At 59.9% G+C, this 111499-nt stretch carries 121 protein-coding genes, 3 tRNA genes and 1 pseudogene (2 of these 125 only partly in view); 88 read left to right on the top strand and 37 right to left on the bottom strand.

All coding sequences use genetic code 11. The annotated features are described in order from the left end of the window. Nucleotides 1-834, bottom strand: partial view of a ferrochelatase gene (gene hemH, locus HS968_RS06390; protein WP_182370626.1) — the 5' portion only. It extends 189 nt beyond the left edge of the window; only the first 834 of its 1023 coding nucleotides appear in the window; the start codon lies at nt 832-834; its stop codon lies beyond the left edge, outside the window. Between the two features lie 12 nt (nt 835-846). Next, on the bottom strand, nt 847-1749 hold the full coding sequence (locus HS968_RS06385) for a TIGR01777 family oxidoreductase (protein ID WP_182370625.1): 903 nt from the start codon (nt 1747-1749) through the stop codon (nt 847-849). 191 nt (nt 1750-1940) lie between these two features. Between HS968_RS06385 and HS968_RS06380 the strand changes: the two genes are divergently transcribed. The 14 genes from HS968_RS06380 to HS968_RS06315 all read left to right on the top strand — a co-directional run bounded on the left by HS968_RS06380 (nt 1941) and on the right by HS968_RS06315 (nt 14990). Beyond that, nucleotides 1941-2927 carry an NAD(P)/FAD-dependent oxidoreductase gene (locus tag HS968_RS06380; RefSeq protein WP_182370624.1) on the top strand — a complete coding sequence of 329 codons (987 nt, stop codon included), beginning with the start codon at nt 1941-1943 and terminating at the stop codon, nt 2925-2927. After that, nucleotides 2924-3148 carry a TIGR02450 family Trp-rich protein gene (locus HS968_RS06375; protein WP_119695207.1) on the top strand — a complete coding sequence of 75 codons (225 nt, stop codon included), beginning with the start codon at nt 2924-2926 and terminating at the stop codon, nt 3146-3148. Before HS968_RS06380 ends, HS968_RS06375 begins: the two co-directional genes overlap by 4 nt. Before the next feature lie 188 nt (nt 3149-3336). Continuing rightward, nucleotides 3337-4287 (top strand): YbgA family protein, encoded by a 951-nt coding sequence (locus HS968_RS06370; RefSeq protein ID WP_182370623.1) that lies wholly within the window; start codon nt 3337-3339, stop codon nt 4285-4287. Nucleotides 4288-4291: 4 nt separating this feature from the next. Beyond that, entirely contained in the window at nt 4292-5248 is a 957-nt protein-coding gene (locus tag HS968_RS06365; protein WP_182370622.1) for a MerR family transcriptional regulator, read from the top strand. Continuing rightward, the gene (gene phrB / locus HS968_RS06360) at nt 5236-6672 is read left to right on the top strand and encodes a deoxyribodipyrimidine photo-lyase (RefSeq protein WP_182370621.1); all 1437 of its coding nucleotides are present in this window, start codon (nt 5236-5238) and stop codon (nt 6670-6672) included. The genes HS968_RS06365 and phrB overlap by 13 nt, the downstream gene beginning before the upstream one ends. After that, complete coding sequence (locus HS968_RS06355) at nt 6669-7091, top strand: nuclear transport factor 2 family protein (protein ID WP_119695211.1); 423 nt, start codon at nt 6669-6671, stop codon at nt 7089-7091. The genes phrB and HS968_RS06355 overlap by 4 nt, the downstream gene beginning before the upstream one ends. Next, nucleotides 7088-7843, top strand: coding sequence for an SDR family NAD(P)-dependent oxidoreductase (locus HS968_RS06350; protein WP_119695212.1), 756 nt, complete (start codon nt 7088-7090; stop codon nt 7841-7843). The genes HS968_RS06355 and HS968_RS06350 overlap by 4 nt, the downstream gene beginning before the upstream one ends. Next, nucleotides 7840-9087, top strand: a complete 1248-nt coding sequence (locus HS968_RS06345) for an NAD(P)/FAD-dependent oxidoreductase (RefSeq protein WP_119695213.1) — start codon at nt 7840-7842, stop codon at nt 9085-9087. Before HS968_RS06350 ends, HS968_RS06345 begins: the two co-directional genes overlap by 4 nt. Next, on the top strand, nt 9087-9887 hold the full coding sequence (locus HS968_RS06340; RefSeq protein WP_119695214.1) for a DUF1365 domain-containing protein: 801 nt from the start codon (nt 9087-9089) through the stop codon (nt 9885-9887). The genes HS968_RS06345 and HS968_RS06340 overlap by 1 nt, the downstream gene beginning before the upstream one ends. After that, the gene (locus HS968_RS06335) at nt 9874-11154 is read left to right on the top strand and encodes an SAM-dependent methyltransferase (RefSeq protein ID WP_119695215.1); all 1281 of its coding nucleotides are present in this window, start codon (nt 9874-9876) and stop codon (nt 11152-11154) included. Before HS968_RS06340 ends, HS968_RS06335 begins: the two co-directional genes overlap by 14 nt. A 52-nt stretch (nt 11155-11206) precedes the next feature. After that, complete coding sequence (locus HS968_RS06330; RefSeq protein WP_119695216.1) at nt 11207-11734, top strand: DUF2878 domain-containing protein; 528 nt, start codon at nt 11207-11209, stop codon at nt 11732-11734. Between the two features lie 193 nt (nt 11735-11927). Next, nucleotides 11928-12242: a YkgJ family cysteine cluster protein gene (locus HS968_RS06325; protein ID WP_119695217.1), complete on the top strand. Its 315-nt coding sequence runs from the start codon at nt 11928-11930 to the stop codon at nt 12240-12242. Nucleotides 12243-12784: 542 nt separating this feature from the next. After that, nucleotides 12785-13918: an HPP family protein gene (locus HS968_RS06320; protein ID WP_182370620.1), complete on the top strand. Its 1134-nt coding sequence runs from the start codon at nt 12785-12787 to the stop codon at nt 13916-13918. Nucleotides 13919-14129: 211 nt separating this feature from the next. Further along, the gene (locus tag HS968_RS06315) at nt 14130-14990 is read left to right on the top strand and encodes a LysR family transcriptional regulator (protein ID WP_119695219.1); all 861 of its coding nucleotides are present in this window, start codon (nt 14130-14132) and stop codon (nt 14988-14990) included. A gap of 141 nt (nt 14991-15131) precedes the next feature. On the opposite strand, the gene HS968_RS06310 is transcribed toward HS968_RS06315, so the two are convergent. The 6 genes from HS968_RS06310 to hemA form a co-directional block, all read right to left on the bottom strand. After that, entirely contained in the window at nt 15132-15647 is a 516-nt protein-coding gene (locus HS968_RS06310; RefSeq protein WP_182370619.1) for an acyloxyacyl hydrolase, read from the bottom strand. 96 nt (nt 15648-15743) lie between these two features. Next, on the bottom strand, nt 15744-16532 hold the full coding sequence (gene murI / locus HS968_RS06305; protein ID WP_182370617.1) for a glutamate racemase: 789 nt from the start codon (nt 16530-16532) through the stop codon (nt 15744-15746). Beyond that, complete coding sequence (locus tag HS968_RS06300; protein ID WP_119695221.1) at nt 16522-17274, bottom strand: molybdopterin-synthase adenylyltransferase MoeB; 753 nt, start codon at nt 17272-17274, stop codon at nt 16522-16524. Before HS968_RS06300 ends, murI begins: the two co-directional genes overlap by 11 nt. A 4-nt stretch (nt 17275-17278) precedes the next feature. Beyond that, nucleotides 17279-18112, bottom strand: a complete 834-nt coding sequence (gene prmC, locus HS968_RS06295) for a peptide chain release factor N(5)-glutamine methyltransferase (RefSeq protein ID WP_182370615.1) — start codon at nt 18110-18112, stop codon at nt 17279-17281. A gap of 140 nt (nt 18113-18252) precedes the next feature. After that, nucleotides 18253-19335 carry a peptide chain release factor 1 gene (prfA, locus tag HS968_RS06290; RefSeq protein WP_182370613.1) on the bottom strand — a complete coding sequence of 361 codons (1083 nt, stop codon included), beginning with the start codon at nt 19333-19335 and terminating at the stop codon, nt 18253-18255. Then, a complete protein-coding gene (gene hemA / locus HS968_RS06285; RefSeq protein WP_182370612.1) occupies nt 19332-20612 on the bottom strand; it encodes a glutamyl-tRNA reductase in 1281 nt (426 codons plus the stop codon). The genes prfA and hemA overlap by 4 nt, the downstream gene beginning before the upstream one ends. Before the next feature lie 209 nt (nt 20613-20821). Here hemA and HS968_RS06280 point away from each other — a divergent pair, with 209 nt between their 5' ends. From HS968_RS06280 to HS968_RS06235, 10 genes are all read left to right on the top strand, one after another. Beyond that, the gene (locus HS968_RS06280; protein WP_182370611.1) at nt 20822-22549 is read left to right on the top strand and encodes a tetratricopeptide repeat protein; all 1728 of its coding nucleotides are present in this window, start codon (nt 20822-20824) and stop codon (nt 22547-22549) included. Further along, the gene (gene lolB, locus HS968_RS06275; RefSeq protein WP_407681644.1) at nt 22546-23163 is read left to right on the top strand and encodes a lipoprotein insertase outer membrane protein LolB; all 618 of its coding nucleotides are present in this window, start codon (nt 22546-22548) and stop codon (nt 23161-23163) included. The genes HS968_RS06280 and lolB overlap by 4 nt, the downstream gene beginning before the upstream one ends. A 356-nt stretch (nt 23164-23519) precedes the next feature. Continuing rightward, nucleotides 23520-24389, top strand: a complete 870-nt coding sequence (ispE, locus tag HS968_RS06270; RefSeq protein WP_182370608.1) for a 4-(cytidine 5'-diphospho)-2-C-methyl-D-erythritol kinase — start codon at nt 23520-23522, stop codon at nt 24387-24389. Nucleotides 24390-24415: 26 nt separating this feature from the next. Beyond that, nucleotides 24416-24490 (top strand) — tRNA-Gln (locus HS968_RS06265). A gap of 56 nt (nt 24491-24546) precedes the next feature. After that, a tRNA-Gln gene (locus tag HS968_RS06260) sits at nt 24547-24621 on the top strand. A 46-nt stretch (nt 24622-24667) separates the two neighbouring features. Further along, nucleotides 24668-25609, top strand: coding sequence for a ribose-phosphate pyrophosphokinase (locus tag HS968_RS06255; protein ID WP_106739119.1), 942 nt, complete (start codon nt 24668-24670; stop codon nt 25607-25609). Between the two features lie 108 nt (nt 25610-25717). Beyond that, a complete protein-coding gene (locus HS968_RS06250; RefSeq protein WP_119695228.1) occupies nt 25718-26323 on the top strand; it encodes a 50S ribosomal protein L25/general stress protein Ctc in 606 nt (201 codons plus the stop codon). A gap of 69 nt (nt 26324-26392) precedes the next feature. After that, the gene (gene pth, locus HS968_RS06245; protein ID WP_119695229.1) at nt 26393-26983 is read left to right on the top strand and encodes an aminoacyl-tRNA hydrolase; all 591 of its coding nucleotides are present in this window, start codon (nt 26393-26395) and stop codon (nt 26981-26983) included. A gap of 35 nt (nt 26984-27018) precedes the next feature. Continuing rightward, nucleotides 27019-28119, top strand: a complete 1101-nt coding sequence (gene ychF, locus HS968_RS06240) for a redox-regulated ATPase YchF (protein WP_182370607.1) — start codon at nt 27019-27021, stop codon at nt 28117-28119. A gap of 398 nt (nt 28120-28517) precedes the next feature. Further along, nucleotides 28518-30143, top strand: coding sequence for a TIGR04141 family sporadically distributed protein (locus HS968_RS06235; protein ID WP_182370606.1), 1626 nt, complete (start codon nt 28518-28520; stop codon nt 30141-30143). 161 nt (nt 30144-30304) lie between these two features. Here the strand turns inward: HS968_RS06235 and HS968_RS06230 are convergent, their stop codons facing one another. Then, complete coding sequence (locus tag HS968_RS06230) at nt 30305-30577, bottom strand: DNA-binding protein (protein WP_182370605.1); 273 nt, start codon at nt 30575-30577, stop codon at nt 30305-30307. A gap of 259 nt (nt 30578-30836) precedes the next feature. On the opposite strand from HS968_RS06230, the gene HS968_RS06225 reads away from it, so the two are divergent. The 4 genes from HS968_RS06225 (at nt 30837) to HS968_RS06210 (ending at nt 33438) form a co-directional block, all read left to right on the top strand. Then, complete coding sequence (locus HS968_RS06225) at nt 30837-31337, top strand: BRO-N domain-containing protein (RefSeq protein ID WP_182370604.1); 501 nt, start codon at nt 30837-30839, stop codon at nt 31335-31337. Next, complete coding sequence (locus HS968_RS26630) at nt 31337-31750, top strand: FitA-like ribbon-helix-helix domain-containing protein (protein WP_182370603.1); 414 nt, start codon at nt 31337-31339, stop codon at nt 31748-31750. Before HS968_RS06225 ends, HS968_RS26630 begins: the two co-directional genes overlap by 1 nt. Nucleotides 31751-31903: 153 nt before the next feature. Then, on the top strand, nt 31904-33175 hold the full coding sequence (locus HS968_RS06215; protein WP_182370602.1) for an S-type pyocin domain-containing protein: 1272 nt from the start codon (nt 31904-31906) through the stop codon (nt 33173-33175). Nucleotides 33176-33180: 5 nt separating this feature from the next. Then, nucleotides 33181-33438: a bacteriocin immunity protein gene (locus tag HS968_RS06210; RefSeq protein ID WP_182370601.1), complete on the top strand. Its 258-nt coding sequence runs from the start codon at nt 33181-33183 to the stop codon at nt 33436-33438. Between the two features lie 335 nt (nt 33439-33773). Here HS968_RS06210 and HS968_RS06205 read toward each other — a convergent pair whose 3' ends face one another. The 4 genes from HS968_RS06205 to HS968_RS06190 all read right to left on the bottom strand — a co-directional run bounded on the left by HS968_RS06205 (nt 33774) and on the right by HS968_RS06190 (nt 37019). Then, a complete protein-coding gene (locus HS968_RS06205) occupies nt 33774-34730 on the bottom strand; it encodes a DUF4435 domain-containing protein (RefSeq protein WP_182370600.1) in 957 nt (318 codons plus the stop codon). Beyond that, the gene (locus tag HS968_RS06200) at nt 34723-36078 is read right to left on the bottom strand and encodes an AAA family ATPase (RefSeq protein WP_182370599.1); all 1356 of its coding nucleotides are present in this window, start codon (nt 36076-36078) and stop codon (nt 34723-34725) included. The genes HS968_RS06205 and HS968_RS06200 overlap by 8 nt, the downstream gene beginning before the upstream one ends. Before the next feature lie 85 nt (nt 36079-36163). Next, nucleotides 36164-36493 (bottom strand): hypothetical protein, encoded by a 330-nt coding sequence (locus HS968_RS06195; RefSeq protein ID WP_182370598.1) that lies wholly within the window; start codon nt 36491-36493, stop codon nt 36164-36166. Between the two features lie 157 nt (nt 36494-36650). Next, the gene (locus tag HS968_RS06190; RefSeq protein ID WP_182370597.1) at nt 36651-37019 is read right to left on the bottom strand and encodes a hypothetical protein; all 369 of its coding nucleotides are present in this window, start codon (nt 37017-37019) and stop codon (nt 36651-36653) included. A 472-nt stretch (nt 37020-37491) separates the two neighbouring features. Between HS968_RS06190 and HS968_RS06185 the strand changes: the two genes are divergently transcribed. The 18 genes and pseudogenes from HS968_RS06185 (at nt 37492) to HS968_RS06110 (ending at nt 48050) form a co-directional block, all read left to right on the top strand. Next, nucleotides 37492-37764 (top strand): MerR family transcriptional regulator, encoded by a 273-nt coding sequence (locus HS968_RS06185; protein WP_170965270.1) that lies wholly within the window; start codon nt 37492-37494, stop codon nt 37762-37764. After that, entirely contained in the window at nt 37757-37993 is a 237-nt protein-coding gene (locus HS968_RS06180) for a hypothetical protein (protein ID WP_182370596.1), read from the top strand. The genes HS968_RS06185 and HS968_RS06180 overlap by 8 nt, the downstream gene beginning before the upstream one ends. Then, nucleotides 37990-38067 (top strand): annotated as a pseudogene (locus HS968_RS26625) (Arc family DNA-binding protein); the annotation flags it as partial. The gene HS968_RS06180 and the pseudogene HS968_RS26625, both read left to right, overlap by 4 nt. Before the next feature lie 79 nt (nt 38068-38146). Then, nucleotides 38147-38521, top strand: coding sequence for a lysogeny maintenance protein PflM (gene pflM, locus HS968_RS06175; protein WP_238338958.1), 375 nt, complete (start codon nt 38147-38149; stop codon nt 38519-38521). A gap of 4 nt (nt 38522-38525) precedes the next feature. Continuing rightward, nucleotides 38526-38837 carry a hypothetical protein gene (locus HS968_RS06170; RefSeq protein WP_182370594.1) on the top strand — a complete coding sequence of 104 codons (312 nt, stop codon included), beginning with the start codon at nt 38526-38528 and terminating at the stop codon, nt 38835-38837. Nucleotides 38838-39090: 253 nt separating this feature from the next. Then, entirely contained in the window at nt 39091-39459 is a 369-nt protein-coding gene (locus HS968_RS06165; protein WP_182366603.1) for a hypothetical protein, read from the top strand. A 15-nt stretch (nt 39460-39474) separates the two neighbouring features. Then, nucleotides 39475-39654, top strand: a complete 180-nt coding sequence (locus tag HS968_RS06160; protein WP_106739102.1) for a hypothetical protein — start codon at nt 39475-39477, stop codon at nt 39652-39654. Between the two features lie 26 nt (nt 39655-39680). Beyond that, entirely contained in the window at nt 39681-39803 is a 123-nt protein-coding gene (locus HS968_RS26495; protein WP_272970784.1) for a hypothetical protein, read from the top strand. Between the two features lie 2 nt (nt 39804-39805). Then, nucleotides 39806-40054: a hypothetical protein gene (locus HS968_RS06155; RefSeq protein WP_182366605.1), complete on the top strand. Its 249-nt coding sequence runs from the start codon at nt 39806-39808 to the stop codon at nt 40052-40054. Nucleotides 40055-40059: 5 nt separating this feature from the next. After that, nucleotides 40060-40329 carry a major capsid protein gene (locus HS968_RS06150; protein ID WP_182366607.1) on the top strand — a complete coding sequence of 90 codons (270 nt, stop codon included), beginning with the start codon at nt 40060-40062 and terminating at the stop codon, nt 40327-40329. 542 nt (nt 40330-40871) lie between these two features. Further along, nucleotides 40872-41837 carry a hypothetical protein gene (locus HS968_RS06145; protein ID WP_182366609.1) on the top strand — a complete coding sequence of 322 codons (966 nt, stop codon included), beginning with the start codon at nt 40872-40874 and terminating at the stop codon, nt 41835-41837. Between the two features lie 3 nt (nt 41838-41840). Next, nucleotides 41841-42197 (top strand): DUF2523 family protein, encoded by a 357-nt coding sequence (locus HS968_RS06140; protein ID WP_182366611.1) that lies wholly within the window; start codon nt 41841-41843, stop codon nt 42195-42197. Nucleotides 42198-42199: 2 nt separating this feature from the next. Next, nucleotides 42200-43480 (top strand): zonular occludens toxin domain-containing protein, encoded by a 1281-nt coding sequence (locus tag HS968_RS06135; protein WP_182370593.1) that lies wholly within the window; start codon nt 42200-42202, stop codon nt 43478-43480. A gap of 122 nt (nt 43481-43602) precedes the next feature. Beyond that, entirely contained in the window at nt 43603-44886 is a 1284-nt protein-coding gene (locus HS968_RS06130; protein WP_182370592.1) for a hypothetical protein, read from the top strand. Further along, nucleotides 44883-45881 (top strand): phage integrase, encoded by a 999-nt coding sequence (locus tag HS968_RS06125; protein ID WP_182370591.1) that lies wholly within the window; start codon nt 44883-44885, stop codon nt 45879-45881. Before HS968_RS06130 ends, HS968_RS06125 begins: the two co-directional genes overlap by 4 nt. Nucleotides 45882-45931: 50 nt before the next feature. Next, complete coding sequence (locus tag HS968_RS06120; protein WP_182370590.1) at nt 45932-46261, top strand: excalibur calcium-binding domain-containing protein; 330 nt, start codon at nt 45932-45934, stop codon at nt 46259-46261. A 297-nt stretch (nt 46262-46558) separates the two neighbouring features. After that, nucleotides 46559-46774 carry a hypothetical protein gene (locus tag HS968_RS06115; protein WP_182370589.1) on the top strand — a complete coding sequence of 72 codons (216 nt, stop codon included), beginning with the start codon at nt 46559-46561 and terminating at the stop codon, nt 46772-46774. After that, the gene (locus HS968_RS06110; RefSeq protein ID WP_182370588.1) at nt 46758-48050 is read left to right on the top strand and encodes a hypothetical protein; all 1293 of its coding nucleotides are present in this window, start codon (nt 46758-46760) and stop codon (nt 48048-48050) included. Before HS968_RS06115 ends, HS968_RS06110 begins: the two co-directional genes overlap by 17 nt. A 6-nt stretch (nt 48051-48056) precedes the next feature. Here the strand turns inward: HS968_RS06110 and HS968_RS06105 are convergent, their stop codons facing one another. Both HS968_RS06105 and HS968_RS06100 read right to left on the bottom strand, forming a co-directional pair. Beyond that, nucleotides 48057-48623, bottom strand: coding sequence for a hypothetical protein (locus HS968_RS06105; protein WP_182370587.1), 567 nt, complete (start codon nt 48621-48623; stop codon nt 48057-48059). Nucleotides 48624-48680: 57 nt separating this feature from the next. Further along, complete coding sequence (locus tag HS968_RS06100; RefSeq protein WP_182370586.1) at nt 48681-48959, bottom strand: DNA-binding protein; 279 nt, start codon at nt 48957-48959, stop codon at nt 48681-48683. Nucleotides 48960-49098: 139 nt separating this feature from the next. Between HS968_RS06100 and HS968_RS06095 the strand changes: the two genes are divergently transcribed. From HS968_RS06095 to HS968_RS06070, 6 genes are all read left to right on the top strand, one after another. Then, on the top strand, nt 49099-49380 hold the full coding sequence (locus HS968_RS06095; RefSeq protein WP_182371698.1) for a helix-turn-helix domain-containing protein: 282 nt from the start codon (nt 49099-49101) through the stop codon (nt 49378-49380). After that, a complete protein-coding gene (locus tag HS968_RS06090) occupies nt 49373-49621 on the top strand; it encodes a hypothetical protein (RefSeq protein ID WP_182370585.1) in 249 nt (82 codons plus the stop codon). Before HS968_RS06095 ends, HS968_RS06090 begins: the two co-directional genes overlap by 8 nt. Further along, the gene (locus HS968_RS06085) at nt 49614-50003 is read left to right on the top strand and encodes a hypothetical protein (RefSeq protein ID WP_182370584.1); all 390 of its coding nucleotides are present in this window, start codon (nt 49614-49616) and stop codon (nt 50001-50003) included. The genes HS968_RS06090 and HS968_RS06085 overlap by 8 nt, the downstream gene beginning before the upstream one ends. A 515-nt stretch (nt 50004-50518) precedes the next feature. Continuing rightward, a complete protein-coding gene (locus tag HS968_RS06080; RefSeq protein ID WP_182370583.1) occupies nt 50519-51802 on the top strand; it encodes a hypothetical protein in 1284 nt (427 codons plus the stop codon). Beyond that, nucleotides 51799-52788: a phage integrase gene (locus HS968_RS06075; RefSeq protein WP_182370582.1), complete on the top strand. Its 990-nt coding sequence runs from the start codon at nt 51799-51801 to the stop codon at nt 52786-52788. Before HS968_RS06080 ends, HS968_RS06075 begins: the two co-directional genes overlap by 4 nt. A 46-nt stretch (nt 52789-52834) precedes the next feature. After that, nucleotides 52835-53122 (top strand): hypothetical protein, encoded by a 288-nt coding sequence (locus tag HS968_RS06070; RefSeq protein ID WP_182370581.1) that lies wholly within the window; start codon nt 52835-52837, stop codon nt 53120-53122. 75 nt (nt 53123-53197) lie between these two features. On the opposite strand, the gene HS968_RS06065 is transcribed toward HS968_RS06070, so the two are convergent. After that, nucleotides 53198-53274 (bottom strand) — tRNA-Met (locus HS968_RS06065). Nucleotides 53275-53527: 253 nt separating this feature from the next. Here HS968_RS06065 and HS968_RS06060 point away from each other — a divergent pair. Further along, nucleotides 53528-53737 carry a hypothetical protein gene (locus tag HS968_RS06060; RefSeq protein WP_182371697.1) on the top strand — a complete coding sequence of 70 codons (210 nt, stop codon included), beginning with the start codon at nt 53528-53530 and terminating at the stop codon, nt 53735-53737. Here HS968_RS06060 and HS968_RS06055 read toward each other — a convergent pair. Beyond that, nucleotides 53734-54090, bottom strand: a complete 357-nt coding sequence (locus HS968_RS06055) for an excalibur calcium-binding domain-containing protein (protein ID WP_182370580.1) — start codon at nt 54088-54090, stop codon at nt 53734-53736. The two genes, HS968_RS06060 and HS968_RS06055, sit on opposite strands and share 4 nt — an antisense overlap. Nucleotides 54091-54233: 143 nt before the next feature. Between HS968_RS06055 and HS968_RS06050 the strand changes: the two genes are divergently transcribed. Both HS968_RS06050 and HS968_RS06045 read left to right on the top strand, forming a co-directional pair. Further along, nucleotides 54234-54407 carry a hypothetical protein gene (locus tag HS968_RS06050; protein WP_182370579.1) on the top strand — a complete coding sequence of 58 codons (174 nt, stop codon included), beginning with the start codon at nt 54234-54236 and terminating at the stop codon, nt 54405-54407. 26 nt (nt 54408-54433) lie between these two features. Beyond that, complete coding sequence (locus HS968_RS06045) at nt 54434-54880, top strand: hypothetical protein (RefSeq protein WP_182370578.1); 447 nt, start codon at nt 54434-54436, stop codon at nt 54878-54880. A 47-nt stretch (nt 54881-54927) separates the two neighbouring features. Here HS968_RS06045 and HS968_RS06040 read toward each other — a convergent pair whose 3' ends face one another. Together HS968_RS06040 and HS968_RS06035 are read right to left on the bottom strand one after the other, a co-directional pair. After that, nucleotides 54928-55842 (bottom strand): DMT family transporter, encoded by a 915-nt coding sequence (locus HS968_RS06040; protein ID WP_106739090.1) that lies wholly within the window; start codon nt 55840-55842, stop codon nt 54928-54930. Between the two features lie 229 nt (nt 55843-56071). After that, nucleotides 56072-57988 (bottom strand): bifunctional metallophosphatase/5'-nucleotidase, encoded by a 1917-nt coding sequence (locus HS968_RS06035; RefSeq protein WP_182370577.1) that lies wholly within the window; start codon nt 57986-57988, stop codon nt 56072-56074. 173 nt (nt 57989-58161) lie between these two features. Between HS968_RS06035 and HS968_RS06030 the strand changes: the two genes are divergently transcribed. Next, a complete protein-coding gene (locus HS968_RS06030; protein ID WP_170965248.1) occupies nt 58162-58326 on the top strand; it encodes a hypothetical protein in 165 nt (54 codons plus the stop codon). Nucleotides 58327-58631: 305 nt separating this feature from the next. Here the strand turns inward: HS968_RS06030 and moaE are convergent, their stop codons facing one another. From moaE to HS968_RS06010, 4 genes are all read right to left on the bottom strand, one after another. Further along, nucleotides 58632-59087: a molybdopterin synthase catalytic subunit MoaE gene (gene moaE / locus HS968_RS06025; RefSeq protein ID WP_182370576.1), complete on the bottom strand. Its 456-nt coding sequence runs from the start codon at nt 59085-59087 to the stop codon at nt 58632-58634. Between the two features lie 135 nt (nt 59088-59222). After that, nucleotides 59223-59465, bottom strand: a complete 243-nt coding sequence (locus HS968_RS06020; protein WP_003459467.1) for a MoaD/ThiS family protein — start codon at nt 59463-59465, stop codon at nt 59223-59225. Next, on the bottom strand, nt 59462-59938 hold the full coding sequence (moaC, locus tag HS968_RS06015; protein WP_003459465.1) for a cyclic pyranopterin monophosphate synthase MoaC: 477 nt from the start codon (nt 59936-59938) through the stop codon (nt 59462-59464). The genes HS968_RS06020 and moaC overlap by 4 nt, the downstream gene beginning before the upstream one ends. A 265-nt stretch (nt 59939-60203) precedes the next feature. Further along, nucleotides 60204-61595 carry a PhoH family protein gene (locus HS968_RS06010; protein ID WP_182370575.1) on the bottom strand — a complete coding sequence of 464 codons (1392 nt, stop codon included), beginning with the start codon at nt 61593-61595 and terminating at the stop codon, nt 60204-60206. Between the two features lie 423 nt (nt 61596-62018). On the opposite strand from HS968_RS06010, the gene yaaA reads away from it, so the two are divergent. The 17 genes from yaaA (at nt 62019) to HS968_RS05925 (ending at nt 82726) form a co-directional block, all read left to right on the top strand. Then, nucleotides 62019-62798 (top strand): peroxide stress protein YaaA, encoded by a 780-nt coding sequence (gene yaaA, locus HS968_RS06005; RefSeq protein WP_182370574.1) that lies wholly within the window; start codon nt 62019-62021, stop codon nt 62796-62798. 707 nt (nt 62799-63505) lie between these two features. Continuing rightward, a complete protein-coding gene (gene algD, locus HS968_RS06000) occupies nt 63506-64816 on the top strand; it encodes a GDP-mannose 6-dehydrogenase (RefSeq protein WP_182370573.1) in 1311 nt (436 codons plus the stop codon). Between the two features lie 51 nt (nt 64817-64867). Then, nucleotides 64868-66349, top strand: a complete 1482-nt coding sequence (locus tag HS968_RS05995; protein WP_182370572.1) for a glycosyltransferase family 2 protein — start codon at nt 64868-64870, stop codon at nt 66347-66349. A 26-nt stretch (nt 66350-66375) separates the two neighbouring features. After that, nucleotides 66376-67539: an alginate biosynthesis protein Alg44 gene (locus HS968_RS05990; protein WP_182370571.1), complete on the top strand. Its 1164-nt coding sequence runs from the start codon at nt 66376-66378 to the stop codon at nt 67537-67539. A gap of 13 nt (nt 67540-67552) precedes the next feature. Continuing rightward, nucleotides 67553-68929, top strand: coding sequence for an alginate biosynthesis TPR repeat lipoprotein AlgK (gene algK, locus HS968_RS05985; protein WP_179624060.1), 1377 nt, complete (start codon nt 67553-67555; stop codon nt 68927-68929). 14 nt (nt 68930-68943) lie between these two features. Beyond that, nucleotides 68944-70527, top strand: a complete 1584-nt coding sequence (locus HS968_RS05980; RefSeq protein ID WP_407681643.1) for an alginate export family protein — start codon at nt 68944-68946, stop codon at nt 70525-70527. Nucleotides 70528-70538: 11 nt separating this feature from the next. Beyond that, on the top strand, nt 70539-72074 hold the full coding sequence (gene algG, locus HS968_RS05975; protein WP_182370569.1) for a mannuronan 5-epimerase AlgG: 1536 nt from the start codon (nt 70539-70541) through the stop codon (nt 72072-72074). 12 nt (nt 72075-72086) lie between these two features. Beyond that, on the top strand, nt 72087-73517 hold the full coding sequence (locus HS968_RS05970) for an alginate O-acetyltransferase (protein WP_182370568.1): 1431 nt from the start codon (nt 72087-72089) through the stop codon (nt 73515-73517). 10 nt (nt 73518-73527) lie between these two features. Further along, nucleotides 73528-74619 carry a mannuronate-specific alginate lyase gene (locus tag HS968_RS05965; RefSeq protein ID WP_182370567.1) on the top strand — a complete coding sequence of 364 codons (1092 nt, stop codon included), beginning with the start codon at nt 73528-73530 and terminating at the stop codon, nt 74617-74619. A 196-nt stretch (nt 74620-74815) separates the two neighbouring features. After that, complete coding sequence (locus HS968_RS05960; protein ID WP_182370566.1) at nt 74816-76282, top strand: MBOAT family O-acyltransferase; 1467 nt, start codon at nt 74816-74818, stop codon at nt 76280-76282. Nucleotides 76283-76295: 13 nt separating this feature from the next. After that, nucleotides 76296-77435, top strand: a complete 1140-nt coding sequence (locus tag HS968_RS05955) for an alginate O-acetyltransferase (protein ID WP_119694664.1) — start codon at nt 76296-76298, stop codon at nt 77433-77435. A 30-nt stretch (nt 77436-77465) separates the two neighbouring features. Beyond that, nucleotides 77466-78113: an alginate O-acetyltransferase AlgF gene (locus HS968_RS05950; protein WP_182370565.1), complete on the top strand. Its 648-nt coding sequence runs from the start codon at nt 77466-77468 to the stop codon at nt 78111-78113. A 96-nt stretch (nt 78114-78209) separates the two neighbouring features. After that, nucleotides 78210-79646 (top strand): mannose-1-phosphate guanylyltransferase/mannose-6-phosphate isomerase, encoded by a 1437-nt coding sequence (locus tag HS968_RS05945; RefSeq protein ID WP_182370564.1) that lies wholly within the window; start codon nt 78210-78212, stop codon nt 79644-79646. 160 nt (nt 79647-79806) lie between these two features. Beyond that, complete coding sequence (locus HS968_RS05940; RefSeq protein WP_182370563.1) at nt 79807-80271, top strand: multidrug transporter; 465 nt, start codon at nt 79807-79809, stop codon at nt 80269-80271. A gap of 77 nt (nt 80272-80348) precedes the next feature. Next, nucleotides 80349-81179 (top strand): SDR family oxidoreductase, encoded by an 831-nt coding sequence (locus HS968_RS05935; RefSeq protein ID WP_182370562.1) that lies wholly within the window; start codon nt 80349-80351, stop codon nt 81177-81179. Beyond that, the gene (locus tag HS968_RS05930; RefSeq protein ID WP_182370561.1) at nt 81176-81544 is read left to right on the top strand and encodes a hypothetical protein; all 369 of its coding nucleotides are present in this window, start codon (nt 81176-81178) and stop codon (nt 81542-81544) included. The genes HS968_RS05935 and HS968_RS05930 overlap by 4 nt, the downstream gene beginning before the upstream one ends. A gap of 21 nt (nt 81545-81565) precedes the next feature. Beyond that, nucleotides 81566-82726, top strand: a complete 1161-nt coding sequence (locus tag HS968_RS05925; RefSeq protein WP_182370559.1) for an AAA family ATPase — start codon at nt 81566-81568, stop codon at nt 82724-82726. 37 nt (nt 82727-82763) lie between these two features. Here the strand turns inward: HS968_RS05925 and thiO are convergent, their stop codons facing one another. Beyond that, nucleotides 82764-83867, bottom strand: a complete 1104-nt coding sequence (gene thiO / locus HS968_RS05920) for a glycine oxidase ThiO (protein WP_182370558.1) — start codon at nt 83865-83867, stop codon at nt 82764-82766. Nucleotides 83868-83922: 55 nt separating this feature from the next. Here thiO and HS968_RS05915 point away from each other — a divergent pair, with 55 nt between their 5' ends. From HS968_RS05915 to HS968_RS26490, 7 genes are all read left to right on the top strand, one after another. Beyond that, a complete protein-coding gene (locus tag HS968_RS05915) occupies nt 83923-84432 on the top strand; it encodes a GspH/FimT family pseudopilin (protein WP_182370556.1) in 510 nt (169 codons plus the stop codon). Between the two features lie 145 nt (nt 84433-84577). Beyond that, a complete protein-coding gene (locus HS968_RS26330; RefSeq protein WP_106739067.1) occupies nt 84578-84997 on the top strand; it encodes a GspH/FimT family pseudopilin in 420 nt (139 codons plus the stop codon). A gap of 14 nt (nt 84998-85011) precedes the next feature. Beyond that, the gene (gene pilV, locus HS968_RS05905) at nt 85012-85530 is read left to right on the top strand and encodes a type IV pilus modification protein PilV (RefSeq protein WP_182370554.1); all 519 of its coding nucleotides are present in this window, start codon (nt 85012-85014) and stop codon (nt 85528-85530) included. Next, nucleotides 85527-86099, top strand: coding sequence for a PilW family protein (locus HS968_RS05900; protein ID WP_182370552.1), 573 nt, complete (start codon nt 85527-85529; stop codon nt 86097-86099). Before pilV ends, HS968_RS05900 begins: the two co-directional genes overlap by 4 nt. Next, nucleotides 86096-86542 (top strand): pilus assembly PilX family protein, encoded by a 447-nt coding sequence (locus HS968_RS05895; RefSeq protein WP_182370550.1) that lies wholly within the window; start codon nt 86096-86098, stop codon nt 86540-86542. Before HS968_RS05900 ends, HS968_RS05895 begins: the two co-directional genes overlap by 4 nt. A gap of 50 nt (nt 86543-86592) precedes the next feature. Beyond that, complete coding sequence (locus tag HS968_RS05890) at nt 86593-91293, top strand: pilus assembly protein PilY (RefSeq protein ID WP_182370548.1); 4701 nt, start codon at nt 86593-86595, stop codon at nt 91291-91293. 6 nt (nt 91294-91299) lie between these two features. Further along, complete coding sequence (locus tag HS968_RS26490) at nt 91300-91671, top strand: prepilin-type N-terminal cleavage/methylation domain-containing protein (RefSeq protein ID WP_322790701.1); 372 nt, start codon at nt 91300-91302, stop codon at nt 91669-91671. Nucleotides 91672-91736: 65 nt separating this feature from the next. Here the strand turns inward: HS968_RS26490 and ispH are convergent, their stop codons facing one another. From ispH to murJ, 6 genes are all read right to left on the bottom strand, one after another. Continuing rightward, entirely contained in the window at nt 91737-92681 is a 945-nt protein-coding gene (ispH, locus tag HS968_RS05880; protein ID WP_182370545.1) for a 4-hydroxy-3-methylbut-2-enyl diphosphate reductase, read from the bottom strand. Between the two features lie 138 nt (nt 92682-92819). Next, nucleotides 92820-93257 carry an FKBP-type peptidyl-prolyl cis-trans isomerase gene (locus HS968_RS05875; RefSeq protein WP_182370543.1) on the bottom strand — a complete coding sequence of 146 codons (438 nt, stop codon included), beginning with the start codon at nt 93255-93257 and terminating at the stop codon, nt 92820-92822. Continuing rightward, nucleotides 93254-93763, bottom strand: coding sequence for a signal peptidase II (gene lspA / locus HS968_RS05870; protein WP_182370541.1), 510 nt, complete (start codon nt 93761-93763; stop codon nt 93254-93256). The genes HS968_RS05875 and lspA overlap by 4 nt, the downstream gene beginning before the upstream one ends. Next, nucleotides 93756-96590, bottom strand: coding sequence for an isoleucine--tRNA ligase (gene ileS, locus HS968_RS05865; protein ID WP_182370539.1), 2835 nt, complete (start codon nt 96588-96590; stop codon nt 93756-93758). The genes lspA and ileS overlap by 8 nt, the downstream gene beginning before the upstream one ends. Then, on the bottom strand, nt 96587-97537 hold the full coding sequence (gene ribF / locus HS968_RS05860; protein ID WP_119694681.1) for a bifunctional riboflavin kinase/FAD synthetase: 951 nt from the start codon (nt 97535-97537) through the stop codon (nt 96587-96589). Before ribF ends, ileS begins: the two co-directional genes overlap by 4 nt. 143 nt (nt 97538-97680) lie before the next feature. Then, on the bottom strand, nt 97681-99216 hold the full coding sequence (murJ, locus tag HS968_RS05855) for a murein biosynthesis integral membrane protein MurJ (RefSeq protein WP_182370538.1): 1536 nt from the start codon (nt 99214-99216) through the stop codon (nt 97681-97683). A 191-nt stretch (nt 99217-99407) separates the two neighbouring features. Between murJ and rpsT the strand changes: the two genes are divergently transcribed. Then, nucleotides 99408-99686: a 30S ribosomal protein S20 gene (rpsT, locus tag HS968_RS05850; RefSeq protein WP_003243036.1), complete on the top strand. Its 279-nt coding sequence runs from the start codon at nt 99408-99410 to the stop codon at nt 99684-99686. Between the two features lie 429 nt (nt 99687-100115). Here the strand turns inward: rpsT and HS968_RS05845 are convergent, their stop codons facing one another. Further along, entirely contained in the window at nt 100116-100700 is a 585-nt protein-coding gene (locus tag HS968_RS05845) for a YajG family lipoprotein (protein WP_106739056.1), read from the bottom strand. Between the two features lie 171 nt (nt 100701-100871). Between HS968_RS05845 and HS968_RS05840 the strand changes: the two genes are divergently transcribed. Both HS968_RS05840 and mqo read left to right on the top strand, forming a co-directional pair. Further along, on the top strand, nt 100872-101105 hold the full coding sequence (locus tag HS968_RS05840; protein ID WP_182370536.1) for a hypothetical protein: 234 nt from the start codon (nt 100872-100874) through the stop codon (nt 101103-101105). 459 nt (nt 101106-101564) lie between these two features. Further along, the gene (gene mqo, locus HS968_RS05835) at nt 101565-103064 is read left to right on the top strand and encodes a malate dehydrogenase (quinone) (protein ID WP_182370534.1); all 1500 of its coding nucleotides are present in this window, start codon (nt 101565-101567) and stop codon (nt 103062-103064) included. Nucleotides 103065-103160: 96 nt separating this feature from the next. Here the strand turns inward: mqo and HS968_RS05830 are convergent, their stop codons facing one another. The 5 genes from HS968_RS05830 to rplU all read right to left on the bottom strand — a co-directional run bounded on the left by HS968_RS05830 (nt 103161) and on the right by rplU (nt 106812). Further along, a complete protein-coding gene (locus tag HS968_RS05830; protein WP_182370532.1) occupies nt 103161-103619 on the bottom strand; it encodes a CreA family protein in 459 nt (152 codons plus the stop codon). A 25-nt stretch (nt 103620-103644) separates the two neighbouring features. Beyond that, a complete protein-coding gene (gene proB / locus HS968_RS05825; RefSeq protein WP_182370530.1) occupies nt 103645-104763 on the bottom strand; it encodes a glutamate 5-kinase in 1119 nt (372 codons plus the stop codon). 81 nt (nt 104764-104844) lie between these two features. Then, entirely contained in the window at nt 104845-106065 is a 1221-nt protein-coding gene (cgtA, locus tag HS968_RS05820) for an Obg family GTPase CgtA (protein WP_106739051.1), read from the bottom strand. Between the two features lie 141 nt (nt 106066-106206). Then, on the bottom strand, nt 106207-106464 hold the full coding sequence (gene rpmA / locus HS968_RS05815) for a 50S ribosomal protein L27 (RefSeq protein WP_031303584.1): 258 nt from the start codon (nt 106462-106464) through the stop codon (nt 106207-106209). A 36-nt stretch (nt 106465-106500) separates the two neighbouring features. After that, nucleotides 106501-106812, bottom strand: a complete 312-nt coding sequence (gene rplU / locus HS968_RS05810) for a 50S ribosomal protein L21 (RefSeq protein WP_119694687.1) — start codon at nt 106810-106812, stop codon at nt 106501-106503. A 247-nt stretch (nt 106813-107059) separates the two neighbouring features. Between rplU and HS968_RS05805 the strand changes: the two genes are divergently transcribed. Then, complete coding sequence (locus tag HS968_RS05805; protein ID WP_182371579.1) at nt 107060-108028, top strand: polyprenyl synthetase family protein; 969 nt, start codon at nt 107060-107062, stop codon at nt 108026-108028. Nucleotides 108029-108172: 144 nt separating this feature from the next. On the opposite strand, the gene HS968_RS05800 is transcribed toward HS968_RS05805, so the two are convergent. Continuing rightward, on the bottom strand, nt 108173-108931 hold the full coding sequence (locus HS968_RS05800) for an SDR family oxidoreductase (RefSeq protein WP_106739048.1): 759 nt from the start codon (nt 108929-108931) through the stop codon (nt 108173-108175). Between the two features lie 108 nt (nt 108932-109039). Between HS968_RS05800 and HS968_RS05795 the strand changes: the two genes are divergently transcribed. The 4 genes from HS968_RS05795 to groL all read left to right on the top strand — a co-directional run. Next, the gene (locus tag HS968_RS05795) at nt 109040-109774 is read left to right on the top strand and encodes a HugZ family pyridoxamine 5'-phosphate oxidase (protein WP_182370529.1); all 735 of its coding nucleotides are present in this window, start codon (nt 109040-109042) and stop codon (nt 109772-109774) included. Between the two features lie 65 nt (nt 109775-109839). Next, nucleotides 109840-110289 carry an FxsA family protein gene (locus HS968_RS05790; protein WP_106739046.1) on the top strand — a complete coding sequence of 150 codons (450 nt, stop codon included), beginning with the start codon at nt 109840-109842 and terminating at the stop codon, nt 110287-110289. A 255-nt stretch (nt 110290-110544) separates the two neighbouring features. After that, nucleotides 110545-110838: a co-chaperone GroES gene (locus HS968_RS05785; protein ID WP_017675400.1), complete on the top strand. Its 294-nt coding sequence runs from the start codon at nt 110545-110547 to the stop codon at nt 110836-110838. A 48-nt stretch (nt 110839-110886) separates the two neighbouring features. Next, a protein-coding gene (gene groL / locus HS968_RS05780) for a chaperonin GroEL (protein ID WP_119694691.1) crosses the window boundary here: on the top strand, nt 110887-111499 show its 5' end (the start). The gene runs 1034 nt beyond the window's last position; 613 of the gene's 1647 nt are visible here — the first part of the coding sequence; its start codon is at nt 110887-110889; its stop codon lies beyond the right edge, outside the window.

Genomic DNA, 111499 nt, shown 5'->3' with positions numbered 1-111499 from the left:
CTTCTTCACACCCTGCGCAGCCAACTCATCCAGGCGGGCCTCGGTATAGGGCTCGATCCATTTGGCACGCCCCAGGCGCGACTGGAAGCTCACCGACCACTGCTCCGGGCGCAGTCCCATGCGATGGGCGAACAGCTCCGCGCTACGCAGGCATTGCGCGCGGTAACAGTTGGCGAGTACCTGCGGCGAAGCCGTGCGGCAGCAGTCCTCCCCCTTGAGGCAATGGCCGCTGGGATCGAGCTTGTGCAGATGCCGCTCCGGCAGGCCGTGGAAGCTCAGCAACAGGTGGTCGAAATCCTGCTCCAGATAAGGTTTGGCACTGGCGACCAGCGCATCGAGGTACTCGGGTTGGTCATAGAACGGCGGCAAGGTGGACAGTCGCAGCGACAGGCCATGCTCGCGAACCACCCGCTTCACCTCCTCGATCACCGTGGTGGTGGTGCTGTCAGCAAACTGCGGATACAGCGGTGCCAGGGTGACTTCGCGGATGCCCTGCCTGGCCAGACGCAGCAGGGTCGACTCGATGGACGGTTCGCCATAGCGCATGGCCAACTCTACCGGACCGTGGCTCCACTGCGCCTTCATCGCCTCCTGCAGGCGGCGGCTGAGCACGACCAGCGGCGAGCCTTCGTCCCACCAGATAGAGGAATAGGCATGCGCCGACGCGGCAGGACGCTTGATCAGGATCAGCGACACCAGCAGTCGACGCAGCGGCCAGGGCAGATCGATCACGTAAGGATCCATCAGGAACTGATTGAGGTAACGGCGGACATCAGCTACTTCGGTAGACGCGGGCGAACCCAGGTTAACCAGCAACAATGCGTGATCGGTCATGCGAAATCCTAGTCAGTGATGGCCCAGCAAATCCACCAGGGCCACATCCAGATGGGTAAAACGGAAACTGAAGCCGGCCTCGAGCAAACGCATCGGTACGGCACGCTGGCCACCGAGCAACAAACCGGACATCTCACCCAGGCCAGCCCGCAAGGCGAAAGCCGGCACCGGGAGCAAGGTCGGACGGCTCAGCGCCTGCCCCATGGCCTTGGTGAACTCGGCGTTACGCGCCGGTAATGGCGCGCAGGCATTATAAGGACCGCGGGCCTCGCTGTGCTGCAAGAGAAAATCCATCAGGGCGATTTGATCGGCGAAATGAATCCATGGCATCCACTGCCGCCCATCACCCAGACGACCACCGAGGCCCAGCTTGAAGGGCAATAGCAGGCGCTTGAGCATGCCGCCGTCGGGGTTCAGCACCAGGCCAGTGCGCACCAGCACCACACGAATGCCTAGCGCCTCGGCACGTAACGCGGTTTCCTCCCAGGCGCCGCATAACTGCGCGGCGAAATCATCGGTGACCCGCGGGGTATTTTCGTTCAGTTCCTGTTCGCCGCCGTCGCCGTACCAGCCCACCGCCGAACCGGACAATAGTACCGCCGGCTGCTGCTCGCGGCTGTGCAGCCAGGCCAGCAGTTGCTCGGTCAGCCCGATGCGACTGGCCCACAGCAGGGCCTTGCGCTTCTTGCTCCAGGGTCGATCGGCAATCGGCGCACCAGCCAGGTTGACCACGGCATCCAGCGGTTCATCGGTCAGTTCCTCGAGCCGGGCAATCCCTCGAACGCTCGGCCCGCACAACTCGGCTACCTTGGCCGGCTGGCGACTCCAGACAGTCAGGCGGTGGCCCTGTTCGGCCCAGTACGCGCACAGCGCACGGCCGATCATGCCGGTACCGCCGGTCAGCAGGATATGCATGGCATCCTCCTCGCATGGCAATGGATGAGAGTCTTTTTTCAGACACACACGTGCCTTTATCGATTGCCGCGTTTGTCCTAAACCTAAAGACAGGGAGTGCCACTCACGGCATCAGCTATACATGAAAACATTCTTGTATAGCTTTTGTCCAAAACGTAGCCTGTAATGCATTCAGCGCTAACGAGGTCACCATGAACGCACCCATCGCCATCATCGGTACCGGCCTGGCGGGACTCTCCGCCGCGCAGGCTCTGCACGCCGCAGGCCTGGAGATCGAGCTGTTCGACAAGAGCCGTGGCAGTGGCGGGCGTATGGCCAGCAAACGCAGCGACGCCGGCAGCCTGGATCTGGGTGCCCAATACTTCACCGCCCGTGATCGCCGCTTCGTCGAAGTGGTGCAGCAGTGGCAGGCACGCGGCTGGGTCGCACAGTGGGCACCGAATCTGTACAACGCCCAGGACGGCCAGCTCAGCGCCTCGCCGGATGAACAACTGCGCTGGGTCGGTGCACCACGCATGAGCGCCATCACCCGCGCTCTGCTCGGCGCCCTGCCAGTGCACTTCAGTTGCCGCATCGCCGAGGTGTTTCGCGGTGACCGCCACTGGAACCTACTGGACACGGAAGGCAACAGCCACGGCCCCTTCAGCCACGTGATCATCGCCACCCCCGCCCCTCAGGCCAGCGCCCTGCTGGCAGCCGCCCCCAAACTGGCAGGCGCTGCCGCCAGCGTGGTCATGGAACCGACCTGGGCCGTCGCCCTGGGCTTCGACACGGCGCTGGAAACCCGCGTGGAAGGCTGCTTCGTGCAGGACAGCTCACTCGACTGGATCGCCCGTAACCGCAGCAAACCCGGCCGTGACAATCACCTCGACACCTGGGTGCTGCACGCCACCAGCGCCTGGAGCCGGCAGCACCTGGATCTGCCCAAGGAAGCGGTGATCGAACAACTGCACGGCGCCTTCGCCGAGCTGATCGGCTGCGCGGTGCCGTCCCCCAGCTTCACCCTTGCCCACCGCTGGCTCTATGCCCGTCCGGCACAGGCACACCAATGGGGCGCATTGGCCGATGCCGACCTGGGGCTGTACGCCTGTGGCGACTGGTGCCTGTCCGGGCGCGTCGAAGGGGCCTGGCTCAGTGGCCAGGACGCAGCCCGCCGCCTGCTCGAACACCTGACATGAACACGCCGCGTCGCCTCAACCCGCGCAAGCTGCTGCTGTCGAAATGGACGGCGACACAACCGCAGAACCGTGAGCGCCACTTCCTGGTTACCGAACTGATTCGCGACGAGGACGACAACATCCTCGCCGTCGAGCTTCAGGCAGTGCTGACCAGGCGCAGCCAGACACTCGACTGGCATCAGTTACTCGATACCCAGCGCTGGCTGCAAGGCTGGCGCTAACCCCCCTCTTCCTCCACTACGCTCTTGTGGACGCCGATCGCTGTTACGGCGTCAGGGTGTTTGCATACTCGCGCAACAAATTCGATACCAAAGCTGTACAAATCATTTGACTTGTACAACAGCAAACCTATGATGAACACAAGTTGTACATATGCAACTCGATGTACAAGACCATCAGAGGTCATGCCATGCAGTCGAACAAAGCCAAACTCGGGATCAGCGCCTGCCTGATGGGCGCGGAAGTACGCTACAACGGTGGCCATAAGCTGTCGCGCCTGTGCAGCCGCAGTCTCAGCGAGCACTTCGATTTCATCCCGGTGTGCCCAGAGGTGGGCATTGGCATGCCGGTCCCGCGCGAACCCATCCGCCTGGTGGGCGACCCGCAGTCGCCACGAGCTGTCGGAACGGTCGACCGCTCGCGTGACGTGACCGATGCGCTGGCAGCCTACGCGCAGCGCATGGCCGATGACCTGCAAGGCATCAGTGGCTTCATCTTCATGCAACAGTCGCCGTCCTGCGGCCTGGAACGAGTCAAGGTCTATCAGGAAGGGGGGCGCCCCAGCGAGCCGGGGCGCGGCATCTTCGCTGCAGCGTTCTGCGCCCTGCACCCGGATCTGCCGGTGGAGGAAGACGGCCGCCTCAACGACCCGGTGCTACGCGAGAACTTCATCACCCGCGTCTATGCCCATGCCGAGTGGCAACACCTGTTACAGCAAGGCCTCAGCCGCCGCGCACTGATCGCCTACCACTCGCGCTACAAATACCTGCTGATGGCTACCGATCCGGCACGCTACAAATCGCTCGGACAATTGCTCGGCAACCTCGCTCGCCATGACCTGGCCGACCTGGCGCCGCACTACTTCAGTGAACTCATGGCAGCCCTGAAGAAGTGCGCCACCCGCGGTACCCACAGCAATGTGCTGCAGCACCTGAGCGGCTACCTCAAGCGCACCTTGAGTAGCGATGAAAAACAGGAAATGCAGCAGCTGATCGGTCAGTACCGCGCCGGCATCGTGCCGCTGGTGGTTCCACTGACGCTGCTCAAGCATCACTTCCGCCGACATCCGGATCGCTACATCGCCAGCCAGGCGTACCTGCAGCCGCACCCGGAACCCCTCAGCCTGCGCAACGCACTCTAAGCCGATGACAAACGCACAACTCGCCGACGAAGAGATCGGGTACGACTACCGCCAAGCCCTGGACGAAGGCTTCCTGCCCATTCGCGAAGTGGCGCGCAGCACCGGCATCAACGCCGTGACCCTGCGAGCCTGGGAGCGCCGTTACGGCCTGATCGTGCCGTACCGCACGCCCAAGGGACATCGTCTGTACTCGCCAGCCAACCTCGAACGCATCAGCGCCATCCTCGCCTGGTTGTCCCGTGGCGTCGCCGTCGGCCAGGTCAAGGCGCTGCTCGACCATAACCAGGCGCCGCAACCTGCGAGCAGCGACAACTGGTCGTGCCTGCGCGGCGAGCTGCTCGACTGCATCAGCGCACTCAACGAGCGGCGCCTGGATGATCGCTTCAATGCCAGCCTGACGCTGTATCCCGCCAGCACCCTGGTCGAGCAACTGCTCTGGCCCCTGCTCGGCGAACTCGATCAGCGCTGGCAAGGACAGTTCGGCGCCCGCCTGGAGCAGGTGTTCTTCTTCTCCTGGCTGCGCAGCAAGCTGGCCACCCGCGTCTACCACAGCAACCGCCAGGTCGGGGGCGCGCCACTGCTGCTGATCAACCTCGGCGAAGCGCCCATGGAACCCGGCTTGTGGCTGAGCGCCTGGCTGGCCAGCACCAGCGACTGCCCGGTGGAAGTGTTCGACTGGCCGCTACCGCCCCATGAGTTGCTCACCGCCCTGGAGCATATAGCGCCCCGTGCCCTGCTGCTGTACGCCGATCAGGCCCTGGACAACACCCTGCTGCGTCGGCATCTGCCGCGCCTGGCCGAGCAATCTCCGGTGCCGCTGCTGATCGCCGGCCCGGCTGCCCACATTCACCGCGACGCGTTGGCCGGCCTGCATTCGGCGACCGATCCGCTCGCCGCGTATGCCTGGCTGCTCAGTCACGGCCTGCTCGGCGCCCAAGAGGTAACCCCATGCAGCAACTGATGTGGTTCCGCAGCGACCTGCGAATTCAGGACAACACCGCCCTGAGTCGCGCCATGAGCAGCGGTGCGACCATCGCCCTGTACCTGGTCACCCCTGGCCAATGGCAGCGCCACGACGATGCCGCGTGCAAGGTGGACTTCTGGTTGCGCAACCTGGCGCAGCTCAGCCAGACCCTGGCCGAACTCAACGTCCCCTTGCTGGTACGGCACTGCGATACCTGGGAACAGGCACCTGGCGTGATCGCCGAGGTTTGCCACCAACACAACATCAGCGCCGTGCACGTCAACGACGAGTACGGCATCAACGAGAGCCAGCGCGATCATCACGTGGCGGCTTACCTCGGCCAGCAGACGATTGCCTGGCACAACTACCTCGACCAGCTGTTCTTCCAGCCCGGCAGCGTGCTGACTCGCTCCGGCACTTATTTCCAGGTCTACAGTCAGTTTCGCAAGGTCTGCTACGAGCGCTTGCACAGCGCCCTGCCCAGCCCAGTCGGCACCCCGCGGGCACAAACGCCACAGGCGCTGACCGCCGATCCTGTGCCGCAGGCGGTGGACGGTTTCGAAACGCCCAGCAGCGAGCTACAGGCACTCTGGCCGGCCGGCGAGCAAGCCGCTCAACAACGCCTGGCGCGTTTCGCCGATGAGCAGATTACCTTCTACCAGAACGAGCGCGACTTCCCTGCCCTGCCTGGCACCAGCCAACTGTCGGCCTACCTGGCCGCAGGTGTACTGTCGCCACGCCAGTGCCTGCATGCGGCGCTGGCAGCCAACCAGGGCGAGTTCGACAGCGGCAACCCCGGTGTCATCACCTGGATCAACGAACTGCTCTGGCGCGAGTTCTACAAGCACATCCTGGTCGGTTACCCGCGCGTCTCCCGGCATCGCGCCTTTCGTCTGGAGACCGAAGCCGTGCCATGGCGCCATGCGCCACAGGAGCTGGCCGCCTGGCAGGAGGGTCGCACCGGCCTGCCGATCATCGATGCCGCCATGCGCCAGTTGCGTGAAACCGGCTGGATGCACAACCGGCTGCGCATGGTCGTCGCCATGTTCCTGACCAAGAACCTGCTGATCGACTGGCGTGAAGGCGAGCGCTTCTTCATGCGCCATCTGATCGACGGTGACCTGGCGGCGAACAACGGCGGCTGGCAATGGAGCTCGTCGACCGGCACCGACGCGGCGCCCTACTTTCGCATCTTCAACCCCATCAGCCAGTCGCAGAAATTCGACCCCGAAGGACGCTTCATCCGTCACTGGGTGCCGGAGCTGGCTGGCCTGAACAAACGCGATATCCATGATCCGTCCGCGCTCGGCGGGCTGTTCGCGCCAGCCAATTATCCGCGTCCGATCGTCGATCTGGCACGTTCGCGCGAGCGCGCCCTGGCTGCCTTCAAGAACCTCGACAACTCGGAGGTTCCGGCATGAACGATTTCCTGTGCCGCTTCGCCGAACGCTTCGCTACGCTGAACAAGGACAACCTGTATCTGCTCGGCGAGCTGTACAGCGACGACGTGATCTTTCGCGACCCTCTGCATGAAGTGCACGGGCTGACGGCCGTGCAGGCTTACTTCGCCGAGTTGTACGCCAACGTCGAAGCGCTGCATTTCGAATTCCACGGTTTCGACCGGGTCGATGCCGGCGAAGGCTACCTGCGCTGGACCATGCGCTATCGCCACCCGCGCCTGCGCGGCGGCGCCGAGATTGCCGTCGAGGGCTGCTCGCACCTGCTCTGGCGCGACAAGGTCTACCAGCACCGTGACTACTTCGATGCCGGCGCCCTGCTGTATGAACACCTGCCCGTGCTCGGCAGCGTCATCGCCTGGCTGAAACGGAGGCTGGCATGAAACGTATCTGGCTTACCGGCGCCAGCAGCGGCATTGGTGCGGCCCTGGCGGAACAACTGCTGCGTGCCGGCCATCGACTGGCCCTAAGCGCGCGCAGCAGCGGCCCGCTGCAGGATTTCGCCAGCCGCTACGGCGATCAGGTGCTGGTCGTGCCAGGCGATCTGACCGACCCCGCCCAGGTACGCGCCATCGGTGAACGTATCGCCCTGCAGTGGGGGGCACTGGATTGCGCGATTCTCAATGCCGGCACCTGCGAGTACGTCGATGTGCGGCAGTTCGAGGCGGCCATGATCGAGCGCGTGGTCAGCGCCAATCTGTTTTCCGCCAGCCATTGCATCGAGGCGGCGCTGCCGTTGCTGCGTCGTGGCAATCGCCCGCATCTGGTCGGTGTCGGCAGCTCGGTGACCTTTCTGCCGCTACCACGCGCCGAGGCCTACGGCGCCTCCAAGGCCGCCATGCGCTACCTGATGCAGACATTGCGCATCGACCTGGCCAGCGAAGGCATCGACGTCACCCTGGTCAGCCCCGGCTTCGTCGACACGCCGCTGACGCAGAAAAACGACTTCCCGATGCCCATGCGCTGGCCGGTCGAACGCGCCGCGAGGCATATCGCCGAGCGCCTGGATAAGCGTCCGCACGAGATCGCTTTCCCCACCCCTTTCATCGCCGTACTGAAGCTGCTCGGCAGCCTGCCCAGCCGCCTGCAACTGGCCATTGGTCGCCGCCTGGCGCGTAACGAGGAACACGCATGAAAATCGCCATCATCGGCAGCGGTATCGCCGGTCTGACCTGCGCCTATTTGCTCAATCGCCAGCACGAGATCCAGGTGTTCGAGGCCAGCGACTGGGTCGGCGGTCACACCCACACCGTCGATGTCACGGTCAACGGGCGCGAATACGCTGTCGACACCGGTTTCATCGTGTTCAACGACTGGACCTACCCCAACTTCATCCGCCTGCTGGAACAGATCGGCGTCGGCTTCAAACCTGCCGAGATGAGCTTCTCGGTCAGCGACCCGGTCACCGGCGTTGAGTACAACGGCCACGACCTCAACACCCTGTTCGCCCAACGCCGCAACCTGCTCTCGCCGGCCTTCTGGGGCATGCTACGCGACATCCTGCGCTTCAATCGCCAATCCCAGGAAGACCTGGCCAACGGTCACATCGACAGCGAGACGACCCTCGGCGAATACCTCGAAAGCAATGGCTATGGCCGGCGCTTCATCGAGCACTACATCGTGCCCATGGGCTCGGCCATCTGGTCGATGTCGCTGGCCGACATGCTCGCCTTCCCGCTGCAATTCTTCGTGCGTTTCTGCAAGAACCACGGCCTGCTGTCGGTCAGCGACCGCCCGCAATGGCAAGTGATCGAAGGTGGCTCGCGCAGCTACGTGGCACCGTTGACCGCCAGCTTCGCCGAGCACATTCGCCTCAACTGTCCGGTCAGCCGCGTCGTACGCGACCAGGACGGCGTCACCCTGCACAGTGCCGCTGGCCAGGAGCGCTTCGACAAGGTGGTATTCGCCTGCCATAGCGACCAGGCTCTGGCCCTGCTGGATCAGGCCAGCCAGCAGGAACGGGAAATCCTTGGCGCCCTGCCCTACGCCAACAACGATGTGGTGCTGCACACCGACACCCGTCTGCTGCCCAAGCGCAAGCTGGCCTGGGCCAGTTGGAACTATCGCCTGGGTGGGCCAAGCGACCAGCTCGCTGCCGTCACCTATGACATGAACATCCTGCAGGGCATCGAAAGCGACACCACTTTCTGCGTCAGCCTCAACCAAACTGCCGCCATCGACCCGACAAAAATCCTCGCGCGCTTCCAATACGCCCACCCGCAGTACAGCCTGGCAGGCACCGCAGCGCAGGCACGCTGGGAGGAATTGCTCGGCGCCCAGCACAGCTATTTCTGCGGTGCCTACTGGGCCAACGGCTTCCACGAGGACGGCGTGGTCAGCGCGCTGCGCGTGGCCCGTGCCTTCGGGGAAGCGCTGTAATGCACAGCGCCCTGTACAGCGGCTGGGTGCAGCATCGTCGCTTCGCCCCGCGCGCGCATGCCTTTCGCTACCGCATGGGCCTGCTGTACCTCGATCTGAGCGAGCAGGCGCAGCTGTTTGCCCTCTCGCCATTGGCCGGCAGCGGCCGCTGGGCGCCATTCGCCTTCCGCGAAACCGATTACCTGCCCGAGCACACCCGCCAGGGCATGCCACTGCACGAGGCCGTACGCAATCGCGTGGAAGCGGCGCTGGGCTCGCGACCAATGGGTCGCATCTGCCTGCTGACGCAGCCACGCAGTTGGGGCCTGGCGTTCAATCCGGCGAGTTTCTTCTACTGCTTCGATGAAGACGAGGCGCTCATGGCGATTCTCTGCGAAGTCAGCAATACGCCCTGGCGCCAGCGCTACCACTACGTGCTGCCTGCCAGCGGCGAAGGCCGTCATCAGGTTCGTGTCGACAAGGCCTTCCATGTTTCGCCTTTCCTGCCGCGCGAGCTGGAGTACCGCATGAGCTTGAGCCCGGTAGGCGAACGCCTGGGCATCCACATGGCCGACTGGCAGGGCGAGACCAAGGTGTTCGACGCCAGCCTCAGCCTGCACCGCAGGCCGCTGACCCGCACCAACCTGCACCGCTACCTGCTGACCTTCCCCTGGATGACCGGCAAGACCCTTGCCGCCATCTATTGGCAGGCGCTGCGCCTGCTGCTCAAACGCATCCCGATTTTCGACCACAGCCCCGCGCAAGGCAGCTTCAGTGTTGCCCGCCCGCACGTGAAGGACATGCCCCATGAAAAGCTCTAGCCTGACCTCCACCAGAAGCCTGGTACGCAGCGGCAACGGCATTGGTGCCGGCCTGCTGCGGCGCGCCGTGCTGCGCCAACTGGAAAACCTGCAGCATGGCCTGCTGCTGATCCAGGAAGGCAACGACACCCTGCATTTCGGCAAGCCACAGAGCGATCTGCGCGCCGAAATCCGGGTCAGCGATCCGGCCGTCTGGGGACTGGTTGCCGGTAACGGCTCGATCGGTGCAGGCGAAGCCTATATCCATGGCTACTGGAGCACGCCGGATCTCACCGCGGTAATCCGTATCTTCGTCGCCAACCTCGACGTACTCGACGCCATGGAGGGCGGTCTGGCACGCCTGGGCCGCCCCTTGATCCAGGGGCTGCACTGGCTCAACCGCAATACTCGCCAGGGTTCACGGCGCAATATCGCGGCGCACTACGACCTGGGCAATGACCTGTTCGAACAGTTTCTCGACCCGACCATGATGTACTCCGCCGCAATGTTCCTGCGTGAGGACGACAGCCTGGAACAGGCGCAGCTCAACAAGCTCGAACGCATCTGCGAGAAGCTCGCGCTACAGCCATCCGATCACCTGCTGGAAATCGGTACCGGCTGGGGCAGCATGGCCATCTATGCCGCGACCCATTACGGCTGCCGGGTGACCACCACTACCTTGTCGCGCGAGCAATACGCCTACACCGAACGGCGCGTCCGCGAACTTGGCCTGGAAGGTCGCATCACCCTGCTTCTAGAGGACTATCGCGACCTCGACGGCCAGTACGACAAGCTGGTCTCCATCGAGATGATCGAAGCCGTCGGCCATCGTTTTCTGCCCACCTACTTCGAGCAGTGCGCACGTCTGCTCAAGCCCGACGGACTGATGCTGCTGCAGGCCATCACCATTCGTGACCAGCGTTACGAGCAGGCTTGCCAGTCGGTCGATTTCATCCAGCGCTACATCTTCCCCGGCGGCGCCCTGCCCTCGGTACACAAGATGCTGGAAGTGGTGAGCCGCCACACCGATCTCAACCTGCACCACATGGAAGATTTCGGCCTGCACTACGCGCGTACCCTGCGCCTGTGGCACGACAACCTGCGCCAGGCCCGCCAGCGTCTGGAGCAACTGGGCTACGACGACTACTTCTACCGGCTGTGGGAGTTCTACCTGTGCTACTGCGAGGGCGGTTTCCTCGAGCGCACCATCGGCACCGCGCAACTGCTGCTGGCCAAGGCCGGCGCCAGGCCGCTGCCACATTATGTACAGCCTTCGACGTTGGCCTGAGGGATTCAGTGACCTAGACTGCGCCGCCTGGATCATCCACAGGGAAGCCGCAATGCCCAGACTGCTAGCCAATGCCATCCTCTTCCAGCTCAGCTGGTTCGCCTGCGTGCTCGGCGGCGACGGGCCCTGGTTGCTGGTCGTGGTAGTCGCATTGGCCGTGCACCTGTTCTGGGTGAGCAGTTGGCCAGCAGAGGGCAAGTTGCTGCTCAGCGTTTTCCTGTTCGGCAGTGCAGTGGACAGCTTCTTGCTGCACCTGGGCGTCTTCGATTTCGGCGAGCCACGCACGCTGATTCCCCTGTGGCTGGCGTCGTTGTGGCTGCTCCTGGGCACGACCCTCAATCACTGCCTGGCCTGGAGCGCGCAGCCCTGGTGGCGCGCCAGCCTGCTCGGCGCCGTCGGCGGGCCGATGGCCTATTACGCGGGCGCGCAACTGGGCGGTGTACAACTGCCACTGGGCAACGTCACGACATTGGGGCTGCTGGCAGTCATCTGGGCCATCGTGCTGCCGGTTCTGCATGGCTTCGCCAGGCTCTATCGCCTCCAATACCAGCAGAGACAACGCCTGCTGCAACGGCCATAACCGGCGAAGTCGCCCCAGCAAGACGCGCGTCTCAGCGCTTGTTTACGATCTTGTGAGCTAGAGCCTGGCTAGGCATAAACGCTTGAGAAAGCGCAGTTTACAAGCGGTAAATGAGCATTTCGGAAGCGTTTTTAGCGACGCCAGACCGACGCGCAGCAGATCGTGGACAGGTTCTCACGTACACTGCGCGCCCATGAGCACTACCATCCCCCTCCACCAATTGCCGAGCGAGCCCAGCGTCAGCTGCAGCACCTGCGCGGCCTGCTGCTGCCAGCTGGAAGTCATGCTGATCGGTGATACCGGCGTGCCGCAACGCTACATCGAGACCGACGAGTGGGGTGGCGAAGTCATGCGCCGTCTGGACGACGGCTGGTGCATAGCACTGGATCGCGACAGCATGCGCTGCACCATCTACGCCCAGCGCCCGCTGATCTGCCGCGAGTTCGAACTGGGCGCCGCGGAATGCCTGGAAGAACGCCGCGGCATCGCCACCGCCTATACGCAGTGACATTGCATATATGAATCTTAATGATCAGATAGTGCAATTTAACGAATATCAACGAGCGACTCTGCGTTAGTTCACCGCTCTCCAAGGCTCACCGCCACTCGAGCGAAGCCCCAGAACAGTGCATCCCAGCACGCCAGGCGGTATTTGATATCAAAAAAACAGAATATAAACGTCTTTATTATTAATTAGTCGCCCCCCATCGTCATCACGCACAATTTCGGTGCTTCCTTCAGCGAATCGATCCGCACGCTCACAGCCAGCGCCGAGCGCTAGAAGGATATGCCTGAAATTCTCAGCAAGACGGAATCACGATGGCTCACCTTGCGACTGCCCCCGACGATGACAATGATCAGCTCGTCCGCCGCCTCACCCTCGCCGCCCTGTTCGCTTGCCTGATCAGACAGCCACTCGAGGAACCCCCGGCCAAAGATCACCTGCTCACCTGACTTTCCTTCGCCCAGGGACGGGCGTCCCGATGTGCCGCCTGCGGCACTTTGTCGGCTCTTCAGCAGTGAGGAGCCTTCTTTTTTCTGCCGGACACCATGAACACACCATCACGACTGCACCAATGGTGCATCGCTTTTCTTCCTAATGCCCCGCACACGCGCCCGCGGGAATGGCTGCGTGCAGCGCTCGGCGCCAGCCTGGGGTTTACCTTTGCCACCTGGCTGTGCAGCCAATTCTTCGGCCTGCAGTTGGCCGTGCATTTTTCCGGGCCACTGGCCGCTTCGGCAGTGTTGCTGTTCGCCGTATCGTCCGGCGCACTGGCACAGCCCTGGTCGATTCTCGGCAGTTACCTGTGCGCCACGCTGGTCGGCGTAGTGGTCGGTCACCTGCTCGATCACAGCCTGCTCGGCGCCGCCCTGGCGATAGGCCTGAGCCTGCTGCTGATGTGCCCGCTACGCTGCCTGCATCCTCCGGGCGGGGCCATCGCCTTCTGCGTGGTGTTCGCACCGATGATCCCCGGTGTGCCCAACTGGTACCCAGCCCTGACGGTGCTGAGCGCCGCGCTGGCCCTGCTCGGTTGCGCGCTGATCTACAACAACCTCACCGGCATGCGCTACCCACGCCAGCGCACATCAGTGACCGATGCCCATCACACTGACGATCCGTCACCAGGCGAACGCGTGGGCATTCGCGGCACCGACCTCGACCAGGCCCTCGACGAACTCGGCGCCTTCGTCGACGTGACCCGCGAGGATCTGGAGCTGATCGTGAAAAGTACCGAACGCTACGCGCTGCGCCGCAGCATGGGTGACATCCGCGCCGGCCAGGTGATGTCACGCGACCTGGTCTGCGCCGCGCCGAGTACCAGCATCAAACAGGGACTGCACCTGCTGCGCCACCATCACCTCAAGGCACTGCCGATTCTCGACCGTAATCAGCAACTGGTCGGCATCGTCAGCCTGAGCGATCTGGTCGCGCCCCTGCATAGCCGCCCGGCCAGGCGCTTCGGCCTGTTCGAGCGCAAGCCGCGGCCGCGCCTGGGCGACCTGATGAGCAGCCCGGTGCGCTGCACCACTGTCGATACGCACGTCGCCGATCTGATCGGCGTACTGTCCGACCGCGGCCTGCATTGCTTGCCGGTGCTGGAGAACGACAAACTGGTGGGGATGATCACCCAGACGGATCTGATCGCCGCCCTGCAGCGAGACCTCCTGGCCCATTTCGACTAAGAGCGTGCTCAAAGTCTGCTGCGCGTCGGCCATGCAGCGTTGAAATCAAGCTCAGAATGCTCATTTACAGCTCGTAAAGTCGAACGCGACTCCGAGCGTTCTTCGCTCGATTTCGCCTTGCCTGGCTCTAGCTCGCGAGATCGTGAACAGGTTCTAATCGCCACAGCCCGTAAACTGCAGCCTCTGCCCGCTCCCGGAGCATCAACGCGACATGGACATCGATCTCACCCGCACCTTTCTGGAAATCGTTCGCAGCGGCAGTTTCATCGCCGCCGCCGAACGCCTGCATGTCACCCAGACGGCCATCACCGCGCGCGTCCAGAAACTCGAAGGTCACCTCAACTGCACGCTGTTCGTGCGTAACCGCGCCGGTGCCAAGCTGACCGCGGACGGCGAGGCTTTCGTCTCCTACGCCAACCAGATCCTGCAGACCTGGGAAGCGGCGCAGCGCGAGCTGCCGCTGCCGGACGGCTACCACAACGTGCTACGTATCGGCGGCGAAATCAGCCTGTGCAACCCGCTGATGCTGCACTGGGTCAGCCGTATCCGCGCCAATATCGACCAGTACGCCGTGCACACCCATATCGGCGACGGCCAGGAGCTGCTACGCCAACTGGAGCTGGGCGTGCTGGATGCCGCCCTAGTCTATCAGCCGACCTACTGGCCAGGCATGCAGGTAGAGCAGTTGCTGGAGGAAAAGCTGATTCTGGTGCGCGCGAAAAAAGCCGAGCCCTACGTGTACGTCGACTGGGGCGAGGCCTTCCGCCTGCAACACGACAGAGCCCTACCGGATCAGGCCAAGGCGCCGGTGTCCTTCAACCTCGGCCCGCTGGCCTTGCAGTACATCCTCGAACACGGCGGCTCGGGCTACTTCCGCACGCGGGTGGTGCAGAGCTATCTGGACAAGAAGGTGCTAAAGCGCGTGCCACGGGCGCCGGAATTCAACTACCCGACCTACCTGGTGTATTCCCGCGAGCGCGACTCTGCGGTGCTGCAACAGGCCTTCGAGCTGCTGCGCGAAACCATCGCCGAAGATACCGATTGGTCGCAGCGCTGGGATCCGATGATCTGAGCCACACCTGAAACGAAATCGCCCCTCATCTAGAGGGGCGATTTCGTTGTAGCGCTGCCGAAACAACCTTTCGATTCGGTGGGCTGAAGCGGAGCGACGCCCCATAACGAATGTCGTTCGCTGTCAGATCGTGAACAGGTATCAGAAGCTCAGACGGTAATGCAGCGTATAGGCCTCGACGCCATCGTTGGGCTGCTTGATACCGGCGTTGGAGTAGTGGAGCGCACGCAGACCGATTTCCTGGCCGGAAAAACGCAGGCCAACGCCAATGCGGTCTTCGAACTGGAAGGACGAACCCAGGCGGTTGTCTTCCAGCTCGGTGCTGGCGAACGCCGCAACGCCGATACCGGCTTCGATGTAGGGGCGCACGGTCTCACCGGCAAACTCATAGACGAACACCGGAGCGAACGACAGGCTGTGGTTGCTCGCGGTCTTGTCTCCATCCCAATAGGTGTAACCCAGATCCCAATAGCCGGTCAGGCGGCCAACGCTGCTCTGCAGCCAGCTGGTATTCCAGTCCCACTGCGCGCCCAGACGGTAAACCATGGTGGAGTCGCCACTCTGACCAATGGCCGCGGTCACGTCCGCAGCCTGCACAGATCCAATCACTGCGAATGACAACGTCGCAGCTGCAGCTAAGGCACACAACTTCTTCATGAGTTCTTCCTTAATTGGCGGGAGATTTTTATCAGGCTCGCTACAAAAATATAGAAGTATTCGGTATCAGGGAAAGCTTAATACGAAAAAAACTCACTATAGCGAAAGAACTTCGGCCTTTTCACCCAGCAAAATCGGCAATACTCGGCAAAGTTGTGCGGTGTCGCCACTGCTCCAGTAACGGGTCGGCTGCACCGGTGCGGTCGCCAGCAGATCGTCCTGGATCAGTAACCGCTGCAGCTGTCGTGCGACCGCAGCGCCGGTATCGATCAGGGTGATCGACTCAGGCACCAGTTCGTGCAGCAAGGGGCGCAGGAAGGGATAGTGCGTGCAGCCGAGGATCAACGTGTCGCAGCCCTCGGCCAGCAACGGCGCGACATAGCCTTGCAGCAATTGCCGCGTAGCTGGCGCCTGCAACTCACCTGCCTCGATGCACTCCACCAACCCTGGGCAGGGCTGCGTGATCACCCGCACGTCACTGGCGAAACGGTCGAGCAGTGCGGCGAACTTGGCGCTCTTGAGCGTGCCAGTGGTCGCCAGCACGCCGACCACGCCACTACGCGTCGCAGCCGCGGCGGGCTTCACGGCTGGCTCCATACCGACGATGGGCAATTGCGGATAACGCTCACGCAGCTCAGCGCCGGCTGCCGCCGTGGCGGTATTGCAGGCCAGCACCAGCGCCTTGGCGCCCTGTGCCAGCAGGTGCTCGATGATCACCATGCAGCGTTCGCGAATGTACTCGGGGCTCTTCTCGCCATAGGGCACGTGGCCGCTGTCGGCAACGTAAAGCAGTGACTCGTGCGGCAACAGCTGGCGAATCTCGCGCAGTACCGACAGGCCACCGACGCCGGAGTCGAAAACGCCAATCGGCGCGTTACTGGGCATTGCCGCAGACACCACAGGCCGGGTCGCGCTTGACCCGCAGCTCGCGAAAACGCGTGCCCAGCGCATCGATCAGCAGCAGACGGCCCACCAGCGGTTCGCCGAAGCCGGCCAGCAACTTGAGTGCCTCCAGCGCCTGCAGGCTGCCGACCAGCCCCACCAGCGGACCAACCACGCCGGCTTCGCTGCAGGTCAGCTCGGCTTCGCTGCCGTGACCGTACAGGCAGTGATAACAGGGGCTGGCAGCGTTGCGCGGGTCGAATACCGACAGCTGGCCTTCCAGGCGGATCGCCGCGCCAGAAACCAGCGGCTTGCCGGCTGCGACGCAAGCCGCGTTGACGGCCTCACGCGTGGTGAAATTGTCCGAGCAATCCAGCACCAGGTCGACGCCGCTTACGGCAGCGGCCAGCGAATCGGCGTCCAGCGCCTGGCGATGCGGCACCAGGCTGATCTGCGGATTGATCGCTGCCAGACGGGCCATGGCCGAATCCACCTTGGCCTGGCCGATGCTGGCGGTGTCGTGGGCGATCTGCCGCTGCAGGTTGGTCAGATCCACCGTATCGAAGTCGGCCAGGTGCAACTCGCCAACCCCGGCAGCGGCCAGGTACAGCGCCACCGGCGAGCCCAGCCCGCCCATGCCGACGATCAGCACGCGCGCCTGTTTCAGGCGCAACTGCCCTTCCACATCGATCTGTTTCAGCAGAATCTGCCGGCTATAGCGCAGCAGTTCATCATCGCTCAGCATCTGATCACTCACGGTCGAAACGTCCCAAACTGATGCGCTCGTGCCCGCCCAGGTCACGCCGGCTGTGCACCTCGGCGAAACCGCCGGCAACGAGCAGTGCACGCACGGCCTCGGCCTGATCGAAACCATGCTCGAGCAGCAGCCAGCCGCCCGTCAGCAGGTGGCTCGGTGCACAGCGGATGATCGCACGAATGTCGTCCAGCCCGTCGCTGCCGGCTACCAGCGCGCTGCTTGGCTCGAAGCGTACATCGCCCTGGTCGAGGTGATGATCATCGGCACGAATATAAGGTGGGTTGCTCAGGGTCAGGCCGTAACGCTGCCCCGCCAATGCAGAGAACCAGTGGCTCTGCACGAAGCTGGCGTTGTCCAGCTTTAGGCGTTGGCGGTTGCGCTCGGCCAGGGCCACGGCATCTTCGACACGATCCACACCCGTCACCTGCCAGGCTGGGCGCTCGCTGGCCAGGGCCAAGGCGATGGCGCCGGTACCGGTGCCCAGGTCGAGCACGGCCAGCGGTGTGGCGGGTAGCAGTTCGAGCGCGGTTTCCACCAGCAGCTCGGTGTCCGGACGTGGGATCAGGGTATGCGGCGCCACTTCCAAATCGAGACTCCAGAAGCCCTGGCGCCCAAGAATGTAGGCAACCGGCTCGCCATTCCGGCGGCGCAACATGAACCCGTCGAACTGCGCCTGTTGGGCCGCGTTCAGCTCACGCTCCGGCCAGGTACGTAAATAGCTGCGTGGTTTGCCCAGAGCGGCCGCCAACAACAACTCGGCGTCCAACCGCGGCGTCGGCGAGTCGGGCAGATCAGCGGTGTTGAGCAGGGATTCGATGCTGGCCATATTTCTCTCGTAGCCCGGATGCAATCCGGGAAGTATGTCCCCGGATTGCATCCGGGCTACGGTTGTGGTGCGCACGGCGCACCCTAGGGTATACGCGGCGCAGGGTGCACCATGCGCACCGCAATGACCTCAAGCGAAACTCAGTCGCCCAGCGCCGCCAACTGATCGGCCTGGTATTCGGCCAGCAGCGGTTCGATCACCGCCTCCACGCCACCCGCCATCACTTCGTTCAGCGAATAGAGGGTCAGGTTGATGCGGTGGTCGGTCACCCGGCCCTGCGGAAAATTGTAGGTACGGATACGCTCGGAGCGGTCTCCGGAGCCCACCAGCAGCTTGCGCGTTTCGGAGATTTCCTTGTGCGCCGCCGCTTCTTGTTGATCCTGCAGCTTGGCCGCCAGCCAGGCCATGGCCTTGGCGCGGTTCTTGTGCTGCGAGCGTTCTTCCTGGCATTCCACCACCGTGCCGGTGGGGATGTGGGTAATGCGGATCGCCGAGTCCGTGGTGTTGACGTGCTGACCACCGGCGCCGGAGCTGCGGTAGGTATCCACACGCAGATCTGCCGGGTTGATCTCGATGGCCGCCTGCTCGTCCGGCTCCGGCAACACCGCCACGGTGCAGGCGGAGGTGTGGATGCGGCCCTGGGACTCGGTTTCCGGCACGCGCTGTACACGGTGCGCGCCAGACTCGAACTTGAGCTTGGCGTAGACGTTGTCGCCTTCGACGCGGGCGATCACTTCCTTGAAGCCTCCGTGCTCACCTTCGTTGGCCGACAGCACCTCGACCCGCCAGCCCTGCTTCTCGGCGTAGCGCGAATACATGCGGAACAGGTCGCCAGAGAAAATCGCCGCCTCGTCGCCGCCAGTGCCGGCACGGATTTCCAGGTAGACGTTGCGCCCGTCATTGGGGTCTTTCGGCAGCAACATGCGCTGCAGACGGTCTTCCAGCTCGACCAGCGCTTCCTTGGCCTGGGCTACTTCCTCCTCGGCCATCTCACGCAGATCCGGATCGCTGTCCTTGAGCAGCGCCTGGGCGCCTTCAAGGTCGCTCTGCACCTTGCGCAGCTCACGGAAGGTGGCGATCACCGGCTCGATCTCGGCGTATTCCTTGGAGTAGGCACGGAACTGGGTCTGCTTGGAAATCACCTCGGCGTCGCCGAGCAGCGCCGTCAACTCCTCGAAGCGGTCGCTGAGGTTGTCGAGCTTGTTCAACAGTGAAGCTTTCATTGCAGACCTTTGTCCTGCGGCGCGCTCTCGTCGAGGGCGAATAATTCCTGGGCCAGGCTGAGCGCATCGATGCGCCCCTCGGCGGTAAGTTTCTTCATGCGCACGCTGGGGGCATGCAACAGCTTGTTGGTCAGGCCGCGCGCCAGTTGCGCCAGCACGTCCTCGGGGTTGCCACCGTTGGCCAGCATGCGCTGGGCCTTGGCCAGTTCCTCGTCACGCAGACGCTCGGCCTGCTGGCGGTAGGCCCTGAGCACATCCACCGCGGCCAGCTCACGCAGGCGCTGCATGAAATCATCGGTACCGGTGGCCACCAGTTCCTCGGCGGCCTGCGCCGCGCCCTGGCGGCTCTTGAGGTTTTCCTCGATGACTTCGTGCAGGTCATCGACGGTATAGAGGTAGACGTCATCCAGCTCGCCGACCTGCGACTCGATATCGCGCGGCACGGCGATATCGACCATGAAGATCGGCTTGTGCTTGCGCTTTTTCAGCGCACTTTCCACCGCGCCCTTGCCGAGAATCGGCAGTTGGCTGGCCGTGGAGCTGATGACGATATCGCTGTGTGCCAGCTCTTCGGGAATGTCCGACAGCAGCACCGCGTGTGCGCCGAACTGCTCGGCCAGTTGGCTGGCACGCTCCAGGGTACGGTTGGCGACGACGATACGCTTGATGCCCTGATCGTGCAGATGGCGCGCCACCAGGCTGATGGTCTCGCCGGCACCGATCAGCAGCGCCTGGCTGCGGTGCAGGTCGGCGAAGATCTGCTTGGCCAGGCTGACGGCGGCGAAGGCCACGGACACCGGGTTCTCGCCGATGGCGGTATCGGTGCGCACGGTCTTGGCGGTGCTGAAGGTGGCCTGGAACAGCCGGCCGAGCAGCGGCCCGACGGTGCCGGCCTCACGCGCCACGGCATAGGCGGACTTGAGCTGGCCGAGAATCTGCGGCTCGCCCAACACCATCGAATCCAGCCCGCAGGCCACGCGCATCATGTGGCGTACCGCCTCGTCCTCGCTGTGTACGTAGGCACAGGCACGCAGCTCGTCGACGCTCAGGCGGTGATAATCGGCCAGCCACTGCAGCACTTCGTCGCTGCTCAGCTGATCCTGCTCCAGGTACAACTCGCTGCGGTTGCAGGTGGAAAGGATCGCCGCCTCACGACTGGGCGTCAGCCGACACAGCTGCTGCAGTGCCTCGACCAGTTGCTCCGGGGTGAAGGCAACGCGCTCGCGCACCTCTACCGAGGCGGTCTTGTGGTTGATACCGAGGGCGATAAAGGCCATGCAGGGTCGCTGAGGGGCAATACGGAAGCCGGCAATTGTCCTACTTCGCTCCCGAGAGAACAACTCCCGCGACCGATTGTCCCAATAGACAGTTCGCCGCATCGTCCAGGCCAGTGGGCTTGCCCCGAGGCTTGTGTCATGATGCCGCGAACGTCGCAGGGCACGAGCCAGCATGGCCGTCGCCCCGGAATAACGCACGACAAGGCACTATGAACAGACCCCTCGCGTTAGTCACTGCAATTGCCCTTCTCAGCGGCTGCCAAACCTTCGCACCCAGCGAGCCAGACGGCACGCCACCGGTACAGGAAGCCGACCAGACCACCCAGCTGGAGCCGAGCGAATACGGCTCGTTCAGCCAGGAAACCCTGTTCGCCCTGCTCACCGCCGAGCTGGCCGGCCAGCGCAACCGCTTCGACATTGCCCTCGGCAACTACGTGCAACAGGCGCAGGCCACGGGCGACGCCGGCGTTGCCGAGCGTGCCTTCCGCATCGCCGAATACCTCGGCGCCGAACAGCCAGCGCTGGACAGCGCGCTGATCTGGGCCAAGAACGCGCCGAACAACATCGACGCGCAGCGCGCCGCCGCCGTGCAACTGGCCCGCGCCGGCCGCTATGACGAATCCATGACCTACATGGAGCAGGTGCTGCAACGTCAGGGCGACACCCATTTCGACTTCCTCGCCCTGTCCGCCGCAGAAACCGACCCGGATACCCGTGCCGGCCTGCTGCAAGGCTTCGACCGCCTGCTGAGCAAGAACCCGGACAACAGCCAGCTGCTGTTCGGCAAGGCCATCCTCCTGCAACAGGACAGTCGCGCCGAGGAAGCCTTGAAATTGCTGGAGGATCAACCGGCCAGCCAGACCGAGGTTTCGCCGATCCTGCTGCGCGCTCGCCTGCTGCAAAGCCTCGGCCGCAGTAACGAGGCGTTGCCACTGCTGCAAAAAGGCATTCGCAAGAATCCTGACGACAAACGCCTGCGCCTGACCTATGCCCGCCTGCTGGTCGAGCAGGATCGCCTGGACGACGCCAAGGGCGAGTTCTCCAAGCTGGTACAGGAAAACCCCAACGATGATGACCTGCGCTTCTCCCTGGCACTGGTGTGCCTGGAGGCCGAGGCCTGGGAAGAGGCCATCGTCTACCTGCAAGAGCTGGTCGAGCGACGCAGCCATGTCGACGCCGCCCACTACAACCTGGGCCGCGCCTACGAGGCGCTGAACGATATCGACAGCGCACTGCAGGAATACAACCTGGTCGGCCCGAGCAACGACTACCTGCCGGCTCAGCAACGCCAGGCCGCGCTACTGTTCGACCAGCAACGCGACGAGGAAGCCAGCGCACGCCTGGCCCAGGCACGCGACGCCCAACCCGACTACGCCATCCAGCTGTACCTGATCGAAGCCGAAGGGCTGAGCAACCGCCGCCAGGTCGAAGCCGCCTGGAACACGATCAACCAGGGCCTGGAACAGTTCCCCAACGACCTGAACCTGCTCTATACCCGCGCCATGCTGGCGGAAAAGCGCGGTGACCTGGCCCAGCTGGAAGCCGACCTGCGCTACATCATCAAGCGCGAGCCGGAACACGCCATGGCCCTCAACGCCCTCGGCTACACCCTGGCCGATCGCACCACACGCTATGAAGAAGCCCGCGAGCTGATCGAGAAAGCGCACCAGCTCAACCCGGAAGACCCGGCCATTCTCGACAGCCTCGGCTGGGTCAACTACCGCCTGGGCAACCTCGACGAGGCCGAACGTCTTCTGCGCCTGGCTCTTGAGCGATTCCCCGATCACGAAGTCGCCGCGCACCTGGGCGAAGTGCTCTGGGCCCAGGGCAAACAGCGTGAAGCCAGACGCGTCTGGCGCGACGCCTTCGCCGATGCGCCCGACAGCCCAATCCTGCGTGACACCCTGTTGCGCCTGACCGGTTCCGAGACTCTGTGATGCTTCGTCACCTGCTCGTATTCAGCCTTATCGCCCTGCTCGCTGGCTGCTCAGGCCTCACCTCGCGTGAAGCGGTGGAAGGCCAGGGCAACCCTGCCGACTGGCAGGCCCACAAGAAACAGATCGCCCAGCTCGACGGCTGGCAGATCAACGGCAAGATCGGCATTCGCGCCCCGCGCGACTCCGGCAGCGCGACGCTGTTCTGGCTACAGCGCCAGGACTACTACGACATCCGCCTTTCCGGCCCGCTCGGTGGCGGCGCCGCACGCCTGACCGGCCGCCCCGGCGACATCCTGCTGGAAGTCTCCAACCGCGGCCGCTACCAGGCCGAGTCCCCGGAAGCACTGCTGCGTGAACAACTGCGCCTGGATCTGCCGGTCTCCAACCTGCTCTGGTGGATTCGCGGCCTGCCCGCGCCGGACAGCCGCAGCCGCATCACCCTCGACAGCGACAGCCACCTGGCACGCCTGGAACAGGACGGCTGGCAGGTCGAGTACCAGCGCTACGCCGAGCAGAACGGCTACGCCCTGCCTGAACGCCTGAAGCTCTATGGCCAGGATCTGGAAATCACCCTGGTGATCAAGGATTGGCAGCCACGCCAACTCGGCCAGTAACGCCCCATCGCCCTCTCCCCCGGCCCCTCTCCCATAAATGGGAGAGGGGGGCTCAACGCATCACGCTAGCTCTCTTGCAGCACCGTAGCCCGGATGAAATCCGGGGCAATCCCCATCCCCCCGGATTGCATCCGGGCTGCGCGCTAGAGTCGGTATCAGCCGCGAAGGCGTCGGCGATGGTTCAGCGTTTCAGCTAAGCACTTCGCGGCTAAAAGCCGCTCCTACAGGGGAGGCTGCGCTTTTGTAGGAGCGGCTGGGCGGCATTCCGTTTCAGCCGCGATGCTCCTCTGACGCACCTGCCGATGCATTTCCCGAATACAATCGACCCCATCTCGCGACGACGCCCAGCCCTGACCATGACCGCCATCCCCACCCAAGCCGAACTGATCCTGCCTGCACCGGCCAAGCTCAACCTGATGCTGCATATCCTCGGCCGCCGCGCCGACGGCTATCACGAGCTGCAGACCCTGTTCCAGTTTCTCGACCATGGCGACGAACTCGGCTTCGCCCTGCGCCAGGACGGCGAGATTCGCCTGCACACCCCCATCGAAGGCGTAGCGCACGACAGCAACCTGATCGTGCGCGCCGCGCGTCGCTTGCAGGAAGCCAGCGGCACCCCGCTGGGCGCGGACATCTGGCTGGACAAGCGCCTGCCCATGGGCGGCGGTATTGGCGGCGGCAGCTCGGACGCCGCCACCACCCTGCTCGGTCTCGACCACCTGTGGAGCACGCAGCTCGGCGAAGATCGCCTGGCCGAGCTGGGCCTGGCGCTGGGCGCCGACGTACCGGTTTTCGTGCGTGGCCGTGCAGCCTTCGCCGAAGGTGTTGGCGAACGCCTCACTGCGGTCGAACTGGAGGAACCCTGGTTCCTCGTCGCAGTACCGCAAGTCTTTGTCAGCACAGCAGAAGTTTTCACCGACCCTGAGTTGACACGCGATACGCCGCCCATTAAAGTTCGCAGCCTTCTTGCGGGGGGTGGTCGAAACGACTGCCAGCCGGTGGTTGAGAGGCGTTACCCAGAGGTTCGTAACGCCTTGATCTTGCTGAACAAATTTGTTCCGACAAGATTAACCGGCACTGGAGCTTGCGTATTTGGGAGCTTCCCAAATCGGGACGATGCTGATAAAGTCGCCCGCCAACTTCCAGGCACTCTGCCGAGCTTTGTCGCTCAAGGTCGCAACATCTCGATGCTGCACCGAAAGCTCCAAGCACTGGCCAAGAAGTGAATGCCAAGCATTCGGTTATACGATACAGGGGCGTCGCCAAGCGGTAAGGCACCAGGTTTTGATCCTGGCATGCGTTGGTTCGAATCCAGCCGCCCCTGCCATAACCTTCCACGGAAGGCATCGTCAACCGAGTCAAACAGCATTCGATACTGAATATAGGGGCGTCGCCAAGCGGTAAGGCACCAGGTTTTGATCCTGGCATGCGTTGGTTCGAATCCAGCCGCCCCTGCCATTTTTCATACCCATCCAGGTATACCCCCAGCCGGCAGGTACTGCGCGTGTCCAAGATGATGGTCTTCACGGGGAACGCAAACCCCGATCTGGCGCGACGGATCGTTCGTCAGCTGCACATTCCCCTCGGCGATGCTTCGGTCGGTAAATTCTCCGACGGCGAAATCATGATCGAAATCAACGAGAACGTCCGTGGTAAGGACGTCTTCCTGATTCAGCCGACCTGTGCACCCACCAACGATAACCTGATGGAACTGGTCGTGATGGCTGACGCCTTCCGTCGTTCCTCGGCTACCCGCATCACCGCGGTCATCCCCTACTTCGGCTACGCCCGTCAGGATCGCCGTCCGCGTTCTGCACGTGTGGCGATCAGCGCCAAGGTAGTGGCCGACATGCTCACCGTGGTCGGTATCGACCGCGTGCTGACCGTCGACCTGCACGCCGACCAGATCCAGGGCTTCTTCGACATCCCGGTGGACAACATCTACGGCTCCCCGGTACTGGTCGATGACATCGAAGACCAGCGCTTCGAAAACCTCATGATCGTTTCCCCGGACATCGGCGGCGTCGTTCGCGCTCGCGCCGTGGCCAAGAGCCTGGGCGTCGACCTGGCCATCATCGACAAGCGTCGTGAGAAGGCCAACCAGTCCGAAGTGATGCACATCATCGGTGACGTCGAAGGCCGTACCTGCATCCTCGTCGACGACATGGTCGACACCGCCGGCACCCTGTGCCACGCGGCCAAGGCCCTGAAAGATCGCGGCGCAGCCAAGGTTTACGCCTACTGCACCCACCCGGTACTGTCCGGCCGCGCGATCGAGAACATCGAAAATTCCTCGCTGGACGAGCTGGTGGTCACCAACACCATCCCGCTGTCCGCGGCAGCGCAGTCCTGCTCGCGTATTCGCCAGCTCGACATCGCCCCGGTTGTCGCTGAAGCGGTTCGCCGCATCAGCAATGAAGAATCGATCAGCGCCATGTTCCGCTAAGGAACATCCGCTGACGTAAAGCGCCCCGCCACGTGCGGGGCTTTTTGCCCTACCGCCCCAACGCTGGTCGCAAGCGTAAAGGCGGTTTGGTTATTTTGGAGAAGTGAAATGACTGTTGAATTTGCCCTGAATGCCGAAGTGCGTTCCGACCTGGGGAAAGGTGCGAGCCGCCGCCTGCGTCGTAACGCCAGCCTGGTTCCTGCCGTAATCTACGGCGGCGAAAAAGCCCCGCAATCCATCAGCCTGCTGGCCAAAGACCTGGCCAAGCTGCTGGAAAACGAAGCTGCCTTCAGCCACGTCCTGAGCCTGAACGTTGCCGGCGCCAAAGAAAGCGTCGTCATCAAGGCCCTGCAGCGTCACCCGGCCAAGGGTTTCGTTCTGCACGCTGACTTCCAGCGCGTCGTTGCCGGTCAGAAACTGAGCGCCCACGTCCCCCTGCACTTCATCAACGAAGCAACCTCCGTTGGCGTGAAGCAGCAAGGTGGCGAAGTTTCCCACACCCTCAACGAAGTCGAAGTTTCCTGCCTGCCGAAAGACCTGCCGGAATTCATCGAAGTCGACCTGGCTGCCGTAGAAGTCGGTCAGAACCTGCACCTGTCCGACCTGAAACTGCCGAAAGGCGTTGAGCTGGTCGCACTGGCTCACGGTAACGACCTGGCAGTGGCCAACATCCACGCCAGCCGCGTTAAAGACGAAGAAGGCACTGCCGAGTAATCCACTCGCAGCGTCGGAAACCGATCCGGTAGGCGACACGCCGGATCATTTCCTAGAAAGGGCTCCTGTATGACTGCCGTACAACTGATCGTTGGCCTGGGTAACCCGGGCCCCGAATACGACCAGACCCGGCACAATGCAGGGGCCCTTTTCGTTGAGCGCCTGGCCGAAAGCCAGCGCGTCAACCTAAGCGTAGATCGCAAGTATTTCGGCCTGGTGGGCAAGTTCGTTCACCAGGGTCGCGAAGTTCGTCTGCTCATCCCCACCACCTTCATGAACCGCAGCGGCCAGGCCGTGGCGGCGTTGGCGAATTTCTTCAAGATCAAGCCTGAAGAAATCCTGGTGGCCCACGACGAACTCGACATGCCCCCCGGCGTCGCCAAACTCAAACAGGGTGGCGGGCACGGCGGGCATAACGGGCTGCGCGACATCATCGCCCAGCTCGGCAACCAGAATAACTTCCACCGCCTGCGGCTCGGCATCGGCCACCCCGGGCACGCCAGCCTGGTTTCCGGTTTCGTCCTCGGCCGCGCCCCGCGCAGCGAGCAGGAACTGCTGGACAAGAGCATCGGCTTCGCCCTCGACGTCCTGCCGGAAATACTCGCTGGCGACTGGGCCGTCGCCATGCGCAAGCTGCACAGCCAGAAAGCCACTTCTTAACCTTATTCACCGCCTTTGGCGCGAGGGACAACACCATGGGATTCAATTGCGGCATCGTCGGCCTGCCCAACGTCGGCAAGTCCACCCTGTTCAATGCCCTCACCAAGTCCGGCATCGCCGCTGAGAACTTCCCGTTCTGCACCATCGAGCCGAACAGCGGCATCGTGCCGATGCCCGACCCGCGCCTCGATGCCCTGGCCGAGATCGTCAAACCCGAGCGCGTGATCCCCACTACCATGGAATTCGTCGACATCGCCGGCCTGGTGGCGGGCGCCTCGAAAGGAGAAGGCCTGGGCAACAAGTTCCTCGCCAACATCCGCGAGACCGATGCCATCGCCCACGTGGTGCGCTGCTTCGAAGACGACAACGTCATCCACGTCGCCAACAGCGTCGACCCCAAGCGTGATATCGAGATCATCGACCTCGAACTGATCATGGCCGACCTCGACAGCTGCGAGAAGCAACTGCAACGCGTAGCCCGCACCGCCAAAGGTGGTGACAAGGAATCCGTGGCGCAGAAAGCGCTGCTGGAAAAACTCATCCCACACCTCACCGAAGGCAAGCCGGCGCGCAGCCTGCTCAAGGACCTGGGTGACGACGAGAAGCGCCTGGCCAAGACCTTCCACCTGCTCACCACCAAGCCGGTGATGTACATCGCCAACGTCGCCGAAGACGGCTTCGAGAACAACCCGCTGCTCGACGTGGTGCAAGCCATCGCCGACGCAGAAGGCGCCATCGTCGTACCGGTGTGCAACAAGATCGAGGCCGAGATCGCCGAACTGGACGATCTGGAAGAAATGCAGATGTTCCTCGAAACCATGGGCATGGAAGAGCCGGGCCTGAACCGCGTCATCCGCGCTGGTTACTCGCTGCTCAACCTGCAGACCTACTTCACCGCCGGCGTGAAGGAAGTGCGTGCCTGGACCGTCAAGGTCGGCGCCACCGCTCCGCAATCGGCCGCAGCCATCCACACCGACTTCGAGAAAGGCTTTATCCGCGCTGAAGTCATCGCCTACGACGACTTCATCCAGTACAAGGGCGAAGCCGGCGCCAAGGAAGCCGGCAAATGGCGCCTGGAAGGCAAGGACTATATCGTCAAAGACGGCGACGTGATGCACTTCCGCTTTAACGTTTGATCGTTGTAGGTAGTGCATAAACAGAACCCCGCAAAAGCGGGGTTTTGTTGTTTTTGGGGTGGGGAATTGTTGGGTTGGGGGTGGGACGAACCGCCCCGCTGAGCCAGAAAAACCCATAGAACGGGGCTTCCAGCCCTCCTCTACGCTGGCTAGGCCAGTCCGTTCCAAAACATTCGACCAATGTAGTCACCCCTCCCTCTTTACCTTCCTCCCCTCACGCGATAGCTTTCCCCTACTGGCAATGTGCCAATTCAAGGGATCTTTTAGAGGTAAGGATGGCCCGTCGCAGTGCTCCCCCTTTCGAAGATTCCTTTTCTATCGCTAGTCGCCTTCCATGGTGGCTGAGCCTGATGGCTTCCTTTTTCTAAAATTTCTACTCAGATAGTCATGGAGGACGAATGATCGATAAGGACAAAGAAACAAAGCAACATCTGTCCATATATCTGGCTAAAGATCCTTCAAGCCTAGACTCCACAACGTTAAAAATAGAGTCAGCCAAACCCCCAATAGAATTCAAACTTGAGAACATTGAATCAGCAGTACTTTACATTAAAAAAGACCCACCCAAGCACTCCCCATCCTGGACAAAATTATTTACTTCAAGACCTGAGCTTCCTGAAGGTGCGTTTGGTGAATCCAGCACTGTTGGGGCGGTTTTAGCAATACGTCATTGCGGCGAAAAATTTATATTAACTTTTGGATCTGGCTTTCACCTACTCCAGGGAGAGCACATTGAACGGGACTTTGGCCTACGGGTAACTTTAAACTCAGTAGACCCAGACAAATTGAGAAGCCTAGATAAAGCCAGCTACGACCATAACCCTCTAAACTCACGAACACAAAGCACAAGAGAAGTAGATATATTCGACTTGCATATCGATTCAGAAACAGAAATGCTTTATGCAGTAACAGGCACTTCAACTGTGAAATGCTTTGGCTCCCAAGTAACAGGCCGAGACGCTCTAACACTGACTGTATCAACGAATCTGGATGGACTTGCAGAAATACTTCGAGAAGCCTTATTCAGGTACAGACAGAAACTACCCGAAAACTTTGAGTGGGTCGATAACGTTTCTCGAGTCAGAGATAGCGCCACATGCCAAATCCTTGACTTAGAGTTAGATGACGTTTTAGACAAACAGGATTTCTCCCGCTTATGGTTAGGGGAGCCAGAAGTTGTAGACTGGGAAAACCAAGTCGGTTACTCGTTCGACATGTGGCCGAGAACGCCAAGGCATGTCGTACTAGAGATTAGTGACCTTCAAGATTACTTGACCACTAAAGCTCTACCTTTCACGGTTAACTCTTTACACACTGTAGGGGTACACATAAACAATAGCGACTACAAAGAAATAAAAAGCTGGAGCGCTTACAGGTGTCTCTATGCAGAAGTGTCTGTAGGCGGCGAAGAGTACATTTTAAGGAATGGGCTCTGGTATAAAATTGATAAAAACTTCGCAAGCAAGATCGACCAATCTTTGTCTGATTTAAAAAGCTATGAACACCCGCTACCGATATACAGCTTTGACACAGAAGGCGAATACAATGAAAACGCGAGCAAACTTGACACCAGCTATCACCTAATGGACAAAAAGAACATCCACATCGGGGGGATCTATGACAAAATCGAGTTCTGTGACTTAGTCAAAGACTGGAAAGATTTCATTCATGTCAAATATTATAGAAGCTCAAGCACCCTCAGCCACTTATTTGCTCAAGGATGCGTATCAGCAGAAATTTTTATTCGGGATCAGGAATTTCGCGAAAAGGTTAACAACAAATTACCTGCGGGATTAAAGCTAGCTGACGCCCAAAAAATGCCTGACGCAAGACTCTATCAAGTCATTTATGCAATCGCGACAGACAAGCAGATCCCCCAAGACCTTCCTTTCTTTGCAAAAGTCACTTTAAAAAACTCAATCAAAAGCCTTCGCGCACTTGGATACTCAGTAAAAATATCCAAGATAGACGTTGACCCTGCGGTTCGACTAAAAAAGAAAATTAAGCCCAAAAACAAACCATGAAAGCGCCATTAAGCGCTTAGATAAAGTTGGGACAGCAGAGTTTTCAATTTCTCTTGGTCTTCAGAATTATTCACTACGTGCATCTTCCGATGGCAATTCGGACAAAGTGCAACGGTGTTCTCCACCGTGTCAGGGAAAAGGGGACAGATTTATTTTCTGCCCTACCCTGCGTTTGAGCCGTTCTGGTTTCGGTTGGCCTCGTCGTAATCAGGGCTCGTCTGACCATGTTCCGGCATCGCTTCGCCAGTCAACAACCACCACCTATAGCTTGGAAATACTCGACCGAGAATCTCGATCTCGTTCGCCCCGATGCGGGCCTTGCCTCTCTTTATGTTCTGCCAGCGCACATAGGCAGTGCTTCCCGCTTCAGCCAAGGCCTTGATGCTGGCAATTTCCAGCAATCTAAGACCTCTATCGGTAATCCCTTCGCTCATTAGAAAAAACCATAAGTGTTCTATGTACATTTATCGAGCGGCATGTATTATTCGAATATGTACCTAGTACATTTAAACCGCGTCGCTGTTGGTGGCCCGATTATAGGAGTAATCGCATGGAACATACCTGTTCTGATGCGCACCCTGCCTGTAGCGGGTTTCCGCAAGGCGAGACGCGGTAAAAATGCATGCTGGATTAGCACTTGGCATATCTCCAACCAGCGAAGACGCACGCCTACCTGAACCCACGGAGGCCTTTATGGAAGAAAGCTATGTCCCCTTGCTGCTGATGCGGCATAACCGCCCGCTGCGCGGCGTGATGATCGACCGCCAGCCCTGGGTCTGCGCCAAGGAGTTCGGCCTGTTGATGGGGCACCGCCACCCGGAACGAATCTGCCGGCTGATGGATGACGACCAGGTGCGCACGGTGATCTTCCGTACCCACCAGGGCGATGCAGAGCCAGTGCAGATGCTCAGCGAATCCGCGCTTTACCGCGCCCTGTGCCGTTTCAGCCATCCCGAGAACCGCAGCCTGCGCCGTTGGCTCACCCACGAAGCGCTGCCCGCCCTGCGCGACGCCTGGGAACATCGCACGCAGGAACCAAAACGCACGCTGATGGCCTGGGATCGCCAACGCATCAGCCTGCTGGAATGGCAAGGCGACCTGTGGATAGCCCTGCGCGATATGCCGCGCTTCGCTCCACCGTCAGCACCCGGTGAGAGCTCGTTGCGTGCCCTGCTCAATCGCTGGTGGCACTGATGGCCAGCCTGACCATTCGCAACCTGGATGCCGACCTCAAGGAACATTTACGCGCCCAGGCAGCTCGCAATGGACGCTCGATGGCAGAGGAAGTGCGGCAGATACTGCGTGAAGCGCTCTTCAATGAACGGCCCAAAGCCACGACCTGCAGAATACTGGCCCCTACAGCCACATCGCTGGCTGACTTCAAGAAAGACCCTATGGGCATCATCCGCGAAGGCGGTAGTGAGACGGTGGTGATCCTCGATCGTAACGTGCCTGTTTTCTATGCAGTCCCTCCTTCGCGGTACGAAGCCATGCAGGAGATACTCGACGACAGCTGCCTGGCTGAAACCGTACGTACGCGGCGCGGCGGGCCAACTATTCGGGCCGATATCGATGACCTCCTCGCACAGGCTGGCGAAACCGACTGATTGGCGCAGCAGTTCGACACTCCGACTCAGCAACTCCCCATAAATGCTCACTTGGTCAAGTTTCAGGGCATTGAACACAGATGCACGGGGCATCGCATACGCGCGCGAAGGTACGATTACCCGATTAAGTCCTATTCATTCGACGGATCGAAAATGAGCGGCTATGTACCCAACAACAGGCATGAACGACCGGCTCCAAAACCTGAACCTTATAACGGCAATTTCGACAGCCAACCATCACACCCCCTTGTCGTGGAACAACCGCCTGAACCTCGTCACACGGAGCCAATGTTAGCGGGCTGTGTATTTGCCAAATCCTGCAACCTGCCCGATGGCGTAATCGACTATCAGCAACCCGGTAACTTCATCCCCCTGGAATCATTGAAGACCTACGGGGAATGGGCAGTGCTCGCCACCGGGAGCGCTATCTCTGCAACGGGTACGCCGTTGCAACTGGTCGGCGGCTCCACATCAGGAACAGCACTGGCCACACGCTTGGGTGGAAGTATTTCGCTAGCACTGACGGAAGGCGTAGCCACAGCCGGCGTGATGGCGAGTACAGCGCTAGGCAGCATTGCCATGCTGCTACCCAATAACAGCCTTGCCCCAGACAGCGCCTTTTACACTCGTGAGCAGTACGCCTTGCTAAATATGGGGCGAACCCGTGCACGACTGCATATAAAGCATCTGCCCGAGGGCGCTATCGATCTCTACGGTTTTTACACAGGGGGAAAACCTAGCTGGGAGAACGTGCCAGTTATCGCAGCCGTTCCACGGGGCGACCAGTTCGTCGCCGATATAGGCCAGGGCATCGAGCTTATCTGGACACCGGCTACGAATCCGAATGACGTGCTGGGTATTCCAGCGTTGGAAGGAGCACCCGCACTGCCGAGCGTGTGGGTTTACCCACCGACGGAGAAATCCGATCAGATCCTGGTTACGCCTGTGCATCCGCCCGAGTACCAGGATGCGATCATCTGGTTCCCCAGCACCGATATCCAGCCGATCTACATCACGCTGAGCCTGCGTCACGAGCCGGGTGTCGTGACCGGACAAGGGCAGGATGTAACTGGCATCTGGCTGGAGAATGCAGGCCGGGAACTCGGGGCGCCAGTTCCCTCACAGATTGCCGATCAGTTGCGGGGGGAGCAGTTCAGCAGCTTCGATGCCTTCCGTAAGAAATTCTGGAAAACCGTCGGTACGGACACGACCCTCTCGAACCAGTTCATATCCGCTAATCGCAAACGTATGCTTGCGGGGAAAGCTGCCAAATTACGAGAGAAGGATCGGGTTGGAGGAAGATCCACCTACGAACTACATCATGTCGAGAAAATCTCTGAAGGCGGAGAAGTCTATGATGTCGACAACCTTAGAGTTGTCACCGCTAAAAGGCACATAGAGATACATAAGACAGAAGGGAAGTAACGACGATGAAACGTCAATTCGAAGACTACACAGAGGCCGAGTTCATCGCATTCATGGAAGATATTTTCCGGGAGAATGAAGCGGAAACAGATGACCGACTAGATATCCTACTGGATCAATTCCGAGAGCTTACGGGGCATCCAGACGGAACGGATTTGATCTACTATTGCGAGTCTGACGCCGAATGTACCCCAGCGCGTATCACACAAAAGATAAAGTCTTGGCGCACCGCTAACGGACTGCCAGGCTTCAGAGCTGACTAGCCGCCATACTCGGGTGAGCGCAATGATGATCAGGTTCTGATATCCGCTCCTTCATGCCGCCGACTATCAGCGGCATGAACCCACATGACGTGCCCCATACAGCAGGGGCAAGAAAGGGACAGTTCGGGGACACTGCCCAAATAAAAAGGGGCTAGCTTGCGCTAACCCCTTGAAATTTATGGTGGCTACACCGGGACTTGAACCTGGGACATCAGCATTATGAATCCGTTACGAACCGCCCGACTGAGCCAGAAAGCCCCATAAACCGAGCATTTCAGCCCATCCCCAAGCTGGTTAAACCAGTCCTTTTCAGAAAATATTCCCTATGTAGTCACCTATGCCATTTGCACCGAACAGACCTTCTCATTTACTCCGTTCAAGAATTCATGCAAACATTCTGGTGTTTCGGCGTACTGCGATGCAGCTGACAGCACGTGATTAGACATTGCAGAGTTATCGATCTTTATTCTTCTACCAAAATTATTTTGAGTAAAATTTGCAAGATATCCATCATGCTTTAATAAATCAAGGTACGCTCGCAAGACTAAAATCTCTTGCTTCCCCCTGAAGCGCAATGCCGGCTGCCTAGAGACCTCATCCCAACACTGGCTTGTTTTGACAAAGTCTTTAAATTCTTGCCTTTCAGACTCTCTCCCCTCGATAAAATAGCGTCCTTTTACCAAGGAAACTCTAAGACTCTCTTCAACTGAAACACTCAACTTAACAAGCTTATCAAGGCTTATTCTCTTATTATTCTTGACCTTCCTCACATAAAGAAATACCGAATTAGCTAACCTAGTCCTCCTATTTGAATGGAACGAGCGCTGGATCGACTCATACTTATCAACAAGGAATCTAAGTATTTGCTCTCTATTCTCTATTTCATAATCGGTCAACCCGCACTCCGCCTCTAAAAGCCTCTCTACTGCTCTCGGAGTACAATATAAATTCTCTACAGAGTAGCACGGCGTCACATACACATCATCGCTCGACACTAGATCATCAAAGTCGCGATCAATAAAAAAATATACGAAATCATCTTTTAGCCTCGGATGCTTTCGTATCGATTCTCTTAGTTCAATAACTTTCTGCTTTCCACCCACCGACATTGCCTTCCATGCATGCTTTATAATTGCTCCGAACTTTGCCGTGTAAAATTTTGGGTCATCCTTTCCCTCCAGAACAAAGACCACTTTACCTTTCCCATCTCCAGCCCTAACCTTCAGGTACTCAACAAAATAGACTTCTGGCTCAGTAGCAAACTCTAACAACCGCACCAATCTATCAGTCATTATCTGCCACCGGCTCAATAAAATAAGACTTAAGATCACTTGCATAGTCAATTGTATTAGAGATAATAAATGGACTATGAGTCATCGCCAGCAGCATCTCACAACTGCCACTATTTATTACATCCGGCAACAACTGCCTTTGCCATTCCACAGACAAGGAGAGCTCAGGCTCATCAAACAGAACAAACAACCCTTGCCCTTTTTCGAGCATCAGTTTAGAGAAAAGGGATACTATTTGCTTCTCGCCTGAAGACAACTGCTCAAACTCAATACCATTACCGGTATCAAGGCAAGTTATAAAGACCTCCAAGGTTGTCTCGTCATAAGTCATTTTCTTATTGACAAAATAGCTCGAACAAATCTCAGCAAATCTTCCTAACGCATTGTCTTTCTCTCTTTGCTCCAAAAAAGCGCTGTACATCTTAGAGAGAAAGTATACAAGCGCCTCGTTTCGCTCATCATTAAAATCGGTGGGGGATTTTACTTTTGCAGCGATCAGCTCTTTATCCTCTTGGGACAATGATTTCCCGAAGCGATTCAGAACCAAACCAAGTGAATCAATATTGTTCTGAATCAGCATTCTATCTTCCTCAGTTAGAGAAAGCCCTTTAACTAGCCGATTCAATATCTCCCCATTAATGCGAGACATAGAGTCATTACAAGAAGTTAAAATTTCCTTCTTTATCGACTCAAGGGTAGCCTGCACATCCGACAGACCAAAACGAATATACTCATTCCCCTGTATGCCATCATCAGATTTTAAAGAAGATATCAAATCTTCGACCCGGCGATATGTCGGCAAGTACAACGTCTTTAGAGGAAAATTATCTTTTATCGCCTTAAAAAATCCAAGATTCTGCTTCTTCAGGGCGACCGATTCTTTTTCCTCTATAAGATCCCGCAATGCAATTGAACTAAATGGAAAGCTGCGGCTAACTCCAGACACCTCAATGGGTTTATCTTTAAACAAACGCCTCATTTCAGCGTGTATTGCTTTACTTGAGTTATTAGCCGTCACTATCTCCAGTATCGCCGCAAATGTTTCCTCATCAACTTTTGATCTTATATGCTCGTATGCCCTCGACTCCCACTCATACTCAAGGTCGCTCTTTGAGATACTTATCGACTCTTTCGCATTTGAAAATTTTATCTCTAGCGAATTAAAACTAGCATCCCTTAACTTCTTTATATTCCCATTTAAAGTAGCATCGATTATTTTTAATATAGTTGTCTTACCCTGCCCATTCTCAGAAAGCAAAATACTATAGGGGGTTGCAAAATCAATTTGGATATTCTTATGCCCATGCATTCCATATATAGTAAAATGCTCAATAATTGGTTTTTTCATTTCACCCCTCTGAATCCATATAAACTTATATTTAGCCAACTCTGAAAATCATATTTCAAAGCTCAAGAACCCCAATCCCTTACGGTCACCATTCTTTAGTTCTTAGCCCTTCTATACACTCTTTCACGTCATCATCAATTACGTTCCCTGGTTTGATGCATTCCTTCATGGTGCGACGAACCCCGCGATTGGCTTCGCGTTCTCGCTTGTCTTGGGCTTTTAGATTAGATCGGGCGGCTTCGCCCATGGGGCCTTTGGATCCGGCGAACAGTTCGTTCACCAGCTTCTGCATGCCTTTGCCGTAGGCTTCGGCAGCAGGTCTGAGAGCATCACCCACTTGGGTGGCAACGGGCTTGGATTCTTCTGCGAAAGCGGGGCTTGCGGCTAGGGCCAGTGCCAACAGCATCCTTTTCATTGGTATTCTCCATTCCTTCGGGCGTACCAGCGTCTAGCTACTTTCTGGGTGGTCGCTATCCCGCGTGTGGATTGGCCTCGCTATAGCCAGGCCCCTTCTGGCCATTCTCTGGCATCAAATCGCCAGCAAGCAAGCACCACTTATGTCTACCCCTGCCCTACTCCCTTGCCCGTTTTCTACGGGCCGACACTGCTCCGGCGGTCGCAAAGACCACCATGACCATGCCAATCAGTAGCTTGTGGCCCAGCTGAGGCACGTTGATTGTCATGAACCAAGCGAGCGCAGCCACGATAGGCCAATCGAACAGATAGAGCTGCTTCACACCTAGCAGCGGATTCCAGTGCTTCGATACAAGGCTTAACCAGATAGCTGAGACAACACACACGATGGAGAGAAAGCCAGCGTCGTTGTTCTCGTAGAACCTCAGCCCTATATAAGCCAATACGCCTAGAGCCCCGCCAGCCCCTATTGAACAGGCCAGGGCTTTGCTGCGAGGGAATTTTTCGAGGGCTTCGAGCGTGATCATTGCTTGCCGTCCTTGACCTGCTTACGGGCGTACCAGCGCCTAGCTACTTCCTGGGTGATCGCTATCCCGCGTTTGGATTGGCCAAGTTTCGATTGGCTTCGTCGTAGTCAGGACTTATATGGCCATTCTCAGGCTCGATCCGGCCGGATATCAGCCATAACGCGTATTCAGGGTACGCGTCTGCAAGCACACCCACCTCTACCGTGCTGATTCGGATAGCTCCCCGACTGATGTTCTTCCATCTGTCGTGATTCTTCCCGCCCAGCTCGCTCAGCTGCTTCGGGCCTATCCGCTTGATCAATTGAAGCGCTCTATCTCTAACCGCGTCCATTTATAAAAAATCAATAGGCGTAAATTTTACTCCAGCAAAATCTTGGCGTAATATTCACTCCGAGAGTAAAAGTTACGCTTTAGGAGCGCCGCATTAGGTTCCCAAAAGTGGAACGTTGGGTCGGATTATAGGGGTAATTACATGGAACAGTCTGGTGTAGTGGGGCTTTCGATTTCGGGAGACGCCCAACGCGTAACGGATTTCCGCGACGCACCGTTCTGCACGAAATACGTGCTGGCTCAGCTCCTGGGCACTGAGCAAATCAGCGAAGACGTGGTGCGCGGCTGGATCGAAAGCCACACCGTCCCGACCGTGAAAATCGGCCGTCACCGCGTCATCAACCTGCACCGCATCCGCCGCGACCTCGACCGAGGCAAAACCATCTTCTGCGCGGGGGATTACAGCGATGACTAATCCCTCTCACCAACAGTTCTATGAACGCGTAGAACGCGACCTTGCTCGTCTAGCTGCTGGCGGCAAGGACTCTCGCGAATCCTTCCTGTTCTACCTGCTCGGCTACATCGAAGGCTTCTATGAAGCAGGCGCTATCTCGGGCAATGAATCCGGCCGCCTCGTCCAGCAGGCCCACGCTGCCGGTGTCACTGGAAAACTGAAAATCGATGGCAAGGGGTGGTCTGCATGAGCCGCACCTACCCGCAATTCAAGCTGCGCATGCCGCCAGCCCTCCGCGCCCAAGTGGAGCTAGCCGCATGGAAGGCCAAGCGTTCCCTGAACGCCGAAATCGTCACCCGCCTGCAAGCCAGCTTCACCCAAGCAACGCCCGAGGTGTCGGCCAATGACCAACACGAGCCAGTACCTGCTATCGCACCACAAGGATTGCGGCTGCCAGAGCTGCTTCGCCCGCAATCCACGGGGCAAGACGTTCGCCTTTCACCGACACCCGCACGCCGACAACTGCGATTGCTCTGTGTGCTGGTTGAACCGCAACTGGGTGCCGGTGCGCCGCGTTACCTCCCCTTCCACACCATGCACCGAGTGCCGCCCCGCGCAATGGTCAAAGGTAAATGGTCGCAACCACGTTACGCCGGCCTATACCTGCGAGAAACACACGCCACCGTCCCGACCGGAGAAGTATTGGAGCGTTGTGAGCGACACCGGCAAGCCAACGCCTTTCGTGCCGTTACGGGAACCGTTCGAACTGGTGGGGTGATCGCATGACCGTTTCCTTCCGCACTGGCCGCTATCTGGTCGCCCTGCTCTGGCATTCGGCGCCTTGGGGCTTTATCGGTTTTGCCGTGGGCTGCGTGTTCGGCACCTGGCAAGCCGTCGAGCTGCTGGAGTCGGTGGATGACTACTTCTATCAGGCAATGGCAAAGGTCGTTCACCAGTGCACCCCCGACGAACTCACCGCCATCGCCGAAGCTGATCCGGTCAAGGGCCGCGCCCCCGGCTTGTCCGAACACGCTCCACCGTTCGGTCAAACGGAGGCACGGGCGGAGCGCACCCTTGAACACCCACCACCTTAAATAGCCTCCGCTCGTGAGTGTGGGGCAGCTCCACCGCCCCGCGCTCCCGAGCCCTCGGCGGCAAGAGTGGGATTACAAGGGCAAAGCCCTTGGTGTTGAACAACTAACCCGCTGCACCAGCGGCGCTAACTGAAAACCTCGGCAAGTCGAGAAAACCACCTGGGCAAAAACGCGAAGTTTGCCCGTGTGGACTCGCTCGGCCTGCTGAAAGGCAAACCCGCGCACTAACGCGCAACTAAGCGAGGAAACACACATGGCACGCACCACTATGGAACTGGCATTCATCAGCGCTGAGCGCGTGAAGTTCGACAACGTGGATCTGGTGAAGCTGTACCTGGGCGACGAACCGGACGGCGAAAAGGATCTGGGCGTCTCCCTGCTCTCGATGCAGGTAGCAGAAGGCTCCCTGGACGAAGTCTGGGCGTCCTGCAAAGGCCTCGATGTGCTGGAGACCGTCCGCGTCACCGTGGAAATCGACCGGGGCTCCAAGAACGCGGGCAAGTTCATCGTCCTGCACGTCGAGTCGGCCAAGCCTGCTCAGGCCGGCAAGCCTGCCGCCCCGCAAGGCACCCAACAACAAGCCAAGCCGACCGGCACCCAGCCGGACGCGGCCAAGGCCTAACCGGAGGGCGCCGCCGTGCTGATCGTTGATCGCGTGCTGTGCGACTGCTGCGGGCAGCCCATGGGCCAGCTCTATAGCCAGCCTGCCCCACAGCCCGACCTGCTGCCCGATCTGAACCAGGCGCCCCACCAAACCCTGTGCCCCGACTGCCTGGACATGGCTGAGGTCATCCGCGACCCCAGCCTGGCTGAGTAGTCGGGCAACTGCTGGAGCGCTGTTCCATGAATCGCCTGTTCTTCCTCGCCGCACTCGCCTTTGCGAGTGGCTACGTCCTCGGCTCTGCCGATGGCTTCGCTGAGGGCGTGAACTGGGCGCCCATCGATAGCGTTCTGCCGAGGTACTGAATATGGCTCTGGTGTGGGTTCAAGGCTGCTCGGCATGGACGACGGATCCCGATTCGTCCGTTCGCTGCACAGCCCTTGAATGGCATCAGGCCTACCTGATCCCTCCCGAGGCCGCTGGCTATGTGGACATTCTGGTCTCAGGGGGATTTTCGCCAGAGGCGTTCGCCGTCGGTTTCGGCGGCACGCTGCTGGTTTTCGCAATCGGCCTTTCCGGTGGAATGGTCGCATCCATCCTTCGACGTATGAGGTAACACCCATGCAACAACTGAAAACCCAACTGCAAAACGGCGCTTCGTCCTTCGGTCGCGCCCGTCGCTATGCCCGCAACGCCGCTATCGGTGCTGGTGTCGCCATGGCTTCCGCTGGCCAGGCCATGGCCGCTGCCATCCCCATCGACATCAGTGGCATCGAAGCGCAGATCACTGCTGGCGGTACCAGCGCGGGTCAGGTCGCGGGCTACGTCGCCCTGGCTCTGGCTGTGCTGGCCTGCGCCGGTGTCGTGTTCGGCATGCTGCGCAAGGCCTAACCCGTGCTCTGGTCAGTGATGCTCGGCGCGTTCGTAGCCGGGGCGTTCATAACCGGCTTCCGAACTGGCGAGTTTTTCTGACTGAGGTGAGGGGCCGAAAGGCCCCTTATTTGTTTATGCGCTGCTTATTTTTAATTTTGTCACTTATATCTTCCTCTTTAAGTGCTGAGAGTTATTATTGGAAATATCACTCTGGCACTAATAGTGGTTCTGTTTCAATCGATATAGACAAGAGATACGACTCTCCGCAATCTGCGTGTTCTGACTATTGGTCTTCTGCGAATGATGGCAAGGCCTACGTATTAACTATTCAGGGTTCCGATTCTTTAGGTAGGCCTCTTTATCGTTGCTCATGGAATCCCGATAGATTCACAACTGCAGCTACCTTTATAGGTCTTTTTGGTGACTCGTGCCCCCCGGGTACGTTTTTTGATGCATCAGTTACTGATGGTTCTAGTCAGTGCCGATCACTAGATCCCTGTGGTGAGTTAGAGGGCCAAGAAGTCGAGTGGGACTCTTCTGAGGTTGTCTTTTCTGCTTGCATGACCAACAAATGCGAAGCGGTCATGACAAACTCTATTTACGCCAGTAGTAACAAACGCCAAGCCTATAAGACCGATGTGAACGAGGATGTTCTGTTCAGGAACTACGGCGTCTACTCCGGCCAATCCTGTTTTGATCCCAGCGGTTCCCCCTCCGACACCCCCGCGCCTCAACCGACCGAATCCAGCTCAAGCAACAGCTGCACGGCAACCGTTACGGACGCCGAAGGTCGCCAGGTCAGCTCTTGTGAAGACACCGACATTTTCAAGGATCAACGCGCTTGCCTCCAGGCTGGTGGTGCTCTTGGCTCCACGGATTTTGGTACCGGCGCCATGCTCACCTGTGTTCAGAGCAAAGGCCCTAAAGCCACTCAAACCCACACCCAGACACAAAAGACCGTCGAGCCCACGGCCAACGGCGGTACCAAGACCACTACCACCGCGACCACTACGATCAAGAACTGCGTCGGCACCAACGCCTGTACCACCAAAACCACCACCACTACCCACACCAGCGTCACCAACGGTGATGGAACGCCAGGAGGTGAAACGAACAACTGCAAGGGGGACGACTGCAAGGGGTCTGGCGACAAGTCTGGTGAAGGTGAAGACAAGGGCGATGATGAAGAGGATGACGGCATTCCCGGCCCTTCAACAGCGCTTGCCAAAGGCGAACAATCTTCCTTGCAAGATGCCTTCTCTGAGTGGGACGAAAAGATTGAAACGGCTCGCGGCGAACTGGATGAAAAGATTGCTCAGTACAGCGATCTGTTCTCCGGCGTCTTCGACCTTAACTTAGGTTCGTCCTCGGGCTCGTTGCCTTGCAAACAAGTTCCGATTTCGTTTGGCGCAACTAAAACCACCCTCGATATGTGCCTGGACAACTTCAGCGAACCGCTGGGTTACATACGTTACGCCCTTCTTTTGGCTGCCGCCGCGCTGGCTGCATTAATTATTCTGAGGTGAATGATGGAATGGATTGCGGGTGTTATTGATAACTTCTTTACCTTCATACAGTGGGTGTGGGATTTTTTAACCACAGGCATCTATGAGCTGATTAAAGACTTCCTCGTCCTGCTGACCAAGGCGGCTATTTATTCCTGGGTCTCGCTACAGGTCATGGCGCTGGAAGTCGCTTATGAGGCCGCGCAAGGCATCATGTCGGATATCGGTGTGGCGGAGGCTGTTCGTCAGCGCTGGGCTGGTCTGCCTGCCGAAGTGGCGTCTGCACTCTCCTTCTTCGGTATCCCCCAGGCGCTGAACATCATCTTTTCCGCGCTCTCGACCCGCTTCGTCCTCAAGTTCGTACCGTTCCTGGGGCGCTAAGCATGTCGATCAAGATTCACCACGGCCCCAACGGCTCCTATAAAACATCCGGCGCGATACAGGACGACGCGGTGCCGGCTCTCAAGGAAGGCCGGCTGATCATCACCAACGTCCGCGGCTTCACCCTGGAACGCGTGCTGCAGGTCATGCCGGATATTCCGGAAACGGTCGACATCATCAACCTCGACCTTGAATCGCTCGATGATATGGAGCGCATGCGCACCTGGTTCCAGTGGGCGCCGCGCGGCGCGTTCATCATCTTTGATGAAACCCAACTGGTCTTCCCCAAGGCCTGGCGCGAACGCGATCTGGAACGCTTCGATTTTCCGGGCGGCCCCGAGGCGGCGGCGAAAGCTGACCGCCCGATGAGCTGGCTCGACGGCTGGACACGCCACCGGCATTGGAACTGGGACATCGTCCTCACCACTCCGAATATCGCCTACATACGCGACGACATCCGCATGACCTGTGAGATGGCTTACAGGCATTCCAACCTTGCCGTGATCGGCATTAGTGGCCGTTACAAGGAGGCCCAGCATGACGCTCAAGTCAACCGTCCCCCCATGGAAGGAACGGTCATCGAATACAAGCGTATCAAGCCCGATACCTTCCGCCTCTACCAGTCCACCGCCACCGGAAAAACCCAGGACACCAAGGCCGGCAAAAGTCTTCTCAAGTCGCCTAAGCTACTTGCTCTACTGGTATTTATGGCCATTCTTGTTGTCGCTCTACTATCTCTCGGCGGCATCGATTTCGGCCCTGCTACAGCTGACAAAGCCAATCCTGGCCCGCCTGCGGACACCCCTCCGTCTAGCGCTACGCCTGCTGCGGTTTCTGACTCTCCGCTTGCTGCTCTTCGTATTCCTAATGTGGCTGACCAGCAAAGTGCTGTTCCTGCTCCTGACCTGAATCACCCGCTCGCGGGGCGAACATTCGTCCTGCGCGGTGTGCTCTTCGCCGAACGCAACGGCAAGCCCGTGCAGGTTGGCCAACTGGAGGTCGTCGACGCAAACGGCTCCGTTCTGAGGCAAAGCTTTGCTGACCTCCACAAGCTCGGCTACTTGATCCACGTGCGCAGTGAATGCTTCGTGGATATCCAGCACCCGATGGGATTCAAAGGAACGGCCATCTGTCCGGGCGTGAGACCAAGAGAAGTCGCGTCATCCGCTCAAACACCCGGAACCAGTAGCGTTTCCGTGCCTTCCCAGCCCACCCAAGCTGCATCCCCAGTCCGCGTCACGGTGGTTCCGGATAACGAATATGCCAGCAGGCCGTGGCGCTGATGCGCGAGCGCCGAAGTGGTTCAGTTCAGAACGCAGGCGCGAGCGCGCACGCCGCTGACGTCCCTGTAGCACGTCAGATAAACAGACTTAAGCGTCCACATTGCACCAGAGAGATACAGAGAATGAGCGCACCAAAGGACTACTACCGCATTGATATTGAGACCGGGAAAGAAGACCCGAAAAGTCGTCTCTTCTGTGATCCTCGAGCGGGTGGTTTCGTGGATCTGTCCAACGTCCGAATCCTGGCCTGTAGCGTCGATACCGTCCGCCAGTTGTACCGTGGCCTGATCCGCCCTGAAATCATGTGCCTGTTCGAGAAGCCCGGCACCATCGTCGATTTCGCTGGCCAGCGTTGGCACTCGGGGCGTGTCAGCAAGGATTCCGGCTACCAGTACAAGCTGCAAAACGCTGACCTTGGCATCATCCTGCTGGTGAAGAATTTCAACGCCAAGCTTGAGAACATCGGCCCCCACCTGAAAATCGAAGTCTCGCCCCACGCTATCGACACCTTCTCACCTGAGCGCCTGCAAGAACGCCTGGACTACTACGCCAGCCACGTCCTGACCAACGTCGAACGCAACCAATGCGCCGTTCACCTCGCGCTTGACCTCCAAGGCTGGCAACCGCCTGCCGATCTGGTAGCCCGTATGCACTGCCGCGCACGTGCAGCCCGTGATATCTCCGGCATCAAGGAAATCCAGTGGACGCTGGAGTCTGCCACCTACGGCAAAGGCCAGTCGTATCTGTTCGGCTCCGCTGGAGGCGTCCAGCTCGGTATCTACAACAAGACCGAACAGGCCCGCGCCATCGATAAACTCGACTATTGGGAAGGCGTCTGGAGGCGTCGCGATAGCTTCGACGAAACCGACCCGGACAACTACAACCCCGAGCAAGACGTGTGGCGTGTCGAGCTGCGTTATCACCACTCTGTCATCCAGCAATTCGCTTCGGGCTCTGTTGATCTACACACAAACCAGGCCATCGAAACCAACAGCTACGCCGCCTTTGCTCCGCACCTCGACGGCCTGTGGCGCTATGGCCTACGCCAATTCAAGTTGCTGGCTCGCCCTGGTTACTTCGAACCCATCTGGACGCTGATCCGTGACGACGTGCGCGTCGATCTGCCGGTCGATTCCCTGGTGGACGAAACCGAGTACAAGCGCCAATACAAGACCTCACGGGGCTTCTCCGGCAAGAACGTGGAACTGTTCCTGGGAAACTTCGTCAGCCTGCTGGCACGGGAGCGAGTGGGCGCTAGAAAGGCTTTCTATCGGCTCAAGGATTGGGAGTGCTGGCCGGTGATCCGCGACCACTATGCCGCCAAGGGCATGGATGAAGACGGGCTGTACAAGCACATCAAAGGCATTCTTGAGGAACGTCATATCCGCTGGGGGCGTGCTGTATGACGGCTAGAAAAGACGGCAACACCTGGACAGCTGACTTCTACGAAAACGGCCGCTCGGGTCGTCGTATTCGCAAGAAGGGCTTCAAAACCAAGGCTGCAGCCCAGCGCTATGAATCCGAGTTCTTCGCCAGCCTGAACACTACCGGCCGACCGCTCGATGATCGCCTGTCGGATCTGGTGACGCTCTGGCATGAATTGCACGGCTGCTCACTCAAGGATGCCAAGCATCGGCTTGCCCGCACCCTGGCCACTGTCGAACGTCTCGGCAATCCGATGGCCTCCAACTTCGATGCCCTCGCCTGGGCACGCTATCGTCAGACTCGCCTAAAGGACGTCAGCCCGCACACCGTCAACCACGAACAGCGCTACCTGTCGGCAGTGTTCTCCGAACTGATCCGCCTGGGTGCCTGGGTCGGCAACAATCCGTTGGCCAAGGTTCGCCAGATTAAGACCGACCAGACCGAGCTGACGTTTCTGACCTTGCAGCAGGTCGAACAACTGCTTGAAGAGTGCAAACGCTCGACCAACAACCATACCTATCCGGTTGCGCTGATCTGCTTAGCCACTGGCGCCCGATGGGACGAAGCGGAATCACTGCAACGCGGTGCTCTGTTCGGCGGTAAGGCCCATTTTCACCGAACGAAAAACCGTCAGTCCCGGTCGGTGCCGATCCCGAAAGAGGTCGAAGAGATAGCCTTAAAGGTAGGAATGCCGGGAAATGGCCGATTGTTCATGCCCTGCCGGTCGGCATTCCGGTCTGCTTACCAGCGTTGCGGCTTCCACACACCTGGCCAGATGACCCACATCCTCCGGCACACCTTCGCGAGCCATTACATGATGGGCGGTGGTGACATCCTGGGCCTGCAACGCATCCTCGGGCACTCAACTATCACCATGACCATGCGCTATGCGCACCTGTCGCCTGATCATCTGGAGTCTGCGCTTCGTCTATCTCCACTCAATCAAAGCGGTCATACTGTGATAACAGGGAGGTGAGACGGTTCGTCATATATCGCCCTTATGCTACTTAGCTTACGGGGTCAAAATTGAAGAATCTGATCATTGCTCTACTGATCGGCGCTGCTGTCTGGCAATTTTATCTGAAACCTAATTCAGAGCGCTCTGATAGCTCGACCTCATACCCTGCTAGTCAACCGACAACTAGCGTCTCCAGTGGTATACCAACTAGCTTAACTCAGCCATCTATCAGCCCTGCAAGGCCTGCTACTCCGTCTTACTCTTGTGACGGTCGAACCCATTGTTCTCAAATGACTTCGTGCGCTGAGGCCACTTTTTTCCTTCGTAATTGCCCTGGCACGAAGATGGACGGCGACAACGATGGCGTGCCATGTGAACAGCAATGGTGCCGCTGGTAGTCAGGGTGTAGTCACTTCGTAGTCACTGCCCCAGAAACGACAAAGGGCTAGCCGAAGCTAACCCTTTGATAAATATGGTGGCTACACCGGGACTTGAACCTGGGACATCAGCATTATGAAAAAGCGCCACCTCCCTCGGTAGAAGCTGGAAGCCTGTAAAAACAGGGCTTCCGCCCGTGCCGGCTATTGGCTAGTATCCATTGCATGGTGTTTTGAGGCCGTAAGGGGACACCCCTTCCGCCTGAACAGTGGCGCTTCTGGGACAGCCAGCACGCCATTCTGCATGGAAGCTTCCTTATGACCCGATTCCTCCCCGCCCTGATCCCCCCCCTGCCGCTGATCTACTCATCAGAAATCTGTAAATGGACGGATGAGATCAGCTGCGTCCACTTTTGTGGCAAGCCAAAGGACAAGGATCAAGCAGAACAGCTCTCGCTCAACATCAACCTTCAAATTTATAAAAACGAGCCTTTTACACACAAAGGAGCAAGCACCCTTGAGCCAAATAATTAAAATACCAAGACTAAAAGATAAAGCAATAATTGATTGCTTTAAAGAGATTGCAGAAAACCTAAGCGCACACAGCCCAAGCGCTAATCTATCGCTACTAGGCTCAGCAAGCATCAATTTCGACCCTCAACAACCAGAACAAAATCAAGATATAGCAGACTTAATAAAGAAAAACTCTGAACTTATTTTTTCTTTATCCTTTAGCGCTGGAGGGTTTAGCGCAAGACTGTATCGCGGAGGTGCCGCAGAAACAAAATCCCCTTACACCGACGATATAAACTTAGCCCCAGGAAACAACTGCAAATTAACCGAATCTGAAAAAATAGAACTTGGCTATACAATAATAAAAAAGCTTAAAGCTATTGAGCCAGGCAGAACTGTTGGCAGCAAAGGCTCTAAAGAGCAAGAGGAATTAGCTTCAATTCACGAAGCAACACTAAAGCGGCTTGAGGAATTAAGCGAAAAACTAATATCCGACAACCACGAATATAGAGAAAAGCTAGACCTACTACACGAACACAAACAGAACTCCTTAGAAGAAGAATTTAAGGAAAAGGATCAAACACTTAAAAAAGAATATCAAGAACTAAAAGATTTGCTTCAAGAAAAGGAACAGGAATTCGAAAATAGAAAGCAAGAGCTGGACAGTAAAAGTAATACCCACGCAAGAAGGCAAATACGTAAAGACATCATTGGCGAAATAAAGAAGCGTCAAACCGAATTTAAACTAACCAGCGGAACCAACAAGCTTAGAACACCTATTGCATTAGCAATGCTAGGCCTTATCGCTGTTTTCGTCGTGCTCTCTGGATTTTCCATACGTGACTTCTACCACGCCCTTACTCTCAACAACACGAGTGCGTTGTGGATACCGGGAATAAAACAGATTGTTTATTCATTTGGTGCTGTCGGCTCTATTCTTTTTTATATCCGCTGGCAAAATCGCTGGTTTGAACAGCACTCACTTGCCGAGTTCCACCTAAAGCAGCTCGAACTTGATATGGAAAGAGCAAGCTGGATTGTAGAAACAAGCCTAGAATGGAACGATGCAAAAGGAAACTCAATACCGCCAGAGCTATTGGACAGCTTGAGTAGAAACCTATTTACACCTCAGGGTGAAAAAGTGGAAAACTTAGTCCACCCAGCCGACCAACTTGCATCTGCAATTATGGGAACAGCATCTATGGTTAAATTAAAAACAGGCAACACGGAAGTTGAAATTGATCCACGCAAGTTGAGAAAAGTCAAAACAGAGATAGACACAAACAACCAGCCATAGCCCTACTTATTCCTCTTCGCCAACCTCGATTGATTGAAGAGGAATAATGTTACCCTCTATGTTAAATGCCGCCACATACTCACACTCCATCTCAGCACCAAGCCCATGGATAAACTGAACGTCACTGCTTCGATAGATGATATGCCCTACCTTCTTGGGAGCATCATTCCTGCGCAACAATAGGAATAGCCCTCGTTCATTTTTGAACGAGCGGACGTGCTCAGGCTCTATGCCTAGATGCCCGCAGGCCTGCCTGAAGCCAAGCGCTCTGTCTTTGTTGGTGAAGTGGATTACGTCGAGATAGATTTCATCAGTAGCATCGAGCGTGCTTATCTTTGTCGCCGTCAAAGGCGGGAAGCCTGGAAGTTGCTCAAGGCTCGATGGCTCTTTGAGCCGGTATTCTGTGCTGTAGGTGCCGATGAAGACCGGCACGTCGTCCACCAGATCGCCGTCCGGTACTAGCACTTTGTAGATGTGAGGGAACGTTATGTTGGTCTTCGGGCACGTGTAGCGGTCATCAGCGTTTGACCTGCGCAGGTGCTCAAAGCTCGCCATGTCGATGATGTTTCCCATGCCCTTCTCCCTGGAGTCACGTTGTTCGGCTGAACCATCGCCGGGCCACTTCCGCTGTTACCTGCTGCCCGCTTCTTGTCCTTCCAATTTTAGGTCTGCTTCGGCGTAGGCCGGGCTGATCTGTCCACGGCTCAGGTCGATTTCGCCTGTCCGCAGCCAAAGGCTGTACTGCTGGTATGCGCCTGCAATGGCATCCAGCTCGTTTGTTCTCACCTGAGCATCTTTGTTGTAACGGATTGTCTTGAGCCTTTCAGGCTTGAGACCCGTTGCATCGGCGACCGCTCGATGACCCAGCATATGCACTAAGGCTCTAACGCGGTCTTGAGTTAATTCCATTCGTTCTTACCACTGCCAGGTAAAATATTTACCGGCGCCCATCATAGGTATATATTTTATCCAGGCGGTAAATATTTTACCGCCACCCCAAACACCCCTTAATGACAGTTTATGAGCATTTCATAGGCAGGGATAGGCAATGACTACTCAGCACCTGAACGAACCACCTTTCGATGTCAGCTTCGACGTAGACGGCAAACGCGTCATCTACCTCGACTGCCGTAACGCCCTCACCTGCAGCAAGGAAACCTTCGCTGCCATGAACGGTGTTTCCACCGACACCGTAATCGCCTGGATGCAGAGCGGCACCATCCCCAGCGTGAAGATGGGCCGCCCTCGCCTCGTCCACCTCGCCCAAATCCGCACCGATCTGGCCAAGGGCAAGACCGTCTTCGTACCGGGGGATTACAAAGATGAATAAGGCCAACCCGAACCACGGCAACGTCGTCCCACTGGGTGCAGCCATCAGCGATCTGTGCAGCATCGTCACCTTTGCATCTGCCAGCGGCATTCCGGTCGATGAAGTGACCGAGTGGGTAGAAGACGGCACCCTGCCCAGCGTGACCTTTGCCGACTTCCGCATGGTCAACGTCGGCAAGCTCCGCGCCGATCTGCTGAGCGGTAAGGAGTCCTTCAAGGCGGGGGGCTACAGCCATGAATAGCTACGGCCTCACCCTGGATGCCTCCAATGCCTTTGGCTATATCGGCCAGACCGTGCTTGTAGAGCTGGCCTGGGATGGTGAGCCGCATTCCTTCTGGTACTGCCTGCATATCGTTGGCGTAGTTCTCCCCATCCCAGGGCTGTATGAACAAGGCTACTTCCTGACCCTGAAAATGGACGGCGAGGATCAATTTCCCAACGAGGTGTTCTTCACGAACATCCGCACTATCAGGGCGATGCGGTACCGCGACCGGCATGGTTCCGGCAACGTACTGGGCCGCATGACCCTGACCCATTCGGCCGGGTCAGGGGCCGCGCTCCCGGCTCGTCGGAACAGCTTCACCGTTCCGGCGAACGGAAGCACGGGCGCAGCGCACCCTTGACCCCGCACCATGAATATCAGCCTGACAACGGGAGTGTGGGGTAGCTTCACCACCCCGCGCTCCCGAGCCCTCGGCGGCAAGAGTGGGATGACAAGGGCAAAGCCCTTGGTGTTGATCCAACCGCGCCCGCAGCACTTCGCTGACTGCCTCCACCTCGTGTTCCTGGCGCTTCTGAGCGCTTTCCTCTGGTACGCCAGCCTCCCGCCCTTTGAACGTCCCCAGGTGCCTTCCTACATCCAGGAACAAGCGTGCCTGATCGACCGGCAAGACCGAGTTGAATACCCCGAGCACTGGATGGAAAGAGATACGTGCGCAGCTGCTGGCTCACGTGCGCACGCCGAGGTACGAGGCGCGCGACGCGTGCCAGCGGCGGTGGCGCGTACGAGCGAGCGCCGGAGTGGCTCCGTACAGAGCGAAGGCGCGAGCGAGGCACGCGCCTTCGCGCTGACGTCCCTGTAACACGTCAGATAACAAGCCGTTGAACGAGTGACAAACCTTCAATAACAGGAAATCAGATGGACGCCGTTAAAGACTTCTTCCGCGTTGATAACCAAACCGGCCTTGAGTCCCCTCATGGTCGGCTGTTCCTGGACATCGGTAAGACCGGCTTTGTCGACTTGTCCGGCGTGCGCCTGCTTCGCTGTGGCGTCGATACTGTCAGGCAGCTCTACAAGGGCCTGCTCCGCCCTGAAATCCTGGGTTTGTTCGACAAGCCAGGCGCCATTGTCGACTTCGCTGGCGATCGCTGGCATTCCGGCCGGGTAAGCCGTGACTCGGGCTACCAGTACAAGCTGCAGAATGCCGACCTGGGCTTTGTGCTGCTGGTGAAGAACTTCAACGCCAAGGCCGAGAACATCGGCCCACACCTGAAAATCGAGGTGTCCCCCCATGCCATCGACAACCTGTCTCCCGAGCGCCTGCAGGCCCGCCTCGACCACTACGCCTCCCAGGTGCTGACCAACATCGAGGTCAACCAATGCGCGGTGCACCTGGCTCTCGATCTGCAGGGCTGGACGCCTCCCGCCGATCTGGTCAGCAACATGCATTGCCGTGCCCGCTCGCACCGTGATGTATCCGGCATCAACGAACTGCACTGGGCCACGAAATCCAGTGTGTATGGCCGCGGTGAAACCTCGATGTTCGGCTCGGCCAACGGTCTGCAGCTGTGCATCTACAACAAGACCGAACAGGCCAAGGCCACCGATAAGCTCGACTACTGGGAAAGCGTCTGGCGTCAGCGTGACAGCTTCGACGAAACCGACCCGGACAACTACAACCCGACCCAGGATGTATGGCGCATCGAGCTGCGTTACCACCATTCCATCGTCCAGCAGTTCGCCAGTGGCTCGGTAGACCTACAGAGCGGACAAGTGATCGACACCCGCACCTTTGCAGCCTTCGCTGGGCATCTGGACGGCCTGTGGCGCTATGGCCTGAACCAGTTCAAGTACCTTGCTCGACGTGGCTACTACGCCCCGATCTGGACGCTGATTCGCGACGACGTGCGTGTCGATCTGCCGGTCGATTCCCTGCTCGATGACACCGACTACAGGCGCTACTACAAGACCTCGCGGGGCTTTTCAGGCAAGAACGTGGAACTGTTCCTGGGAAACTTCGTAAGCCTGCTGGCACGGGAGCGAGTGGGCGCTAGAAAAGCTTTTTACACCCTCAAGGAATGGGACTGCTGGCCGGTGATCCGCGATCACTATGCAGCCAAGGGGCTCGATGAAGACAACCTGTACAAGCACATCAAAGGGCTGCTTGAGGAACGCAACGTGCGTTGGGGGCGAGCCGTTTGATCAGCAAAGGCAGCAGCGGCTGGGAGGTCGATTTCTGGCTGGATAAGACTGCTGGCATCCGCAAGCGCAAACGAGGCTTTCGCACCAAGAGCGAGGCCGAACGCTGGGTATCCGACATTCGCCGCCAATACAGCCAACGTGGCCGTGACCCTGGCGAACGCCTCTCCGATCTGGTCGATACATGGCATGAGCTGCACGGCTCAACCCTGAAAGACCCATACCGCTACAGCCGCACCATGGCCATCGCCAAAGCCCTGGGTGATCCGATTGCCTCGACCTTCACCGCCCTGGACTTCGGCCGCTACCGCACCCAGCGCCTGAAAGACTGCACCCCGGCCACCGTGAACCATGAGCACCGCTACCTGAAAGCCGTCTTCAACGAGCTGATCCGCCTGGGCGTCTGGCATGAGGCCAACCCGCTGGCATTGCTGCGTCAGCTCAAGGTGGATGAAACAGAACGCGCCTTCCTCACCCTGGATGAATGCCGGCTTGTCCTGCAGGAATGCGCCGCCTCGACCAATAGCCATACATTGCCTGTCGCCAAAATCTGCCTGGCTACCGGTGCTCGATGGGATGAAGCCGAAAGCCTGACACGGCCCCAGGTATCCAATGGCCAAGTGCGCTTCGTGCGTACCAAGAATGGCAAGAGTCGTTCCGTGCCGATCCCGACCGAGCTGGAGAACCTCATCCTGTCGCGTGGCTACCCTGGAAACGGCAAGCTGTTCAGCTCCTGCAGATCAGCCTTCCGCAAGGCCTATGAACGCACCGGCCTGCATACGCCAGGACAGATGACCCACATCCTGCGCCACACCTTCGCCAGCCACTACATGATGCAAGGCGGGAACATCGTCACCCTGCAGCGCATCCTGGGCCACGGCGACATCAAGATGACCATGCGCTATTCGCACCTCGCGCCCGATCACTTCGCCACTGCCTTGACCCATTCGCCGCTGGCACTACTGGAAGTGCACGAAACTTCCGTCTAGCCTGTCCCCTGCAAGGCAGCTATTTGGTCAAAGCCAGGAGGGCTATATGGGAATGGAAGATCGTGAATGGTACAGGGACGAGCTGCGCAGCAAAGGCAAGAAGCCTTCCTGGGACAACTTCAATGTGGGCATAGCGCAATCACCCACACCCACTGAGGGTGAAGTGCCTCGCATTGCCAAGGCAGCAACGCCCCCGTCTGACATTCACCTGCAGGCACAACAGATCCTCGATGCTCGAGCACACGCCAGTAAAGGCAGCCCATGGCCGATGCTGTTGCTATCGTTCTTTGCTGTGAATGCTGCGGGCTATGTCGGCTACCTGTTCTTTAGGTAGGGACAAGAAAGGGACAGTTCGGGGACACCGGCCCAAATAAAAAGGGGCTAGCTTGCGCTAACCCCTTGAAATTTATGGTGGCTACACCGGGACTTGAACCTGGGACATCAGCATTATGAATGCTGCGCTCTAACCGACTGAGCTATGTAGCCAACGGCGCGCATTTTCCGCGTCTCGAATAGCGCTGTCAACCCCAGCACATCGATAAATTTACGTTTTATCAAGCGGTTAGGCTTCAGGGGAATCGGGCAGAGCAGGTGGTGGGTTCAAGGCTCGCGGCAAGCATCTTCACCTGCCTGCGCGACGCACGGACGGTGCTTGCGGGGCTGTGAGGCGATGCAGGAAAATTCGCCCCAGCCAGGCTGCAGCGCCGCCGCGCGCTGGCCAACGAACCAGGAGAGCACCTTGAGAGCGAGAGACGACTTCGACGATTTGCGGGCTGAGCGCGATATGCCGACGCGCTACCGAAACGAGCCCAACCGCTTCGCCGGGCTGTGGAAGCAGATCGCGATTGGTATCGTCGTCGGCTACAGCGTGCTCGGGATCGTCAGCGCGGTTGCCTGGATGATCGTCGCCCGACTCGTGCTCGGCGACCTCTCCATCAATCTGCCTTAACGGCCGCACCATTGCCCTTCACAGGGCACGCCATCGTTGTCGCCGTCCATCTTCGTGCCGGGGCAGTTGCGCAGAAAGTAGGTGGCTTCGGCACAGGAGGTCATCTGCGAACAGTGGGTACGGCCATCGCAGCGATATTGGCTGCTGGCGACCTGGGCGGCCGGCTGGTTGATCGAAGGTGGCGACCGTAGGCTGCCCTGCGAGAAAGAGGACGAGCTGGACTGCGTGGCCACCGGGCTTTCCATTACCGAGCCGTCGCTGGCGATATTACTGATCACCGGGCTGCCGGGTTTGCTCAGGTAGAACTGCCAAAAGGCGGCGCCCAGCAGCAGGATGATGATCAGCTTCTTCATTGCGCAGTCCCTTGCCGATTATGCGGAGTGATCACCAGTATTGGCTCACCGAGCCGGCAACGCCAGGGTTGGGCACTGACGCACTTGCCATCCCCTGCCCGCCTCTTCATCCTGCCCCATTGTTTTCGCAAAAGAGCCCTGTCATGACGCCCATCCAGAATATCGGCCTGGCGCTATTCGTCCTGCTTTCCGTCGGTGTCGCCATCGGCCACAAGACCGAGTGCGGCGATGGCCGCGTGGTGGAAACCTATCTGGCCAAGGGGCTGGCTTCAAAGGTGCTGGGGCATGATCTTTGCCATCAACCACAGCACCCCTGAACCAACCGAGCATTAAGGAAGATGTGATGAAAAAGTTCGCCCTGCTGGTCAGTTGCAGTCTTCTCGGCGCCTGCGCCAACTTCGGCTCGCAGCCACCGGTGCCGATTACCTCTCCCGTGGTGCAGGCGTTTCGCGATATCTGCCTGCAGACTGCGCCGAGCTTTGCCGAGGCGCATCGCGTGGCACGCCAGCATGGCATCACCGAGATGACCGATATGGGCTTTGCCACCATCGGCTTCAATGCGGACAAGAGCCTGAGCATTCAGGTCAAGGTCAGCCACGAATGCGTGGTGACCAGCGAGCCGCAGCAGGATGCGACGCTGACCAGCCAGTTGCTGACGGCCGCGGCGGTAAACGCCGGCACCACGGTGCCACGCAAGACGCCGGCGAAGATGATGATCGCCGGGCAACCGTTCATCCTGATGCATGACCGCGATGGTGGTGAGGCGTTCTTGATGCTCAAGCCGGAGTGAAGAAAGGCGACTAGCCCTCTCCCGCACGCAGGAGAGGGTTGCTGAACTCAGGCGCTTTTGCTTGGCCGTGTCGCGACCAGCAGGCCGCCGAAGATCATCGCAGCGCCCAGCCAGTGGTAGATCTCCAGGCTCTCGTTCAGCAGCACCCAGCCCAACAGCGCAGTGAATACCGGCATCACGTAGTTGGTCAGTGCCGCCTTGGCTGCGCCGACCACGCGGATGCCGTGGTTCCAGGCCAGATAGGCGAGCAGCGAGGCGAATACGGCGGTATAGGCGACAGCCGAGAGGTTGGCGGCGTTGAGTGCCAGATGAGCACCCTGGCTCAGTTCATATAAATAGAAGGGCAGGATCAGCGGCACACCGAGCAGGATGAATGCACCGAGCAATGCCAGCGGCGGAATCGGTTGCAGGTAGGCCGACCAGCGCCGCAGCAGCAGCGAGTACAGCGCCCAATCGACCACGGCCAGCAGCATGATCAGGTCGCCCTGATTGAACGACAGGCTGGCGATGCGGCTCCATTGCCCATGGCTGATCAGCACTGCCAGACCAATCACGGCCACCCCCATTCCCCACCAGGCACGCCGCGCGGGCCATTCGTTGAGCAGCAAGCCGGCGCCGATGAAGGTCACCAGCGGCAGGCAGGTATTGACCAACGAGATGTTGATCGCGGCGGTAGTCTGCGCCGCGCTGTAGAGCAGCGAGTTGTAGCCTGCGATACCGAGGCCGCCGAGCACCAGCAGACGCCACCCCGCGTGACGCAGCGCAGCGCGATGGCGCCATAGCGGTATCGCGACGAAGGGCAGCAGCAGCGCCAGCGCCAGGCACCAACGCCAGAACGACAGGGTGAACGGGGCGATTTCACCGGCGAAGGCGCGCGCCACCAGGGCGTTGCCGGACCAGCAGAGATTGGCCAGCAGCAGGCCGAACAGCGCCAGCGGGCGCGAGTGATTGAGTGCGGTCATAAGGCTTGGGCCACGCCGACGACGTGACGGATATCCGAGAAGGTCTTGGCCGGCTGTGCGCGGTCACCGAGCGAGCAGTGCTGAGCGATCATTGCGTAGCTTCCGAATCAGGCGGCTTTGCACCATACGGAGGCAGGCAATGCTTGGCAAGATTGTCGACCGTGGCTGACGCCGTGTGCACCGGGCTCATCGAGAGCGGTGCGCACGACCTGGGCGGCCCCGCGTATGCCTACGGGCGGCGGCGCAGCGGGCGGGTGAGCAGCCAGAGGATCAGCAGCAGGCAGGCCAGGATCACCACACTGACGCCCCACTGCATCGTTCCCGCCAGGCGGAACATTTCCGCCGGGTGCAGGCTGGGTGCACGCACCATGCGCTCTTCGGCTGCGGCGCCGGTGGTGGGAATGTCGGGCAGGCCGTCGCCATCGAGATCCGGCAGGCTGCGGATATGGTCGAGCAGCGCCTGCCACTCCTTGAGTTCCTGCACACCTTCCGTGTCTGGATCCTGGTCGACGATGGCATCTTCGATGCGCGGTAGCGGCTTGCCCTCGGCGTCCTTGGGCACGACATCGAGCAGGCCCTTGGTCAGATCCGGCACCAGCCAGGTGAAGCTGCCGACATAGCTGGTAGCGCCGATGCTGTAGAGGCGTGTGTCATTCAGATCCAGATCACGGTAGCCATTGCGCGGATCGCCGATCTCGATGCGGCTGACCCGGTCGAACGGCACGCGCCAGGGGTTGTAGGTGAAGCGCACGCCGGAGACGCGCGGGTAATAGCTCTGGCTGTCGCGCAACTGGTAGGCAAGCAGCAGCACTTCCAGCAGCGACTTGATTTCGCGGGCACTGACATAGGCCTTGATCAGCGGATAGCCGGGCTCGTCATCAAAGTGGCCGATGCCCAGCGGGGCAATGCGAAACAGGTCGGACACGTCCTGTACGCCATGGCGGCCCTTGAGCAGGTCATCGCGGATGGTGCCATTGCCGGTGAAGGCCAGGTCGGCATCCACCGCGTGGCGCAGGGCATCGGTCACCAGGTTGGCCAGGGTGTTGTCGCTGAAGTCGCGGCCCAGACTCTGGTCGACCTTGGCCAGCGGCTGATCGAAGCGATAGCCCTTGGGCGCCAGCATGCGTTCGCTGACCACCTGCTTGAAGTCTTCGACCTTGGCGGTGATGGTCGCGTCGCCGGCAATGCTGTCGTTGATCGGGTGCAGGCGGTAGTCGCGCACGCGCGGTACGCCATCGTCACCGAGGGTCATGCGCAGCTCGCCGAGGTACTGGATTTCCGAACCGGCCTGCACGATCGGGGTATGCCCGTTGACCAGCACCGGCTGTGGCAGCGCCACATGCGAATGTCCGCCGACGACGATGTCGATACCTGGCACCTGCTCGACCAGTTCCACCTCCTCGCCACGCCAGTTGCCATCGGCCTGCTGAGTGACGCCCATGTGCGACAGCAGGATGACCACCTCGGCGCCCTCCTCGCGCAGCTTGGCCACGGTTTCCTTGGCGGTGGCCACCGGGTCGGCGAAGGTCAGCGGCTTGATCATCGGGCTGACCGCTACGGCGTTGTTACCGAGCAGGCCGAACAGGCCGAAGCGAATGCCGCCGCGCTCGATCAGTGTGTACGGCAGGATGCGCCCGGCATCGTAATGCGCCTGCAGGCTGTCATCAGCCTTGCTCGTGGCATCGAAACGCATATTGCTCGACAGCAACGGCAACAGCGCATCGCCCTTGGCCTTGTGCGCCGCGCTGATCATCGCGGCGAGGCCAGCCGGGCGGAAGTCGAACTCATGGTTGCCGATCACCGCGGCGTCGTAGCCCAGATCGGTCATCAGGCGCAGTTCACTGCCCATCTCGCGGGCAATGGTGTGGAACAGCGTGCCCATGGTGAAGTCGCCGCCATCGAGCAGCAGCAAGGGTTCTTCGCCAGCCGCTGCGCGACGCTCACTCAATAGCGTGGCCAGGCGGGCAACACCGCCGACGGTGTCGTCATCGTTCACCGTCGCCGGGGTGTATTCGTTGTTGGGGCCAAAACCGAGCAGGCGCGACTGCCAGTCGTTGCTGTGCAGGATGGTGAAGCTGCGTTCGGCAGCGGCCAGCGGTGTTGCGGCCAACAGGCCGGCGAGCAGGAGTGAGGGGAACAGGCGCATGGACGATCCTTGACGATGACTGCGCACAGTATGGAACAGGCCGTGACGCCAGACAGCGACCAATCGGGACGCACGTTGTCGCCAATCGAGTCAGTCGTATTGCCCCAGGTCAGCACCGAAGGCCAACGGAGGGGCTAGTCTGTAATCAGAGGGCTGCGAAACGGAGAAGAGCGATGGATCACTATCACCTGATGCTGCTGCTATTGGTTGGCGGCTTCCTGCTGCTGGGAGTCGGCTTCAACTTTCGCGAACACGAATGGGGCATACGCGTGCTGGGCCTGGGAGTGTTGCTGATGCTGGTGCCGATTGCGCTGCGGGTGCATCTGGCGCTGGCGTAGGGCTGCAAAGGGTCGCGGCTACCGTGGGGGCGTCATGCGCTTCAAGCGATCTTGAGAGTGTCTCAATTCATGCGGACGGGGTGTCGCGAGGAGCCGGTGCGCACGGCGCACCCTACGGGTCGCGATCACCGGAGGTCATGAGTATCGGGTGATAGGGGGGGGTGCGCGCGGAGTACCCTGCGGGATTCCGGAGTCGCGCGCCGCATCGTAGGGTGCGCCATGCGCACCGAACGGTATCGAGGGGTACGCGGTGGGCGGTCATCATCCTTGCGAGGAATCGTGATAAGCGGTGCGCACGGCGCACCCTACGGGCGCTGCCAACGCTCGGCAGCACTCTGGTCGCTGCAGCGGCCTTCGACCCAGCGCGGACCTTCGCTGGTGTCTTCCTTCTTCCAGAACGGCGCGCGGGTCTTCAGGTAATCCATGATGAAGTTACAGGCGTCGAACGCCGCCTGACGGTGAGCGCTGCTGGTGCCGACGAAGACGATGGGCTCTCCCGGCCCCAGGCTGCCAATGCGGTGGATGATCTCGATCCCCAGTAGTGGCCAGCGCTCGCGCGCTTCATCGGCAATCTTGGCCAAGGCCTTTTCGGTCATGCCGGGGAAGTGCTCGAGAAACATGCCGCCGACCTCACGCCCTTCGTTGAAGTCACGCACGTAACCGACGAAGGTGACCACCGCGCCGATGCCGAGGTTGGCGGCATGCAGGGCATTGAGCTCGGTGCCGGGGTCGAAGGGTTGGGCTTGGACGCGGATGGTCATGAGGTGTCTCGTTTGATGGGGCTGTGGTCAAGGACGGTCGGCGGGTGATTGGTGGGCTGAAGCGGAGCGCCGCCCGGCCCACCCTACAAGGTTGAAGAATGGCCCGCGCGGCTAAAGCCCCTCCCACAGCAATTATCAGCCGCCGGTAACGGTGGGGAAGAAGGCCACTTCATCGCCTTCGGCCAGCGGCTCGTCGAGGCTGCACAGTTCCTGATTGCGTGCGCACATCAGGTTCTGCTCACCCAGCACCTCCCACTCGCCGCCACGGGCAACCAGGTGCAGGCGCAGGTCGTCGAGGGTGGCGAAATCGCCGCTGAGTTGTTCGTCGTCACGGCCCAGGGCTTCGCGGTAGCGGGCGAAATACTGCACGCGGATCATGCTTGCTCCTCCAGCTTGTAGTGACCGCTCTTGCCGCCGAGTTTTTCCAGCAGGCGCACCTGCTCGATGACCATGCCGCGATCCACGGCCTTGCACATGTCATAGATGGTCAGCGCGGCGACGCTGGCGGCAGTCAGTGCTTCCATCTCGACACCGGTTTGCCCGGACAGTTTGCATCGCGCGGTGATATGCACGCTGTCATCACCCTCCGCACGCAGTTCGACCTTGACGCCGGTGAGCATCAGCGGATGGCACAGCGGGATCAGATCGCTGGTTTTCTTCGCCGCCTGGATACCGGCAATGCGCGCCACGGCGAACACGTCGCCCTTGGGGTGCTCGCCGGCGACGATCATCTGCAGGGTGGCAGGCAGCATGCGCACACGTGCTTCGGCGGTAGCCTCGCGAAAGGTGGTCGCCTTGTCGGTGACGTCGACCATATGCGCGCGGCCTTGGGAATCGAGGTGGGTCAGCACGGGGAAACTCCTGGCGGGAACCGACCGATTGTAAACCTGCAAGTCAGGATTTCGTAGCCCGGATGAAACCCGGGGCCAGAGCGGCAAAAATCCCCGGATTTCATCCGGGCTACTGACTGCATTCGGCTACACAACTGTAGGAGCGGATTTATCCGCGATCATCGCGGCTGAAGCCGCTCCCACGAGACCTGTAGAAATTCGTTAATGCAGACTAAAACGCCCCTGCTCTTGCGAGCAGGGGCGCCAGTGTTTAACAGACCGAGGGTTACATATGGGTTTCCGCGTATTCCGCCAGGATCGAGCGTGGTACGCCTTGCAGGGTGATGTGGACGCCGTGCGGGAAGTCCTTGAAGCGTTCGGTGAGGTAGGTCAGACCCGAGCTGGGCGCTGACAGGTAGGGCGTATCGATCTGTGCCAGGTTGCCCAGGCACACCACCTTCGAGCCGTTACCGGCACGGGTGATGATGGTCTTCATCTGGTGCGGGGTGAGGTTCTGGCATTCGTCGATGAGGATCAGGCTCTGCTGGAAGCTGCGCCCGCGGATGTAGTTGAGCGACTTAAATTGCAGCGGCACCTTCTGCAGGATGTAGTCGACGCTGCCATGGGTGCTCTCATCGTCCATGTGCAGGGCTTCGAGGTTGTCGGTAATGGCGCCGAGCCAGGGTTCCATCTTCTCCGCCTCGGTGCCGGGCAGAAAGCCGATTTCCTGATCCAGCCCCTGCACGCTGCGAGTCGCGATGATGCGCCGATAGCGTTTGCTGACCATGGTCTGCTCGATGGCGGCAGCCAGCGCCAGGATGGTCTTGCCCGAACCGGCGGCGCCGGACAGGTTGACCAGGTGGATGTCCGGATCGAGCAGGGCGAACAGTGCCAGCGCCTGATGGATGTCACGCGGTTTCAGGCCCCAGGCTTCCTGGTGCAGCAACGGTTCCTGATGCATGTCGAGGATGACCAGCTCGTCATCCTTGATTGCCTTGATCCAGCCAACAAAACCCTGCTCGTCGAGGATGAATTCGTTGACGTGCACCGATGGCAAGTTGTCGGTGAGCTGCACGCGGTGCCAGGTGCGACCGTGATCCTGACGGGTCTCGACCTTGCTCACGCGATCCCAGAACGAGCCGCTCATGTCGTGGTAGCCCTTGGACAGCAGCGACACGTCGTCGACCAGTTGGTCGGTGTGGTAGTCCTCGGCATCGATGCCGCAGGCGCGCGCCTTCAGGCGCATGTTGATGTCCTTGGTCACCAGCACCACGGACAGACCGGGGTTGCGCGACTTCAGCTCCACCAACTGGTTGATGATCTTGTTGTCGTTGAGGTTTTCCGGCAGCCAGGTCACCGGCGCCGCGCTCTTGCTCATAAGGATGGAAAGACGCCCGCAGGGGCCGCTCTTGCCGCGCTGGATGGGTACCCCGTACTCGACGTCCTCAGGTTCGGCCCCCGCGAGAATCTGATCGATCAGGCGGATGGCCTGGCGACATTCAGCGGCGACACCGTGCTTGCCGGACTTCAGTTTGTCGAGTTCCTCCAACACCGTCATCGGGATGGCGACGTGGTGTTCTTCGAAGTTGAGCAAGGCGTTGGGATCGTGAATCAGGACATTGGTGTCGAGGGCGTAGAGGGTTGGAGCGGTGGGCTTGGAGCGTCCGTGGTCATCCATACTCGGTCACCTTCTTGTAGTAGCCAGGCGACGCAATACCAGGGCGGTGCTGCGCCGTACAGAGACCGCCGACTTTTTCAGGTCGGGGCCGGAAGGTGGCAAGCAAGGTGAGGGCCAATGGCCGCCACCTGTCTGCAGGTTTCGGCGGTCTTGCTTTTTTATTACTCCAATTCGTATGACAGAAAAACGTTTTTTTATCGCCATGCAGGTTTATTTGCACAGGCGACAGATAGTGCTTGGCGAGGTGCCAACTGCCCGTTAAAGTCCGAAGTCCTACCTGCTGTGACCCTCCTCGACTCCCCGCCCCTACTTGCAGCACGCCGCGCCAATCGGGTGCAGCGGTCTCTTTCAATCGTCCCGATAGGTGGTCTTGGCGATCCCCGACCTCTAGAATCGCCGTCACGCTTTCTGGAGATTCCGCAGATGTTGATGGTGATTTCACCGGCCAAGACCCTCGATTACGAGACCCCGCCAGCCACCCCGCGCTTCACCCAACCCGAACACCTCGACCACGCGCAGGAACTGATCGCCCAACTGCGCGATTTCAGCCCTGCACAGATCGCCGAGCTGATGGGCCTGTCGGACAAGCTCGCCGGCCTCAACGCCGCGCGCTTCGGCAGCTGGGAGCGACCGTTCAACCCATCCAACGCCAAGCAGGCGCTGCTGGCGTTCAAGGGCGACGTCTACACCGGCCTGAACGCCGAGGATTTTTCCGAGGACGACTTCGATTTCGCCCAGAGCCACCTGCGCATGCTCTCCGGCCTGTATGGCGTGCTGCGCCCGCTGGATCTGATGCAGGCCTATCGCCTGGAGATGGGCACCAAGCTGGCCAACGGCCGTGGCAAGGATCTGTACGCCTTCTGGGGCGAGCGCATCAGCGGCTGGCTGAACGAAGCACTGGCTGCGCAGGGCGACGACGTGTTGCTCAACCTCGCCTCCAACGAGTACTTCGGTGCGGTCAAGCGCAAGGCACTGAACGCTCGCATCATCGACACCGAGTTCAAGGATCTGAAGAACGGCCAGTACAAGATCATCAGCTTCTACGCCAAAAAGGCCCGCGGCCTGATGGCGCGCTACGTGATCAAGGAGCGCCTGACCAACCCCGAAGGTCTGAAGGACTTCAACTATCAGGGTTACCGCTACTCGGCCGAGCACTCCAAGACCGATAGTCTGGTTTTTCTGCGCGACCAACCGCAGGACTGACGCCACGCCCTCCCCCACCCCGTGCACCACTCATCGGTTACTGCACGGGGTCGGCACCTGTACTTACCACCTGCCTCCCGCCCTCGCCCGCCGCTTCGCTGCGCCCTGAGCGCTGCGCTTTGCCGGGACTCCCACGCCACGCTTCTTGCGCGTAAAAACCTGCTTGGCGTCACACTTTCAGCGCCACTGCACTTTCTCGCGAACTTATTGCGCCCCTTAGTTATCGGATAGTTTCACACTTATTAATGCACGTATTGCCATCATGCATTTTGCAAGTTGCCACTATATTGCGATCAACTTACCCGTTCAGCTCCCGTTCAGCTACGGACGAACGGTAGGAACTATCGGAAAAGTCCGCTACTCATACAGCCCGTAACACATTTCAACTCATAACTTTCTTATCAACCGAAACTGCCTGTTTGCGAATAAACATTCGCCAGGCCGCTTCACCCCAACGAAAGTTTGTGCGTTTCACAGGGAGATATAGAAACCCCGAAAGCATCGAGACAGAGGCCTCAACCGAGGCGGCAAAGACAATATCAAAGAGCCACGATTTTATATAAGGCTCACATCTGACGCCACACTTCCGGCGTCACAACTCTCTTATGCCTGAATGAACTTGCCCAATTCAAAACAGCAAGTTCACGGACTAGTTTTGGCCATAAGGCCAGTATTTGAAACTGCATCGAACGGACGAGGTGAATACCATGCGAATCAGCATCTTCGGTTTGGGTTATGTAGGCGCTGTTTGTGCCGGTTGTTTGTCGGCACGCGGCCATGACGTGATTGGTGTGGATATCTCCACGCACAAGATCGATCTGATCAACAACGGTAAATCGCCCATCGTCGAGCCGGGTCTGGAAGAACTGCTGCAACAGGGCCTGCGTCAGGGCCGCCTGCGCGGCACCACTGACGTCGCCGCAGCAGTACTGGAAAGCGACGTGTCGTTCATCTGCGTCGGTACGCCGAGCAAGAAGAACGGCGATCTGGAACTGGACTACATCGAAGGCGTGTGCCGTGAAATCGGCTTCGCCCTGCGTGACAAGGCCGAGCGCCACACCGTGGTGGTACGCAGCACCGTACTGCCGGGCACCGCGAAGAACGTGGTACTGCCGATCATCGAAGATTGCTCCGGGAAGAAGGCCGGCATCGATTTCGGCCTGGCGGTGAACCCCGAGTTCCTGCGCGAGAGCACCGCGATCCAGGACTACGACTACCCACCGATGACCGTCATCGGCGAGCTGGACAAGGCCTCCGGTGATCTGCTGGAAAGCATCTACAGCGAGCTCGACGCACCGATCATCCGCAAGGACATCGAAGTCGCCGAGATGATCAAGTACACCTGCAACGTCTGGCACGCCGCCAAGGTCACCTTCGCCAACGAGATCGGCAACATCGCCAAGGCGGTCGGCGTCGATGGCCGCGAGGTAATGGACGTGATCTGCCAGGATCACAAGCTCAACCTCTCCAAGTACTACATGAAGCCTGGCTTCGCCTTCGGCGGCTCCTGCCTGCCCAAGGACGTGCGCGCCCTGAACTACCGTGCCGGCAGCCTGGACGTCGAAGCCCCGCTGATCGGCTCGCTGATGCGCAGCAACGCCGCCCAGGTGCAGAAGGCCTTCGACATCATCGCAGGCCACGACACCCGCAAGGTCGCCCTGCTCGGCCTGAGCTTCAAGGCCGGCACCGATGACCTGCGCGAAAGCCCACTGGTGGAACTGGCCGAGATGCTGATCGGCAAGGGCTACGACCTGGGCATCTACGACCGCAACGTCGAGTACGCCCGCGTGCACGGCGCCAACAAGGACTACATCGAGTCGAAGATCCCGCACGTTTCCTCGCTGCTCAACAGCGACCTGGAAGAGGTGGTAGCCAAGGCCGACATCATCATCCTCGGCAACCGCGACGAACGCTTCGCCAAGCTGGCCGAGCAGGCACCGAGCGGCAAGCGGGTGATCGACCTGGTCGGTTTCATGCCCCACGCCAGCAATGGCGTGGCCGAAGGCATCTGCTGGTAAGGATCCGAGCCTACCTGCGCGCCTGGCGCGCGCAGGTAGCCGGAGACGCATATGGACAAGCTCAAGAACGGCCTCAATCAAGCCAGCGGCTGGCTGCTCTACCTCAGCCTGCTGATGCTTCTGGCACTGGCCCTGCCACGTTCGGTGTTCGACCCCGAAGCGCGGGACTTCCTCCTGCTCATCGGCATCGTCGGCATCTGGCGCTATTCCATGGGCGCCCTGCACTTCGTGCGCGGCTGCCTGTTCCTTTACCTGGTGTACCCCTGGTATCGCCGCAAGGTGCAAAAACTCGGCAAGGACGCCGACCCCTCTCATGTGTATCTGCTGGTCACCAGCTTTCGCATCGAGGCACTGACCACCGCCATGGTCTACCGCTCGGTGATCCGCGAGGCCATCGACTGCGGCTACCCGTGCACCGTGGTGTGCTCGATCGTCGAGCTCTCCGACGAACTGCTGATCAAGAACCTCTGGGCTCAGGCCGAGCCGCCGGCGCACGTCACCCTGGATATCGTGCGCATCCCCGGTACCGGCAAGCGTGACGGCCTGGCCCATGGTTTTCGCGCCATCTCGCGGCAGATGCCGGATCGCGATGCGGTGGTGGCGGTGATCGACGGTGACACCGTGCTCGAACCGGGCGTGGTGAGAAAGAGCGTGCCCTGGTTCAAGCTCTTCCCCAATGTCGGCGGCCTGACCACCAACGAGTTCTGCGAAGTGCGCGGCAGCTACCTGATGAGCGAATGGCACAAGCTGCGCTTCGCCCAGCGCCACCTCAACATGTGCTCGATGGCCCTGAGCAAGCGCGTGCTGACCATGACCGGGCGCATGTCGGTGTTCCGCGCCAGCGTGGTGACCGACCCCGAGTTCATCCGCGACGTGGAAAGCGATCACCTGGAGCACTGGCGCCTCGGTCGCTTCCAGTTCCTCACCGGTGACGACAAGTCCAGCTGGTACAGCCTGATGCGCCTGGGCTACGACACCTTCTACGTGCCGGATGCCGCCATCAACACGGTCGAGCACCCGCCGGAGAAGAGCTTCGTCAAGGCCAGCCGCAAGCTGATGTTCCGCTGGTACGGCAACAACCTGCGGCAGAACTCGCGTGCGCTGCGTCTGGGCATGAGCCGCCTCGGTGCGTTCACCAGCCTGGTGCTGTTCGACCAGCGCGTATCGATGTGGACCTGCCTGCTCGGCCTGTGCGTGGCGATCATCGCCAGCATCAAGTACAGCGTGATGTACCTGCTGATCTACCTGCTGTGGATCGGCATCACGCGCCTGATCCTGACGCTGCTGCTGATGCTCTCCGGGCACCGCATCGGCCCGGCCTACCCGGCCCTGCTCTATTACAACCAGATCGTCGGCGCGCTGGTGAAGATCTACGTGTTCTTCCGCCTCGATCAACAGTCCTGGACGCGCCAGAACACCAAGCTCAACCGCGGCCTGTCCAGCTTCGCCAACTGGTTCAACAGCTGGTCGTCGCGCGCCATGACCTTCTCTGCCGCCTCTGTCTTCATCGCCGCGCTGCTGGCGCTGGTGTGACCGTACTCGAATAGGAACTAGCCACCATGAACTCCGTCGCCAATCTCAACGTCGTCCATGAGTCCGAAGCCCAGCGCCAGCACGCCCGCGTCAAGCTGCCCGGGCGCCTGCGCTACACCAATGCCCAGCGTGAACGCATCGATGCGCGCCTGCAGGATGTGTCTGCCGGCGGCTTCAGCTTCACCAGCGAGAACACCACGCACAAGGTCGGTGATTTCCATCGCGGCCAGCTGCAGTTCCAGCTCGACAGCCTGGTGCTGGGGCTGGATGTGGAATTTCAGGTCAGCTCGGTACAACCGGAGCACAACCGCGTCGGCTGCCAGTTCCACAACCTCGGTGCCCGCGAGGTCGCGGCCCTGCGCCATCTGATCAGCAGCCACCTGGCCGGTGAGCTGGTCAACGTCGGCGAGGTGCTGCACATCCTGCAACGCGACAACTTCACCAAGGCGCGCAAGAACGGTTCCGGCGAGGGCATGGGCGTGTTCGGCCGCCTGCGTGCGGTGGCGTTCAGCGGCGCGATCTTCGTCGTCGGCCTGGCCGCCTTCGGTTACATCGGCAAGTCGATCTACGGCCTGTATTTCGTCACCCACGCCCAATCGGCACAGGTCAGCCTGCCTGCGCTGCAAGTGACCATGCCGCGCGAAGGCAGCGTGCAAAGCCTGGTGCAGCCCGATGGCGTGATCGAGAAAGGCGCGCCCATCGCCACCTTCACCACCAGCATGCTGGAAATGCTCAAGGGCCACCTCGGTGACGACCAGCTCGAACCGAGCCAGATCGAAGCACTGTTCGCCCGTGAAATGCAGGGCACCCTGACCAGCCCGTGCAACTGCAAGGTCGCCCGCCAACTGGTGGCCGACGGTCAGTTCGCCAGCAAGGGCGACGTGATCTTCGAACTGGTACCGCAGGACGGCGTCGCCAGCGTCAGCGCCAGCTTCCCCTACCGCCATCTGGAACAGGCGCGCCCCGGCACGCCGGTGAGCTTCCGTGTGGCCGGCGAGAACGAAAGCCGTCGTGGCCAGATCATCAGCAGCAACCTGCACGAGGGCGGGCTGTCCTCGGACATCCGTGTGCAGATCAAGCCCGACGACCTGCTGCCAGCCAGCCTCGCCGGGCAGCCGGTGGAAGTGGTGATCGATCGCGGCCCGTCGCTGAGCTGGCTGGTCGACCGCGCCGTCGCGGCTGGCCGCTAAGGAGAACCACGCCGTGAGCATGCCCCTTCTTCGTCCTGCCCTGCTAGGCCTCGCCGTCAGCGCCACGCTGGCCGGTTGCGCCGGTCTGCCGGATCAGCGCCTGGCCCGCGAAGCCCTGCAGAGCGGCGACCAGCAGACCGCCGAATGGCATTTCCGCCAGCTTGCCGAGATGGGTTACAGCGACGCACAGATCGGCCTGGCTGACATCTACGCCGCCAATGGCCAGACCCAGGATCTGGATGAGGCCGAGCGCATCTACCGCCAGGCCCTGGACGGCTCGCCGCGTGCCGAAGCACGCCTCGGCAAGCTGCTGGCACGCAAGCCCGGCAGCACCCTGGCCGAGCGCCAGGAGGCCGCCGAGCTGCTGGAGAGCGCAGCCCGCGCCCGCGAGCCCAGTGCGCTGCTGCCGCTGACCGAACTCTACCTGTTCTACCCACAGGACTTTCCCGCCATGAACCTCGCGCAACGTATCCAAGACTGGCGCCAGCAGGGTCTGCCACAGGCAGAACTGGCGCAGATTCTCCTGTACCGCACCGACGGCACCTACGACCAGCACCTGGGCGAGATCGAGCGCATCTGCCAGGCACGCCTGGCCAGCAACGACGCCTGCTACGCCGAGCTGGCGACGGTGTACCAGAAGCAGAACCGCGAAGACGACCGCGAAGCGCTGATCGAGCAACTGCTGGCTGGCTACCGCGCCGGCAACGTCTCGCCCAATCAGGTCGAGTCCGTGGCCCTGGTGCTCAGCGATGCCGAACTCGGCCAACCGCAGCCACAGCGCGCGCAGGAGCTGCTCGAAGCCATCGCACCGAGCTATCCCGCCGCCTGGGTAAGCCTGGCGCGTCTGCTCTACGACTACCCGGCACAGGGCGATACCGAGACCCTGCTCGGCTATCTGGACAAGGGCCGCGAGGCCGCCCTGCCACGCGCCGAACTGCTGCTCGGACGCCTCTACTACGAAGGCAAGTTGCTGCCGCAGGAGCCGAAGAAAGCCGAGGAACACCTGCGCAAGGCCGCGCCCAGCGAGCCCAGCGCCAATTACTACCTGGGGCAGATCTACCTGCGCGGTCACCTCGGCGAAGTCTATGCCCAGCAGGCGCTCGACCACCTGCTCAGCGCCGCCCGAGCCGGCCAGCTCAGCGCCGACTTCGCCCTGGCGCAGATGTTCAGCCAGGGCCGTGGGGTCAAACCCAACCCGGTCAATGCCTACGTATTCAGCCAACTGGCCCTGCCCCGCAACACGCCGCCGACCTTCGAGCTGGCGCACGAGGTGGCCGAGAGCCTGACCCCGGCGCAACTGGCCGAAGGCCAACGCCTGCTGCGCGAAGAGCGCAATGCACGCGGCATCGTCCTGCAGCAGCAGGCCGCTCTGCAGGTCAGCCAGCCATGAACAGGGATGCACGCATGCAGCAGAACAGATCTTTGAAAAACGTAGCCGAGGCAGGCAAGACAAGGCAAAAGTGGCCGAGAAAGCGGAGTTTACGAGCAGTAAATGAGCATTTTGAGGCCGCTTTTAACGCAGTATTGCCAACGCAGGTAGGTTTTCAACGACCTGTTAACCGTATCGTTAGCCAGCTGTGTCTGAGTGCCAGCCTGCTGGCTGCCAGCGCCGCCTGGGCGGCGGATGCGCCGAAGAACTTCGGCCTGGATGTGAAGATCACCGCGCAATCGGAAGACGACCGCGACCTCGGCACCCGCGACGGTGGCGACGTCAACGGTATCGGTCTCGACCTGCGCCCGTGGGCCTACGGCGAACGCGGCGACTGGAGCGCCTTCGCCATGGGCCAGGCGGTTACCGCCACCGACACCATCGAAACCGACCCGCTGCAGGACGATGGCGAAGACAGCAGCCAGCGCAGCGACGCGCGCCAGCCGGACAAGAACTACCTGGCCATGCGCGAGTTCTGGGTCGACTACGCCGGCCTCACCGCCTACCCCGGCGAGCACCTGCGCGTCGGTCGCCAACGCCTGCGCAGTGACGAAGGCACCTGGTGGGACACCAACATCGAGGCCATCAACTGGCGCTTCGATACCACCCTGCTGCAGGCCACGGTCGGCGTTGCCGAGCGGTTCTCCGACTACCGCACCGACCTCGACGACCTGGCGCCCGAGGACGAAGACCGCCAGCACTTCTTTGCCGGCCTCGACTACCAGTGGACGCCCGGCCACCGCATCGGCGCCAAGCTGCACCACAGCCGTGACGACGGCCACCTGGCCAATCAGGGCGAGCGCGTCGACGAACTGAGCAAGCGCTATACCGGTGACCTGACCTGGTTCGGCCTGCACGCCGATGGCGGCTTCTTCGAGCGTAATTCGCGCAACCGTCTCAACTACTGGGCGCAGCTGACCTGGCTGCAAGGCGACACCGACCAGTTGCAGCAACAGGTGGTCGGCAACGAGCGCATCGCCACCGGCTCGCGCAGCCAGGACGTGGATGCCTGGGCGATGGATCTGGGTCTGCGCTACAGCCTCGACGACAACTGGAAGATCGGCGCCGCTTACGCCCGTGGCAGCGGCGGTGGTGACGAAGGCAAGTCGCGGCAGTTCATGCAGACCGGTCTGCACAGCAACCGGGCCAACTTCACCGGCGTCGAATCACGCCTGCACCGCTACGGCGAGGCCTTTCGGGGTGAGCTGTCCAACCTGCAGGTGGCCAGCGCATTCAGTTCCTGGCAGCTGGGCGAGGACTACGACGCCAGCGTCGTCTATCACCGTTTCTGGCGCGTCGATGGCGACCAGGACGTCGGCGACAGCGGCATCACCGCACCGCTGGTGGCTGGCGAGAAAGACATCGGCCAGGAAGTCGACCTGGTGCTGACCCGCTATTTCAAGCAGGGCCTGCTGCCGGCCTCGGTGGCCGAACAACTCGATGACCGCTCGGCACTGGTGCGCCTGCGCGCCGGCGTGTTCCTGCCCGGCGACGCCTATGGCAGCGGCACCGACTCGGTGATGCACCGCGCCTTCGTCGACTTCATCTGGCGCTTCTGAGGGATCGGATCATGCAACCCAACGGATTAGCCCTACCCCTGCTGCTCAGCGCGATGTGTCTCGCCGCGCCACTGGCCCAGGCCAACCCGCAGGAACACCAGTTCGAATACCGTGTGCGCAGCGCCCCGGCCGCCGAACTGCACATGGCGGCGCCCACGCTGCCGGATCTGTCCGGCTACACCAAGGAAGCGGTGCTGGCCAAGATTCCGCAAGGCAGCAAGGGCAAGGTGGTGGTGCGGCGCATGCTGCGCCAGGACGCCCTGAAGGACTTCACCGGCGGCAACGAACGCCTGCGCGAATGGATTCAGCGCCAACAGGGCATGCCCATGGCGATCTTCATCGAAGGTGGCCTGGTCACCGCGCAGGACATCGCCAAGGCACTGCCCGACAGCCAGTTCGCCGAACAGGAAGACGGCGTGTACCTCGCCCGCCTGCCCATCGTGGTAGCCGAAGGCGCGGCGCTGCACGTCGGCAAGGACACCCGCGAGCTGCGCCTGTCGCAGGAGCGCGGTGCGTTTCTGGTCAACGACGGCCTGATGTTCATCACCGACACCCGTGTCACCGCCTGGCGCGAGGCCGACAACGGCCCGGCGACCATGCGCGACGAGGGCAAGGAATTCCGCCCATTCCTGGTGTCCTGGGGCGGCAGCGAGCTGTATATCGCCAGCAGCGTGCTGACCAGCCTGGGCTACGACAACTCCAAGTCCTACGGCGTGTCGATCACCCAGTACACGCCGAGCATGCACGAGCGCCTCAAGCGCGATGAACCGACCGGCTGGCTGATCGATTCGGAGTTCGTCGACCACTGGTACGGCTTCTACTGCTACGAAGCGCAGAACGTGGTGATCAAGGGCAACACCTACCGCGACAACATCGTCTACGGCATCGACCCGCACGACCGCTCGCACGGGCTGATCATCGCCGAGAACACCGTGTTCGGTACCAAGAAGAAGCACGGCATCATCATCTCGCGCGAGGTCAACGACAGCTGGATCATCAACAACGAGAGCTACGACAACAAGCTCTCCGGCGTGGTCATCGACCGCAGCAGCGAGCGCAACCTGATCGCCTACAACCGCGTGCACGGCAACCATGCCGACGGCATCACCCTGTACGAGAGCGGCGACAACCTGCTGTGGGGCAACCAGGTGATGCGCAACCAGCGCCACGGCATCCGCATCCGTAACAGCGAGAACATCCGCCTGTACGAGAACCTCGCCGCCCTCAATCAACTGACCGGTATCTACGGCCATATCAAGGATCTGTCGGACACCGATCGCGATCTGGATCTCGACCCGTTCGACACCAAGATCTCGATGATCATCGTCGGCGGCACCCTGGCCGGCAACGGCTCCAGCCCGATCAACATCGACTCGCCGCTGTCGGTCGAGCTGTACCGCGTGAAGATGCTCGCGCCGCGCAAGAGCAGCGGCATCCAGCTCGCCGGCATCCTCGGCGAGAAACAGGACGAAATCCTCGACCTCATGGTGCGCCAGCGCCAGCCCGTGCTGATCGATCCGATCGAGCCCGAGCAGATGACCAACTGACGAGGCCCAAGAATGCGCGTATCCCAACTCAAGACCCTCGCCCTGGCGGTGACCTGCGCCGCCTTCGGCAGCAGCCTGCAAGCCCAGGAGCGCCAGGCGCCGCAGTACCAGGTCGAAGACTGCTGCTCGCTGTGCCCGGCGGCACACGATGCCAGCCGCTACACCACCAGCTACATGAAGAACTTCGTCACCCTGCTCGACGCCGACGAGGGCTGGCTGTTCCGCAGCGTCGAAGACCTGCGCACCGAGTTCGGTACCACGGAAGTCGGCTACCAGCGCCTCAAGGAACTGCGCGACGGCCTCAAGCAGCGCGGCGTGGAACTGGTGGTGGTCTATCAACCGACCCGCGGCCTGGTCAATCGCAGCAAGCTGCGCCCGGCCGACTATGAGCGCTTCGACTACGACAAGGCGCTGCGCAACTATCGCCAGGCGCTGACGCGCTTCGAACAGCTGGGCATCTGGGTACCGGATCTGACTCCGCTGACCGACGAGAACAGCGACCAGGAGTTTTACTTCCGCCGCGACCAGCACTGGACGCCCTACGGTGCCGAGCGCACCGCGCGCCTGGTGGCCGAAACCATCAAACGCATTCCCGGCTTCGCCGATATTCCGCAGAAGGAATTCGTCACCGAACGCATTGGCCTGATGGGCAAGACCGGCACCATGCAGAACGTCGCCAGCCAGTTGTGCGGCACCGGCTATGCGGTGCAGTACGTCGATCAGTTCAGCACCGAGCCGAAGGACGCCAGCGATGGCGATGCCCTGTTCGGCGACGACGCCAGCCCGCGCGTTGCCCTGGTCGGCACCAGCCACAGCGGCAAGAACTACAACTTCGGCGGCTTCCTCGAACAGTACCTGGGCACCGACGTGCTCAACGCCGCCTTCCCCGGCGGTGGCCTGGAAGGCGCGATGCTCGAATACCTGGCCAGCGACTCGTTCCAGAACGACCCGCCGCAGATTCTCATCTGGGAATTCTCGCCGCTCTACGACCTGGCCTCGGACAAGATCCACCGCCAGTTGATGGCCAGCCTGAACAACGGCTGCAGCGGCCAGCGCGAAGTGCTCGCCAACGAAACACGCCTGCGCCCCGGCAGCAACGAGGTGCTGGTCAACGGTAAGAACAAGCTGCTGACCCTGGCCGGCAACCGCCACCAGCTCGACCTGCGCTTCAGTGATCCATCGGTCAAGCGCGTCGACGCGACCATCTGGTACCTCAATGGCCAGCGCGAAAAACTCAAGCTGGAGAAGCCCAACACCGTCGACACCGATGGCCGCTTCGCCGTGGAACTGCGCGACGAGCCGGGCTGGGGCGAGCAGAACTTCTTCGCCCTGGAAATCGAAAAGCCCGAAGACAGCGCCGACGACCTGAAAGTACAGGCCAGCCTGTGCCAACGCCCGAGCGGCGCCAACCAGCAGATCGCCCAGCATGGCGCAGGCGATTGAGGAGGCCCTTATGCCCGCACGACTCGCACCCCTGACGCTCATGGCCGTGCTGCTCAGCGGCCCGGCCTTCGCCGCGCTTCAAGCGCCGGCCGGCTATCACGCAGCGGTTGGCCAACGTGAGGGCAAGGCACCCGCCTGCCCGGCGACGCCGCAGCCCTACACCGGCGAGCTGCAATTCACCAGCAAGTACTCTGGCTCCGACAGCGCGCGCGCCACCCTGAACCAGCAGGCAGAACGAGACTTTCGTAAGCAGACCGAAGCCATCACCCACCTGGAGAAAGAAACCGGCCGACTGATCACCGGTTACATGCGTACCGGCCAGCGTGAACGCCTGGATTGCGCCATCACCTGGCTCGACCAGTGGGCCAGCGCCGATGCGCTGGAGTCGGAGCAGTTCAACCACACCGGCAAGTCGATGCGCAAATGGGCGCTCGGCAGCCTGGCCGGCGCCTGGCTGCGACTGAAATTCTCCGAGTCGCAGCCGCTGGCCGCATACCCCGAGCAGAGCGAACGGATCGAAGCCTGGTTCACTCGCCTGGCCGAGCACACGGTGCGCGAATGGAGCGACCTGCCGCTGCGCAAGATCAACAACCACAGCTACTGGGCCGCCTGGTCGGTCATGGCAGTGGCGGTGATCGCCGATCGCCGCGACCTGTTCGACTGGTCCGTGGATCAGTTCCGCATCGCCGCCAACCAGGTGGACGACGACGGCTACCTGGCCAACGAAATGCGCCGTAGCCAACGCGCCCTGGCCTATCACAACTATGCCTTGCCGCCGCTGGCGATGATCGCCGCCTTCGCCCAGGCCAATGGCGTCGATCTGCGCGAGGAAAACCACGGTGCCCTGCAGCGTCTGGCCGAACGGGTGCTGCAAGGCGCGCAAGACCCAGCCGCCTTCGCCCAGCGCACCGGTGCCAAGCAGGACATGAGCGAGCTGCGCAAGGACTTCAAGTACGCCTGGCTGGCGCCCTACTGCAGCCTCTACGCCTGCAGCGCGCAGACCCAGGAACTGAACAAGGAAATGGGCCCGTTCAACAGCTTCCGCCTCGGCGGAGAGGTGACGCAGGTCTTCAACAACGGTAGGGCGGACTCACAGCGGTAGGGCGGACCGGAACGCCGGCCGCTCGTAGCGCCAGCGAACAGTCCGCCATAGCGTTACCCGGCGTACTGCTTCGCGAGTACGCCCTACGCGTTAGACGCCGTAGGGCAAGCAGTCCGCCAAAACATGCAACAAAACAAACCCTCCGCTCGCGGGGGGAAAGGGGGGCGCTGCCCCGGCTATTCACGGAGAAGCACGGATGGTCTTTTCATCCAACGTATTCCTGTTTCTGTTCCTGCCGACCTTCCTCGGCCTGTACTACCTGTGCCCCAACCGGCACCGCAACCTGCTGGTACTGGTCGGCAGCTACCTGTTCTATGCCTGGTGGCGGGTGGACTTCCTCCTGCTGTTCGCCGCGGTGACCCTGTGGAACTACCTGTTCGCCCTGCGCATCCACGCCAACGCCGGCACCGATGTGGCGCGCAAATGGGTGGTCGCCGGGGTGGTCGGCAACCTGGCCACACTGGGCTACTTCAAGTACGCCAACTTCGGTGCGGCCAACATCAATGCAGCGCTCGAGGCGATGGGCTTCGAGCCCTTCCTGTTCACCGCGGTGATCCTGCCGATCGGTATTTCCTTCTATATCTTCCAGTCGATCAGCTATCTGATCGATGTGCACCGCAAGGACACCGAACCAACCCGCAACCTGATCGACTTCGCCGCCTTCATCGCCCTGTTCCCGCAACTGATCGCCGGTCCCGTGCTGCGCTACAAGGACATGGCCGACCAGTTCACCAGCCGCACCCACAGCCTGGACAAGTTCTCCGAAGGCGCCACGCGTTTCATGCAGGGCTTCGTCAAGAAGGTGTTCATCGCCGACAGCCTGGCGCCGCTGGTCGACCATTGCTTCGCCCTGGAGAATCCCAGTACCGGCGACGCCTGGCTGGGCATGGTCGCCTACACCGCGCAGCTGTACTTCGACTTCTCCGGTTACAGCGACATGGCCATCGGCCTCGGCCTGATGATGGGTTTCCGCTTCGTCGAGAACTTCAACCAGCCCTATATCAGCCAGTCGATCACCGAATTCTGGCGACGCTGGCACATCAGCCTGTCGAACTGGCTGCGCGACTACCTCTACGTGCCACTGGGGGGGAATCGCCACGGCACCTTCAACACCTACCGCAACCTGTTTCTGACCATGCTGCTGGGCGGTTTCTGGCACGGCGCGAACTGGACGTTCCTGATCTGGGGCGCCTGGCACGGCACCTGGCTGGCCATCGAGCGCGCACTCGGGGTCAAGGCCGCACCGACGCTGTTCAGCCCGCTGAAGTGGGCCTTCACCCTGCTGCTGGTGATGCTCGGCTGGGTGATCTTCCGTGCCGAGAACCTGGAAGTTGCCGGGCGCATGTACGTCGCCCTGTTCGCCTTCGGCGACTGGCAGCTCAGCGACGCCGTGCTGGCCCAGACCAGCAGCCTGCAGCTGGCCACCTTGGTTCTGGCCTGGGTGGTGATCGCGGTCAACGGTGCCCGTCAGCATCTTGCCCAGCGCCGCATCGACGCAGTCGACACGCCAGCGCTGGCCCTCGCTGGCGGCGGCAGCCTGGCCGCGACCTCGGTGGACGTGCGCTCGCTGCTGCTGCACGGCGCCCTGCTCCTGCTGTTCTGCGCCTCGCTGCTCAAGCTCTCGGCACAGAGCTACTCCCCCTTCCTGTACTTCCAGTTCTGAGCGGAGACACGCCATGAGTCGTCGTACCCAAGCCGTCTATGTCGTTCTGTTCCTCGCCCTGCTCTTGCCGGCCAGCTTGCTCGCCCTGGGCAGCCTGGCCAGCTACCGGATATCCGGCCAGCCCACACTGCTCGACGGCGGCCTGACCCGCAGCATGGAGCGCCACTACGACGAGCATTTCCCACTCAAGCAGGCCGGCATCAACCTGTGGGCCGCGGTGGAGTACCTGATGTTCGGCGAAGGCCGCATCGGCCTGGTAGTCGGTGAGGACGGCTGGCTGTACTCGGACGAAGAATTCGCCGCGGTCGCCAACGGCCAGCGCCAGCTGCGCGACAACCTGGCGCTGATCCGTGGCGTGCAGCAGCGCCTGGCCGAGCAGGACGTGCACCTGTTGCTGGCGATCATCCCGGCCAAGTCGCGCCTGTACCCAGAGCACACCGACGGCCACCAGCCCAGCGCCCTGCAACGCAGCCTCTACCCGCGCTTTCATCAGGCTGCGCGCTCGGCCGGCATCACCGCGCCGGATCTGCTCACCCCGTTGCAGGCCGGCAAGGATCAGGCATCGATGTTCCTGCGCACCGACACCCACTGGACGCCGGAAGGCGCCGACGTCACCGCCCAAGCGCTGAGCCAGGTGATCGGCAGCGCCGTGAAGCTGCGCGGCGAGCCCAAGCAGTTCGTCACCGAGACGCTGGACGTGCGCCAGCACCAGGGCGACCTGACCCGCTTCCTGCCCCTGGCACCGCTGTTCGAAAGCCTGCTGCCGGAGGCGGATCGCATCAGCCAGCGCGAAACCCGCGCGAGCGACGACATCGGCGCCGACGCTCTGTTCGCCGAACAGGATCTGCCCGTGGCACTGGTCGGCACCAGCTACAGCGCCAACCCGGCCTGGAACTTCGCCGGTGCGCTGCGCCAACACCTGCAGCGTGACCTGAGCAACCACGCAGAAGAAGGCGGTGGCCCGCTGGTGCCGATGCTCAAGTACCTGCAAAGCGACGATTTCGCCCAGCACCCACCGCAGGTGGTGATCTGGGAATTCCCCGAGCGCTATCTGCCGGTGGCCGGCGACCTGACCGCCTTCGACCCGCAATGGCTGGCCGCCCTCAAGCAGGCCGGCGCCACCCAGAACCTGGCCCACACGGCCAGTCGCTGAATTCATCCGCAACCCATGGAGGAACCTCCGATGACTACTCGTACTTTTCTGCACCGTGGTGTCCTGGGCGCCTGCGCCCTGGCACTGAGCGTCGGCATGCTCCAGGCCCAGGCCGACGATGGCGCGCTGTATGGCCCCAAAGCGCCAAAAGGCTCGGCGTTCGTCCGCGCCTACAACGCTAGCAGCGCCGAGCTCGACATCAATGTCGGCGAAGCGCAACTCAAGCAGGTGGGGCCGCTGGGCTCCAGCGACTTCAAGTTCCTGCCGGCCGGCAGCTACCAGGCGCAGGTCGGTAACGCCCAGTTGCCGGTGCAGCTGCAAGCCGACCGCTACTACACCCTGGTCAGCCAGACCGGCGCCGAACCGCGCCTGGTCGAGGAGCCGCCCTTCACCAGCCGACAAAAAGCCCTGCTGCGCGTGCAGAACCTCAGCGGCACCACCCTCAGCCTGAAAACTGCTGACGGCAAGACCGACGTGGTCGCCGACGTCAAACCGGACGGCCGCGGCGACCGCGAGATCAACCCGGTCAAGGTCGGCCTGGCGCTGTTCGACGGCGAACGCAAGGTCGCCGATCTCAAGCCGGTCACCCTGGCACGCGGCGAAGTGGTGTGCCTGTACATCACCGACGCCCAGGGCAAGTTGTCGCCAGTGTGGGTCAAGCGCCCGAGCGATAGCTGAAGCGCAACGAATCTCAGAACAAGGAAAACGGCGGGTACACGCCGCACCGACACGACACGGGCACTCATCTCGAAAAATCGTTCAGGAGACACAACCATGACCCCCATTATCCTTTCCGGTGGCAGCGGTTCCAGACTCTGGCCTCTTTCGCGCAAGCTGTATCCCAAGCAGTTCCTCGCCCTCACGGGGGAAAAAACGCTGTTCCAGCAGACCCTGCAGCGCCTCTCCATCGAAGGCATGCAACCGCCGATACTGGTGTCCAACCAGGAACACCGTTTCATCGTTCAGGAGCAACTGGAGCAGATCGACCAGCAGGCGCAGCTGCTGCTGCTCGAGCCCTTCGGTCGTAACACCGCGCCAGCCGTTGCGATGGCCGCGCTGCAACTGATGGCGGAGGGTCGTGACGAGCTGATGCTGGTGTTGCCGGCCGACCATGTGCTGGACGATCAGCAGGCGTTCCGCCAGGCCCTGGCGCTGGGTACCGTCGCCGCCGAGAAAGGTGAGATGGTGCTGTTCGGCGTACCAGCCGATCGCCCGGAAACCGGCTATGGCTATATCCGCGGCCAGGCCGACGGCAAGCTGCCCAATGGCGTGGCGCGCGTTTCCAGCTTCGTCGAGAAGCCCGATGCCAAACGCGCCACCGAATACGTGAAGAGTGGCGACTACTACTGGAACAGCGGCATGTTCCTGTTCCGCGCCAGCCGCTTCCTGGAGGAACTCAAGCACCACGACGTGGACATCTACGACACCTGCCTGCTGGCCCTGGAACGCAGCCAGCGTGACGGCACGCAGATCGCCATCGACCCACCGACCTTCGCCTGCTGCCCGGACAATTCCATCGACTACGCGGTGATGGAAAAGACCCAGCGCGCCTGCGTGGTACCGCTGGCCGCCGGCTGGAACGACGTGGGCAGTTGGTCGTCGATCTGGGAGGTGCACGACAAGGACGCCAACGGCAACGTCACCAAGGGCGACGTGGTCGTCGAAGACAGCCGCAACTGCCTGGTGCACGGCAACGGCAAACTGGTCTCGGTACTTGGCCTCGACGATATCGTGGTGGTGGAAACCAAGGACGCCATGATGGTGGCGCACAAGGATCGCGTGCAGGACGTGAAGAAGCTGGTCGGCAAGCTCGACGAGCAAGGCCGCTGCGAAACCCAGAATCACTGCGCCGTGTACCGCCCCTGGGGCTCGTATGACTCGGTGGATATGGGCGGCCGTTTCCAGGTCAAGCACATCACCGTCAAGCCGGGTGCGCAGCTGTCGCTGCAGATGCACCACCACCGCGCCGAACACTGGATCGTGGTGTCCGGCACTGCCAGGGTGACCTGCGACGACCGTGAGTTCCTGCTCACCGAAAACCAGTCCACCTACATCCCGATGACCTCGGTTCACCGCCTGAGCAATCCGGGCAAGATCCCGCTGGAGATCATCGAAGTGCAATCAGGCACCTACCTGGGCGAGGACGACATCGAACGCCTGGAAGATGTCTATGGCCGCAGTGATGCGGTGACCGCCGGCGCCGCTCACTGAGCGCTTCGTAGCCCGGATGCAATCCGGGGATATCTGCATGACATTCCCCGGATTGCATCCGGGCTACGCTCCCCTGTCACACCCTGCGACAGCCCATGCGGTTAACCTGGCCAGGCACCTTGTGTAGGATGGGTGGCAGACTCTTACCAAGGTTGCCTCCATGCTCTTCGGTGTCGTGCTCGTCATTACCTGGCTGATCCTGCTGATCCGCTATCCGACCAAGGCCCTGCCGGTGTCCATGGCCGCGCTGGTCGGCCTCGGCCTGGTAGCGACCTGGGTGCTCTGGCAGGAAACTCGTGACGAGCGCTACCTCGCGCACCTCGAACTGCGCCTGAGCTACGACCCGCAGCAATGCCCCGCCGACCGCCCCCTGGCCATCGACCTGAAGAACGGCAGCGATGCCGCGCTACTGGAGCTGCGCTGGGAAGTTGCCGCCTACCGCCCCGGCAACGCCACAAATCTGGCCCAACGCCTCTATGAATCGCCACGCTACAGTGGCCCGGGTGAACTGCTGCCCGGCGCCAGCTGGAACGACTGCATGCCATTGCCCGACCTGCGCAGCGGCTACCGCCCGGCTACGCTGGAGTTTCGCGCCGAACGCCTGCAAGGCCAGTTCATCCGCTAAGGTAGGGTGACGCGAGGCCGCCCAGGCCGTGCACACCGACGACTCGCCCATCGCCGCACAATCCAAGGAACCCCGCCATGTCCCAACCCAGCGTCCTGATCACCGGTTGTTCCAGCGGCATTGGCCGCGCCCTCGCCGATGTATTCAAGACGGCGGGCTACGCCGTATGGGCCACTGCGCGCAAGGACAGCGACCTTGCTGCACTCGCCGAGGCTGGTTTTAGCGCCGTGGCCCTCGACGTCAACGACGGCGAAGCGGCGCAGCGCCTGGCCGAACGCCTCGCAGATGAAACTGGCGGCCTCGACGTGCTGATCAACAACGCGGGGTACGGCGCCATGGGCCCACTGCTCGATGGTGGCGCGGAAGCCATGCGCAAACAGTTCGAGACCAACGTGTTCTCCATCGTCGGCGTGACCCGCGCCTTCTTCCCGCTACTACGCCGCAGCCGCGGTCTGGTGGTGAACATCGGCAGCGTTTCATCCGTGCTGGTGACCCCCTTTGCCGGTGCCTACTGCGCGTCCAAGGCGGCGGTGCATGCCTTGAGCGATGCGCTGCGCATGGAGCTGGCGCCCTTTTCCATCGAGGTGATGGAAGTGCAGCCTGGCGCCATTGCCTCCAGCTTCGGTGCCAACGCCAGCCAACAGGCCGAAGCACTGATCCGCGAAGACTCGCCCTGGTGGCCGCTACGCGAAGGCATTCGCGCCCGTGCCAACGCCTCGCAGGACAACCCGACGCCAGCCCTGCACTTCGCCCGCCAGCTATTGGCCGCCGTGCAGGCCAGCAAACGCCCGCGCCTGCTGCGCCTGGGCAATGGCAGCCGTGCCCTGCCGCTGATGGCCACACTGCTGCCCAAGGCTCTGTTGGAGCGGGTGCTGAGCAAACGCTTCGGCCTGGCGCAGAAACTGTGAGCCAAAGCCTGCAACTGCGTTACTACGCCGCCGCAGGGGTGATCGCGGCCGTGCTGCTGAACCTGCTGCTGCGCACCTTCGTGCGCCTCGGCGGTGTATTCACCACCCTGCTGATCGCTGCGGCCATCGCCGCCGGCCTGGCGCTGGTATTTCACTGGCGCCAGGGCCGTGCACCGAGCAACGCCGAACGCTGGCGCTTCACTGCTCTCTATGGCGGTGTGCTCGGCCTGCTTTACCTGGGGCTACTGGGCATGATGTTCCTGCAGGACGCCCCCAGTCCCATGGGCCTGTTCCTCTTCAGCCTGCATTACTTGTGCTATCCCGCGCTGGCGTGGCTGGCCTTCTCGCCGCGTTATGGCCGCTGATTCCTAGTCTGGACGACACCCATGCTGCATACCCTCGCCGTCGCCAACTACCGCTCGATCAACCGCCTGATCCTGCCGCTGGGCCGGCTCAACCTGATCACAGGCGCCAACGGCAGCGGCAAGTCCAACCTCTACCGCGCCCTGCGTCTGCTGGCGGAGACCGCTCAGGGTGGCGTGGTCAACGCACTGGCTCGCGAAGGCGGACTGGAGTCGAGTTTCTGGGCGGGCCCGGAGAAGATCTCCCGACGCATGCTGGGTGGCGAGGTGCCGGTACAGGGCGGCCCAAGGCAGAACGTGATGCGCTTGCGCCTGGGTTTTGCTGGTGAGGACTTCGGCTACTCCATCGCTCTCGGCCTGCCTGAGCCGAGCACTTCAGCCTTTGCCCTCGACCCGGAAATCAAGCGCGAATGCATCTGGGCCGGCGCCAGTTACCGCCCAGCCTCGCTGCTGGTGGATCGCGCCGGTCCGATGGTGCGCATGCGCGAAGGCCGCAGCTGGCAGGTACTGGCCCAGCATGTGCCGAACTACGACAGCCTGTTCGATCAGATCGGCAACGACCCGAACTGCCCCGAGGTATTCCAGCTGCGCGAAACCATCCGCCGCTGGCGCTTCTACGATCACTTTCGCAGCGATGCCGAGGCGCCGGCGCGCCAACCGCAACTGGGTACACGCACGCCGGTGCTGCATCACGACGGACGTGATCTCGCCGCCGCGCTGCAGACCATCCGCGAAATTGGTGATCGCACCGCGCTGGACGCCGCCATCGACGATGCCTTTCCCGGCAGCCGCCTGCACATCGACTTCCAGGCAGGCGGACGCTTCGCCGTCGAACTGCGCCAGGAAGGCTTGCTGCGCCCCCTGAGCGCCGCCGAACTGTCCGATGGAACCCTGCGCTACCTGCTGCTGGTCGCCGCGCTGCTCACCCCCAGGCCGCCCTCGCTGATGGTGCTCAACGAACCGGAAACAAGCCTGCACCCGGATCTGCTGCCAGCCCTGGGCCGCCTGATCATAGCCGCCTCGAAACAGACCCAGGTGTGGGTGGTGTCACACGCCAGCCGGCTGATCGCCACGCTAAAGGAAAGCCCAGAATGCAACACCCTGGAACTGGACAAACAGCTCGGCCAGACCCGCATCCGCGGCCAGGGCATGCTCGATGAGCCGCCTTGGCATTGGCCGGACTGAGGGCTCCGTGAACGGTGCCCCAGATATGCTTCAGGTATCAATCCAACAGTCTGGCCGGTGTATAGGGCGCAGGATCGATGATCGGCTCACGTTCGAGCATGAGATCGACCAACAGCTGGCAGGATGCCGGCGCCAGTACCAGCCCATTGCGGAAATGCCCGCAGTTGAGCCATAGGCCAGGGTGAGAAGGCACCTGACCAATAAAGGGAATCCCCTCGGGCGATCCAGGCCGCAAACCGGCCCAGTGCCCCACCACCTCGGCGTCCTTGAGTGCGGGCAATAGCTCTTCAGCCGATGCCTTGAGGCTTTCCAGCGCGTTGTCGGTCGGCGTCTTGTCGAATCCTGCATATTCCAGCGTGCTACCGATCAGGATATGCCCATCGCGCCGAGGGATCGCATAGCGCCCCTTGGCCAGCACCATACTCGGCAGAAAACCCTCGGCACATTTATAGAGAATCATCTGCCCCTTGACCGGTTCGACCGGCAACGTCAGTCCCAGTGTCTTGAGCAACTCACCACTCCAGGCCCCGGCCGCCAGCACCACACGCTCGGCACGAATCTCGCCATCTGCAGTGGTCACTCCGCAAATACGGCCTTCCTCCTGAATAAACCCCGTGACCGGACAATGCTCACGCAACTCCACGTTCGGCATGGCCAACAACGCCGCTCGCAGCGCTTTCACCAAACGTGGATTACGCACATTGGCCACACCCGGCATATGAATGGCGCGCTTAAAACCACCGCCCAGAACAGGCACCTGCTGATAAGCCTCAGCGACATCCACCGAAAACAACGGACGCCCCTCACGTTGAGCCCAGGCCAGCGCCTCGACCTCATCATCCAGATCCAACCAATAAAGCCCGGTGACATGCACCTCTGGATCGACCCCTGTCTCATCTAATAGCCGCTGACCAAAGCCGGGATAGAAATCCTGCGACCAATGCGCCAGCGCCGTCACAGCTGCGCTGTAACGCCAGGGGTAGAGCGGAGAGACAATGCCTCCGCCGGCCCAGGAGGATTCGCGGCCGGTAGCCTCCTTATCAAGGACACACACTCGCCTCCCCGAAAGCCCCAGCAAGAGAGCCGATAGCATTCCTATCGCACCGCCTCCAACCAGCAACACCTTTCCATCACTTTTCATGCGGCGATCCTAAGCTATTCTGTTCTACACAACCAACTGGCAAGGATGCTGGAACATGCCCCGGAAAATCTATGGGCGTACGCTCATCGAAACGATGAGCGCTCTCGCCATACTATCGATACTTCTCACGATCGCCCTCCCAAACCTGCAAGACATGCGTGATAACAATGAACGTACCCAAGCCGTCAATCAGATGATTGCAGTGATTCATCATGCTCGTAGTAGTGCGGTTTTTGGCCGAACAGTTGTTAGTGTGTGTCCAGGGAAAAGTAACTGCACAGGTGAAAAACACTGGCACACACGCCTGTTGATATTTCGAGACGAAAATGCAAATGGTTATTTGGATCTGGATGACGATTTACTGCACCAGGTAAAAATCGCTGATGAGTTTCATTGGCAATGGAACAGAAACAAAGGCCACCTCCAGTTCGAAGCAGATGGTTCCACAAGAGCTCTAAATGGAACTCTTACCTTGTGCAAAGGTGCCATCCCCCTTCAGCAGGTAGTGATTAGCCTCTCAGGACGCACGCGAACTCAGCAACCTAAGAAAGGGGTGAGCTGTTAAGGCTTGTGTGACATCTGTCACGGGCCTCGCTTGATACCAACCCCTCATCAGCCAATTTGCCCGCTTGTCTGCGGGCGTCAGCTTTCGGTAAACCCTGTCGCTAAATTATCCTTGCAGTTTGGGGTTTGCCGTCGCCGGAGCATTCATGGAATCAAGCAAGGGGTTCACGTTAATCGAGCTGATGGTTGTCATTGCGCTGATCGCCATCGTCGCGAGCATCGCCGTGCCAAGCTACCAGGCGATGATGGAGGGTGGCCGCCAGACCTCTGCGAGGAACGGCTTGCTGGGAGCGCTACAACTGGCTCGCAGCGAGGCTGTCGCCAGAAATATCGCTGTCAGTGTCACCACAGTTGGGTCAACGTGGGTCGTCAATGATGGCACCGAAGATTTGCGAGTAATTGCCATACCGAATGGAGTCGCAGCGGACAACGTTGCAATCACTTTTCAAGCTAACGGCCGCCCCCAAGCAGCAACCAGCATAGATGTAGGCGGACGTGATATTGAAGTAAATGCCATAGGTAGAGCAAGCGCAGCAGCTACACACCAGCAGACAACGACACCGTGAGCCTGGGATATCGAATGAGCACTTTAAGAAATTACGGAAGTCGCGGTTTCACTTTGGTAGAAGTCATGGTTGCCGTCGTGATCTTGGCCATCGGTCTATTGGGTATGGCCACCCTTATGATGAATAGCCTGCAATCCAGTGAGAGCGCTTACTCTCGCAGTCAGGCAACCATGCTGGCTTATGACATCATCGACCGTATGCGAGCCAACAAGGTTTTGGACGCAAACAGCCCTTATCAAAACTTTCGCGTCACTCATGCGTCACTGAGCAACGACTATGTACTCGCTAATCCTGCGGCCTGCCCTGCTGCTAATGCAGGGAATGCCAATGCCTCAGGTGTGACAAAAGCTCAGTACGATTTAGGTCAGTGGTGCCGCCAGCTACAAACCAACCTCCCCAACGTACTCCCTGGAACCAATATCAGTCGTAATGGTGCCATCTACACCGTAGACCTACGCTGGCAAGAGGTTTATGACAGCGATGGTGATGGCAATCAGGATGTCGGCACTCTAGTAGTGGAGGCCGAACTATGAAGCAACAGCAAGGTTTATCTCTGATTGAACTAATGGTCGCCATTGTAATTAGCTCATTACTAGTTCTTGGCGTAACAGAAATATTCTCTCGCACCTTCTTCGCTGATCGTGACAATACGGAACTTACCTATATGCAAGAAAGTGGTCGGCTTGCCTTGGAAATCATTGGGCAAGACGCAAGGAGAGCAGGCTTTCAAGGCTGCGTAGCATCAGATACCGTAACTGCTTTCGCGCCAGACAATACCACCCTACCTCGCGATGCAGTCAGCAGTACGGATGCAAACAGCCTTACTTTTCGTTATGCAACCCCCGGAAGTGGCTGTGGCACAACCGCACTAAATTTTGAGCCACCTATCACCTATACCAACACGAATGGTGGAATCAGCCGCAATGGCGATCCGATTCTAGATAATGCAACTCTGGCCTTCAATTTCATTCCAAACAACGACCCCATAGCTGCGAGCGCCATTCACGTTCAAATAACTGTAACTGACTCACGCAATGCAGGTACACCACTAAGTGCTCGAACCTTCAGTGCCACTTATGAAATGAGGAATCGCCTGCAATGAAGCCTAAACAGCAAGGCATGGTATTACTGGTCAGTTTGGTATTACTACTTATGCTCACCATCATTGCAATAACCGCAGCCTCGCAATCCAATTTGCAGCTACGTATTTCCTCCAATAGCCAACAGCAGAATACCGCATTTCAAGCGGCAGAAAGTGGCTTGCAGCGCTGGGCCAATGACTATTTCTCGCGTACCGATGCTGACCCAAGCCTAGTTGGCGTAGTAGATGGAGACAGCCCACATTGGCAGTTTCAAGCGTCTCCTAGCTTAGCGACCAACCTGCCTCTCTCCGAAGGAATGGGCATTACTGAACCCGGCCTCCGAGTCTACCGTTTCGAAGTACGTAGTGTCGGGGAAGCCTGCGGAAGCAATGGAGGCGACTGCAATGTTAGCGCCGCTCATCGACAAGGCTTTCAGAATCGAAGCTTTAGCTCCAACAATTAATCTTCGCACTTATTCATCACGACTGCGTGGCAGTATTTGAGGACATCTCCATGAAACGCCTGAACCAATTGCGCGTTTTTGCTACTTCAGCACTGGCCAGCGCACTTATTTTATCAAGTGCACTGAGTCATGCAGATGATACCGAGGTATTCTTCGGCGGCCCTGCCATTGACGACACGATCAAGCCAAACGTTTTTTTTATTCTTGACAACTCTGGCTCTATGGCATGGAGGCTAGATCGAGACAGCACACCAACTAGTGCCTCTCACGGCCCCGCACGCATGACAGTACTCAAGGAAGCTTTCAACGAGATCCTTAATACTACAAGCGGTGTTAACATAGGAGTGATGGCGCTCAACAGCCGCACGGACTTCTATAAAGATCGCCTAGTTTATCCAGTAGAGTACATCGATAACACACTAGGCATTTCTTCTGTGGCACCAGAAATTCTGGTCTCAGCAGATGACGCCACCCGCCAAACAACCAATCCATCATCCACCAACATCAACAACCCAACATTGGTAATGGGTTACATAAAAAGCCCTGCAACCAATACTGTTATACGCGACCTCAGCACCCCAAACAATCAAGGATACTCTAACAATAACTCCAGCTACTATCTTAAAAGCGGATACACTTGCTCAGTAAAGATTGGAACAGCCCGTGACTATTGCGACACAGGCGCAAAAACCAGACTCAACGCACGCAACAATACATCCTCAGGTCAAACGGGACTTTTTCTATTCCGAAACCTGAACATCCCAAAAGGAGTTACTATCACAAGCGCCACTCTGACCGTTACGCCAGAGACAAACAATGGAACCAAGCCCGGCGTTAGAGTACGGATTGAAAATAGCAAAACTCCTGCAGCACTTAATGATGCAACGCTGCTAGACGATCGTGACTTCACTACCATTACAACTGGAAACCTGGCCAACAATAACGCTAAACTCGCCGGCAGCAACTGGACAGCCAACACTGCATTCAATATTGACCTAACCAGCGAAGTACAGAGTCTACAAAATAGTACTCCAAGCGCCGACCCCATCTCCGACCTTTTATTAGAGTTTCGTGTCACCAACGATGCCAACTACTACTATCGCGTTGGTGACACCGCTTCCTCACCCAAATTAACCATAACTTACTCAGGCAACGAAGATAACTCTCGCACTACCGGCCTACGCTTTCAAAACGTCGCGATCCCTCAAGGCGCGACTATCACATCAGCCCGCCTAGACTTTGTCGCTGCCGGCTCTGATGACCGACCGGTCACCTTCGCCATTAGTGCACAAAACACGGGAAACGCTGCAGAATTCAACACAACTGAAGACTTTACTGGCCGCGCAAAGACTGGAGCAGTGAACTGGACTCCCCAAGAATGGCGAACAGAAAACCCTCCCGCTTACCTAGAAGGGCCAAGTGTTATCAGCCAAGTACAGCAAGTCGTAAATAATTCCGCCTGGTGCGGAAACAACGCCATGGCATTCTTTGTAACACCCACCAGCGGTGACGGCTCACGCACTACCTATAGTGTCGATGGCTCCAATCTACGACCAGTTTTACGAGTTACCTACAGCGGTGGAGATAACGGATGCATACAACCGGTTTTGGAAACTCGAATCATTAGTTCCAAGAACGATGCAAGACAAAGTGGCAGTACCGTTTCCCTAAACCAAACAACACTTAGCATTGGTAATAACGTCACTGTTGCCGCCCGATTCGAGAACCTGCCAGTTTTACGAAATGCCCAGGTTCTTGAATCTCAGGTCATTGTCACTCGCAGCGGTACCAGCGGTACATCCAATGTCACGCTTCACATAGAAAACTCAGCCAACTCCAGTGAGTTGCAGGCTAGCAACAATAACCTGAGCAGCCGATCGACTTATACAGGCCCCTCGTGTGCTCTCAGCGGAGAACGAACCATATGCTCTGGCACCGCCCTTAATACAGCTTTACAGAACGTATTTGCCAAATCCGGATGGAGCGATGGTAACTCTCTATCTGTTATGCTAAAGGCAACCAATAGTGGCAATGACTACACAACCCATGCTTTTGATGGCAGCCCGACTCAAGCAATAAAACTGCGCATGAAGCTGTCTAGCGGCAGCCTCGGTAGCAATGCGCGCACAGTTAAACAGCATGTCGATGGCTTGGTACAGCAAATGAATGCTAGCGGTGGAACACCTATTGTTCCTGCGCTATACGACGCAGCACGATATCTATCTGAAAAACGTGGCAACAGTGGGGTATTTGGAGTTACAAGCCCAATCACGAGTGCATGTCAACCGACTCACTTGGTATTGCTAACTGACGGTAAACCAGAGGGCACCAGCAACGCTGCGACCAGCGGCATCCCATCACTGACGGGAACCAGTTGTAGTACCAGCGGAATTGGTTATAGCGATGAGCTATGTGCCCGTGAATTGGTTCGATGGATGGCCAACGAAGATCAGTCTAGTTTCGAGGGTGATAATTTTATAACCACCCACACAGTAGGCTTCGCGCTTAATGCACGCCCAACTGAGTCTGCTCAGATTCAAAGATTTCTGCGGGACTTGGCAACTGAGGGTAAAGGGGGGTTCTATACCGCGGACGACGCCTCAACCCTGGCCGATTCATTCAGTAAAATCATTCAAGAAGTGCTCGCAACAGACACAACATTCGTTAGTGCCAGTGCAGCTGTTAACACTTTTAACCGCCAAGACAACAAAGACGAAGTTTATTTCTCTCTATTTCGCCCATCAGATACTGATCGCTGGCCCGGAAACCTCAAACGCTATCGAATGATGGTCGAGAATGGCCGCATCTGGCTAGCTGACGCTGACAATACCCCTGCTATCGATGCCAACACAGGTTTCTTCAAAGCTGAAGCCCGCAGTTGGTGGTCGGCAAGTCGGGACGGAAGCAACGTTGCGGCAGGAGGGGCAGCCTCTCGGCTACCAGCCATGGGCAGCCGAAAGCTTTTGACTAATGTCAGCCCGACATCTAATGCGCTGAGTAACATCGAAACCGGCAACGCTGCATTGACTCAGGAAAAGCTCAACGTCACCAATGCAACAGATCGAGCCAACCTGATCAGCTACATTCGTGGCGCAGACTCAAGCACACCGGCTCTTGACAGGAAAGCCCTAGGAGATCCGCTGCACTCCACTCCTACGCTGATCACCTATGCATGCAACAGCTATAACGCTCAGAATATTTGCGAAAGCGAGGATCAATCCGCAATCATTGGTACAAACGAAGGTTTTGTACATCTCTTTAATACCAGCACAGGTGCAGAACAATTTGCCTTCATGCCCGAAGTACTACTGCCTAATATAAAGCAACTGCGAGAGAACGCTAAATCTACATCTCCTAAACCTCGCCTCTATGGTATGGATAATACTGTTACCGTTTGGGCTAATGACGCCAATGGCAATGGTGTAATTTTTGGAGGCAAAGATCCTAGCAATCCAAGTAATACTCTCAGCGGACTGAACTCTAACGAGTTCGTCTACGCGTACGCCACAATGGGTCGCGGCGGCTCAGATATCTACGCCCTAGATATTACCAACCGCTCATCACCAACATTGCTATGGAAGATCCAAGGCGGGATCACCCCGGGTTTTGAAAGGCTAGGTCAGACTTGGTCAGCCCCTGTAAAGACCAAAATAAATGTCGGCGGCACCATTACTGATGTCCTTATATTTGGAGGCGGCTACGATCCCAACCAAGACAATGTAGACGTCCGTACTATCGATAGCCGCGGTAACGCAATCTATATCGTCAATGCCAAAACTGGCGCACGCATCTGGTCTGCCAGTAATGTCGCTGGGCACAGTACCACTCTGAACCAGATGCGTTACAGCATTCCTGCACGAGTATCTGTCGTTGGACTGCAGCCTGATAGCGCAGGTAACGCAGTAGTTAACCCACAAGGTTTGGCTGGACAGTTTTTTGTAGGTGATATGGGCGGCCAGGTCTGGCGTTTCCACATAAACAATGGCAGCAGTGGCAGCTCGCTTATTACTCCTGCAGGCAATGGAGGAAGCGGAGTATTAGCCAGTATCGGAGGAACAGCTCCCGAAAGTGCTCGCCGCTTTTACCATGAAGCAGAACTTGCGCTGCTAAACGTCAACGGTACTAAGATGCTGACCGTGAACATTGGCAGCGGCTACCGTGGCCACCCCCTGAATAGCGTGATCGAGGATCGTTTCTACTCGTTCCGGACACATTTAGTGAAAGGAGCTGCGCCTGAAGTGACTCTGACGGAAAGCTCTCTCTATGACGCAACAAGCAATGCCGCTCAAACTAGTAGTGAAGTCGCCACTGCCGTCGCTAACAACACGAATGGATGGATGATTCGCCTGCCACGTTCGGGCGAAAAAGTACTTAGTCGGCCATTGGTTGCGGATGGAATGGTTCTGTTTAGCACCTATGAACCTCAAAGCAACCCCACACTTTGTCGGGCCTCAGTAGGTGTATCTCGTGCCTATACGGTCATGTTGGGAGACGCAACCGGCCTGACGATTGATCGCTTTACAGAGAGCAAGGCAAGTAGCCTGCCGTCTAACCCTCAAATTTACTGTGCTGGTAACGCTTGCTGGGTTTACCATGATCCGTCAGACCTAGTGCCCGTCTCAAATGGGAGTGGGAGTGGCCCAGATATCTGTGCAGCCAGTGCTAACCCCGAGAAGTGCCGCTGCGATAACAACCCTCGCTGCATCTGGATGCCACCGACACCTCGTCTGTATTGGATCGATGAAGAATAAGGACGGATGATGAGACGACAACAAGGCTTTACACTGATTGAGGTGATGATCGTTGTAGTGATCATTGCCATTCTCGCAGCGATCGCAATACCAAGTTACACAGCGTATCTTGATCGAGCGGCCTGCGAAGATGGGAAATCTCTAATTATGCAGGCAGCGGCAAATGCCGATCGACGACGAGCACAGAACGCAGGCAGTTACGTTGGATTCAACGCCCTACCCCAGAATACGAGCGAGTTCTCAATTGCAGTGGGTAACATTACTGCGACTGCTTATACCCTAACTGCCACAGCAACTGGCAGACTTGCAGCCGGCACATTAACTCTGACTGCCGCAAATGTGAGAGGCGGGAGTCTAGCAGAGCAATGTAACTGGTGAGAGAAAGCGATAATAGAAGAGAAAGCCGGCTGTAGCCGGCTTTCTCTTTCCAAGAATGAGGGGCGTTAAACGTGCTTTACTCTTAGCTCCTTCGGCATCGAAAACGTAATGTTCTCCGGCCGACCATCCAACTCAGTCTCACCTACTGCACCCCAGGCGCGCAGTTGATCGACCACCCCACGCACCAGTACTTCAGGGGCAGATGCACCTGCAGTGATTCCAACGCCGCCCACCCCTTCGAACCATTCAGCCTTGAGGTCTTCGGCGCCATCGATCAAATAAGCAGGGGTGCCCATGCGCTCAGCCAACTCGCGCAGGCGGTTAGAGTTGGAGCTGTTGGGACTGCCAACAACCAGCAGCACGTCGCATTCGCTGGCCAGTTGCTTGACCGCATCCTGGCGGTTCTGCGTGGCGTAGCAGATGTCGTCCTTGCGCGGGCCGCCTATGGCGGGAAACTTGGCGCGCAGGGCGTCGATCACCTTGCTGGTATCGTCCATCGACAGCGTCGTCTGAGTAACGAACGCCAGCTTATCTGGGTTGCGCACCTGCAGTTCGGCAACGTCCGTCTCGTCTTCGACGAGGTAGATGTCACCGCCATTGCTGGCGTCATACTGCCCCATGGTGCCTTCGACTTCTGGGTGGCCTTCGTGACCGATAAGGATGCACTCACGCCCCTCGCGGCTGTAACGCACCACTTCCATATGCACCTTGGTCACCAGCGGGCAAGTGGCGTCGAATACCTTCAGACCACGACGCGCGGCTTCATCACGCACGGCTTTGGAGACACCGTGGGCACTGAAGATCACGATGACATCATCTGGCACCTGATCCAGTTCTTCGACGAATACAGCACCACGGGCGCGTAGATCTTCGACCACGAATTTGTTGTGCACCACTTCATGACGCACATAGATCGGTGGGCCGAAGACTTCCAGGGCACGGTTAACGATCTCGATAGCACGATCGACACCGGCGCAAAAGCCGCGAGGGTTGGCAAGTTTGATATGCATGCAAGGCGTCTCGGTGTAATCAGGGGATCGGAACAAGTCGACTGAGCGATCCCGAAAGTCACAGCCTGCGCGCAATACGTGCAGGCCACAACAAGGGTTTCGCGGCTAAAGCCGCTCCCACAGGGTAGGTGCTGCTGACTAGAGCGCCTTGACCTCGATGATCTCCACTTCGAAGTCCAACACCTTACCGGCTAGTGGGTGGTTGAAGTCGATGGTGACCTGATTGTCATCGAATGCTTTGACCACACCAGGTAGCTCGGTGTTGGCGGCATCGTTGAAGATCACCAGCAACCCCTCGGAAAGCCCCATGCCCTCGAACTGGCTGCGCGGCATGATCTGCACATTCTGCGGATTCGGCTGGCCGAACCCCTGCTCCGGCTGAACCTGCACATTACGCTTGTCACCAGCCTTGAAGCCATACAGCGCCTGCTCGAAACCGGGCAGCAGATTGCCGTCGCCGACCTTGAACGTCGCCGGCTGCTTGTCGAAGGTACTGTCGACCACATCGCCGTTTTCCAGCTTGAGGGCGAAATGCAGGGTCACTTCCCTGTCCGGACCGATGCGTACGTCTGTCATTGCGCAGCCTCCTTCGCGGACTTGTCGCTCTTGAACATATCCAGCGCCAGCAGGATGGCGCCGATGGTGATGAAGGTGTCTGCCAGGTTGAACGCCGGGAAGTACCAGCGGTTCTGCCAGTGCACCAGAATGAAGTCGACCACATGGCCGAGTACCACGCGGTCATAGAGGTTGCCCAAGGCCCCCCCCAGCACCATCGCCAGCGCTACCGCCAGCAGGGTCTCGTGGCGCTTGAGGCGCTTGAGCCAGATGACCAGTACGACACTAACGACGATGGCGATGGCGGCGAAGAACCAGCGCTGCCAGCCATCGGCATCAGCCAGGAAGCTGAATGCCGCGCCGGTGTTGTAGGCCAGCGTCCAGTCGAAATAGTCAGGGATGACCTGAATTCGCTGGTACATGTTCAGGCTGCCTTCGAAGAAATCCTTGGTCACACGATCAACGACCAGGATCAGCACGCTCAGCAACAGCCAGGGCAGATGCCCGAAACGCGAGGACTCAGGCATGCTTACGAACCTCGCCTACACCTTCGATATTGCTGACGCAGCGCTCGCACAGTTCCGGATGAGCGGCATGACTGCCGACATCGGCGCGGAAGTGCCAGCAGCGACCACACTTGGCGTGGGCAGACTTGAGGATCTTCAGCTTCAGGCCTTCGACTTCGGTCACCACTGCGTCGGCCGGTGCATCGGCCAGGGGGGCGGTCTGCGCAGCCGAGGTGATCAAGGCAAAACGCAGCTCGTCGCCCAGCTTGGCCAGGTCGGCCTGCTTGGCGTCGTCGCAGAACAGGGTCACCTCAGCCTGCAGGCTGGCGCCGATGGCCTTGGCCGTGCGCAGGTTCTCCAGTTCCTTGTTCACTGCCGCCTTGACCACCATGACGCGATCCCAGTAGGCACGATCGAGCTCGAAGCCTTCCGGCAGGCGATCCAGCCCTTGATACCAGGTGCTGAGCATCACCGACTCGTCACGCTCACCCGGCAGGAACTGCCAGATTTCTTCGGCGGTGAAAGCCAGGATCGGCGCGATCCAGCGCACCAGCGCCTCACTGATGTGGTACAGCGCGCTCTGGCAGGAGCGACGCGCCACGCTGTCGACAGCGGTGGTGTACTGACGATCCTTGATGATGTCCAGGTAGAAGCCGCCCAACTCCTGCACGCAGAAGTTGTGCACCTTCGAGTAGACGTTCCAGAAACGGTACTCGGAGTAGGCCTCGGTCAGCTCGTCCTGCAGACGTGCAGTGGCGTCGACAGCCCAGCGATCCAGATCAAGCATCTGCTCGGCCGGCAGCAGGTCGGTAGCAGGGTTGAAGCCATTGAGGTTGGCCAGCATGAAGCGCGCGGTGTTACGGATGCGGCGATAGGCATCGGCGCTGCGCTGCAGGATCTGGTCAGAAACAGCCATCTCACCGGAATAATCGGTGGAAGCGACCCACAGGCGCAGGATATCGGCGCCCATGCTATCGATCACCTTCTGCGGCGCGACCACGTTGCCGAGGGACTTGGACTGTTTGCGCCCCTGCTCGTCGACGGTGAAGCCGTGAGTCAGCAGTTCCTTGTAGGGCGCGTGGCCGTCGATGGCGCAACCGGTCAGCAGGGATGAATGGAACCAGCCGCGGTGCTGGTCGGAGCCTTCCAGATACAGGTCGGCAGCCGGGCCGTTGGCATGCGCCAGCTCGGCGTGGGAGCCACGCAGCACGTGCCAGTGGGTGGTACCGGAGTCGAACCATACGTCCAGGGTGTCGCGGCTCTTGTCGTACTGATCGGCCTCGGCGCCCAGCAGCTCTGCAGCGTCCAGTTTGAACCAGGCCTCGATGCCCTCTTGCTCGACACGCTTGGCGACTTCTTCCATCAACTCGACGGTGCGCGGGTGCAGCTCGCCGCTCTCTTTATGGGTGAAGAACGGGATCGGCACGCCCCAGTTGCGCTGACGCGAGATGCACCAGTCCGGACGGCCAGCGATCATGCTGTGCAGACGGGCCTGGCCCCAGGCCGGGACGAACTTGGTTTCCTCGATGGCCGCCAGGGAGCGCTCACGCAGAGTACCGCCCGCCTTCGGCTGGGTGTCCATACCGACGAACCACTGCGCAGTGGCACGGTAGATCAGCGGCGTCTTGTGGCGCCAGCAGTGCATGTAGCTGTGACTGATGGTGGTGTGCTTGAGCAGTGCACCGACTTCCTCGAGCTTGGCGATGATGGCCGGATTGGCCTTCCAGATGAACTGGCCACCGAAGAACGGCAGCGACTCGACGTACACACCGTTGCTCTGCACCGGATTGAGGATCTCATCGTTGCTCATGCCATAGCGCTTGCAGCTGTGGAAGTCGTCCTCACCGTAAGCAGGCGCCGAGTGAACGATACCGGTGCCAGCACCCAGCTCGACGTAATCGGCCAAGTACAGCGGCGACAAGCGGTCATAGAAGGGATGACGGAAGTTGATCAGTTCCAGCGCCGCTCCAGGCGCAGTGGCGATCACCTCGCCCTGCAAGTCATAGCGCTGCAGGCAGCTCGCGACCATTTCCTCGGCCAGCAGCAGTACACGATCGCCGACATCCACCAGTGCGTAGGTGAATTCCGGATGCACGTTCAAAGCTTGGTTGGCCGGGATGGTCCAGGGCGTGGTGGTCCAGATGACGATGGCGGTTGGCTTGCTCAGGCTGGACAGACCAAAGGCGGCGGCCAGCTTGTCGGCATCTTCGACCGGGAAGGCCACATCGATGGCTTCGGACTTCTTGTCCATGTACTCGACTTCGGCCTCGGCCAGGGCCGAGCCGCAGTCGAAGCAGAAGTTGACCGGTTTGAGGCCTTTGAACACGAAGCCGTTCTTGACCATTTCCGCCAGGGCACGGATCTCGCCGGCCTCGTTGGCGAAGTTCATGGTCAGGTAGGGGTTGCCCCAATCACCGAGCACGCCAAGACGAACGAAACCGGCCTTCTGCTCCTCTACCTGCTCGGCAGCGTAGGCACGGCAACGCTCGCGGGTCAGGTCGGCCGGCTGGTTCTTGCCGAAGGTGGTCTCGACCTTGTGCTCGATCGGCAGGCCGTGGCAATCCCAGCCTGGCACGTACGGCGCATCGAAACCGGCCATGGTCTTGGAACGGGTGATGATGTCCTTGAGGATCTTGTTCAGCGCGTGGCCGATGTGGATGCTGCCGTTGGCATAGGGCGGGCCGTCGTGCAGGACGAACTTCGGACGGCCTTCGCCAGCCTTGCGCAGCTTTTCGTACAGACCAATATCAATCCAGCGCTGCAGGGTCTGCGGCTCGCGTTGCGGCAGGCCAGCCTTCATCGGGAAGGGAGTATCGGGCAGGTTCAGCGTGGCTTTGTAGTCGGTCATGTCGGGCTCTTCATCAGCGGGTGGCTCTGCCAATAATTACGGGCAGCGGCAATATCGGCGGCAATCGCCGCCTTCAGGGCCTCCAGCGAGGCGAAACGCTGCTCATCACGCAGCTTGTGGTGGAATGCCACCGAGAGACGCCGGCCATACAGATCGCCGGCAAAATCCAGAAGGTGCACTTCCAGATGGGCGCGGCCGTCACCGGCAACGCTGGGGCGCACGCCGATATTGGCGACGCCCGGTTGAATGACACCATCGATTTCACAGCTCACCAGATAGACGCCGGTAAGCGGCACCTTGCGCCGCTTAAGCTGGATATTGGCCGTAGGGGCATCGAGCTGACGACCGAGCTTCTGTCCGTGCAGCACCCGCCCGGCAATACGGAACGGTCGGCCGAGCAAGGCTTCGGCCAGGTCGAAATCACCATCGGCCAGCGCCTGGCGCACACGGGTGCTGCTGACCCGGCCGCCACGTACTTCGACGGTGGTCGAGGCATCGACGCTGAAACCGTAACGCTGGCCCGCGGCCTTGAGAAATTCGAAATCTCCGGCGCGGTCGCAGCCGAAGCGGAAATCGTCGCCGATCTCCAGATCCTTCACCTTGAGCCCATCGACCAGCACACGCTGGACGAACTCGGCTGCCGAGAGCTCGCGCAGACGACGATTGAACGCCAGGCACAGCACCATGTCGACGCCTTCCGCTGCCAGCAGAGCGAGCTTGTCACGCAGACGTGTCAGGCGCGCTGGAGCGGTGTCCGGGCCGAAGAATTCACGTGGCTGCGGTTCGAAGATCACCACGCAACTGGGCACGGCCAATTCCACGGCACGCTCACGCAAGCGCGCCAGGATGGCCTGGTGCCCACGATGAACGCCGTCGAAATTACCGATGGTGACCACACAGCCCCGCGCCTGGGGCTGCAGGTTATGAAGACCTCGAACCAGCTGCATAGCACGCTTCTTGTTCACAAAGTGGCCGATTATACGCACAGCACGGCATGCACAACAGGCATCGCGATGCCTGCAATCGCAGGGGCGCCGTACACACCATTACTGCAACGACCTAATGGTGCGCACAGCGCCCCCTACAATCGCTATAACGCCCGTCGCGCAAAGTCGCGTAGGCGGAATCCCAAGATCAGCAACATGCCGAAATAGGCGATCAGCCCCGCCGCTACCAGTGCGCCGAGGCGCAGCAGACGCACAGCCATCTGGCCGTCGGCCCAGGCCGGCATGATCTGCAGCAACCCCAACAACACCGCAACCATCACCACCACCGCCACCGCCAACTTGAGCAGGAACAATCCCCAACCAGGCAATGGCTGGAAGATATCAGCGCGGCGCAGTTGCCAGTACAACAAGCCGGCATTGAGGCAGGCGGCCAGGCTGATTGCCAGCGCCAGACCGGCGTGCGCCAGCGGGCCGATCAGCACCAGGTTCATCAGTTGCGTGAAGACCAGCGTCACCACGGCGATTTTCACGGGTGTCTTGATGTTCTGCTGGGCATAAAAACCGGGCGCCAGGATCTTCACCAGAATGATTCCGAGCAAGCCGATGGAATAGGCGATCAGCGCTTGCTGCGTCATCAGCGCATCGGTGGCAGTGAACTTACCGTACTGGAACAGCGACACCGTCAGCGGCTCGGCCAGTACCGCCAGCGCCAGCGCACTGGGCAGCACCAGCAGGAAGCACAGGCGCAGGCCCCAATCGAGCAGGCGCCGATATTCCTCGCGATCGCGGCTGGCGTAGGTCTTGGAAAGCGCAGGCAGCAGAATCGTACCCAGCGCCACGCCCAGCACCCCCGAGGGCAGTTCCATCAGGCGGTCGGCGTAGTACATCCAGGACACCGACCCCGCCACCAGGAACGACGCGAAGATGGTGTTGATGATCAGCGAAATCTGACTGACCGAGACACCGAAAATCGCCGGCCCCATTTGCTTGAGCACACGCCACACCCCGAGGTCTCCGAGGTTCACGCGGGGCAGTACCAGCATGCCGATTTTCCTCAAATGCGGCAGTTGCCAGAGTAATTGCAGCAGGCCGCCAACCAGCACAGCCCAGCCCAGTGCCATGATCGGCGGATCGAAATAGGGCGTCAGGAATAGCGCGAAAACGATCATGCTGACATTGAGCAGTGTCGGCACGAACGCCGGCACGGAGAAACGGTTCCAGGTGTTGAGAACGGCGCCGGCCAGCGATGACAGGGATATCAGCAATATATAGGGGAAGGTCACGCGCAGCAGATCGACCGTCAGCTCGAAACGCTCGGCCTCGACGGCAAACCCCGGCGCGGTAGCCCAGACGATCCAGGGGGCGGCAAGTACGCCGACAGCCGTGACCAACGCCAACACCAGCGTCAGCAAACCGCAGACATAGGCGACAAAGGTTCGCGTGGCCTCCTCGCCCTGCTGCATTTTGTATTCGGCCAGAATCGGCACGAAAGCCTGGGAAAAGGCACCCTCAGCGAAAATACGGCGCAACAGGTTGGGCAGCTTGAACGCCACCACGAAGGCGTCCGACGCCACCCCAGCGCCGAAGGTGCGGGCAATAATGGTGTCGCGCACAAACCCCAGCACACGAGACACCATGGTCAGGGAACTGACAGCAGCCAGGGATTTGAGCAGATTCATGGGGTGTTTCGGCTTCCATAAAAAGGTTTAGTAGCGGACAATCCGCCGCCCAACGAAGGCGACGAGTGTAGCGAGCCACCACTGGTCAGGCCAGCACAGGAAAGCGTCATCAGACTTGACAGCAGGCAGATGGATCGGCATGATTCGCGGCCTTATTTGTCGTAACCCCCCAGTTTTCGAGGAGCTTGACGGTGGCCAACTCACCTTCTGCCAAAAAACGCGCCAAACAGGCTGAGAAGCGCCGTAGCCATAACGCCAGCCTGCGCTCGATGGTTCGTACCTACATCAAGAACGTGGTCAAGGCTATTGCTGCCAAGGATCTCGAGCTTGCCAAGACCGCTTACACTGCAGCCGTTCCGGTCATCGACCGCATGGCTGACAAAGGCATCATCCACAAGAACAAAGCCGCTCGTCACAAGAGCCGCCTGAACGCGCACATCAAGGCGCTGGGCGAAGCTGCTGCCGCTTAATCGCGACAGGTTCTTGCCAAAAATGCCCGCATCGAAAGATGCGGGCATTTTTGTTTGTGCAGCTAACTGCCATCGACAACCCGGCAGCCAGCATGCGAAACAGCATCGACCTTGAGCAACCGGCGCTCACGCCGAAACCTCAAATACCAACCAGGGAAGGCGGATCAGGCCTTTGTAGGGTGCGCCGCGCGCACCAAAGGAAATTTAGCAACGATGCCCGACAAGCGGTGCGCACGGCGCACCCTACGACCGGAGAGCGCGGGAATCCCTGAGGCCTAAGACCTGTCTCGACGAGACGAGTGGACTCTAGCGCGCGAAGGAGAAAACCGGAGGCAGCAGCACTTGACCCCCACCTTGAGAGAAGTGAGCAGCCTCCTCAGAACCTCAAGGGCGACTGCAGCACAGCATCTGGCGCAGTCACCCTGACCATTACTGAAGCAGAACCTGGCCGATGGTCGGATCCTTGAACGCGCGAGTCAGCGCATCACTGAGCACATCACTGACCAGCTTGGTATTGGTCTGCTGATTAGGCGCAGTACCAAAGCGCTGATTCAGCGACGCGCCATAGCGGCCGGTATAACGCCGGCTACCACCCTGCACGTCAGCACGGATGGAGGCAGAAATATCCGCCTCGGTCACGTACAGCCCTTCTTTCGGCGACTGGTACTTCAGATCAGCCAGGGTAATGGTCAACTGGGGTGCATTGTAGGCATTGGCCGACGGCGTAAAGCCGAGCAGGCGAACAGCCGCCTCGGCCTCGGCCTGCAATTTCGGCAGCACGCTCTCGCTGCTGACGCTGATGGCGCTGGTTTCCGGATACAGGCCACCGCGCGTACCAAGCACGGGCGAAGAGCGACCATCGACGACACGCACCACCACCGGCTGCCCCTGACCAACGGGCGTCAGTGAGCTGGTGAGTTTGGGTTGCGGGGTGAGTTGCTGAGGGCTGTGGGCACAGCCAGCCAAGGTCAGGCTGGCAGCAGCAAGCAGGGCGAACAACGCACGATGCAGCATGCTCGATCTCTCCGAAGGGGATGTCATGAAATGGCCAGCAGTATACCCAGCAGCGCCAGGCGCCGACAGCCATACCTCTATCGACAAGCCCAGCCAGGCGGCGGTTCCTGTCATGGCCCTGTCACCCAATTGCGTCATAAAGGGAGCCAGCCAATTTACGGAGCCATCGCCATGCTCTTCCTGCTCAGCCTGTTCAACGCGCGCCAGCCAATGAGACATTTTGTTCTGCTCGACACCCAGGAGCGCTGCTGCGCGCTGCGTCATTCGCGCGAGCAACCGAGCAGCGGAAACTGGATCGAAGTCGGCGAGGCATGCATCAGCTGGCTGGGCCACCCCCTCCCTGCCGGAGCCCGCGTCACACCAGTCGTCAAGCATGCACAGAGCGCCCGGCCGTTGGCAGCCTGACCGATGGAATAATAAAAGTCACAGCAGACGATCAATTTCGCCGCATTCACCGTTATAATCCGCCCCCGATTATAAGGACGCCTCCTGATCGGGTTGCACCATCTCGCCGATGCATCGCCATCGCCCCCGTCCCAGAGAGTCGCCCACTTCGCGCTGCCATTCCCGGCCAGCGGCTTTAGCCCATAGCAGAACCAGTTGCAGCCATGTCCGCCATGGCATGTACGGGCAAAAGCACGCCGAGGCAGACGAGCTTTTGAGGTTCACCGCTCCAAAAGAGCGTGAAAAAGACGGTTTTAACAACTTCACAAGAGTGTGGCGAAAAAATGAACGACTTTGCGTCCGTAAACAGGAGCCTTAACCCTCCCCACACGGCCGGGCAAGATGCCTGAGCCCAGCGGTATAGCCCCGGCCGGCCGATAGGCCTGCCTATCTGGTGCAGTATTTCTTGGAGAGAGGTTAATGGCGCATAACGATTCCCAAAGCGTAGACGTGGTGCTGGTTGGCGCCGGCATCATGAGCGCGACCCTGGGCGTACTGCTCAAGGAACTCAACCCCGGTATCACGCTGGAAGTGGTGGAGCTGCGCGAGTCCGGCGCAGTTGAAAGCTCCAACCCCTGGAATAACGCCGGCACCGGCCATGCGGCCCTGTGCGAGCTGAACTACACCCCGGAAGGCGCCGACGGCAGTATCGACATCAAGAAGTCGGTGAGCATCAACGCCCAGTTCGAGGAGTCCAAGCAGTTCTGGGCCTACCTGATCGAGAAAGGCGCGATCAACTCGCCGAAGTCGTTCATCAACCCTGTTCCGCACATGAGCTTCGTGCGCGGCAACAGCGGTGCCGCGTTCCTGAAGAAGCGCTTCGAGGCACTACGCCAGCACCATGCCTTCAAAAGCATGGAGTACACCGAAGATCGCGCCACCATCGCCGAGTGGGCGCCGCTGCTGATCCCAGGTCGCGACACCAGCGAGCCGCTGGCCATGACCCGCGTACAAGCCGGCACCGACGTCAACTTCGGCGCCGTCACCCAGCAGATGCTCGACTACCTCGTTACCCAGCCGAACGCCAAGGTGACCTGCAACCAGAAAGTCACCGACCTCAAGCGTGACGGTCAGGGCTGGCTGGTGAGCATCAAGGACACCCGCTCCGGTGCCACTCGCCAACTCAAGAGCAAGTTCGTCTTCCTCGGCGCTGGCGGCGGCGCACTGCCCCTGCTGCAGCTGTCCGGCATCCCCGAAGGCAAAGGCTTCGGTGGCTTCCCGGTCAGCGGCCAATGGCTGCGTTGCGACAACCCCGAAGTGGTCGCCAAGCATCAGGCCAAGGTCTACAGCCAGGCCGCCGTGGGCTCGCCGCCCATGTCGGTACCGCACCTCGACACCCGCGTCGTGGATGGCAAGAAATCCCTGCTGTTCGGCCCCTACGCCGGCTTCACCACCAAGTTCCTCAAGCACGGTTCGTTCCTCGACCTGCCACTGTCGGTACGCCCCAACAACCTCGGCCCGATGCTGGCGGTAGCGCGCGACAACATGGATCTGACCCGCTACCTGATCAAGGAAGTGATGCAGTCCGAAGCGCAGCGCCTGGAAACCCTGCGTGGCTTCTACCCGGAAGCCAAAGCCGAAGACTGGCGCCTGGAAGTGGCCGGCCAACGCGTGCAGATCATCAAGAAGGACGCGAAGAACGGCGGCATCCTGCAATTCGGCACCGAACTGGTCGCGGCACAGGATGGCACCATCGCCGCCCTGCTCGGCGCCTCGCCTGGCGCCTCGGTAACAGTGTCGATCATGCTCGACCTGGTTCGCCGCTGCTTCCCGGAGCAGGCCAAGAGCGAAGAGTGGCGTAGCAAGCTGGACGAGATCTTCCCGGCCATGGCCGACGTCCTGTCCAAGGACGCCGAGCGCTACCGCGAAGTGCAGGCGCAGTCCAACCAGCGACTGCAGCTCGATACGCCCAGCGCCTGATCAGCAGCATGAAAAAACCGCCCCTCGGGGCGGTTTTTTTGTGGGCGACGCTTGGGGATGAAACACAAAGTGTGTGCGCATCGCACACCCCAAGCACTAGCGAGCCCAGGGCAGGATCGGTATGGCGGTTACCGCATTCTGCGGACTGCCTTCGATCACCCGGTCGCTGTAGACTAGGTACACCAGAGTGTTGCGCTTCTGATCGAAGAAACGCACCACCTGCATGGTCTTGAACACCAGCGAGGTGCGCTCCTTGAAGACTTCCTCGCCATCCTTGAGCTTGCCCTTGAATGCAATCGGGCCGACCTGACGGCAGGCGATAGAGGCCTCGGCGCGATCCTCGGCCAGACCCAAGCCACCCTTCACGCCACCGGTCTTGGCACGCGACAGGTAGCAGGTCACGCCATCCACCTTGGGATCATCAAAGGCCTCGACGACGATCTTGTCGTTCGGACCGACCCACTTGAACACCGTGGACACTTCGCCGATGGTCTCGGCCAGCGCCAGGCTCGGCAATAGCAACAACCCCAGTACAGATCCCTTGAACAGACGCATGGCCCCCTCCTTCGCTCGAAACGACTCAGACCAGGATCAAGTTGTCCCGGTGCACCAACTCCGGCTCATCCACGTAACCCAGCAGCCTCTCGATGGCATCGGAAGACTGACCGATGATCTTCTGCGCCTCCAGAGCACTGTAGTTGACCAGCCCCCGCGCAATCTCACGACCGTCAGGCGATACGCAGACCACCATCTCACCACGACGGAAGCTGCCCTGCACGGCCTTCACGCCCACCGGCAGCAGACTCTTGCGATCCTGGCTCAGGGCTTTCACGGCACCGGCGTCCAACACCAGAGTGCCACGTGTCTGCAGGTGACCCGCCAGCCACTGCTTGCGCGCCGCCAGCAGACCGCGCTCAGGCGCCAGCAACGTACCCAGGCGCTCACCAGCCTTGAGCCGCGCCAGCACCTGCTCGATGGCGCCACCGACGATCACCGTATGCGCGCCAGAACGCGCAGCCAGGCGCGATGCACGCAGCTTGGTCTGCATACCACCACGCCCCAGCGCGCCACCGACACCACCGGCCACGGCGTCCAGCGCCGGATCATCCGCACGGGCTTCGTGAATCAGCTTGGCATCAGGATTGTGCCGCGGGTCGGCGTCAAACATGCCGTCGCGGTCGGTGAGGATCACCAGCAGATCGGCTTCGACCAGGTTGGCCACCAATGCAGCCAGCGTATCGTTGTCGCCGAAGCGAATCTCGTCGGTGACGACCGTGTCGTTCTCGTTGATCACCGGCACCACGTCGAGATCGACCAGCGTGCGCAGGGTACTGCGCGCGTTCAGGTAGCGCTTGCGATCGGACAGATCATCGTGAGTCAGGAGAATCTGCGCCGTACGGCGGCTGTGCTCGGCAAAGCTGGATTCCCAAGCCTGCACCAGCACCATTTGACCGATGGCGGCGGCAGCCTGCAGTTCATGCATCGCGCTAGGTCGGCTCGTCCAGCCCAGGCGGCTCATACCGGCCGCCACGGCGCCAGAGGACACCAGCACCAGCTCGACGCCCTGCTCACGCAAGGCCACCATCTGCTTGACCCATACCGCCATGGCCGCCCGATCCAGGCCACGCCCGTCAGCGGTCAACAGCGCACTGCCGATCTTCACCACCCAGCGCCGCGCGCCGGTCACCTTGTCACGCATGATCTTCCAACCTTAGCCAGAAATGGCGGGAATCCACCCCACCTACAAAAACGCCGCAATTAAGCGGCGTTGAAAATTTGCTTAATCCCGGACGTAAATGATTTCCGGGCCATCGTCGTCTTCATCATCGAAGAAGTCATCGTCTTCATCGATATCATCGACGCTGCGCACCCCGGATTTACGCAGCGCACGCTGGTCATCCAGCGCCTGCAGACGAGCACGGGCTTCATCTTCGATACGCTGATCCAGCTCGGCCAGTTGCTCGGCGAACACCGGATCTTCGGCGATGCGCTCACCGCGCACTTCCAGGTAATGCATGATGTCGCGACTGATGCGCTCGGTGCCATCGCGGCTGATCGCCGAGACCACATAGACCGGGCCTTCCCAGTTCAGGCGAGCGACGATATCGGCCTTGCGCGCCTCACGCTCTTCTTCCGGAATCTGATCCATCTTGTTCAGCACCAGCCAGCGATCACGCTCGGCCAACGCCGGGCTGAAACGACCCAGCTCGTCGATGATCACCTGCGCAGCTTCGGCCGGATCGCTCTCATCCAGCGGAGCCATGTCCACGAGGTGCAGCAGCAGTCGAGTACGCGCCAAATGCTTGAGGAAGCGGATACCCAGACCAGCGCCTTCGGAAGCGCCTTCGATCAGGCCGGGAATGTCGGCGACGACGAAGCTCTTGAAGCGGTCAACGCTAACCACACCCAGGTTCGGCACCAGGGTGGTGAAGGGATAATCGGCTACCTTCGGCTTGGCAGCCGAAACAGCGCGAATGAAGGTGCTCTTGCCCGCGTTGGGCAAGCCGAGCAGACCGACGTCCGCCAGCACTTTCAGCTCCAGCTTGAGGTCACGCGAATCGCCCGGCTTGCCCGGTGTGGTCTGCCGCGGCGCCCGGTTGGTGCTGGACTTGAAACGGGTGTTGCCCAGCCCGTGCCAGCCACCCTGCGCGACCATCAGGCGCTGACCTGGCTTGATCAGGTCACCGATCACTTCCTGGGTGGCGACGTCGATCACCGTGGTGCCGACCGGCACCGGCAGGATCAGGTCTTCGCCCTTGGCGCCGGTGCAATCGGTACTGCCGCCCTTCTCGCCATTCTGCGCCAGGAATTTGCGGGTATAGCGGTAATCGATCAGGGTGTTGAGGTTCTCGTTGGCCTCAAGAAACACCGAGCCACCGTCCCCACCGTCGCCCCCGTTGGGACCGCCCTTCTCGATGAACTTCTCACGGCGGAAGCTCATCATGCCGTTACCACCGTCACCGGCTTTTACAAAAATCGATACTTCGTCGACGAATTTCATGGATATGCCTCCCGCTTCGTTTGCGGGCTAGGGGGAACGCTTGCCGGATCATCCAGAACTAGCGGATCTGGCAAGCGAACCAAAGATACACAAACAAAAAAGCCCCGTCCTACGGACAGGGCTTTTCCAGCGCGTAGGCAATTAGGCCTGAACGACGCTCACGTAGCGACGGCCGAAAGCGCCCTTCACTTCGAACTTGACCACGCCTTCGACTTTAGCGAACAGGGTGTGGTCTTTGCCGATGCCCACGCCGAAACCGGGGTGGAACTGGGTGCCGCGCTGACGCACGATGATGTTGCCGGCCTTGATGACCTGGCCACCGTACATTTTCACGCCAAGGCGTTTACTTTCGGAATCGCGGCCGTTACGGGTAGAACCGCCAGCTTTTTTGTGTGCCATGAGTCAATACTCCAAATAAGTGGTCGGGCCGACGAATTAGGCCTGGATACCGGTGATTTTGATCTCAGTGAACCACTGACGGTGGCCCTGACGCTTCATGTGGTGCTTACGACGACGGAACTTGATGATGCGCACTTTATCGTGACGACCTTGCGAAACGACTTCTGCGACAACCTTGGCACCGTCTACGACAGGAGCGCCGATCTTGACGTCGTCACCGTTGGCGACCAGCAGAACGCGGTCAAAGGTAACGGCTTCGCCGGTAGCAACTTCGAGTTTCTCGATTTTCAGGAATTCGCCTTCGGCGACCTTGTATTGTTTGCCACCGGTAACAATTACTGCGTACATGGTAAATCTCCGTTGATCCTGCTCACCCAGCGCTTTAGAAGAGTCGTTATTGGCTGGCATGGCTGCTCGGGGCCGGAAGTGACACCCTTGCAATTGCGTAAGGCAGGGAAATACCCAGGGGGAATGTTCAGGGTGCGCGATTGTACGCAAGCCATTGACCCGACGCAAGGCCCGCGGGCGCTTGCCTTGACAGCAATTACCCTGCCACCTAGCATGCCGCGCAGTTCAGAAGGAGCGCCTCTTGTCGATGCAACCCCAGGCTTTTTACCGCGTCGTAGCGGACGATTTCACCGCCGTCGATGGCATCATTCGCCAGCAGGTGGTCTCGCGCGTGCCGCTGGTGGAAAAGATCGGCGACTATATCATCTCCGCCGGCGGCAAACGCCTGCGCCCACTGCTGGTTCTACTCAGCGGCAAGGCCCTCGGCTACCAAGGTGATGATCTGCGCCTGCTGGCCGCGACCATCGAGTTCCTGCACACCGCCACCCTGCTACACGACGATGTGGTCGATATGTCCGACATGCGCCGTGGCCGCAGCACCGCCAATGCCCAGTGGGGCAACGCACCAAGCGTGCTGGTAGGCGACTTCCTTTATTCACGCTCGTTCGAAATGATGGTCGAACTCGGCTCCATGCCGGTGATGAAGATTCTCTCCCACGCCACTCGCGTGATCGCCGAAGGCGAAGTGCTGCAACTCTCCAAGGTGCGCGACGCCAGCACCACGGAAGACACCTATATGGAAGTCATCCGCGCCAAGACCGCAATGCTGTTCGAAGCCTCCACCCATAGTGCCGCCGCCCTGGCCAGCGCCAGCGAAGCGCAGCGCGAAGCACTACGTACCTTTGGCGATCACCTTGGCGTGGCCTTCCAGCTGGTCGACGACCTGCTCGACTACAAGGGCGATGCTGCCAGCCTGGGCAAGAACGTCGGCGATGACCTCGCAGAAGGCAAACCCACACTGCCGCTGATCTATACCATGCGTGAAGGCACCGCCGAGCAGGCCGCGCTGGTGCGCCAGGCGATTCAGAAAGGCGGTATCGAAGATCTGGAAAGCATCCGTGCAGCCGTCGAAACGGCCGGTGCGCTGGACTACACCGCGCAACTGGCCCGCGACTATGCCGAACGCGCCATCGCCTGCCTGGATGTACTACCGGCTGGCGAGTATCGCGATGCGCTGATCGAGTTGAGCCGCTTCGCGGTCGCTCGTACGCATTAAGAAATAGCAGTGCGCACAGCGCATCCTACAGAAAGCCGCACGCATCAAACCAGAATCCTGACCCTAGGGTGCGCCGTGCGCACCACCTGCAGAAACGAAAACGCCCCGAACCAGTCGGGGCGTTTTTCGTTCAGGCCTGGCGGATTACAGACGCAGACCGCCGTCGAGTTCCAGGACACGACCCGTGTAATAGTCGTTTTCCAGGATGTAGGCCACCGAGTGAGCGATCTCGGCCGGTTTGCCCAGGCGCTTGAGCGGAATGCCCGAGGTCATCTTCTCCAGGGCTTCCGGCTTCATGCTGGCGACCATGTCGGTTTCGATGAAACCCGGCGCCACACCCGCCACACGAATGCCATAGCGCGCCAGCTCCTTGGCCCAGACCACGGTGTCGGCAGCGACGCCAGCCTTGGCTGCGGAGTAGTTGGCCTGGCCCATGTTGCCGGCACGGGAGATGGAGGAGATATTGACGATCGCGCCTTCGTTCTTCAGCTCGATCATCTTCGCCGCCACTTCACGGGTGCAGAGGAACACGCCAGTCAGGTTGACGTCGATCACCGCCTGCCACTGCGCCAGGCTCATCTTGGTCATCTCGCCATCCTTGACCTTGATGGTCAGGCCATCGCGCAGAATACCGGCGTTGTTGACCAGGCCATTGATGGCGCCAAAGTCCTCGGCAACCTGGGCGACCATATGGGTCACCTGCTCTTCATTCGCCACGTTGCACAGATAGGCACGAGCATCACCACCGGCAGCCTTGCAGGCAGCTACAGCGTCATCCAGCTTTTCCTGATTAAGATCCACCAGCGCCAGCTTGGCCCCCTTGCTCGCCAGGTACTCGCCCATGGCACGCCCCAGCCCCTGGCAACCACCAGTGATGATGATGACTTTGTCTTTCAGTTGCATCGCTATTCCCCTCAAGGTGCAGCTTTTACCGGCCCCGCTGATGCCCGCTAACCGCTATGCTAGGGCGTCTGTCCGTTTATTACGGATTCTTTGCGAGGAGTCATTAAGGTGAGCGTGAAAGCCGGCAAGCATGCACGAGAATTGCTGCTCAAGGAATACCGTGGCGTGCTCAGCACCCACTCCAAGGCCATGCCGGGTTTCCCTTTCGGATCGGTGGTGCCCTATTGCCTGGATGCCGAAGGCAGGCCGCTGATCCTCATCAGTCGCATCGCCCAGCACACCCATAACCTCAAGCAGGACGCCAAGTGCTCGCTATTGGTCGGCGAGCGTGGCGCAGAGGATGTGCAGGCAGTCGGCCGCCTCACTCTGCTCGCCGAAGCCGAACAGCTGCATGACGAAGGCGAGATCGAAGCGGCCGCACAGCGTTATTACCGCTTTTTCCCCCAGTCACGCGACTACCACCGGGCGCATGACTTCGATTTCTGGCGACTGCAACCCGTGCGCTGGCGGTTCATCGGCGGTTTTGGCGCCATCCACTGGCTCGATGACGTGGCTCTGGCAAACCCCTTCACGACGAACGGCAGCGAAACGAGCATGGTCGAGCACATGAACGAAGACCACGCCAAGGCCATCGCCCACTATGTCGAGCTGGCCGGGTTACCTAAGCATGAACCCGCACAGATGGCCGGTGTCGACAGTGAAGGTTTCCATCTACGCATTGGCCAAAGCCTTTATTGGCTAGCCTTCCCAACACCTTGCAACAACCCGGGACAAGCGCGCGAAGCCCTGGTGATGTTGGCTCGCGCCGACCAGTGGCCGCCATCCGGGCCGGCTTCAGCTTGAATTCAGGCTAAAGCGCCATACTTACACCCTATTGGAAGTTCGCTTCCGCCAAGGATCCACAGATCATGCGTGCGTTTCTGTTTCTCTTCCTGCTGTTTCCGATCATCGAGCTGGCCGTGCTGATCAAGGTCGGCAGCGCCATCGGTGTATTCCCCACCTTGCTGCTGGTGATCGGTACCGCAGTGCTCGGCAGCATCCTGCTACGCGTTGCCGGGGTCGCCACTGCCTGGCGAGCACGCGAGCGCCTAGCGCGCGGTGAGTTGCCTGAACAAGAGATGCTCGAAGGCCTGCTGATCGCAGTGGGTGGTGGCCTGCTGATCCTGCCAGGTTTCATCAGCGACATGCTCGGCGTGCTCTGCCTGATTCCCTTCACGCGTCGCCTGCTGGTCGGCAAGATCCGCCGCCGTGCCGAGGAACAGGCCCTACGCCAGCGGGCCTTCTTCGATGATGCCGCTGCCCGCTCCGGACAGACGCGTCCGAATGTGCTTGAAGGTGAATACGAACGCCGCGATTGACCCGCCCCCAGGGCGCCCCACTTCCTGGCGCCCATTCCCTCGCCATACCTGGCACATGTAAAAAATTTACGTCAGTACCCTTGAAATGCCCTCACCCGCCCACATGTAGCAGTCACCGCAAGGTGCCTGCCCTCTGAGGCAGTCCAACTTCCGCGGTGCGCCCAGCGTGCCGCGTCCGGCCCCGCCGGATTTTACAAACCCGCCGACCACACAGAGTCGGCAAGTTGGCCATTAAATTGTTAGGAGAGATCGACAATGAAGCTTCGTCCTCTGCATGACCGCGTCGTGATCCGTCGCAGCGAAGAAGAGACCAAAACCGCTGGTGGCATCGTGCTGCCGGGTTCGGCCGCCGAGAAGCCGAACCAAGGTGAAGTCGTTGCCGTCGGTACCGGTAAGGTTCTGGACAATGGCGAAGTCCGTCCGCTGGCTGTGAAGGTCGGTGACAAAGTGGTATTCGGCCCCTATTCCGGCAGCAACACCGTCAAGGTCGACGGCGAAGACCTGCTGGTAATGGGCGAGAACGAAATCCTCGCTGTCGTCGAAGCCTGATCACCCACGATTTCCCGTTAATCGTCAAAGAATTGAGGAAACAAGAACATGGCAGCTAAAGAAGTCAAATTCGGCGATTCCGCCCGCAAGAAAATGCTCGTTGGTGTCAACGTCCTGGCTGACGCCGTAAAAGCCACCCTCGGCCCGAAAGGCCGTAACGTGGTGCTGGCCAAATCCTTCGGCGCCCCGACCATCACCAAAGACGGTGTTTCGGTTGCCAAGGAAATCGAACTGAAAGACGCCTTCGAAAACATGGGCGCCCAGCTGGTCAAAGACGTTGCCTCCAAGGCCAACGACGCTGCCGGTGACGGCACCACCACCGCTACCGTACTGGCTCAAGCCATCGTCAACGAAGGCCTGAAGTCCGTCGCTGCCGGCATGAACCCGATGGATCTGAAGCGCGGCATCGACAAGGCCACCACCGCCATCGTTGCTCAGCTCAAAGACCTGGCCAAGCCGTGCGCCGACTCCAAGGCCATCGCTCAGGTCGGCACCATCTCCGCCAACTCCGACAGCTCCATCGGTGACATCATCGCCGAAGCCATGGACAAGGTCGGCAAAGAAGGCGTCATCACCGTTGAAGAAGGCTCGGGCCTGGAAAACGAACTGTCCGTCGTAGAAGGCATGCAGTTCGACCGCGGTTACCTGTCGCCGTACTTCA

It is taken from the genome of Pseudomonas berkeleyensis, from assembly GCF_014109765.1.
In the GTDB taxonomy this organism is placed as follows: Bacteria; Pseudomonadota; Gammaproteobacteria; order Pseudomonadales; family Pseudomonadaceae; genus Aquipseudomonas; species Aquipseudomonas berkeleyensis.
The sequence above is the reverse complement of the archived record's forward strand: the minus strand, read 5'-3'. Positions and strand labels throughout refer to the sequence as shown.

What these genes read in the sequence shown, in the direction of transcription:
- HS968_RS06385 (WP_182370625.1), bottom strand. Translation starts at nt 1,749, where the DNA reads ATGCATATCCTGCTGACCGGCGGTACCGGCATGATCGGCCGTGCGCTG.
- HS968_RS06380 (WP_182370624.1), top strand. Translation starts at nt 1,941, where the DNA reads ATGAACGCACCCATCGCCATCATCGGTACCGGCCTGGCGGGACTCTCC.
- HS968_RS06375 (WP_119695207.1), top strand. Translation starts at nt 2,924, where the DNA reads ATGAACACGCCGCGTCGCCTCAACCCGCGCAAGCTGCTGCTGTCGAAA.
- HS968_RS06370 (WP_182370623.1), top strand. Translation starts at nt 3,337, where the DNA reads ATGCAGTCGAACAAAGCCAAACTCGGGATCAGCGCCTGCCTGATGGGC.
- HS968_RS06365 (WP_182370622.1), top strand. Translation starts at nt 4,292, where the DNA reads ATGACAAACGCACAACTCGCCGACGAAGAGATCGGGTACGACTACCGC.
- phrB (WP_182370621.1), top strand. Translation starts at nt 5,236, where the DNA reads ATGCAGCAACTGATGTGGTTCCGCAGCGACCTGCGAATTCAGGACAAC.
- HS968_RS06355 (WP_119695211.1), top strand. Translation starts at nt 6,669, where the DNA reads ATGAACGATTTCCTGTGCCGCTTCGCCGAACGCTTCGCTACGCTGAAC.
- HS968_RS06350 (WP_119695212.1), top strand. Translation starts at nt 7,088, where the DNA reads ATGAAACGTATCTGGCTTACCGGCGCCAGCAGCGGCATTGGTGCGGCC.
- HS968_RS06345 (WP_119695213.1), top strand. Translation starts at nt 7,840, where the DNA reads ATGAAAATCGCCATCATCGGCAGCGGTATCGCCGGTCTGACCTGCGCC.
- HS968_RS06340 (WP_119695214.1), top strand. Translation starts at nt 9,087, where the DNA reads ATGCACAGCGCCCTGTACAGCGGCTGGGTGCAGCATCGTCGCTTCGCC.
- HS968_RS06335 (WP_119695215.1), top strand. Translation starts at nt 9,874, where the DNA reads ATGAAAAGCTCTAGCCTGACCTCCACCAGAAGCCTGGTACGCAGCGGC.
- HS968_RS06330 (WP_119695216.1), top strand. Translation starts at nt 11,207, where the DNA reads ATGCCCAGACTGCTAGCCAATGCCATCCTCTTCCAGCTCAGCTGGTTC.
- HS968_RS06325 (WP_119695217.1), top strand. Translation starts at nt 11,928, where the DNA reads ATGAGCACTACCATCCCCCTCCACCAATTGCCGAGCGAGCCCAGCGTC.
- HS968_RS06320 (WP_182370620.1), top strand. Translation starts at nt 12,785, where the DNA reads ATGAACACACCATCACGACTGCACCAATGGTGCATCGCTTTTCTTCCT.
- HS968_RS06315 (WP_119695219.1), top strand. Translation starts at nt 14,130, where the DNA reads ATGGACATCGATCTCACCCGCACCTTTCTGGAAATCGTTCGCAGCGGC.
- HS968_RS06310 (WP_182370619.1), bottom strand. Translation starts at nt 15,647, where the DNA reads ATGAAGAAGTTGTGTGCCTTAGCTGCAGCTGCGACGTTGTCATTCGCA.
- murI (WP_182370617.1), bottom strand. Translation starts at nt 16,532, where the DNA reads ATGCCCAGTAACGCGCCGATTGGCGTTTTCGACTCCGGCGTCGGTGGC.
- HS968_RS06300 (WP_119695221.1), bottom strand. Translation starts at nt 17,274, where the DNA reads ATGCTGAGCGATGATGAACTGCTGCGCTATAGCCGGCAGATTCTGCTG.
- prmC (WP_182370615.1), bottom strand. Translation starts at nt 18,112, where the DNA reads ATGGCCAGCATCGAATCCCTGCTCAACACCGCTGATCTGCCCGACTCG.
- prfA (WP_182370613.1), bottom strand. Translation starts at nt 19,335, where the DNA reads ATGAAAGCTTCACTGTTGAACAAGCTCGACAACCTCAGCGACCGCTTC.
- hemA (WP_182370612.1), bottom strand. Translation starts at nt 20,612, where the DNA reads ATGGCCTTTATCGCCCTCGGTATCAACCACAAGACCGCCTCGGTAGAG.
- HS968_RS06280 (WP_182370611.1), top strand. Translation starts at nt 20,822, where the DNA reads ATGAACAGACCCCTCGCGTTAGTCACTGCAATTGCCCTTCTCAGCGGC.
- ispE (WP_182370608.1), top strand. Translation starts at nt 23,520, where the DNA reads ATGACCGCCATCCCCACCCAAGCCGAACTGATCCTGCCTGCACCGGCC.
- HS968_RS06250 (WP_119695228.1), top strand. Translation starts at nt 25,718, where the DNA reads ATGACTGTTGAATTTGCCCTGAATGCCGAAGTGCGTTCCGACCTGGGG.
- pth (WP_119695229.1), top strand. Translation starts at nt 26,393, where the DNA reads ATGACTGCCGTACAACTGATCGTTGGCCTGGGTAACCCGGGCCCCGAA.
- ychF (WP_182370607.1), top strand. Translation starts at nt 27,019, where the DNA reads ATGGGATTCAATTGCGGCATCGTCGGCCTGCCCAACGTCGGCAAGTCC.
- HS968_RS06235 (WP_182370606.1), top strand. Translation starts at nt 28,518, where the DNA reads ATGATCGATAAGGACAAAGAAACAAAGCAACATCTGTCCATATATCTG.
- HS968_RS06230 (WP_182370605.1), bottom strand. Translation starts at nt 30,577, where the DNA reads ATGAGCGAAGGGATTACCGATAGAGGTCTTAGATTGCTGGAAATTGCC.
- HS968_RS06225 (WP_182370604.1), top strand. Translation starts at nt 30,837, where the DNA reads ATGGAAGAAAGCTATGTCCCCTTGCTGCTGATGCGGCATAACCGCCCG.
- HS968_RS26630 (WP_182370603.1), top strand. Translation starts at nt 31,337, where the DNA reads ATGGCCAGCCTGACCATTCGCAACCTGGATGCCGACCTCAAGGAACAT.
- HS968_RS06215 (WP_182370602.1), top strand. Translation starts at nt 31,904, where the DNA reads ATGAGCGGCTATGTACCCAACAACAGGCATGAACGACCGGCTCCAAAA.
- HS968_RS06210 (WP_182370601.1), top strand. Translation starts at nt 33,181, where the DNA reads ATGAAACGTCAATTCGAAGACTACACAGAGGCCGAGTTCATCGCATTC.
- HS968_RS06205 (WP_182370600.1), bottom strand. Translation starts at nt 34,730, where the DNA reads ATGACTGATAGATTGGTGCGGTTGTTAGAGTTTGCTACTGAGCCAGAA.
- HS968_RS06200 (WP_182370599.1), bottom strand. Translation starts at nt 36,078, where the DNA reads ATGAAAAAACCAATTATTGAGCATTTTACTATATATGGAATGCATGGG.
- HS968_RS06195 (WP_182370598.1), bottom strand. Translation starts at nt 36,493, where the DNA reads ATGAAAAGGATGCTGTTGGCACTGGCCCTAGCCGCAAGCCCCGCTTTC.
- HS968_RS06190 (WP_182370597.1), bottom strand. Translation starts at nt 37,019, where the DNA reads ATGATCACGCTCGAAGCCCTCGAAAAATTCCCTCGCAGCAAAGCCCTG.
- HS968_RS06185 (WP_170965270.1), top strand. Translation starts at nt 37,492, where the DNA reads ATGGAACAGTCTGGTGTAGTGGGGCTTTCGATTTCGGGAGACGCCCAA.
- HS968_RS06180 (WP_182370596.1), top strand. Translation starts at nt 37,757, where the DNA reads ATGACTAATCCCTCTCACCAACAGTTCTATGAACGCGTAGAACGCGAC.
- pflM (WP_238338958.1), top strand. Translation starts at nt 38,147, where the DNA reads ATGACCAACACGAGCCAGTACCTGCTATCGCACCACAAGGATTGCGGC.
- HS968_RS06170 (WP_182370594.1), top strand. Translation starts at nt 38,526, where the DNA reads ATGACCGTTTCCTTCCGCACTGGCCGCTATCTGGTCGCCCTGCTCTGG.
- HS968_RS06165 (WP_182366603.1), top strand. Translation starts at nt 39,091, where the DNA reads ATGGCACGCACCACTATGGAACTGGCATTCATCAGCGCTGAGCGCGTG.
- HS968_RS26495 (WP_272970784.1), top strand. Translation starts at nt 39,681, where the DNA reads ATGAATCGCCTGTTCTTCCTCGCCGCACTCGCCTTTGCGAGTGGCTAC.
- HS968_RS06155 (WP_182366605.1), top strand. Translation starts at nt 39,806, where the DNA reads ATGGCTCTGGTGTGGGTTCAAGGCTGCTCGGCATGGACGACGGATCCC.
- HS968_RS06150 (WP_182366607.1), top strand. Translation starts at nt 40,060, where the DNA reads ATGCAACAACTGAAAACCCAACTGCAAAACGGCGCTTCGTCCTTCGGT.
- HS968_RS06145 (WP_182366609.1), top strand. Translation starts at nt 40,872, where the DNA reads ATGACCAACAAATGCGAAGCGGTCATGACAAACTCTATTTACGCCAGT.
- HS968_RS06140 (WP_182366611.1), top strand. Translation starts at nt 41,841, where the DNA reads ATGGAATGGATTGCGGGTGTTATTGATAACTTCTTTACCTTCATACAG.
- HS968_RS06135 (WP_182370593.1), top strand. Translation starts at nt 42,200, where the DNA reads ATGTCGATCAAGATTCACCACGGCCCCAACGGCTCCTATAAAACATCC.
- HS968_RS06130 (WP_182370592.1), top strand. Translation starts at nt 43,603, where the DNA reads ATGAGCGCACCAAAGGACTACTACCGCATTGATATTGAGACCGGGAAA.
- HS968_RS06125 (WP_182370591.1), top strand. Translation starts at nt 44,883, where the DNA reads ATGACGGCTAGAAAAGACGGCAACACCTGGACAGCTGACTTCTACGAA.
- HS968_RS06115 (WP_182370589.1), top strand. Translation starts at nt 46,559, where the DNA reads ATGACCCGATTCCTCCCCGCCCTGATCCCCCCCCTGCCGCTGATCTAC.
- HS968_RS06105 (WP_182370587.1), bottom strand. Translation starts at nt 48,623, where the DNA reads ATGGGAAACATCATCGACATGGCGAGCTTTGAGCACCTGCGCAGGTCA.
- HS968_RS06100 (WP_182370586.1), bottom strand. Translation starts at nt 48,959, where the DNA reads ATGGAATTAACTCAAGACCGCGTTAGAGCCTTAGTGCATATGCTGGGT.
- HS968_RS06095 (WP_182371698.1), top strand. Translation starts at nt 49,099, where the DNA reads ATGACTACTCAGCACCTGAACGAACCACCTTTCGATGTCAGCTTCGAC.
- HS968_RS06090 (WP_182370585.1), top strand. Translation starts at nt 49,373, where the DNA reads ATGAATAAGGCCAACCCGAACCACGGCAACGTCGTCCCACTGGGTGCA.
- HS968_RS06085 (WP_182370584.1), top strand. Translation starts at nt 49,614, where the DNA reads ATGAATAGCTACGGCCTCACCCTGGATGCCTCCAATGCCTTTGGCTAT.
- HS968_RS06080 (WP_182370583.1), top strand. Translation starts at nt 50,519, where the DNA reads ATGGACGCCGTTAAAGACTTCTTCCGCGTTGATAACCAAACCGGCCTT.
- HS968_RS06070 (WP_182370581.1), top strand. Translation starts at nt 52,835, where the DNA reads ATGGGAATGGAAGATCGTGAATGGTACAGGGACGAGCTGCGCAGCAAA.
- HS968_RS06055 (WP_182370580.1), bottom strand. Translation starts at nt 54,090, where the DNA reads ATGAAGAAGCTGATCATCATCCTGCTGCTGGGCGCCGCCTTTTGGCAG.
- HS968_RS06050 (WP_182370579.1), top strand. Translation starts at nt 54,234, where the DNA reads ATGACGCCCATCCAGAATATCGGCCTGGCGCTATTCGTCCTGCTTTCC.
- HS968_RS06045 (WP_182370578.1), top strand. Translation starts at nt 54,434, where the DNA reads ATGAAAAAGTTCGCCCTGCTGGTCAGTTGCAGTCTTCTCGGCGCCTGC.
- HS968_RS06040 (WP_106739090.1), bottom strand. Translation starts at nt 55,842, where the DNA reads ATGACCGCACTCAATCACTCGCGCCCGCTGGCGCTGTTCGGCCTGCTG.
- HS968_RS06035 (WP_182370577.1), bottom strand. Translation starts at nt 57,988, where the DNA reads ATGCGCCTGTTCCCCTCACTCCTGCTCGCCGGCCTGTTGGCCGCAACA.
- HS968_RS06030 (WP_170965248.1), top strand. Translation starts at nt 58,162, where the DNA reads ATGGATCACTATCACCTGATGCTGCTGCTATTGGTTGGCGGCTTCCTG.
- moaE (WP_182370576.1), bottom strand. Translation starts at nt 59,087, where the DNA reads ATGACCATCCGCGTCCAAGCCCAACCCTTCGACCCCGGCACCGAGCTC.
- HS968_RS06020 (WP_003459467.1), bottom strand. Translation starts at nt 59,465, where the DNA reads ATGATCCGCGTGCAGTATTTCGCCCGCTACCGCGAAGCCCTGGGCCGT.
- HS968_RS06010 (WP_182370575.1), bottom strand. Translation starts at nt 61,595, where the DNA reads ATGGATGACCACGGACGCTCCAAGCCCACCGCTCCAACCCTCTACGCC.
- yaaA (WP_182370574.1), top strand. Translation starts at nt 62,019, where the DNA reads ATGTTGATGGTGATTTCACCGGCCAAGACCCTCGATTACGAGACCCCG.
- algD (WP_182370573.1), top strand. Translation starts at nt 63,506, where the DNA reads ATGCGAATCAGCATCTTCGGTTTGGGTTATGTAGGCGCTGTTTGTGCC.
- HS968_RS05995 (WP_182370572.1), top strand. Translation starts at nt 64,868, where the DNA reads ATGGACAAGCTCAAGAACGGCCTCAATCAAGCCAGCGGCTGGCTGCTC.
- HS968_RS05990 (WP_182370571.1), top strand. Translation starts at nt 66,376, where the DNA reads ATGAACTCCGTCGCCAATCTCAACGTCGTCCATGAGTCCGAAGCCCAG.
- HS968_RS05980 (WP_407681643.1), top strand. Translation starts at nt 68,944, where the DNA reads ATGCAGCAGAACAGATCTTTGAAAAACGTAGCCGAGGCAGGCAAGACA.
- algG (WP_182370569.1), top strand. Translation starts at nt 70,539, where the DNA reads ATGCAACCCAACGGATTAGCCCTACCCCTGCTGCTCAGCGCGATGTGT.
- HS968_RS05970 (WP_182370568.1), top strand. Translation starts at nt 72,087, where the DNA reads ATGCGCGTATCCCAACTCAAGACCCTCGCCCTGGCGGTGACCTGCGCC.
- HS968_RS05965 (WP_182370567.1), top strand. Translation starts at nt 73,528, where the DNA reads ATGCCCGCACGACTCGCACCCCTGACGCTCATGGCCGTGCTGCTCAGC.
- HS968_RS05960 (WP_182370566.1), top strand. Translation starts at nt 74,816, where the DNA reads ATGGTCTTTTCATCCAACGTATTCCTGTTTCTGTTCCTGCCGACCTTC.
- HS968_RS05955 (WP_119694664.1), top strand. Translation starts at nt 76,296, where the DNA reads ATGAGTCGTCGTACCCAAGCCGTCTATGTCGTTCTGTTCCTCGCCCTG.
- HS968_RS05950 (WP_182370565.1), top strand. Translation starts at nt 77,466, where the DNA reads ATGACTACTCGTACTTTTCTGCACCGTGGTGTCCTGGGCGCCTGCGCC.
- HS968_RS05945 (WP_182370564.1), top strand. Translation starts at nt 78,210, where the DNA reads ATGACCCCCATTATCCTTTCCGGTGGCAGCGGTTCCAGACTCTGGCCT.
- HS968_RS05940 (WP_182370563.1), top strand. Translation starts at nt 79,807, where the DNA reads ATGCTCTTCGGTGTCGTGCTCGTCATTACCTGGCTGATCCTGCTGATC.
- HS968_RS05935 (WP_182370562.1), top strand. Translation starts at nt 80,349, where the DNA reads ATGTCCCAACCCAGCGTCCTGATCACCGGTTGTTCCAGCGGCATTGGC.
- HS968_RS05925 (WP_182370559.1), top strand. Translation starts at nt 81,566, where the DNA reads ATGCTGCATACCCTCGCCGTCGCCAACTACCGCTCGATCAACCGCCTG.
- thiO (WP_182370558.1), bottom strand. Translation starts at nt 83,867, where the DNA reads ATGAAAAGTGATGGAAAGGTGTTGCTGGTTGGAGGCGGTGCGATAGGA.
- HS968_RS05915 (WP_182370556.1), top strand. Translation starts at nt 83,923, where the DNA reads ATGCCCCGGAAAATCTATGGGCGTACGCTCATCGAAACGATGAGCGCT.
- HS968_RS26330 (WP_106739067.1), top strand. Translation starts at nt 84,578, where the DNA reads ATGGAATCAAGCAAGGGGTTCACGTTAATCGAGCTGATGGTTGTCATT.
- pilV (WP_182370554.1), top strand. Translation starts at nt 85,012, where the DNA reads ATGAGCACTTTAAGAAATTACGGAAGTCGCGGTTTCACTTTGGTAGAA.
- HS968_RS05900 (WP_182370552.1), top strand. Translation starts at nt 85,527, where the DNA reads ATGAAGCAACAGCAAGGTTTATCTCTGATTGAACTAATGGTCGCCATT.
- HS968_RS05895 (WP_182370550.1), top strand. Translation starts at nt 86,096, where the DNA reads ATGAAGCCTAAACAGCAAGGCATGGTATTACTGGTCAGTTTGGTATTA.
- HS968_RS05890 (WP_182370548.1), top strand. Translation starts at nt 86,593, where the DNA reads ATGAAACGCCTGAACCAATTGCGCGTTTTTGCTACTTCAGCACTGGCC.
- HS968_RS26490 (WP_322790701.1), top strand. Translation starts at nt 91,300, where the DNA reads ATGATGAGACGACAACAAGGCTTTACACTGATTGAGGTGATGATCGTT.
- ispH (WP_182370545.1), bottom strand. Translation starts at nt 92,681, where the DNA reads ATGCATATCAAACTTGCCAACCCTCGCGGCTTTTGCGCCGGTGTCGAT.
- HS968_RS05875 (WP_182370543.1), bottom strand. Translation starts at nt 93,257, where the DNA reads ATGACAGACGTACGCATCGGTCCGGACAGGGAAGTGACCCTGCATTTC.
- lspA (WP_182370541.1), bottom strand. Translation starts at nt 93,763, where the DNA reads ATGCCTGAGTCCTCGCGTTTCGGGCATCTGCCCTGGCTGTTGCTGAGC.
- ileS (WP_182370539.1), bottom strand. Translation starts at nt 96,590, where the DNA reads ATGACCGACTACAAAGCCACGCTGAACCTGCCCGATACTCCCTTCCCG.
- ribF (WP_119694681.1), bottom strand. Translation starts at nt 97,537, where the DNA reads ATGCAGCTGGTTCGAGGTCTTCATAACCTGCAGCCCCAGGCGCGGGGC.
- murJ (WP_182370538.1), bottom strand. Translation starts at nt 99,216, where the DNA reads ATGAATCTGCTCAAATCCCTGGCTGCTGTCAGTTCCCTGACCATGGTG.
- HS968_RS05845 (WP_106739056.1), bottom strand. Translation starts at nt 100,700, where the DNA reads ATGCTGCATCGTGCGTTGTTCGCCCTGCTTGCTGCTGCCAGCCTGACC.
- HS968_RS05840 (WP_182370536.1), top strand. Translation starts at nt 100,872, where the DNA reads ATGCTCTTCCTGCTCAGCCTGTTCAACGCGCGCCAGCCAATGAGACAT.
- mqo (WP_182370534.1), top strand. Translation starts at nt 101,565, where the DNA reads ATGGCGCATAACGATTCCCAAAGCGTAGACGTGGTGCTGGTTGGCGCC.
- HS968_RS05830 (WP_182370532.1), bottom strand. Translation starts at nt 103,619, where the DNA reads ATGCGTCTGTTCAAGGGATCTGTACTGGGGTTGTTGCTATTGCCGAGC.
- proB (WP_182370530.1), bottom strand. Translation starts at nt 104,763, where the DNA reads ATGCGTGACAAGGTGACCGGCGCGCGGCGCTGGGTGGTGAAGATCGGC.
- cgtA (WP_106739051.1), bottom strand. Translation starts at nt 106,065, where the DNA reads ATGAAATTCGTCGACGAAGTATCGATTTTTGTAAAAGCCGGTGACGGT.
- rpmA (WP_031303584.1), bottom strand. Translation starts at nt 106,464, where the DNA reads ATGGCACACAAAAAAGCTGGCGGTTCTACCCGTAACGGCCGCGATTCC.
- rplU (WP_119694687.1), bottom strand. Translation starts at nt 106,812, where the DNA reads ATGTACGCAGTAATTGTTACCGGTGGCAAACAATACAAGGTCGCCGAA.
- HS968_RS05805 (WP_182371579.1), top strand. Translation starts at nt 107,060, where the DNA reads ATGCAACCCCAGGCTTTTTACCGCGTCGTAGCGGACGATTTCACCGCC.
- HS968_RS05800 (WP_106739048.1), bottom strand. Translation starts at nt 108,931, where the DNA reads ATGCAACTGAAAGACAAAGTCATCATCATCACTGGTGGTTGCCAGGGG.
- HS968_RS05790 (WP_106739046.1), top strand. Translation starts at nt 109,840, where the DNA reads ATGCGTGCGTTTCTGTTTCTCTTCCTGCTGTTTCCGATCATCGAGCTG.
- HS968_RS05785 (WP_017675400.1), top strand. Translation starts at nt 110,545, where the DNA reads ATGAAGCTTCGTCCTCTGCATGACCGCGTCGTGATCCGTCGCAGCGAA.